The following is a 94,833-nucleotide window of genomic DNA, read 5'->3' as shown; positions in this document are numbered from 1 at the left end:
AATTTTCCCTATGGTATTTCCGTCCAGGAACGTTCGAAAATCCCGGACCATGTCCGCCAACTTGGTATAATCAGCCGCTCGTAGGACGATACAAGAAGCACTGTTTTTATGAACCCACCGCGGAAGAATGTGAAAATGTATATAATACATTTTAATTTTATAAACGAAAAGAACTCAGGATCTCTTAACCTGACTTGTCACAGCCATGTGTCGGTTGACAAGAACTTTATCTCATTAAGTGCCGCGTAAATCGCGGCTTCTTTGGGTTTAGTGGAATAAAGTTGTTGTCGGGTTAGAGATTGAACTAGCGGAGAACGATGGTTCAAAAACAACCAGAACGCGGCAGCCGTGTTGTGCTAATGGGCAGCTTAGTTGGTTAGGGAGAACTATAATAAGAAAACTCGCCAACATTGCGGCGAGTTTTGCTTTTTTGTATATGCCAATAACAAATTCAAAACACGGTACACATTGTTACCACTTTATTCGCAGTTATGGTCATTCCATTGTGCTTTTCATTGCCTTGTACATATTTTCTACGTGTTTGTCAACATCATCCCGTGACATGCGTAAGCGATCCACGGAAGTACCATATCCAATTTCCTTTTTACCCTCTTCTAGTCCTTTGAAAATTCCATCTGCGAAGGCGTCTAGTGGTTCTCCATGCACATGTAACCCCGCTCCACCTAAATCTGTATTCACTGCTGGAGGAGCAACTTCAATGACTTCTACAGACGTTTCAGAAAGTTGGTGTCTTAGACTCACTGTAAATGAATGAAGCGCCGCTTTTGTTGCTGAATAAATCGGAGCGATCACAAACGGTGTAAAAGCTAGCCCGGATGTCACGTTAATGATAGCTGACTCTTCTTTTGCTGCAAAATATGGAGCGAACAGCATAGAGAGATGGAAGGGCGCTTCAATGTTGGTTGTGATTTCTTTACTGAAATAACTCCAATTGTTTTTCGCGTCCGCTTGTAACACATTAAAGCGTTGTTGGATCCCTGCATTGTTAACTAATACATTCACTTCTGGATAGTTCGCTGTTACCCAATCAAACAAGGCAACACGCTCGGATTCAATATCCAAATCACTTACACGAGTAATAAGACTTGGGAATTTTTCTTTCGCATTTTGAAGAATATGTTCACGTCGTCCACTAACAATGACTGTATTTTCAGCTTTGATAAAACGTTCTGCAAAAGCTAATCCTATCCCAGCACTTCCGCCGGTAATAAGTATTGTATTTCCTGAAAGCTTCATGATCGTTCCTCTTCTCCATTATTTTTTCGTCTTATTTATGTTGAATGCGTTGGGTATAACGTGTAATTTTTACTTGAATTCCCTTTAGGGATTCTGTCATCGATGATATTTCAGCTAGCACAGCTTGCTTGTGATGATTCATCATTTCAAGTCGCAGTTCAATAGTTTTGTCTCCTTCTACCACCCAATCGATATATTGCTTAATATCACTTATTGGCATGTGCGTGCTTTTTAAACAAATAACGGTTTCGAGGAGCGAAATTTGATCTTCTGAAAATAACCGTCTACCAGCTGCATCACGCTCGATTAATGGTAGTAATCCTTTTTTTTCATAATAACGTAACGTTGATTCAGGAATATTGAATTTGGTGGCAGCTTCGCTAATTGAACAATATTTCATTTGGAGACCTCCAAAATATATCTTACTACGTCGACAGGAATATCATACGACTTAAACCTTGGTTTAAGTCAACAAAAAATATTAACGGGTACTATGAGGGGCTTGCTTCGTGGCATCTCCTCTTTTGTTTATTAAACTAACAGCTAGAATAGCGGAATAATATGGTGATCAAAATTTTGAAATTTTCAAGTATTGTACTATGATAAACTTAATTCCATTATTTGAGCTGAGCGATGGTAGGGGAAGCCCATTACTCTTACACAATTTAGAGAACTGTATACCTAAGGAGTGGTAGAAATGGCACGTGTTTTATTTATTAATGGTGGATCAGAAGGACATATCAATCCAACTATTGGGGTTGTGCAAGAGCTTATTTCGCGTGGAGAAGAGGTTGTATACTTTTGTATAGAAGCTTTTCGGGAGCGTATTGAGAAGACGGGAGCTTCCGTACGAACATTTGACGATCAAAAATTTATAAAAGCCTTCATCTCAGGTGGAAGAAACTATTTACTCGAAAGAATCAACGGTCTTTTACTTACGACAGATATAGTCATACCAAGCGTTCTTGAACAGATCAAAGGAGAGCGTTTTGATTACATCATCCATGATTCCATGTTTGGTTGTGGACGTTTACTTGCTCAAATTCTTAAGCTTCCCGCAATCAATTCTTGTACTTCTTTTGCGCAGACAGAAGCTTCATTCGATAAAATGATGGAACAAGTTTCCACAAAAGTCCCTACAGAAATAGTTGATAAATTTCAAAGCCTGATTGGAATGGTGAAGGAAAAATATGATGTGGAGATTCATTCTCCTTACGAAGTTTTTTGTAATCCTGCACCACTTACAATCGTTTATACAACTAGGGAGTTTCAACCTTTCGGAGAAGCATTCGACCAAACTTACAAATTTGTAGGTCCATCCATCTCCTCACGATTAACTCAAGAAAACTTCGACCTTACTGCAATCAAGGAGAAGAGCCCAATTTACATTTCACTGGGCACTGTCTTTAACCAAGCAATTGATTTCTATAAGCTTTGTTTGGAGGCATTGGGGAACACGGATCATACTATTGTCATGTCTATTGGGAATAAAACTCAAATTTCTGATTTAGGGGTAATTCCTAAAAACTTCATCGTAAAAAATTATGTTCCACAAACTGATGTATTGAAATACACCAAATTATTTATTACACATGGTGGAATGAACAGTACCAATGAAGGTCTCTATTACGGGGTTCCGTTAATTGTAATCCCACAAAGCGCGGATCAGCCGATAATTGCCGGGCAAGTTGTTAATATCGGAGCAGGCATTAAATTACAAATGCAAAGCTTGACAGCAAATCAACTACGTGTAGCCGTAGATCATGTGTTAAACCTCTCATCTTTCAATAAAGCTTCTGCACAAATTAGGGAATCCTTTCAAAGATCAGGTGGATATCACCAAGCTGTTGATGAGATTTTCGAATTTAAAAGTCGATATCATATCTAAATATATAGATGTATTAGCTACTCTTATTGTTAACTTTTTCTCAGCGGTTACTACAACTTCTTTTGTACATGCAGGGGGTTAAATATGAAAATTGTTGTTGCAACGGATTCAGACTATGGGTACATACGAGACCGTGACCATCATATTCTAGAGAGCTTAATATTGCCAAAAATAAAAGAAAATCAAATATACATGCTGCGCAACCAGGATGAAAGTAATATCGGATGGATGAGGTATGGATATTTCTGGGATAACACACCTTTCATGAATATGATTTGGATCGACCAACAATATCGAGGTAAGGGTGTAGGCAAGCGAGTCGTTCACTTTTGGGAAGATGAAATGAAACAAAAGGGTTTCAAATTGGTCATGACGTCAACTCTGGCTAATGAAGAGGCACAGCACTTCTACAGAAAGTTAGGATATAAGGATGCAGGATGTTTATTACTGGAAAATGAGCCATTGGAAATCATACTAACTAAAATAATAATTTAAATAAAAATTTAATTACGGACACAAGAGGTGATTTCAATGCTCAACCGAAACGGCATTAACGGCAAAATCGTTAGCACGGACATGAATAGCACTCGTGCCAAAACGCTGGGCGTTTATCTGAAATCACGCCGGGCACAGCTGCAGCCGGAACAGGCAGGGCTGACAAGGTCGCATGGCCAGCGCCGAACACCGGGCTTGCGGCGTGAGGAGGTCGCGATTTTGGCAGGAGTTAGTGCGACCTACTATACGTGGCTGGAGCAGGGACGGGAAGTTGCAGTGTCCCGGGATGTGATCGAAAGCATTGGCAGGGCACTGCAGCTGAACCCGGACGAGCATGTGCATTTGCTCGGACTCTGGAACGCCAACGAGCCTGAAGCGGTGACGTCGATTACAACGGAAGTAAAGCCGCAATGGCAAGAGATCGTTAATCAGATGGCTTTTCCTTGTTTTATCAGCAATGATCGGGCCGAACTGCTGGCATGGAACCGCGCGGTCGATGAACGGATCGCGGATTTTTCGTCGCGACCTCCGGAGCAGCGGAATATGATGTCAATGCTGTTCACTGATCCGGAGATGCGCAGTCGCCTGGTCAACTGGGAAGAGATGGCGGCGCATTCGGTGGCTATTTTTCGCACCTCTTACGATAAATACTCGCATGACCCGTGGTTCGCGCAGTTTGTTGCCGAGCTCTCCAGGGAAAGCTCTGAATTTGCCGCCTTGTGGAAGCTGCATCGTGTGGAAATTAAAAAGGTGACACGGGTTTTCTACAGCATGCCCGGCGATAATCAAGTCCTTGCCTATGACATCAATTCGTTGGCATTTACTGTGGATCATTCCGATCTTCATTTGTGCATTTATTCTCCGGCGGCGGACTAGCGTCATACAGGAACTGTGATCTGTCGCCTTGACTGTGTTGTCCATCCTCTTTGCTCCGGGAGTTAATAATTTGCGATCCTGGTAGTCCTGTTACTAGTAAAAGCGTACTGTGGCTGCTCTCGGAAATGCGGTTTAGAATAAGATCATGCTTTAGCGAAGCATATTCGAAATTGCGGAAAAGAGGCTTACTAAGATGGAAAATAAGATGATACAGCGAAAATTGGGTAGTCTCGGGCTTGAAGTTTCAGCCCTTGGTCTTGGCACGATGATGATGCCGGACAACGAAGAGTCGGTACACACCATTCACGGTGCGCTTGATCTTGGCGTCACGCTGTTCGATACGGCGGATATTTACGGTGATGGATTTATGGAAGGAAAGTTCGGAGGTAACGAGCGTCTGGTTGGCCGTGCCTTGAAAGGACGTCGGGACAAAGCTGTGATTGCGACCAAATTTGGTATCGTTTCACCGGATCTGAAAGCGCACGGACACCCGGCTTATGTCAAAAAATCAGTCGACGCCAGCCTTCTTCAGCTTGGCATCGATTATATCGACCTGTACTATCAGCATCGCATCGATCCGAATACGCCGATCGAGGAGACGGTAGGCGCCATGGCGGAGCTCGTCCAGGAAGGCAAAGTTCGCTATATCGGCCTGTCGGAAGCTACAGCCGATCAGATTCGTCGTGCGCATGCGGTTCATCCGCTCACCGCGGTGGAAACCGAATATTCACTGTGGAGCCGCGAAGTGGAAAACGAGGTGCTGCCGGTGCTGCATGAGCTCGGCATCGGCTTTGTGCCGTACAGTCCGCTCGGACGCGGTTTCCTGACCGGACAAATTCGGACCTTTGACGATCTGCCCGAAAATGACTATCGACGCTATTTCCCCCGCTTCCAGGGCGACAACTTCACCAAAAATCTGGAGGTCGTAGCCCTGATTGAGCAGTTTGCCGCCCGCAAAGGTTGCACATCGTCCCAACTGGCTCTCGCTTGGCTGCTCGCGCAGGGCGAGCAGATTGTTCCTATTCCCGGTACGAAGCGGATGGACCGAGTGCAGGAAAATCTCCGCTCGCTGTATGTGACGATCTCTGCAGAGGAGTTGGCGGAGATCGAACGCATTTCTCCGAAAGGCATCGCAGCGGGAGAGCGCTACCCGACTTTTTTACAAGCTTGATCCCGGTCAGATGGAAGATTAATTGAACTCTTCTAACAATATGCAATCGTAACCAATCGATATTCCGTAGCGAGGCTCGTAATCAGAGACCTCGCTTTACTATTACAATGTCCGATTAAACTTTTCTACAATATGATCTATCACTGGTTGAATTTTTGCATCGTCCACAATCGACATCTTCTCCGCTTTGAATAATTGGATTTTTTTGAAATGATAATAATCATAAAGCACTTGTTGAATTGACATTTGGTTATACAGCAAATACTTAACATTAATAATTTCTCGAAGCAATATATCGTCTTGAAGCAAAATAAACTTCTCATTTACTTGATTGAAAATGCCTTTACTTTTGCCATCCTGATAGAATTTAAGGGTCTGTTGTTCGCGTTTGTTCAAAGTACCTTTCAGATCATCGTATAAATCCGGATAAGCTGCTTGAAGATCCTTTAAAAATATGTCAGTAATCTTTCCTACAAGCGATACCGACTGTTCAAACAATTGTTGAAACCAAACCCCGAATGATTTCTCGCCATCCTCCATATTCCAATCTTCCTGTGTTTCTATATAATCCACAAAAATTCGCACAACGCCTTCGATGACTTCTTCTTTTGAAGAAAAATGCTTATACATAGTGGCTCTGCTTACATCCATGTATTTGGCAATGTCATCCATCTTCAAGCTCTGAAAGCCGTCCTTCATGACGGATGAGATTAATTTTTTTAGCAATTTATTTCGTGCTTGATCCTGCTGTTTCTCTATGGGCATGTTCATTATGTTCCCTTCTGCAAACTCTTCTCCTCATTATACATAACAATGAAATGAATATAAACATAAAATACAAAATAGACAAATTAGATATAAAATGTTTACTTTGAATTTAATCCGTGATATTCTTCTAATCAGCGACAAGAGAGGGGCAGTGAGTATTGATGAGCGTGTAGAACCTCATGGCATGAACGTTATAGCGGAGAAAATGAAATAACAGAAAGAAGGAATATCATGAATTTAAGATCCAGGATTTCATTATTATGCCTGGCAGTAACTGCAACTTTTGGTACTATGATTGCTGCACCGGCGGTAAAGCTATTAGCTGTTGCTTTTCCCGATACCAATGCTTTACTCATTCAATGGGTTGTGACCTTATCTTCCCTATTTATTTTGCCGACTTTATTTATGGCCGGATATCTGTCCAAAAGATTTTCAAGAAAGAACATCTTAATTATTGGACTGCTGCTTTACCTTGTTGGCGGAATTGGACCTGCTTTTGCCAGCTCATTCACCTTGATATTAGTGTTCCGGGCGATTCTTGGTCTCAGTATCGGGTTGATTTCTCCGACGTTCAACTCCTTGATTGCAGAAAACTATCAAGGCAAGGAAAGGACGCAAATGAATGGTTTCGTTACCGCAATCAATGGAATCGGGGGAGCCATATTTCTATCCATCGGGGGGATTATTGCTTCCTATGGCTGGAGAGAAGTATTCTTTACCTATATTTATGCAGTGATACTTCTTATTCTGGTCCTATTGTTTTTACCTAAATTCCCTCCTATACAATCACATGAACAAGGTGCTGAATCATCAGCAAAGCTGCCACGCTTCTTTTATGTAGTTGCGATTGCTGGTGGAGTACACGCCATGTTGTATTTTCTAATACCAACCAACTTGTCGCTATTTATGACGGATAACGGGATAGGATCTGTATCTGCGGTTGGATATCTATCTGCTCTATCATTGATCGGAGTTTTTGTCGCAGGGTTGGTCATTACCTTGCTAACACAAGTGTTCGGAAGGATGCTTGTCCCGTTCACATTGATGTTGATGGCCGTTGGATTTTTATTGATAAGTGTCGCCCATTCTATCTGGACAGCAGTTATTGCCGTATTTTTGATCGGCTTTGCGGAAGGATTGCTTTTTCCGATGACATTTAATAAGACGGCAGAAATCGTTCCGAAGGGAAGTTTAACGTCGGCTATATCAGTATTACTATCATGCATCTACGCGCTTCAGTTCATAAGCCCTTTGTTCATGAAAGGAACTCAATTGCTGTTTCATTTTTCCTCTAGTAGAGAAACCTTTATGTTGGTGGCTGCCGTTTTAGGGTTAACCATGATTGGTTATATACCCTTTGCCATAACAAGAAAGCTGCAAGAAAGACAAAGTGCATAAACCAATTACGGTTTGTTAATCATGAAGTCATGAATTGGGGAACGTAAAGCGCGATAATAAAAAGGATGGTGTTTATTCATGAGAAATATAGATCAGATTTATGTAAATGGGCAATTTGTTAAGCCTTATGGCAATGAAGTACAGGATCTCATTAATCCTTCGACTAAAGAAGTCATCGGTCGCGTGACTTTGGGTAATGCTGAAGATGCACGGCGAGCCATAGCTGCAGCAAAGGAAGCTTTCAAAACCTTCTCACGAACAACGGTAGAGGAACGGAGCCAGATGCTGCATAGATTGCACGATGCGATTATGGCATATTCGGATGCCTTGATGGAGGCCAATATTAATGAATACGGTGCTCCCAAACTCGCGGCAATCGGTCGTGTTCATTTGGCAGCTGCGAATTTTCTGGATACGAAGCAAGCATTAGAGGAATTTGAATTTGTTAAATATATTGGAAAAGCTAAGGTTGTCTCTGAACCTATTGGCATTATCGGTATTATTACACCGTGGAACGCAAGCTATTCGCAAATTACAGCGAAACTGGCTTCTGCCATCGCAGCGGGATGTCCTGTTGTGATTAAGCCGAGTGAGCTTAGCGCGATCCAGACGCAGATGATAACAGAATGCTTCCATAAGGCCAATATTCCTGCCGGCGTCATCAATGTGGTTAATGGTTTGGGTCAGACGGTTGGCGCTGAGATGACCCGAAATCCAGATATTGCGATGATATCCTTCACTGGCTCCACGCTAGTCGGAAAAGAGATCCGTAGAGGTGCTGTGGATACGATGAAACGGGTGACTTTGGAGTTGGGTGGGAAGTCGCCCAATATCATTCTGGACGATGCAGACTTTTCTACAGCCATTCCAACCGCAATTAAACAATGTTTTACTAACAATGGTCAAGCATGCGTTGCGGGGACACGATTGCTAGTTCCCAAACATCGACTTGAAGAAGTAAAACGATTGGCTAAGGAAGCTGTTGAAACAATGAAAGTGGGTAATCCGTGGGATGAAGATACTATACTAGGCCCTATTGTAACTGAGAAGCAATATAACCAAGTTCAACGATTCATCAAGTCAGGTATTGAAGAAGGTGCGGAATTGGTCATCGGAGGAGAAGGTCATCCGGATGGTCTGCAAAGGGGCTACTTTGTTAAACCAACTGTTTTTGCTCATGTTACTGAAGATATGATTATTGCAAAAGAAGAGATATTCGGTCCAGTATTGTCCATTTTGACCTATACCACAGAAGACGAAGCCATCGAGATGGCCAATAATACAGATTATGGCTTAGGGGCATACTTAAGCTCTTCTAACATCGAGAAAGCCAATGAACTAGCCTCCCGCATTGCAGCTGGGGTTGTGCTCATCAATGGAGCCGGCTTTGAAATGAAAGCACCATTTGGAGGTTTTAAACATTCTGGAATCGGCAGGGAATATGGCGTGCATGGTCTTGAGGAGTGTTTGGAAACAAAAACGATAACGGGTTATGATTCTGTACTGAAATAAGGTGGCCGACAATTGTCTGGATGGACGAACATGAACGACAAGAAAAACTGCCGCTAGTACCGTAACGGCAGTTTTTTGGCGTTCATTACACCAGCTTCTTAATATTTGTTCTGTGCTTGTATTACAGCACGTCGCAGCGTTAATAAATCATGCTCTGCTTCCAGATATTCATTGTTGCCGCCCCGGAACTCCAAGGACCAGCATCCCTTGTAGCCTGCTTGGCGAAACAGCTGTATCTTTTGCAGCAGCCCCTGCCCCGCAAAATCCACAAAAGCCCGGTCGAACTGAACGTGAGCGGTGAAGGGGGCAACCATTTCGTCTCCAATTTCTTGATCTGTCAACCAACGGCTCACATTAAGTACAATGCCGAATCCAGGAGAGGATATTTCTGCACATAGCCGTTTAAGATTGTGGGGGACCTGGGAACCCTTCTGGTGAGTCTGCGGTCCAACCCGAAACCCGTGGTCATGGGCATACTGCGCGTATTCCCGGTAACGTTGGACACAAAGCTCAAATTGTTCATTTGTCAGCTCTAGTGCATTTACGCCCATATCAATCCGCAGCGTTTGAACGCCCCACCTGCGAGCAATGTCAAGGTATAGGAGCGCCTTGCGATAGCGCTGTTCACGAATGTCAGGATCGTCATGCCAAATGTCGACGCCATCTACAGCAAGGTTCGCAACGGTCAATCCTTCTTCGTCCAGGGTTTCCTTGATGCTCTGTATGTAACCTTCCTCCGTAGATGCCAGCATGCCGCTCCAAATATCTGCATGATGAAGCCGATAGCGGTATTTGATGCTTTCTAAATAGCCGAATAGATTGATTTTCCCTGCTTTGAATAAAGCATGGAATGACCATGAACCGATAGAAAACACTTCCATGTGAACACTTCCCTATTAGTTATTAGTCCTTCAGTCTGTAACTCACAAAAGCCAGCTGTCTGCTGTCAGGCGCCCAGGAATTGACGTTGATGGTGCCCTGCCCACCGAACAGCTTGACCAGTGTACGAAATTCGCCTCCAGAACTGGACATTAAGCGAATTTCTACATCTTTGTTTGCTGGATGGTCGCCAGGGGCAACATCGCCCTTGCGGTAAGAGATAAATGCGGCCAATTGTCCATCTGGTGAGATATGGGGGAACCAATTATTGCTCTCGTCGAACGTCATCTGTACTTGCTCGCTGCCGTCTGCCTTCATGCGCCACACCTGCATGAGACCCGTCCGTACCGAATTGAACCAAATGTATGTGCCGTCCGGCGAATATTCCGGGCCATCATTAAGTCCGGGAGAATCGGTCAATCGTGTCTCCGTGCCGCCGTTTGTTGGAATGGTGTAGATATCATACTCGCCGTTGCGCTCTGCGCAATAGGCCAACGTGCTTCCGTCAGGAGACCAACCGTGCAAATAGCTGGGAGCGAGTGGTGTGACCAGAATTGGATGACCTCCCTGTAACGGGAACGTGTAAATTCGGGACTGGCCGTCTTCATAAGTGTGATGGCTTACCGCGACGTTCGAGTTATCCGGAGACAGCACATGGTCGTTGTTGCATTGAATGGCGTATCCGGAATCGATCACGGTACTTTCCCTCGTTGTCATGTCAAAGGAGTAGAGGCGGCCCAAGCTGTTATATATGAGTCGTTTCCGGTCGTTAGTCCAGTTAGGAGCCTCAATCAAGAAATCGAATTCGGCCAACACACTGCGTTCGCCGCTTTGCACATCCACGGTTTCCAGGCTACTGAACACATTTCTGCCTGCAATTTTGCGGGGTTCTTTTAAAGTATTCATCGTTTGTTCTCCCTTTGTTCCATAGTTATGATTATTTGGTTTTCGTGCTTGCTGAAGCGGCTCTTATTTGTTCAAGGAAATCACGGATTTGTTCAAAAGGCGGCTCATCGAGCTGGTTCGGATGATTGGGATCACTATTCACCCAAAGCGTCTCGAGCGGAATATGTCCGCGGTAATTGCTGTATCGAATGCGGGTAAACAGCTCTTCAAGATCTACCTGGACATCCGTATCCGGAGAGGTTGGTTTTTTCTTGACCTGAAAGTTTACGGTATAGGGAAGCACGGCTTCGATATCATCATACCAGCTATAACCAATTCCGGTACGATCCCCAAATCTTTTGTAGCAGCCTGTATCATTCACCACGCCGATATTGGGGTGATCCACCCATTCGAGAATCCGGATCACCTGGTCGGCTGTTGAAGTCATGTCTCCATGATTTTGCATACCGATCTTGACACCTTTTAGAGCGCCATAATCGGCACATGCTTGTAGAGCGGGCACAATTCTTTCTTTAGCAATCGTTTCCCAGTCTGTGCTCAAAATGTCCTTGGAGATTTCGCCCGTGAACACACGAATGACAGGTGCACCCATGACGGCAGCGACATCAATCCAATACTTGACACGTTGTATATCCAAAGCCCTTCTTGCTTCGCTAGGGTCGGCAAAATCGTTCTTAACACCCGTTCCACTGATGGCGATCCCCAGTTCCTCACATAGCTGCTTAATATTTCGGGCATAGGCAAAAATCTCTTCATCCGATTTGGTCGGCATTGTGAGATTATCATACCCTGGAATGTAATACGAGGTAATATCCACGGAATCAAACCCCGCTTCTTTGGCAAATCGGATAGCCTGCATGGTGTCGATTGGAGGTGCACCTGCTGTGCTTCCATTCAACCACGAGCTCAAATTATGACTGAAGCTGTAGAAATTAAGGCCGAGCTTATAATCTCCTGTGTAATAAGAATCTCTGCGGCTGTCAATTAGATAATGGCTGGTAGGAATTTGTTCATAAACGCTAGCGAACTGATCTTCATTAGTTTGCATCGGACTCATGTCATTGCTCCTCTCCATGCTTTCCCATAATAACAATGCTAGTATACTCTATTTTGGTAGTGAAGCCTGAATCAATCTTTTGATTTCTGATGCAATAGTATGATTGAGTCAACGATTTCTTATCATTCGTTTAACAGATTCATCAATCGATGATGTTCTATAGGTTCATATAGATTTTATCTATTACATTAATCATAATAACAAATAAAATTGATATTCATCTGACATTTCTCCGTTACAGTTATTAATAGGAAGCCAAGCTTGTGATGGAGGAGATTTATGTATGAAGATTAGAGAATTACGGTTACATCGTGGTTGGTTGGACAGGGGATGGGCTGCTATTCAAACTTCGACTCTCACACTCACCGTAAGAAAAAAACTGCTGGGGTCTTTTTTGGTAATGATTGTACTTCTAGGTGTACTTGGATGGATCAGCATGAGCAGAATAGCGTCGATGCAGCAGGAAAACGAGAAAATCACGAGCTCCTGGTTATTTAGTATAGAAACGATTAACAGGATCAATTTGCTGGCTGAACAAATGCTGGCCCTGCAAGCAACGATGATCATGGAGCCAAATGAGGACAACAAAAAGCAGTTTATGCCTGAGGCGGGAAAGCTGTTCACCGCGATTGAAGGCAATATGGAGCAATACGCAACCAAGATTAGAACCGAAGAGGAGCAGGCTTATTTCGATGCTTTGTCTAAAGCGTGGAGGAATTACAAGGATTATTATTCCGATGCCTTTGTCTTGTCAACGAGAGTGAACTTCGTAGAAGGCTCTGGCACGTATGCAGGTCAAATTACGAAGATGCTCACCAGCTCACAGGGTGCTTATCAGACGATGCAAAATCAGATTAATCTGTTAGTCCAACTGAATCATGATGGCGCAATGGCCTCCACGGAGGAAAGCAAGCGTCTTTATCAAAACGCGCTGAGGGATACGATCATCACGCTTCTTATTGCTGTAGCGGCAGCCATCGGATTATCGATGGTGATATCCAACCATTTTGCCAATCCGGTCAGGCAGGTATCGTTAGCACTGCAGCGAATCGCGGAAGGTGATCTGACACTGAACAATCTTCAGGTGAGCAACCGCGATGAAATCGGTCAGTTGGTGAATTCCCTGAACAAGATGTCTTTGAATCTGCGGACACTTTTGTTGCAAATACAAGGCGCATCTATCCATGTAGCTGCTTCCTCTGAACAGCTTCTGGCAAGCTCCGAGAAAAATGCCAAGGCGGCTGAGCACGTCACCCAGTCCGTTCAGATCGTAGCTGCGGGGTCGGAGAACCAGATGCAAAGCGCAACAGAAACCAGCATGGCGATGGAGGAAATGACCATGGGCGCGCTGCGGATCGCTCAGTCCACGGCCGAAGTCTCAGAGCTGGCTATAGAAACATCTCGCCAGGCCGAAGCTGGGAACAGCACGATGCAAGCTTTTGTCGGTATTATGAACAACATTAGTGATTCGGTTAGACGCTCCGGGGAAGAGATGCATCGATTGGAAGGACATTCTCATGAAATTGGATCGATTACGAAGTTGATCGGCGATATAGCCAAGCAAACGGTTATGTTGGCACTGAATGCAGCCATTGAATCGGCAAGAGCCGGAGAGCACGGACGTGGATTTGCAGTCGTTTCCCAAGAAGTGCGCAAGCTGGCAGAGCAATCTAATGTAGCTGTTAAACAAATTACGGACATCATTAATAAAATTCAAAATGATACCCAGCATGCTGCAGGTACGATGAGGCAAGGACTACACGCTGTTGAGCAAGGGATCACTGCCATCGAAAACGTAAGCAGCTCTTTTTCAATCATTGTACAGTCCACGGAGAACGTAACTGATAAAATTCAGGATGCAGCCTCGGCGGCACAGCAAATGGCAGCCAGCTCCCAGCATGTTTCCGCCTCTATTCTAGTAATGAGCAGTATCGCACGAACCTCCTCCTCTTCCGCCAAAACGGTGGCAGCCACAACAGACGGACAGCTCGTTTCCGTTAACGAAATTACAGCTTCTGCCTATTCATTAAGTCATGTAGCTCAGGATTTAAGTGATCTGGTTGGCAGCTTTAAGGTAACCGCCGAATAGTCGCTCGACTGCTCTTACAGGGCAGCGTTACACGGACAGAGCAAGCCTGTGAAATCAGGCTCTTTCTGTTTTTTTCTTCTTCATGTATAATATGGAAAAACCTCTGGGATACAGGAGAAAGCAATGAGCAGAAGGCCGTATGAAAAATAAATGGTTCTACCGTCTACTATTTTCTTATTTTCCGATTTTCTTCAGCCTGACGTCCGTGCTGATTATCATGACGTTTCTCCTGTTGAGTGAGCTTTCCCAAAGGGAAACGGTGAACGCAAATCAGCAGTTTGTTCGTCATATCATTCAATTATTCGATCATTCCCTGCAGGAAATCGACAGCGCTCTGATCAAGGAGATCGAGACCGACGAGCGGCTGAGGGCTTTTTTCCATGGGGATAATGGGCAATCTTATTTTGATAAATATGAAATATCCAAAAAATTCACGCAGATGAGCACATTTGACAGCTTTGTTGACTCTGTTTATTTATACCGTTATTCCGATCAAATGGTGTTAAGCACGAACACCTTTGTGCCGCTGGATCGGTTCGGAGATCGTGAATTTGTGGAAAGCCGCGTTGCTGCCGAGACACTGTATACGCTTTCCAACAGACGCTCCTATAAGGAGTTTCAGGATCAGGAGCGGTTTCCCGCACCAGTTGTCTCGATTGTGCGTAAGTACCCGCTTCTGCAGGGTGGCGAAGGCTTGATCGTGGTCAACATCGGTTTGTCCAAGGTTGACAAGCTGGTAGCCGAGATGTCCGGATCGAGCAGCTATGTAGTCATCAAGGATGGCAGCGGGCATCTGATTTCGACACCTTCTCGAAAAGACAATAGTCCAGGATCCCAACTGTCTCAGGTGGTATCGGATTATACCGGTTGGCAATTCACCGGAGGCTTTTATGATGATCATACGTTCCGTGTTGCGACCGTATTTTCATACATTTGGGTCGGTGTCGGTTTGATTGTTGTCATGGCCGGCACGATATGGATGACCTACGCGACCCGGCGCAATTACAAGCCGATTCAAGAAATTATGAACCGCATTCAATTGTACTCCAATCATCGAAGCAAGCTCTCCAAGAAGGGACAGGATGAGTTCAAATTCATCGAGCAGGCGCTGGATGATCTAATTGAGCAGTCCAACACCTACGAGAAAATGCATGTGGAGGATTCGGTATATCGGCGGAAGCATTTTTTCTTCGAGCTGCTGGAGGGTTATCGTCTGATTGACATCTATGAATGGGAGAGAGAGCTGGAGCGGCTCAAGCTTCCCACGTCCTTTCATTCGCTTGGAGTGGCGGTATATGAAATCGATAAGTACTATGAGGTGTCGGCGAAATATTCTCAGCGCGATTTATATTTGCTCAAATTTGTATTGAATAGCGTGGTTAAAGAGGTGGCGGAATCCTGCGGTGTGACCGTATGGACGGAGTGGACCGCGCAGCATCAGCTTACGGGTTTGTACCAAAGCATGGAGGAATCGGTGGCGGCGGAAGCACATATCAAGGAAATGGCAGAGCGGGTACGGGCGTGGGTGCAGGCTAATCTGGATTATACGGTGACGGTAGGTGTAGGTGGCTGTGTAGAGCAGATTGCCGATATCCCGGTTACCGACAGTGATGCCATAGCAGCTCTGGCCTATAAAGCCAGTATGGGGCTAAATCGTGTAATCTTGTACCAGGACGCTCGAATAGGAGAAGGACAATCGTATCGGGATTTACAGCTAATTCGCGATTTTGCCCGTGTATTCCGAACAGGCAGCGAGGACTGGAGACTGATTTATGAGCAGATTTTTCAGCAAACGCGTGCAAACAGGCAATCACGGGAGGAGCTTGTACAGCTTCTGAACTTATTTATTGATCATTTATATCGGGAAATGATGGAGCTATCAGCAGATATTCAGGACGTATGGAAAACAGATACAATACTGCAAATCAACCGGCTGCGGGATACGTTTGATCTTGTGGAGGATGCAGAGATGCAGCTTGCCAGCATCCTGGCAGCATTCGCGGACCAAATTCGTGACATGCAGCAGCAACGAAGTCACTACACGTTAATCTGTCAGGTTAGAGCCTATATCGACAAAGAATATGCCAATACGGAGCTATCTTTAACCCACTTGTGTGATTTATTCGGTCTCAATGGCAAGTATGTGAGTCGTCTATTCAAGGAAACGTTCGGCGAGAAGATGGTCGATTATATGATGCGCGTACGAATCGAACGAAGCCAGCGGCTGCTGGAGGAAACGTCACTATCGTTGCAGCAAATCGCTAACCAGGTTGGCTATATTCATGATATTTCCTATATTCGCGCATTCAAAAAGCTTATCGGCACAACGCCTGGAGATTATCGCAAGCAGTATGAGAAAAGCCTGTCATGACGGGCTTTTTTCTTTTCGGTTTATTACGGATGTTTGGCTAGTTGCGCGGTTTTGACCATTCGGTTAGTCGTCGGAAACATGTAAATTGCGCTGTTGGTCGTTGGGAAGCTATAGTGCAATCAGGAACGAGGCTGTAAAAATTTAGACGACAAGGGGAGTACCAGACATGGCACAGCAAGGTTGGAAAACAAGGGTCAGGAAAGGCACGTTGTTATTAGCAGCAACCGGTGTATTTGCAGCAGGTTGCAGCACGAATTCGGGACCCACCAACGGAACAGGCAGTCCGGCAGCGGCTACGACTTCAGAGAAACGAGGGAACATAACCGTATCGATTTACGATCGCAACAACATCCCGCCGGAGGAAGGCAATTGGGAGAGAAATCGTTGGGTAGAATGGGTTAACAAGAACGGGCCAGTGGATGTCAAATATGTGCCGGTGCCGCGCTGGGAATCACTTCAGAAATTTAATGCGCTATTTGCTACCGGTACCGCACCTGATCTTGTTCTGGAATACGATGCTGGCTACCGGAACCAATGGTACAGCCAGAAGCTGCTTATGCCGCTGGATGATGTGATTGAGAAGTATAGCACGAGCTACAAGGAGTTAATGAAGCAGTTCCCGCAACTGAAGAAGCTGGGAACAAAGGATGATGGCAAAATATATGAAATCGGCAAGGTTACGCCTTTATCGGCACTTCACCGCATTTATATCCGTGAAGACTGGCTGCAGAAGCTTGGAATAACAGCACCCAAGACAACCGAGGAGTTTTTGACTGTGGCCAAGGCGTTCGCCTCACAGGACCCGGATGGCAACGGGAAAGCGGATACGTTCGGGCTTAATTTGAGCGGTAATGCGATGTCCATCATATCCCATATGTTCGGTTTTGGCGAGGTGCAGTGGCGCTTTGAGGGGGATAAGTTCATTCACGAGTGGGATCGGATTAAGGCTTCGGTTGCCTTCCAGAAAGAGCTGTTTAACGCGGGAACTGCCGATAAGGACTTTCTGGCGGATAAAAACGGTGAAAAGGCTAAGCAGGATTTCCTGTCTGGCAAGCTGGGCATGTATCTGCATCAGGACATCAATGATAAGGATCTGGACGCGTTCAAGAAAAATAACCCTGGTGGTAAGCTCGCGATACTGACACTGCCCAAATCGCAATTCGGGCAGTACAGCCCGGTCGTTAGCAGCCCGATTCAAATGGTCGGTGCGATCAATGTGGGAGCCAAGGACCCGAAAGCGGTCATGCAATATGTGGATTTTATGATCAAGCCGGACCATGCAAGAACGATTCAAAGCGGTGTTGAGGGTACACATTGGAGTAAGGACGCTGTCGGATGTCCGAAGCCGATCGATGCCGAGAAGAATAAAAAAGAAATCACGTATACGGGTGACCTTGGGATGATGGCATCCACACTGTTATTTGGCAAATGCTCGTTCAGCGCACAGAAGCCACAGGACACGGAAACACTCAAGCAGCTGCGGGAGCTGGCTTTGCAAGCAGACAGCGCATATGTATCCAAGGACCGTCCTATACCGACCTTGAAGCCTGAGTATTTACCGGTATTGCCACAGGATCTGTCCCTTGTCGTCAAAAATTCGGAGCAGCAAATTAAGGACATATGGCTCAAAGCGATTGTCGGCGGAGGAGGTTATACCGCAGAGCAGGCACTTGCCGATGCCAAAGGAATATGGGATAAATCAGGCGGCCTCAAGGTCGACGAGTTTTACGCTAAATGGTATGAGACCAACAAATCGAAGGCGTTTCTGCTTGATGATTTATACAAATTTGGCGAAGACGCTGTGAAGCTGTACTCGGATAAGTAAGCTCGAAGGGAGTGAAGGCCCGATGGGCACATCTAATCGTATGGAATCAAATCGGGTGATTGGCTCTATGCAGCCGCAGGCTGGTAATCGCACTACCGTTAAAGGTTTTGCCAGTAAACGGTTTAATCGTAATCTGCCATTGTTAATCATGTTCATTCCGGTTATCGCTTTTTTTATTACCTTCCGTTATATCCCGATGCTGGGCGGTATCATCGCCTTCAAGCAGTATAATCTGATGCAGGGTATTTGGGGCAGTCCGTGGGCGGGTCTCGATAATTTTCGCATGATCTTCCAAAACCCTCTAACACTGCAAATCATCCGTAATACCTTTATACTCAGCTTCATCAATATCGTGATCGGCTTTCCATTTCCGATATTGGCAGCGGTCATGCTGAACGAAGTGCGGCGTGTATGGTTTAAAAAATCGGTGCAGACGCTGCTGTATCTACCGCACTTCTTCTCTTGGGTCATCGTAGGGGGAATTGTCGTGACCTTGTTCGGGGCGCAAGCAGGTATCGTGAACACGGTGATTACTGCATTTGGGGGCGAACCTATTCAATTTCTGTACAGGGTCGATACCTGGATGGCGATTTTCTTCGGTTCGTCGATCTGGAAGGAAGCGGGTTTCTCCGCAATCATTTATTTAGCGGCCATCAGCTCGATTGACCCGCATTTGTACGAGGCGGCGAGTATTGACGGAGCGAACAAAGCAAAGCAAATCTGGCATGTCACCCTGCCTGGTATATTGCCAATCATGACATTAATGCTCATTATTGCGGTGGGTAATGTCATGGAGGTTGGCTTTGACCGGGTGTACAACTTGCAGAATGCCTCCGTTTCAGACGTGTCTAGTGTAATTAGCACATATATTTATACCGTAGGCATTCAAGGCGGGATGTACAGCCTGACAACGGCGATGGGTCTGTTCGAAGCGGTGATCGGGCTTGTTCTCGTCGTGCTGGCTAATGCTGCTGCCAAGAAATTTAATCAATCGCTATGGTAACGGGGAAAGGAGTATAACGTCATGAGATTGTCATTAGGCGAAAAGGTGCTATATGCGGTCAATTATTCGCTGCTGTTATTGGCCGGGCTTAGCTGTCTGATTCCGCTGCTGCATCTGGTTGCCCTGTCTTTAAGTGAATACGACGCAGTGGCTTCAGGGTTTGTCGGCATCTGGCCGATCGGGGTTAACCTTGACTCCTACCGGTCTTTGATGGATGGCACACCGATTGTGAAGTGCTTCCAAAACAGCGTAGTCATTACCGGTTTCGGCGTATTGTTCAGCATGCTATTCACGATTCTTGCGGCTTACCCGCTGTCCAAGCCTTATTTTTACTCACGCAAGTTTTTTACAATGGCTATCGTGTTTACGATGTTGTTTGGCATTCAGGTAATCCCGGCTTTTCTCGTTAACCGTGCGCTCGAAATTGTCAACACGTACTGGTCCCTTTGGCTGCCGGGCTTGATCAGCGCCTATAACCTGCTTGTGCTTAAATCGTTCTTTGAGCAATTACCAGAGGAAATGAGCGAAGCGGCGCAGATGGACGGCTGCAATGAATGGAGGCTGCTATGGCAAATCGTACTGCCGCTGTCCATGCCGGTGCTGGCGACATTGATGCTGTTCTATGGTGTAGGCTACTGGAACGCTTTCCAGAGTGTACTGATCAATATTAACGATTCCAACAAGTTCAATCTGGCTGTGCTCGTGCAAAATATGATCGCCAACCAATCCTTACTGCAAAGCATGAACAACTTGCAGCCACAGGATATCCAGGAGCTGTTGACACCACAATCGATTCGGTCTGCCGGTATAATTGTAATGATCGTTCCGCTGCTGGTTGTGTATCCTTTCCTGCAAAAATATTTCGTTAAGGGCGTCTTGATCGGTGCCGTAAAAGGATAGCCATCGTTCGATTCGGGTTTAACACCGTGTAACTATTGACAGCCTATAATTTCAAGAGTACCATTCAATATTAAGGACAGGTCCTCGTTAGGTGAGGCTGTAAGTTTGCTTAATTGAATTTATAATGAAACGAGATATCGATGAAACAGCCAGCTCTCTCTGATCCAAGGGAGAGCTTTTTTTGCGGTGAAGGATATATTCGTAATCTTTACGATCATTCAATATGCTAGATGCAGAGAGCTGAGCGTTTGCGTTTTTGAGGGGGATTGGGTTGGATACTTTAGAACGTAATAAAGTTCTCATCGTTGAGGACGATGATCATATAAGACGTTTTGTAGCGATTAATTTGGATAGAAACCATTTTAGCGTCAGTGAAGCCGCTTTGGGTGAAGCAGCTCTTGGCATGCTTGCTGTAAGTCGGCCTGATGTGGTTGTACTGGACGTTATGCTCCCCGATATGGATGGTTTCGAACTGTGCAGAAGGCTAAGAAATACGGACCCGGAGATCGTCATCATCTTATTAACTGCACTCGGACAAGATCAGGATAAAATTAAGGGGCTTGAGCTCGGAGCTGATGACTACATGGTAAAACCGTTTAATCCACTGGAGCTTGTGGCCAGAATCAAAACGGTATTACGCCGTACCCAGAAAGTTAGGGGACTTGATAGGAAAATACTTCAGTCAGGCTCGATCCTGCTTGATCTGGATTCCAATAAGTTATTTAAACAGGATAGTCTAATCGAAGTTACCCCCAAAGAATATCAGATGGTTAAAGTATTCCTGGAAAACCCGGATAAGGCGTTATCGAGGGATAAGCTTTTGAACTTGATTTGGGGAGAGGATTATGTGGGCGATCCCAAAACGGTCGATGTCCACGTTCGCAGGCTTCGAGAAAAGCTGGAGGACGATTGCTCCAAGCCACAGTTGATCCAAACCGTATGGGGGCTTGGCTATCGTTGGAGAAAGGATGGTTGAATGGGTGGGTATTCAAAAAAGATTAGTAGGAAGCTACCTGATCGTTATTTTGATTACAGTTGCCATTCTGGAAATTTTCCTTATGGTTTCGGTGAAGTATTATTATTATCACAATATGGAACGGATTCTAATGAATCAAGCGGAATTATCGGCTTCTTTTTTTCATCAATATTTTGCAGATGAAGACCTACAGAAACAATCGGAACGATTATTGAATGGATTTGCCCAAAATTCCGCTGCACAAGTGCAGATCATAAGTTCTAGCGGGCAGCTTCTTCAGGACTCTACGGGAACTCCAGCCGGTAAAAGCTTGATCGAATATCAGGATGTGCAATCGGCGATCAGCGGAAAGGTCGGAATATGGAGTGGGAATGAGCTATCCACGCATGAAAATATATTGGCGGTGTCCTATCCGTTACAGGCTAAGGACATCACCGTTGGGGCGGTCAGATTTGTAACTTCGCTAACCGAAATGACAGAAACCATCAACCGTATTTTTACGCTCTTTATTACTGTAGGCTTATTTGTTGTCGCCATAGTCACCGTTCTCGGCATCTTTTTGTCCAGGACTATTACGACTTCAATTACCGAGCTTAAGCTGGCTGCAGATCAAATGGCGGAAGGAGATTTTTCGGTGACAGCCAAGAAACGATATCGAGATGAGTTGGGTTCGTTGGCAGATACGTTAAATACGATGGCAGCTACGATTCGGCAAAACGATCAGCTCAAAAATGATTTTATTTCATCGGTTTCTCATGAGCTGCGCACTCCTTTAACATCGATTAAGGGCTGGGCTGTAACTTTAAGGACGAGCGATGAGGACAGCGGTTCCCTACTCAAGGATGGTCTTGAAATCATCGAAACGGAAACAGACAGACTAACCGAGCTGGTCGATGAGCTGCTTGATTTTTCCAAATTGGATAATGGACGTTTGGTTTTAAACTGTAATCCACTACATATGACGGAATTCATTCAGCATATTGGTAAGCAGTTGGCTCCGAGGGCTGCTCGACAAAGTATTTCGTTGTACGTTCACGTTAACGATAAGCTTCCTGTTATTCAAGCCGACGAAAATAGACTGAAGCAGGTGCTGATTAACCTTTTAGATAATTCACTTAAATTTACAGATCCACTTGGCAGTATTCAGCTGGCCGCTGACTCGGATCACGAATATGTCATTATTTCCGTAGAGGATACAGGACAGGGGATTGCTGAGGGAGACCTAGCTCATGTTCTTCAAAAGTTTTACAAGGGAGACAGTCACGCTGCAGGAAGCGGTCTCGGGTTATCGATTTCGGAGCAAATCATCAGGCTGCACGGCGGGCGGCTGCTCATAGAAAGTCAGGAGGGAGTAGGAACAAAGGTCAAAATTTTTCTTCCCAAGTAGATAAGAAATCAATTTTAACTTTTTCATAACCTTTTGTTTACAAAAAAAATATAAAATAAAATTTGAACAGTCATCAATGAGGAGTAGGGGGACAAATGGTAAATAGGCTGATTTCGACAGGTCTCATCGTGACGAGTATATTATGGCTTGGCGGGTGTCGAATGCCTGCTTCTCCCATCGATTTAATAAAGCCTCCGGTCTCTGAAGGGACTTCCCAAAAGGATAAGTGGAGTACAACCCTGAGAACCTTACTGCCTGACGGAGCACGGCTATTAGCCTCTGTTCATGGAAAAAAGAGCAATGGCACTGTATTCGGAGATATGGATGGAGACGGGATCAATGAGGCCATAGTTGTATACGAAGAGGACGTTCTGAATGAAAAGAAGCTCAAAGCCGCCTTATTAAAGCAATATAAAGAGGATTGGCGAATCGTGTGGGATACTTGGGGATCTGGTTACGGTCTGGATAATGTGGGGTTTGCAGATGTTAATAAGGACGGTCGACCCGAGGTCGTTCTGGGATGGTCGTTGGGTGCAGGAGGAAATGGATTGGATATTTATGAATGGACCAACCATACATTACAGCTCTCCATGAAGAAAGGATACCAGGGACATCTGGATTTGAATCAAATTCCCTAACGATTACAGGATACTTGCGTGTTACTGATTGATTTACATGGTGTATTCATTTATGGATGAAAGTGGGATTTATAATTGAGACCAAGAAAAACACGTTCTAAACGTTCTAAGCGTACCTTGATGATCTTCAGCTTTTTGCTGATTATAGGCTTTGGCGTATTAGCATTTATAGCCAACCAATATCCATTAAATTCTTTTGATCTGAAGCTGGCTGGTAACATACAAAGCTTTGAACACCCGGCTCTTACTAAATTCATGGAATTGTTCACTACCATAGGCTCGACCAAGGTTTGCATAATTCTTGCTGTTTTGGTGATGCTTTTTTTATACTTTGTGCTTGGGCACCGTATCGAACTGATTTTCTTTATTGGAGCATTAGGTGGATCCGCTGTTGCAAATCAAATTCTAAAAGCGATCTTTCACCGGGAGCGTCCGAGCGTATATCGTTTGATAGAGGAAACCGGGTACAGCTTTCCGAGTGGTCATTCGATGGGAGCCCTTGCATTGTATGGGGCCTTGGCGTTTCTACTGTGGCGTCATACCTCTACAAGATTAGGACGAGGCTTGCTGATCGTACTGAGCAGCTTTATGATTGTCATGATTTGTATAAGCCGAGTTTATCTTGGTGTGCATTATCCAACCGACATTATCGGCGCATTGATGGTCAGTGGGTTTTGGTTGACGCTTATGATCTGGATTTTCCAATCGTATATGGAAAACCGGAAACTAAGATCATCGTCGAAGCTGCAAGCAAATACGAACAAAAAACTAAATGTGTAAAGTTTGGTTAAGTTCTATCATCCAACATTAGAGTCTGCTAAATGGCAGTCTCTTTTTTTGCTTGCTACGATATTGTCAGTATGATCGGAATCCAATTTTTGTTCAATATTGGAGCTGTCACAGGGTGTTTGCCAATAACCGGGGTGCCACTTCCATTGATAAGTTACGGAGGCTCTTCTTTATTGGTTTGTAATGGCGGGTATTGACATCCTGCTGAGTATTTTCCGAGAAAGAAATCGATTGCGTAATATGAAGTTAACTTAAGATTCCCAACTATTTACCTCCTCCGGTACACGGCGGGGGTTTTACCTGTTATCTTTTTAAATATACGGTGAAAATGGGGCATGCTTTGGAAACCGCATTGCTCAGCCAGCACTTCAATGGCGAGGTTAGTATCCTTTAGCAGACGCTTAGCCTTCAGAATGCGTTTCGTATGCAAATAATCGGTCAAAGGCATTCCGGTCATTTGTTTGAAAACCCGACTGAAATGCTCAGGACTTACATGTGCTTTCTGGCTTAAGAAGGAGAGAGTCAGGCTGCTATGAAAATTGAGCTCTATATAGGATACAATTTCCTTCATCCAAGTAGAGCTGGTCGACGTAAGCGAGCTTGGCTCTCTATAGGTGGAGCTTTGTATGCGTGATAAGGCCACAATAATTCTGTGCAGCGTTAGCATGACGGCATAACGGGAGCCTTGCTGTACCTCCTCTAATTCTTGCCTGATGTCTTCGATTAACATTTGAATGTGCTCTTGATCAGTGCCTTCCAAGGATAGCCTGAACTGCTTGGAGCTGCGAAGCTGTTCGAATATCGCCGTTAACGAAAAAGCATCGCCCAGAGAAAGATCGGGAAGTATAGCCGAACTGAAGTAAAGAATGGATGAAGTAACAGGCTCGCTTCTTTGCGGCATGGCACGATGAATCGTATTGCGCGGAATGAGAAACACATCTCCAGGCATCATCTCGTAAAAGGAACTGTCAATGAAAAACATCCCGTTACCGCTATAGACATAGACGATTTCGTACCAATCATGCAGATGATCAGGAAGCTCGGATTGAGGACTTTTGGTATCCTTAAAAACAAGCTGGAAAGGAAATTGCTCAGACATAGGGAATTTTTTGCGAATGGCTTTAATTAGAATCACCTCTGTTATATCCTACATCAAAATCAGGTATAAATATATCAAATAATGCGATTTATTGTTCAATTATAGCTGTTATAATGAGAACAGATCTTAAATTAGAAAAGGATGAAGGTTATGCTGAAAAGGAGTTCTTTCTCCCTTTGAAAGCGCAGACAAAACCGTGTTGAGGGGCTCCTTGCGTTAATGATATGGAATCAACCAAAATGGAGGTAGAGTCAACTTATGAAATTCAGAGCATTAGGCAAGACGGGATTGGATGTATCGATTCTGAGCTATGGTGCTTCTTCACTGGGGTCCGTTTTTCGGGATATTAATGAAGCAGAGGGTATTAAGGCGGTCCATACTGCGCTCGATTTAGGTATCAATTACATCGATGTGTCCCCTTATTACGGTTTAACCAAGGCGGAAACGGTGCTCGGTAAAGCCATTAAGGAAGTCTCGCGGGATCAATTTATCCTTTCCACAAAAGCGGGTCGTTTTGGAGCAGATGAATTCGACTTTTCCGGAAAACGAATTCGTCAAAGCCTGGAAGAAAGCTTACAACGCCTTCAAACCGATTATGTGGATATTTTGCTTCTGCATGATATTGAGTTCGAATCACTGGATGTGGTTCTGGAGCAAGGTATTCCAGCGCTGCAAAAGCTAAAGGAAGAGGGTAAGATCCGTTATTATGGTGTATCAGGCTTGCCGCTTGATATTTTTTCAATGACGCTTGCTAAGGCGAAACTGGATGTGATTTTGTCATATTGTCACTATGCCTTGAATGATACTTCTTTATTAGGACTAATTCCTACATTAAATCAACATGAAGTAGGTCTGATTAGCGCATCTCCATTATCCATGGGTTTGTTAGGCGACCGCGGCATTCCAGCCTGGCACCCTGCAACAGATTTCATTCGAGAAGTTTGCCAGCGAGCAGTCAGCTTCTGCCAGGAACAGGGGAAAGATATGACTAAATTAGCCATTCAATATGCCGTTCATAACGAGCTGATTCCTACTACCTTAGTGAGCACTGCCAGCTCAGATAATATCCGCAGAAATATCGAGTGGACTGAAGAGCGGCTGGACGAAGCGCTTCTTCACGAGGTACTGCAAATTTTGGAGCCCATCCATAATCATACCTGGTCAAGCGGAAGACCTGAATATAATCAAAATATTATTGTGTAAAGGGGAGAATGAGGATGAAGAGTATTGTATGCATGCAGCCCAATGAATTGAAAATGATAGAAGCCCAACCGCCTGTTAGGGGGCAAGGGGAAGCTTTGGTACAAATTCGCAGAATCGGTATTTGCGGAACGGATCTTCATGCTTATAGAGGAAATCAGCCGTTTTTTACGTATCCCAGAGTACTTGGACATGAGCTATCGGGGACTATCCTGCAATCAGACTCCAGTGATTTTCAAATAGGAGCGCAGGTATCGGTTATCCCCTATATGGAATGTGGAAGCTGTATCGCGTGCCGGAATGGTAAAACCAACTGTTGTACACAAATGAAAGTGCTTGGCGTACATACCGATGGGGGTATGGGAGAGATCATAGCTGTACCCACCACGCATTTAATTAAAACGGATGGCATTAGCCTTGATCAAGCGGCTTTATTGGAACCGTTAAGCATTGGCGCTCACGCGGTAAGAAGGTCGGGATTGCAACAGGGGGAGCTGGCGCTTGTCATTGGAGCAGGACCCATCGGATTAGGTGTAATGATACTGGCCAAGCAGCGGGGCGCGAGAGTCATTGCCATGGATATGAATGAAGAACGATTGCGTTTTTGCCAGGAATGGGCGCAGGTCGATTATACGTTAAATGTGCTGAATCAACCCTTGGAAGCGTTGGCGGAAATAACAGATGGAGATTTGCCGACAGTCGTATTTGATGCTACTGGTAATGCGAAGTCGATGATGGATGCCTTCACCTATGTATCCCATGGCGGCAGGCTTGTATATGTAGGCTTGGTCAAAGCCGATATTGCCTTCAATGACCCGGATTTTCATAAAAAAGAGCTTACTCTTATGAGCAGCCGCAATGCTACACGAGAGGATTTCGATACCGTCATCCAAGCCGTTCGTGATGGCGCCGTTGATATCGATCGATACATTACCCATCGTGTCAGCTTTGATCATATGATTGATGAGTTTGAAAAGTGGTACGATCCTGCTAATGGTGTTATTAAGGCGATTGTAGAATTGTAACCGTGAAAAAGAAAGACACCGACTGCGACAATGGACCAAGCTTGGACCAGGCACCTTGCGCAGTCGGAATCATATTTGGCTTATTCCTCGGTTTAAATTTTTAAACTCACAACCAGCACAACGGAAAGCGTGAGGACAATAACCGTACTGATCGCAAACATATAACCTGATAATTTGACGTGATGAGCCTCTCCCGGGATGCTCAAGCGTTTTTTAACTTTACTTCCCAGAATACCGGTGAATATTAGGCCAAGCAATATAATCGTACCGCCTCCCTTTTCCATGACCTCCAGCCATAACGGCTTCCCGGACCCCATCCCCATTTGAATAATCATCAAAATCCCACTGATTAATACGAAGACAGCACTTGGGTGAGCAAACCTGCTAAAGGTGCGAATAATGCGCTGTGCTAATGTATTGGATTCAAGCGAACCCAACTGTTTGTTTAACATAATCAGCATGATCATGATGGCAAACAAGGAACCGAGCCAAATGACCAAGCCAGCAAGATGTAAAAATAACATAAAACCAAACATGTGATTTCCCCCGTTTATAATAAGTTGAGATGCACGGAGGCGCTGGCCTCGCGTTACCGTCTCACATGATGTATTGTAGGCTGACAATATGAATGGACGATGTACGAATGATTACAGCTGTTGTAATATCCCGTTCATCGTCCGTTCATATTGTTTGTTTAAGCTACATTCATGTATGTTGACTATATTGTTGGAGAAATATTAAGGGATAACCTCAGCGAATTCGAAAAGGAGTGACACATTGAGAACTCACATTTTGGTTGTGGATGATGATCCCCACATTCGGGAACTATTAGCTTTTCTTTTAAAGAAGGAAGGGTATATCGTTATAGAAGCAGACAATGGTGAACAAGGGTCAACCATCCTGGAAAACGAACAGGTCCATTTGGCCGTGGTGGATATTATGATGCCGTCGAAGAATGGTTGGGAGCTTTGCAAGGAAATCCGCAAACACTATGATATTCCGGTCATTATGCTGACGGCTAAGGGAGAGATTGAGGATAAAGAAAAAGGTTTCTTGTCCGGTACAGACGATTACATGGTGAAACCGTTCGAGCCGAAGGAACTGATGTTTCGGATAAAAGCCTTACTGCGTCGATATCAAATGGTTTCTTCGGAATTAATCCGGTTGAACGGTACGACGATAGACCGTAATAGCTTCGAGGTGAAGACGGGTGACTCTGTTCTCATTTTACCGTTGAAAGAATTTGAGCTGCTGTCCCAATTGGCGAGTCAACCCGGACGTATTTTCACGCGAGAGCAGCTGCTGCAGCTGATATGGGGGTCGGATTACGAAGGGGGCAGCCGGACCATCGATGTACATATTAAGCGTTTGCGTGAACGATTTGCAGACAGAACGGATGACTTTGTCATCACTACGATCCGCGGCTTAGGGTATAAGATCGAGGTGCAGGGAGGATGAGAAGTCTTTATATTCGCATTGTGGTAACGTTTGTGCTGATTTCGCTTGTAAGTGGTGTATTGGCTCTTCTATTGGCAAATGTTTATTATGTCCAGAAGCTGATCAACTATAACGAACAAAAAATACTGAATATCGGCAATGAAGTCAAGACGTTATATGAAAAAACGCCGGATCTTGATCTGGGGCAATATTTGTCACATATCGCCAACATGGGATTCCAGATTTATACTGTGGATGACCAGATGCAGGGCTCATTTTACGGCTCCCCGTTCAAAAATAAACAAATGGCTGCGGAGCAGATTCGTCATGTTTTAGGTGGAGGGATTTATAAAGGAATTTTGGAGGAACGCCATCTGCTGATGGTTAACGGGCTTTTTGAAAATAGTATCCAGAACAGCATCGGATTACCCATTATGGCAAAAGGGAATACACATGCTGTGTTTATTCGTCCAAATCTGGAACAGCAGTTTGGTGAAGTTCGAACCCTGCTGGCTATACTATTGGTGTTCAGCTTTTTGTTCAATATCGTGTTCATTGTTATTTCAACGCGATACATCGTCAAACCTATCCAAACATTGACCCAAGCAACTCAACAAATCGTGAGCGGCAGCTACGACATCGAAATGGATGTTTCACGCCACGATGAAATCGGTAATTTGGCCCGATATTTTGCACAAATGGCGCAGACGCTTAAGCAGCTCGACGATATGAGGCAGGAGTTTGTAGCCAATGTTTCGCATGAAATTCAGTCGCCGTTAGCGTCCATACAAGGATTTTCACAGGCGATTCTTGAACAGAAAGCTACACCTGAAGAGGCACGACGATACCTACGTATCATTGAGGAGGAAAGTCGACGCTTATCGTCAATGAGCAAGAAGCTTCTGACTTTGGCAGCGCTGGACAAAGAAAAGACGGTGGTCAAACCGACAACTTTCCGGCTGGATGAACAGATTCGGCAGGCCTTGATCATGACCGAGTGGCAATGGGCGGAAAAGCAGTTGGTCGTCGAGCTGGATTTATCCGAAGTCGTTATTACCGCGGATTCCGGGCTTATCTATCAAGTATGGTTGAATCTGATTACCAACAGTATCAAATTTTCATTGCCAGGAGATACGATCCGGATCGGAATCGCAGTCGAACATGATATTACGGTGAAGATCAGCGATACGGGCATCGGAATATCCGAGGACGAACTTCCACATATTAGTGAACGCTTTTATAAAGCTGATAAAGCCAGAAATCGTGCCCGCTCCGGTAGTGGACTCGGACTTTCGATTGTAAAAAAAATCGTTGATTTGCACCATGGCTCCATTCAATTACAGAGCAGGCTTGGGGAAGGGACAACGGTTATTGTAAAACTGCCTAGAATGCTAGACTCGAAATATCATAATTAGTTTAATCATAAACATATATCTTTACTTTTAATTGTGTTACTATAATTAGTTAAGGCTAATTTGGAATTTTGAGTAAAAATGATGGAATTTTTGTAGGGCGAGATTGAGAAATGAGGGTATCGGAATATGCTCTGGATAAAGAACTTGAAAATGAACAGCAAGCTGGTTGTTATGGTTTTAATTCCAATGCTCGGTTTGCTGTATTTTTCAATCACAGTGGTTATTGCCAAAATGAACGATCGAACTGAGTTAGGTCAGTTAGAAACCAAGACCAAGCTCCTGGTGAAAACCATCGACTTGATCCATGAGCTTCAAAAGGAACAAGGAATTACAGTAAGCTATTACGCTGATCACACAGAGCTCAAACGAAATCAAATGCTGGAGCAGCGAAAGAATTCCGACCAAAGTATAATTAATTTTAATCAATATTCGGATGTTGTAACGAAAAATGAGCTGGATGCGACTACCAGAAACAATCTGGAACGTTCCATAAGAATGTTGGATAAGCTCGATGCAGAGCGGGGGTTAATGGACAAACAAAAAATGGATGCGAATTCGATCCTGACGTACTATGATGATACGTTAGGGTCTTTTTTTATTTTGATGGATCAATTGAAATTGGCAAGCTCGAATCTTGAAATCGCTGCTAGTCTGTCAGCCTTTCACAGCTTCTCTCAAAGCAAAGCAGCGCTTAGCAAGGAACGAATCCTCATTAGCCGTATTCTTCAAGCTCGTCAAATCCAAGCTACAGATATATATAACTTAGGTTCGTTGGAACAAGAGCGGCAGCTTTATTTGAACAGCTTTACTTCGAATGCAAGCTCGGATTGGCTTGGTCAATATAAGTCGATCGTTAAAGGGCAAGTAGTTGATGAGGTCAATCGTATTCGATACAACGTATTGGATGGAGCTGATGGTAAGAGTGCTGCTGTTGACCCGGTATACTGGTATCTGCAATCGACAGATGTCATCGATTTAATGAAGCAAGCGGAAGATCAATATGGAGTGGCTTTGCTCGACCGACTGGATCGAAGCAGGAGCGGAGCTTTAAACTGGCTTGTCTTTATGAATCTGATGAATCTTCTTATTATTTTAGTTTCGCTATCTCTGCTTATTCAAGTATGGTTTACGTTCCAGGAAATGATGGCCGAAAAAGAAAGACAATATTGGTTGAAGGCCGAATTGGCCCGTTTAACAGAGCTTTCCCTCGGAATAACCGACCTGCAGCAGCTGATAAAAATGCTTATTTCAGAAATTTCCAAGCTGATCGAGGTTGGACAAGGTGTATTTTATGTAAAAGAGACAAGGAAAAACGCTGAGCACACGGGTGATTTTATATTGCTTGGCAGCTATGCCTACAAGCAGCGGGAAAATATTTCGCATCATTTCCGTTCGGGAGAAGGCTTGATTGGTCAATGTGCATTGGAGAAGAAGCCGATATTGCTGACACAAGTGCCTAATGAATATATTCAGATCAGCTCCGGACTGGGAGAACACAATCCTCTGACGATCTTTGTCATGCCGATTATTTTCGAAGATGAGGTAGTAGCGGTAATTGAATTAGCCTCGTTCAAAGCTTTTACGCCCATACAGCAAAATTTGCTTGAACTGTTGTCCACGCCATTAGGTGTTATTATTAACAGCGCCTCCAGTCGTCAACGAACGGAAGAATCCCTATTAGAATCACAGCTTCTTGCCGAAAAAGCGCAATTATTAGCTGAGGAAGCACAAATACAACAGGAAGAATTACGCGTATCCAATGAAGAATTGGAAGAACAAACCAAAATGTTAAAGTATTCAGAAGAGAAGCTGAAGCTGCAAAGTGAAGAACTGCAAATAATTAACGATGAGATGGCGGTTAAGACAAAACGCTTGGAAATGCAAACGATGGATATTATCAAACAAAATGAAATGATCCAATTATCCAAGGATGATCTTGAGGTGAAGGCCAACGAGTTGGAGCTGGCCAGTAACTACAAGTCGGAGTTTTTAGCGAATATGTCTCATGAATTAAGGACCCCGCTTAATAGTCTGCTAATACTCGCGAAGCTGCTCGCTAATAACATGGAGGGGAATTTGACGAAGGATCAAATCGAGTCGGCTCAAATTATCTACAGCGGCGGCTTGAATTTGTTAACACTGATCAATGATATTTTGGACTTGTCCAAGGTAGAGGCAGGTAAGTTAAACGTGATGCCGGAGGAAGTTAAGCTGGAATCGATTGTCCACAATCTCAAGTATCAGTTCAATGTGATAGCACAGGATAAAGGGCTGCAGTTCGAATTGCAAATAGAAGAAGGAGTTCCGTGGACCCTCATAACAGACGGCCAGCGGACTGAACAAATACTCAAAAACTTTTTGTCCAATGCATTCAAATTTACATCCAAAGGAACGGTTTCCTTGACTATTTGCCGCCCTGCAGCGGATTTTCACTTTATCAATACTACTCTCACAGCAAACAATACGGTTGCTTTTATCGTAAGTGACACAGGGATTGGAATTGTACCGAACAAGCAAAAAGCGATATTTGAATCTTTTCAGCAGGCTGACGGCTCTACCATTCGCAAGTACGGCGGAACCGGATTGGGCTTGACGATTTCCAGAGAGCTTGCCAAGCTGCTTGGCGGCGAAATTCATTTAGTGAGTGAGAAGGACGTAGGAAGCACTTTTACATTAATTCTCCCGCTTGACATGAATCATGTCTCATCTATTGGGGACCCCATGAACGGAATGGCCTCCTCAAACGATATGGTTACTTCTATGGTCCATTCGTCTGAAAATACAATATCCGAGGCTCATATGGAGCAGTCTATTACCGCCGCGGCGGCAGAAAGGGTCAAAACTCCACAAGCTATCAAAGCGTTTATTGCTGATGATCGGGATCATATCGAGCCTCATATGAACGAGAAGGTAATCATGATAATAGAGGATGACAAAAGCTTCGCCAAGGTCTTATTGGATATGTCTGCTGCCAAGGGCTTCAAATGTATTGCGGCAGAAGATGGCTTCAGTGGTCTTCAGCTGATAAAGAAGTATATGCCTAGTGCCGTATTGCTGGATCTGGGTCTGCCAGATATCGATGGGCTTAAATTGCTCGAATTGCTTAAGCACGATAGCGAAACACGACATATTCCGGTTCATATTATTACTGGCAAGGAAGATAGACAAACCTCGCTGGATAAAGGGGCAGTTGGTTTCCTCACAAAGCCTATCAGCGTCACAGACTTTGATTCCGTATTTGCCAGGATCGAAGTTGTTTTGCAGGAGCGTATTCAACTGATGCTTGTCGTTGAAGATGATGCTCATAATCAGAAAGCCATATATGAAATGCTCCTCCACAAAAAAATCGAGATTCATTGTGTTCAGACAGGTGCGGAGGGCTTGGAACGATTGCGATTACAGGACTACGATTGTATGATTCTTGATTTAAAGCTTCCCGACATGACGGGTTTTGAATTACTTGCCAAACTGTCAGAGCTTAAGAAGACTCATGTACCACCGATTATTGTTTATACAGGTAAAGAGTTAACACAAGAGGAATACAAGGAATTGAATCATTACACGGGTAGTATTGTCATCAAAGGCGCTCATTCCCCGGATCGGTTGTTGGATGAAGTTTCTCTGTTTCTCCAGCATGTGAATAAATCGCTACCCTTTGAACAGCGCCATGGGGTCAACATGCTGCACGATGGGGATGAAACTTTAAAAGGTCGAAAAATATTGTTGGTGGACGACGATTTGCGAAATACGTTTGCTTTGTCCAAGCTGCTGCAGCATTACGAAATGGACGTAGTTATGGCAGATAATGGTAAGCTGGCTCTGGAAATGCTGGATCAGGTTGCCGGTATTGAACTGGTTATTATGGATATTATGATGCCCGTCATGGATGGCTACGAAGCCATGCGAAGAATTCGCGAGAATCCTGAGTTCAATAAGCTGCCGATTATCGCGTTAACGGCTAATGCGATGGTAGGTGATAAAATGAAATGTATTGAAGGCGGTGCCAACGATTACATGACAAAACCGATTGACACGGACAATCTGCTTTCCTTGTTGCGAGTATGGCTGTTTAAATAAACATTTGTTTACGAAGTAAGGAAGCTTCGCAGACTTTAAGGAGGGACATTCATGATACCTGCAAAGGAAAAGCTTGCAGCTAAAATACTTGTCGTTGATGATCGAGAAGAAAACTTGTTTGCCATGGAGCAAATATTACAAACATTAGGCTGCGAAATTTATAAAGCACATTCGGGGAATGAAGCCATGTCGTTCACGCTGCGTCATGATTTTGCATTGATTTTACTTGATGTGAATATGCCGGAAATGAACGGATTCGAGCTGGCCGAGATTTTGCGCGGCAATAAGAAGACAAAGCTCATTCCGATTATTTTTGTGACAGCTACCCATAAAGAGGAAGCGAGCGTGTATAAAGGTTATGAGACCGGCGCTGTCGATTTTTTGTTCAAACCGGTTAACACAGATATCCTGCTTAGTAAGGTAAAGGTATTTATTGAATTGGATTTGCAAAAAAAAGCGTTGGAATCGGTCAAAGCAGAGCTTGAAAGAAGCAACAAAGGCTTGGAACGATTCAGGGAGGCGGTTACCCTGTTCGAGCATCATCCAGATCTTATTTATTCATTGGACTTACTTGGAAATTATACATCGGTCAACCCGGCTTTTGAGCAAATAATAGGGGTAGCAAGCGAAGAAGTGGAACAGGGTCAGCTAAATTTCCGTGCTTTTACCTCAGAAGACAATTTACCTGGTATCGAACACTATTTTCAACAAACAGTAAACGGGAACGTGCAGCGCTATGAAACAAAAGAGATGAGTTTGAATGGTGAAATCGTCATCTATGATGTAATCAGTTTTCCTATCGTGCTGGAAGTGAAAGTGGTTGGGGTATACGTCATTGCAAGGGATATAACGAAACGGAAAATGTTGGATATCGAGCTTTTGCAAGCTAAAGAAGAAGCGGAAAATGCGCTGCTTGTTAAATCTGAATTTCTGTCCATGATGAGCCATGAAATTCGTACACCGATGAATGGTGTGATTGGGATGGCGGATTTACTCCTTGAAATGGATCTTGAGTCAGAACAAAGAAAATATGCTGGAATTATACGGAATAGTGCGAATGCCTTAATGTCCGTGATCAATGATATTCTAGATTATTCAAAAATTGAATCCGGCAAAATGGAACTGGAGCAGGAACCGCTTGAACTGAAAGCTTTGGTCCAAGAAACGTTTGAATTATTTACAGCCACCGCCTTGGAGCGAAACCTGATTCTGGAGTATAACATCGATGAACAGCTTCCTCAGCTTATTGCGAGCGACCATACCCGACTTCGCCAAGTCATGATTAACTTAGTCGGAAACGCTGTTAAATTTACGAAAAGCGGCGGGATTCATGTGATGGTTAATCAAATTTCCGCGCAGGACGATTCCCTTGAGATTGAATTTGTCATAAAGGATAGTGGAATCGGAATTCCCCCGCTGAAGATGGTTGATTTGTTCAAGCCCTTTTCGCAGCTCGATTCGTCGAGGGCACGTAAATATGGAGGTACAGGGCTTGGATTAGCGATCTGCAAAACGCTGGTAGAATTGATGGGTGGAAAAATTCATGCGCAAAAAGATGTTGAGCATGGAGCCATATTTATATTTACGATTCAAACCACCGCCTTTTATTTTACGGATTAGTTACACATTTAATGCTATCCATATTTATACATAAGCATTCTCAGCGGGCCGAAAGTGAGTATCACTTGCTGGTCTTCTTTGTTGTACCCTCATGCGGGATGGTGAAGTAGATAGATGTTGGCCTATTAGCGAAAATAGGGCTTGCCAATAGTCGTCTTCTGTATAATAATAAGAAGTCTAGAAATTAACGCAGGGAGATCTGATTGGAAATGGCAACTACGACATTAGAGGAACAAACGCAAGAACTGGAACACATAGAAATATGGAAATGCAAACAACCTGAATGCAAAGCATGGACACGTAAGGAATTTGTAACAGAAGAATTGCCTGACTGTCCTTTATGTAAAAGCCCGATGGTACGGAGCTATAAACACTTACCGGTAATGGACAAAAAAACGAAGAAAAAGTTTCTGGTAGGTAAGGGACGCTCCAAATAGGATGAGATGGAACAAAAAGGCTGCCGCCGTTCGTGCAGCCTTTTTTGCTGCCCGGAAACTTAAAGTATTCAAGCTGGGAGAGTAGACATTGCATTATCCGTGCGTTTTATGCTACAGTTACAATAATAAAAACAAGGAGGTGAGGTAGGTGAATCACGAAATGGTGAACAACCGTATTAGCCAGCTGCCGATTGCTATGGCTGGCATCGTTCATACTTTTCCGAACAACGGGAGAAGTCTGTCTGATTATTCAAATACGGTTGTACCATTCGCGAGAAGACGCCTACCTTAACCGATACGGATTGCTGTACCATCCGAAGGGTCGCGGGCTTGCTGCTGCGGCTCTTTTTTGCTGTTGAGTTAGGGTCTTCATCTCTAGGAGGATCCTTTATTATGATTATTATTAACGGCCAAAATATAAAAAAATACCACGGTGCCCACCTTGTGCTGGATGGGGTTACTTTTGAAGTGCATGAAGGAGAAAAGGTAGGTCTTATCGGGCGAAACGGATGCGGAAAATCGACACTGCTGCAGCTCATTTCCAGACAATTGCATGTGGATGAAGGCATGTTGACTCTGAAGAAGGATATTCAGGTAGGATATTTGCCGCAAATCCCTGTTGAATTTGAAAGTATGAAGGTGTATGAAGTGCTCGCTTATGGTTACCTGGAGCTGACAAAATGCCAGAAGGAATTAACCGAATTGGAGCACGAAATGTCCGACCCTAAGGTGTCATCGAGCCCCGAACGGCTTGAGCAGCTTCTGCAAGCCTATGCTGCCGTACAAGAGCGTTTTGAACGGGGCGGCGGTTATGAAATGGATGCCAGCATTGATCAAGTGGCCCTAGGCTTGCAAATTCCGAAGAGTGCGTACATGCGCAGCTTCAGCTCACTGTCCGGAGGCGAGAAGACGAGGGTAGCGCTAGCCTCACAGCTGATTGTTCGACCCGAGCTGCTGCTGCTCGACGAGCCAACAAACCATCTCGATCTGAGGGGCATTGAATGGCTTGAGCAGTTTTTGCGGAGCTATACAGGCGCATGTATGGTTGTGTCGCATGACCGTTATTTTCTTGATCGTGTAGCATCCAAAATGATTGAGCTGGAGGATGGAGAGGCTCAAACGTATACGACCAATTACAGCGGGTATATGAAGGGAAAGGAAGAACGGCTGCTGCAGCAGTTCGCTCAGTATCAGGAGCAGCAAAAGGTGATCAAGAAGATGAAGGAGACGATTCGTCAGCTGGAGGAGTGGGGACGGGTCGGCGGAAATGAGAAGTTTTTTAAGCGAGCAGCTTCGATTCGCAAAGCGTTGGATCGTATGCAGAGGGTGAAACGTCCGGTGTTGGAGCAGAAAACTGCTGATTTTGGGCTGGTGCCGCTGGATCGCTCCGGTAACAGGGTGGTAATCTTTGAAGGGGTTTCCAAATCTTACGACAGTCGTGATGTGCTGTCCGGGGTGGAAGGAAGTCTACAGTATGGGGAAAAAGTAATGCTGTTAGGAGACAACGGAACAGGCAAAACGACTTTGTTCAAGCTCCTATTGGGCGAAGAAATGCCCGATGGTGGAGAAATCAGGCTGGGAGCCCGTGTGGAAATTGGATACTTGGCACAGCAAAATGCGATACTGGACCGCAAGCAGACGGTGCTGGACTATTTCCGCACGGAAGCTGGCTTAGAGGAAGGCGAAGCAAGGGGTATTCTTGCGAGGTATCTGTTTTACGGAGCGGATGTATTCCGTCCGGTAAGCCTGCTGTCTGGGGGTGAGTGGTCACGGCTGCGACTTGCGCTGCTCGTTCTCTCGAAGCCTAATCTGCTCCTGCTCGATGAGCCGACGAACCATCTGGATATCGCTTCGCGCGAGGCGTTGGAGGAAGCTTTGGAGGAATTCCCGGGAACTGTGCTTGCGATCTCGCATGACCGCTATTTTATCAATCGGCTGGCGCAGCGGGTATGGTTGTTAGAGCAGGGTAAGGTGGCCCAATATCTCGGGAATTTTGACGAGTTCAGGGCGAAGAGGCGGCAGCAGGAAGAGGAGGTTTCCGAGCGCGGAGGAAACGGTTTTGTCAGCGGCGCACGCCGGAACGGCGCGCGTGTCGAGGGCAAGCCGGACTTCCATGGCGCAGCGGGAGTCCTGTCACCGGTGGCGGAAAGCTGCGACAAAGCGGGAGCGAAAGCACAAGCACCGACGGGAAGTCGGAGCTCTGCTGGTGCGAAGGCTCAGGCAGCGAGGAATCATGACGCTGCCACTGCATCGCGAAGCGCAGCTGTTACCGCGCCGAAAGCAGAAGCAGATGGCAGCGCCCGCGCGTCCGAGCGGCGGCGTCTGGAGCTCGAGCGACAGATTGCAGCGATCGAAGCGGACATGGCCGCAGCAGACGCAGAGCTGCTGGAGCTTGGTGCTAGTATCAACGGCGATACAGAGCTGCTGGAGGTACGATGGCGTGAGCGCGGTCTGCTGCAGGAGCGGTACGATAAGCTGCTCGAGGCGTGGATGGAGCTGGCGTGAGTTCATTACTTTGAGGTATTGATTTTACCCACGAACAATACCCCTTGACAAAATAATCTCCATTCGTTATTCTAATTAACAAATAAAAGCAAGGCAATAACCAAGGACATGAACACTTAGGGATACTGAACAGAAAGAGGGGTCACCGGCTGAAAGCCCCTTCTGTGGAGATAAGTGATTTACCCCCTTGCAGCTGCGATATGGAAATCATGCTTGCACATGAGAGTAAACTTCGCCGGGAATTCCCGTTACAGAAACCAGAGGATCTGCTATTATCAGCAGGTTATAATCAGGGTGGAACCACGAGCACATTCGTCCCTTTTCGGAGACGAGTGTGCTCTTTTTGTTTTTTTAATAACCAAATAACCTTTAAAAGCAATAACCAAGGACATGAACACTTATGGAAGCTGAACAGAAAGAGGGGTCACCGGCTGAAAGCCCCTTCTGTGGAAATAAGTAATTTACCCCCTTGCAGCTGCGATATGGAAATCATGCTTGCTCATGAGAGTAAATTTCGCCGGGAATTCCCGTTACAGAAACCAATGAGGATCTGCTATTATCAGCAGGTTATAATCAGGGTGGAACCACGAGCACATTCGTCCCTTTGCGGAGACGGGTGTGCTCTTTGTGTTTACAAAAATGATCATAATGGAGGAGTTAACATGGCAAATCAAGTGAAAGTGAAGCTGCCCGACGGAGCTGTAAGGGAGTATGGTTACGGTACAACAATTGAGCAGATAGCAGGGTCAATTAGTCCGGGGCTAAGGAAACTTGCGGTGGCTGGTACAATCAATGGCGAAATGGTTGATTTGAATCGGTCTATTGAGCAGGACTGCGATATAGCAATCATCACACTCGATAGCAAGGAAGGATTGAAGGTATACCGCCACAGTACGGCGCATGTGATGGCGCAAGCGCTTAAGCGCATATATGGCGAAAAGTCAGTAAAGCTCGGCATTGGCCCGGTCATTGAGGATGGCTTTTATTACGATATCGACATTGAAAAACCTTTATCCAGTGAGGATCTTGCTGCAATTGAGCAGGTGATGGAGAACATAATTGCGGAGAACCTGCCGATTGTCAGACGAGAGGTAGACCGTGTTGAGGCCATTCGGATATTTGAGCGGCAGGAGGAGCCACTTAAGCTGGAGCTTATTCATGATTTGCCGGAAGCCTCTGTCATCACAATTTATGATCAAGGTGAATTTTACGATCTATGTCGTGGACCCCACCTCCCGTCTACAGGCCGTATTCAGGCATTCAAGCTGCTGAGTGTAGCAGGTGCCTATTGGCGAGGTGATTCCAACAATAAAATGCTGCAGCGTATATACGGAACTGCCTTCCCCAAAAAACAGCAGCTAGAGGAGCATTTGTTCATCTTGGAGGAAGCGAAGAAACGCGATCATCGTAAGCTTGGCAAAGAACTGGGATTGTTTATGTTCTCAGAGGAAGCGCCGGGAATGCCATTTTACTTGCCCAAAGGCATGTCGATACGTACAGAGCTGGAGAACTTTTCGCGCGAGGTACAGGTGCAGCAGGATTACCAGGAGGTCCGTACTCCACTCATGATGAACCGACGGATGTGGGAGCAATCCGGGCATTGGGATCATTACAAGGATAATATGTATTTTACTGAAGTTGACGATACGCATTATGCCCTCAAACCGATGAATTGTCCGGGACACATGCTGATCTTTAAAAATACACTGCATTCCTATCGGGAGCTTCCGATACGACTTGCCGAATTCGGTCAGGTTCACCGCCATGAATTTTCGGGTGCCTTGAACGGGATGATGCGTGTGCGTACGTTTTGCCAGGATGATGCACATATTTTTGTAAGACCGGACCAGGTTGAGGAGGAGATTGGACGCGTAATTGCTTTTATCGATCAAATTTACCAGGTGTTTGGCTTTGAGTATACAATCGAGCTGTCTACACGTCCTGAGGATTCGATGGGATCGGCGGAGTTGTGGGATCTGGCAGAAGCATCTCTTCAGCATGTATTGGATCAGAGTGGTATTGCCTATCGAATGAATGAAGGTGACGGGGCCTTTTACGGACCGAAAATTGACTTCCACATTCTGGACGCGCTTAAACGCAGCTGGCAGTGTGCGTCGATCCAGCTTGATTTTCAAATGCCTGAGAAATTTGATCTTTCCTACATCGGCGAAGATAATCAGAAGCACCGTCCTGTTGTCATTCACCGTGCAGCCTACGGGTCCATAGATCGCTTCATCGGTATTTTAACAGAGCATTACAGCGGTGCGTTCCCGGTTTGGCTTGCTCCGGTTCAAGCGAAAATATTACCTGTGTCCGATGTCTACATCGACTATGCACTGCAGGTGAAGCAAGCACTGGAAGCTGCAGGTATTCGTGTAGAAGTAGATATACGAAGCGAAAAGCTTGGCTATAAAATCCGTGAGGCACAGCTTGAAAAGGTTCCCTACATGCTTGTAGTCGGCGAGAACGAGCGGTCAATGAATAAAGTGGCGGTCCGCAAACGTGAAGAAGGCGATATCGGATCGATGGGCATAGCAGAGATTGCGGAACAAATTGCAAGTGAAATTCGAGCGAAATCGTGATCATTATCAACGATTACAAGCTTTCTTTTCTTTCGCTAAGCGGATGATTCATTTCATCCTGAGCAATACTACCTTTAGGCAGCTATGAGACATGAAGGATGTCAATTCAGAAAAGAGGGTGCATGGATGAGACGTGCCATACAGGCCGTGGTGTTTTTAATGGTAATGGTTAGCGTTGTACAGCTCTCTGGTCAGGTGTGGGCTCAGGACGATAATCGTCCTTATCATTTTGGCTTTAAAAAAAGCAAGGATGGAAAGCTTCCTTCAATCGCGGAAGAGGGCTTTATGGGCATTCTTCAAAAGCACGGAGCTATTTTTTTGGGGGATACAGAGAAAAAGGAACTTTATTTAACCTTTGATAACGGGTATGAAAACGGATATACAGCTCAATTGCTGAACGTATTAAAGGATAAGAAGGTGCCCGCGGCCTTCTTTGTGACCGGGCATTATGTGAAGGACCAACCGGAGCTGGTCAAGCGAATGGCTGAAGAGGGGCACATCATTGGCAACCATTCCTGGAGTCATCCGGATATGAGCAGTATATCTGCGGGCCGTATGAAGGATGAGCTGGACAAAGTCAAAGTGGAAATAACCCAACTGACCCCACAAAGCGAAGTGCGGTATTTGCGGCCGCCAAGGGGAATCTTTAGTGATCAGATGCTCGGGGTCAGTCAAAATTTGGGCTATACCAGTGTCTTCTGGTCCGTGGCGTACAGGGATTGGGATACAAAAAAGCAGCACGGCTGGAACTATGCCTATCAACAAGTGATGGCACAGCTTCATCCTGGTGCTGTCATTCTGCTTCATTCCGTTTCTCAGGATAATGCAGAGGCTATGGGCAAAATTATTGACGATGCCCGCGGTCAGGGATATGAATTCAAAAGTCTCGATCAAATGCAGTTGAAGCAGTACCGCTAAACACATACTTTGTGAATGAATGGTTCACTCAATCAGGTTAACCGGAAACTCAGGTTAGCCTTTTTTTCTCGGTAAATTAGCAAATACGGGCACAACCGAATGATTTGTTGAATACGGCGATAATATCCGAATCCCCCTCTGCCAAGGAAATCAGGTAATTAACCATTCCCTTGATAATGATATCGTTGGGATCTTCTTTAGTGGCCTCTTGAACGATTACATCCAGCGACTGAAGCATGGTGCACATAACCATAGGGGCTTCGACATGCGATTCAATCCAACCCTTCGTTGTAAGCGCTCTCTCAATCAAGCTTTCGCGAGTTGTTTCTGAACTGCGATCAGACAAAATAACAGCTTTGGAAAGAATGGGAACGGTGGGTTTACTCAGAATCCCATAAATAACATCGTCCAGACGGTTCATTAAATATTCGGCTAGCTGTCCGCCTTCAATAGGATGTCCGAAAACGATATGGCAGAAAAAAAACTCCTTGATCATCCCGTTAAATAAGTTGGCGCAATCAAATGAATGCGGTCTGATTTCGGATCCATAGAGCTCAATGATACGCTGATCAAACCATATAACGTTTTGGTTGCTGTGATCAATCATTAAATCCTGTAGAGCTTTATTTAAAAAGGTGATCCCTTTTAGCTGCATCGCAATAAAATCTTTATCTTTGATGAAGGCTTCGCATTGATATTCAATGGATTTAAATAGTCTTTCCCGAGCGCTTAACGAGGGGTCCTGAAGAATCTCCTCCAGATATGAGCGGTACGATTCCATATAATGATTGAAAATATGAACGAGCAATTCCTCTTTGGAATGGAAATGTAAATAAAAAGCTCCCTTGGATACTCCGGCAAGACTGACAATATCTTGAACGGATGTTGTATGGTAGTCACGTTCTCCGAACAGCTTGATTGCAGCCTGAACAATTTGTGTTTTTTTGTCATTCATTCTGTTCGACACTCCTTGTTTCCAAACTTGGTACATCACATGTATACAGCCATTGTATACGTCGAACATATTCATGTCAACATTATGACTGACTGGTCACAAAATCTGTTTAAGTAACGAAATAAAATAAAAAAAGGTTGATTTAAAGCTGTATATCCATTATTATACTTCCATAATGACCAGTCAGTCATAATGTGATTGTAACTTTAATATCATTCTTAAAGTTACGAATGAACTTACATGTACTTGAAGGAAGGGGCCACCAGCAATACGATGTTACAGACTCTCGACGAAATGAAGTTAAGCACGAGTCATTTTATGTCCATGCACCTGGAAAAAGAAGGCTTCAGTCCGCTTGTTGGCAGGCTCTTCACACTGCTTCTGTTTTCGGCAGAGCCCTTATGCTTGCAGCAGATGGCTGAGGCATTATCTGTGTCAAAGGCCGCGATCAGCGTTCAAATCCGGAATATGGTATCGCGGCATTTGTGCAATAAGGTTCCGGTTCAGAATGACAGAAAGGATTACTATTACATAACGGATGATTTTGAAATCCATGTTTTCGAAACATACAAAGAGAAGATCAAATCCGTTCAACAAACGCTGAATCGGAATTTGCTCGCTTTACCGGAACAAAAAGGTCTGGATTCTGCGGATCAGGAGACGTGTCGCGTTGTCGAACAAAGATTCAGCGAAATTTCATTGTTTTGTGACATTTACATGTCCAGAATGAAAGGCTTCAACGAGGAATGGCTGCTCAAAAAGCAATTATTGTAATTTGATAAAGGAGTAAAATGATGAACAAATTTACTGATTTTTCTTTGAAAAATGCGGCAGCAATTATTATTATCAGCTTTATATTGCTCCTTGCAGGCACATTCTCCGCATCCACATTGAAACAGGAAAGTATGCCGGATATTTCCTTGCCGATCGTATTTATTAGCACGGTATATCCCGCTCCTCCTAAGGACGTTATGGATAATGTAACGAAGGTTATCGAGAAGCGGGTTGTGGGTGTGGAGGGTGTGAAAAAAGTTTCCTCCAGCTCGAATGATAACTTTTCGTCGATCACGGTTGAGCTAGTGAACGGCAGAAAGCCTGACGATGCGAAACGTGATATCGAAAGCTCGATCAAGGACATTGTGCTGCCAAAAGGAGCAAGTGAACCGAAGGTTTCCAAGTTTGGAAGCAGTGACTTCCCGGTATACTTTGCTGCGATTAATGGTAACGAGAATATGAACCATGACGAGCTGAACCGGATTTATAAGGATGTTATCGAGCCTACCTTAAGCGCCATGGATGGGATTGATCATGTAGATTCAATTGGACAGCAGGAAGCTACCTTGAAGCTGAAGCTGAATATTAGCGCGATCAACAATTACGGCATGACACCTGCGCTTGTTTCACAAAGTATACAAACTGCGCTCATGACGAGCCCGGCAGGTAAAGTCGATTTTAACGGAAGCTCCCAATCGGTTCGGATCGAAAGTGATTTGAACACGATATACAATTTGGAAAATATGAAAATTACGTCCCCCAAGGGCGACACGGTCATGCTTAAAAATATTTCCAAGGTTGAAGCCATTTCCGAATCCAAATATATTGCCCGGTTGGACAGCACTCCGGCTATCGGCCTCACGCTGTTCAAAGGAAAAGATGCCAATACGGTCAAATTTGCCGATGATGTTGACAAATTGTTCGCCGGCTGGAAAAAGGAATATCCGAATTTGCAATTTTCACCTGTTTACAATGCAGCTAATGATGTCAAAAAATCGATAAACGGGATGCTGAAGGAAGGGATTATGGGGGCGGTTCTGGCTTCCGTCATGATCTTATTGTTCCTGAGAAATGTGCGTATGACCTTGATCGTATTGGTGTCAATTCCTTTGTCGATCTTAACTACATTATGCGCAATGGCATCACTGGATATTACACTCAATATTATGACGCTCGGCGGTTTAACGATTGCCGTTGGCCGGGTTGTCGATGATTCGATTGTTGTTATTGAGAACATATACAGTGAGCTTCAGCGGGTCAGCGACCGGAATGAATCCGTTATTAAGCTGGCAACTGCACGGGTAGCTTCGGCGATCACCTCATCCACGATTACAACCGCAGGTGTATTTTTACCGATAACCTTTGTTGGCGGGGTATTGGGGGATATATTCAGGCCCTTTGCCATTACCTTGATTGTGGCGTTAATGTCCTCACTGATCATCGCATTGACAGTCATCCCGATGCTTGCCAAGTTGATGGTGCTCAAAAGTAATAAGATCAAGCATCACGATGAAGAGCAGGTCGGTAAACTGGGTGGCAGTTATAAGAAAATATTAAATTGGTCGCTCGATAATCCGAAGAAAACGGTTGTGGCGGCAGTACTGGCGCTTATCATTTCGATAGGAGGAACGGTTCCTTTTCTTCCGATGGCCTTTATGCCGGATAGCGAAACCAATAAGCAGGTTCAGTATACGTTGAAGCTGCCACAGGATACTTCCTTTGAATCGATGGATTTGAAGGTTAAAGAAATCGAAGCGATGCTTCGGGAATCCAAGGATTCTGCTGGACAACCGGCCTTTGACTATTTTGAATCGATGGTTGGTTATGATCAGCAGAACACGAGCGGAGAACGAACACCTTACAAAGCGAGTATTATTGCTTCGGTATCAGCGGCCTCCAATGCCAAGGAAATGGCTGAAACGTTTAAGAACAAAATGATAGAGATGACCCCTAAAGGATCGGAAATTGAAGGTGCTCTGTTAGCAGCAAGCATGGGCTCTGGAGATGATTTTGCCTACCTGCTGAAAGGCGAAGACCTGAATCAATTGATAGCCGGTGCCGAGTTGGTTAAAGAGAAGATGCGGGAATTCCCCGAGATGACAACAATTAAAGACAGCCTGAGTGAAAAGAAGACGCAGGTCGTTGTCAGTGTGGACCAAAATAAGGCGCGTGTGTACGGGTTATCCTCGGCACAGCTTACAGACACGGTACGATTGTGGCTTGCAGAGGCACCACTGGGCGATATCAAATTCGACGATGTAACCTTTGAAACCAAGGTCATGGTAGATGATGATTTCAAAAATTCTATGGAAAAGCTGGGGCGCATACAGCTGACAACCTCAACCGGTGCGGTAGTCGCTCTTAATGATGTAGCCAAAATCAAACAGGTAGAGGCACCGGCAGCGATCACTAGGGAAACGCAGGAGCAATATGTGAAAATCACCGCCAAAATCGAAAGTAAAGACAAAGGTGGCGTGAGCACCAAAGTTACAGAAGCTTTGAAAACAGTAGAACTCCCTGGAAGTGTTCGTACGCAGGCACAAGGGGTTAATGACGATATTCAGGAAAGCTTTGGTCAAATGGCGGTTGCCATGGGCGCTGCGATTTGTCTCGTTTATCTCGTCATGGTTATTGCTTTTGGGAACGCGAGTGCGCCGTTTGTTATTCTCTTTTCGGTACCACTGGCTGCGATCGGCGGACTTATCGCGCTGCTGATTTCAGGCGAGTCGATCAATATTACATCACTCATTGGATTTTTGATGTTGATCGGGGTTGTTGTTACCAATGCCATCGTACTGATCGACCGGGTACAGCAGCTTCGCGCTGATGGATTAACGGTTCGTGATGCTTTGGTTAGAGCGGGCTTAACAAGACTTCGTCCCATTATTATGACCGCGGGTGCTACAGTTATGACTTTGCTGCCATTGGCGCTGGGTGTTTCCGATGGATCACTGATTTCCAAAGGCTTGGCAGTTGTTGTTATCGGCGGTTTGATCACTTCGACCGTACTGACCTTGATTGTTGTACCCGTGATTTATGAACTTATCGATAAAATGAATGTCGGAATCTCGCAGTTTATGAACAGAAATGAAAACCGAGTCGCCAAAACCCCGACAGTAGAAGGCATGTAGGTACGAGTAGCTGACAGATATATATCGAAAAGGAGCAACATTCAATGAAACCATTTAGGGATAATCCAGTTCATACAGGTGTAAAAGCTATGGGATTAATGTTAGTTGGAGCGGTCATGCTTGCAGGCTGCTCCGAAACGCCAAAAGCCCAACCGGCACAGGCTACTGAAGTACAGCTCAAACAGGTTAAGGTAAGCAAAGTAGCGAAGCAAAAAATAAGTGAGCCTTTGGAGCAGGTGGCTGATATAGCCTCCTCCATTCAGCTCGATGTGTCAGTCAAGGTAGGCGGCGATGTCAAGGAAATATTGAAGAAGCGTGGAGATAACGTCGAAAAAGGTGAAGTGATTTTTAGACTTGATCCAACCGATGTGCTGATATCCAAAGAAAAAGCGACCGTGACGATATCCTCAACGAAAGAGCAGCTGGTGAAAGCGCGGGAGGATTTGGCTAACAGCAAGCAGGATTTGCAGAACGGTATCGTGAAGCTGGAAGCGGCAATTAAGGAAACCGATAAGAATTATAATAAAATGCGCAACGACTTTGATTTGGGGCTATCTACGAAATTCCAACTGGAGCAGGTAGAAACCCAGTTAAACAATCTTAAGCTTGATTTGCAGAGCAGCCAGCAGAAACAAAAAACGCTGGAAACGACTAATTCCTTATCACAGTTGGAACAGGGCTTACTAATATCGGATGTGTCAATTCGAGAGGCCGATCGGACCTTGGAGCATATGGAAGTGAGAGCAAGCGTTAGCGGAGTGCTGACGGATTTGCCGATTGAAGTTGGCATGACGCTTCCAGCGGGCTTCCGTGCTGCACAAATTCAGCAACTGGACCCAATCAAGATCAAAGCTGAGCTTACCGAAGAGGCGGCGGCGCTAGTTCGCGGGAAGCAAGAGCTATCCTTTTACATATCCGGTTCAGCTGAAAAATATAAGGCCAAAGTGAGCTATCTGGCTGATGTTGTCAGCACCCAATCCAAAGCCTACTCGTTGGAACTTGAATTGCCCAATCAGGATCGCAAGTTCAAGCCGGGAATGAAGGCTCAGGTTCTGCTGACAGAGGATCAGGATCAAATCGTAGTCACCGTGCCAACCTTAAGTATTGTTCGTGAAAGTGGAGAGAGCTTCGTATTTGTTATGGCGGGAGATACCGTGGAGAAGCGTAAGGTCACGCTGGGTCGTTTAAGTGATACGTATCAAGAGGTCATAAGCGGTGTCAAGGAAGGTGAACCGTTGGTAACCTCGGGGCAGAATCAACTGAAGGATAAAGAAAAAGTACAGCTAGCTCAATAAACCATGTTTGTCACAGGAGGAGAACGAAACGAATGAATAGAAGGTTAACCGTCATCGTAGCATCAGCCGTGTTATCGGCATCGATCACTGGCTTCATGAGCCCTGCTTTTGCAGAGGTAGCCGTAACCACGAGCTTGGGAACGAATAGTTCTGTACCCATCAGCGAACAAACAGCTTCAAGGCTCAGTCCTGCACAAACCGTTCAACCCATTGCTGCCGTATATCCATTGACGGATGTATTGAATGTACAGATCAAAAGTGTTTTGACAGAGGAAATTCTCGGAGGTACCCGGATCGGTATTGTGATCAAAATGGAAAATACAAGCACCTCGATCACCAAGGTTCCCGATTATGAGGTTCGTGCACGCACCAGCAAAGGAATAACCTATACGCTGCAGCCAAGCACAGCGAATCCAAGAGTCATACAGCCCCAGACCACAACCGATATTAGCTACATGGTCGTACTGGATCGTGCTGAGAAAATAACCATTAGTGAAGTCAATTGGACGGATGTAGATTACTATGTATATCCCAAGAAAGAAACACTCATGGCCTCAGTCCCGATTACGATCCAGCCTTGGCATGGTGTAGATACGTCTATGACCGATTCTGCTGCAATCCGCAAGTGGTCTGACGCTTTCCGGATTCCTGCATTGGATTCCCCAATCGAATACACACCCGTAGATATCCATAAGGAATCTACCAAGACGGGTAATGTATATGTCGTTCAATTACTGGCTTATAACCCGTCGAGTCAACGGGAAACCGTACCCGATTTTGCCATAGATGGGAAAAACGATAAAAAGGTGTTCATAGGGAGCCGGTTAGAGAAAGATACGATTCAATTGGATGCCAAAGAAGAAAAGTATATGCATTACGTAATTCCAACCGATCAGGATACAGAGCTGCTAAGCTTGAATCTGTTGACTGCTGAAAGCTTTACATCAGGAGCTTCCAACGTGGTTAGTTATCAAGTGGGCAGACTGAATATATTGCTCCCAGGCGATACTGCTCCACAAAATTATGAAGCTTATGCATTAGGCACCTCCATGAAATTCGATATGCGAAGTGAACTTATCCATCCGGATTTGCAGGTTTCATTGGTTGAGCTTCATATGAACGATAACCAGGATGAAGGCAGCAAGCAAGTAACAGCTAAATTCCGTTTGTATAACCAAAGTGCCCGACCGCTCGCTATCCCCATGTTTCAAACGGAATTGATCGGCAGCGGAGGTTACCAATACAGTGGCAGACGGCAAGTGCTGGCGGCAACGTCTGTACTGCCGAACACAGGAACGACCATCAATTACACGTATGTGGTACCAGCGACCGAGACTGGAACGGGGCTTGCCTTAAAGCTTCAGGATACAACGGCACAAGCGCCGTACAAAACAACGATTGCCGCTTACAGTGTGAATTTACAAGCACCGGACAAAGAAGACAAATTTAGTCTGTATCCGTTTAATGTAGCGATCGAACGTTGGGACATTTCCTTCTTGTTCAATTCAGCGACCCATCAATATACGTATAAAGGCAAGTTTTTCTTCGATATTGAACGCATCAAAGAGACCCAGGTAGATGAAAGCTTCCCGCAGCTTCAATTTGAACTGCATGATTCATTGGGAAGGCTCGTGGGCACCTCTGTGAAATCGTTGATTGGGCAGGAACGCCTGGTTACAGGAGAGAACAATATTGCCTTTACCGGAAATTCTGAACAATTCGACACGCCGCTGACTTTAAAAGTATACGAAATATTCAAAACGGAAAATGGAGATGCCAAACGTCTATTGACTGAATTAAGCAGACCTTAATCTGATCCTATTCAAAAGGAAAAATAAGATCGTGACTGTTCGATTAGCCTGGAACGTTCCAGAATGATGCCATTGGCATCAGATAGCTGCTTGGTATTCTGATTATGGATTTGAGTGACAAGGTCATGTAAAGCGGCTTTGACCAACTCACATCGCTCTGTACCCCATGCTTGCTGTTTGGTATTTACAAAAGCAAATGCATCGGTAATGGTAAGTCCCTTTAATTTGATTAAAACCGAAGCCCATTGGATCAGGTCGAATTTATTGCCGCAGCAGGGGAGATTCCATTCTGCCCAACCATTCCATCCGCGGCTGGATATTTTCAATAATCCGCAGGAGCCATCGGAAGTGATTTGCGGGATTCGGCCTTTCAATAGAAGACAATCAAATTGGTAAATCTCCATGGAACCGATTTTGTAGGGTACCAAGGAAAATTCAGTGGGTACGGTCAATGGGTCGGCGAGCTTTAGCATGATACTTGCACTCCTCTACATTTTTTGAATTTGGACAAACCAAAGGAAGCCCGAGAGCAGAGAAACTCTACTCTCGGGCTTCCTTTGCATCAATAAATAAGGTCAGGGAGACACGAGTGTGCTTCTCTCTCAAATCGCTTACGAGGTTAGCTGTCGGATTCGGGCTTGAGAGTGCCCTACCCCCGGGCATCGAAGATGCCAAGAGGATTCACCCCTATAAGGTATCTATCCTAGATAGCTTAAACTGGGTCCCCCGTTTCCCTATATGGGAATTAAGCGTTGATAATGGATGATATGGAGTTGTTGAGTTAATGAAATGTATCATACGCTCGCCGTTAAATAATGTAAAACCTCAATCCGCATCATAATTAAGCCTTTTTTGCTTAAAAGCTCGATGAAAGCGGAATCAATCCTGATTTCCCTTTATTATCTATATCTATGCTAGCTCATGCTGGGTATTTGGATTTTTCTTCGTAAAACGGAGATATCGAGAGATGGATGCAGATATCGAGAGCATGAAAAGGATTTGGATACCATGCAAGTCAATTATAGCCTTGTATGCCATGCGGTATTTATTTACAGTGTTAAGCGGCTGGCGTATGATACATCTCATGATTCCAAACAAAGTTTTCCAAGTAACGGCTGAACATCTTCAGCCCTATGAACCGGTTCATAGGGGTTCGAGAGCGTCGTTTTTATGAGAGAGGATGATGAAGCTTGTGATCGTGTTCAACGACCATGAGGTATATATGAAATGTAGATTTGTAAGGGATTGTCTGTAATTGAAAATGAAACATGCACTTTATCGCTGAGTCCTTGAATTTAAAAGGAACGGGGGAACCAAAGAAGCGCGTGATACCTGATTCGATCATTTCGTAGTCAGATACACGAGCTTCATGGGGTGAATCCTCTGGGCATCTTCGATGCCCGGGGGTAGGGCTACTCTCTAGCCCGAATCCGACAGCTAACCTCGTAAGCGTATAGGGAGAGGCAACAATTGTCGTGCGTAAGACACGGTTTGTATAACTGTGTTTTCAGAAGCCACGAGAAGAGTTCCGCTCTTTTCGTAGGCTTCTTTTTGTTGTCTCCTTTTTGACATCATAGGAGGAAGATTGAAATGGAACAACAGGAAGTCATTTTGGTTTCGGCACCCAATAAAACGGGAGAAGGCTTCATCCTTCAATTGCTGAAGCAAGGCTTGCGTTTTGCAGCTATTGCCAACAACCAGGGAGAAAAGCAAAGACTGGTCAATATTGGTGTAAAAAATATTGTAATGGTAGATACTACAGAACAAATCAACTGGACTCTTCCAGAGTTTACTATCGGGAAGGTGTTTATTTTTGAGCGAAGCCTGAATCTGTGCTGCCGTTATATTCAAATGTGCCGCAGATGGACCTCCAAGCCTATTTATGTCATCACCCATACGAGTAATCCTCGTCTGGTCTACAAAGGACTCGGCGCTGCCTATGTGATTCATACGACAAGCGAGGATGTTTCCTTTTTAATTCAAACACATGTGAAGTAAGGGCAAGCTTCTATTTGGAAGCTAAGATAAACATAGGAGGGGTAACCATGTTGGATCTATATATGGTACTGATGCTAGCCATTGCTTACGCGCTGTTCAGTGGATTTTTGATGTGGTGCGGGCGTGTTATTGAAGACTCAGGAGGCGAGCGTTTATGATCGTTGTCATTATTTTTACAATATTTATTTTTCTTTATCTGGCCTACGCCTTGGTTAATCCAGAAAAATTTTAATAAATGAGTAGTCCGGTGAATTATTAGCGGAATGGGCGGAATCGTTCTGGAGAAGCCGAAGCGATCGGAAGAATGATTTGACCGTGCAGCGGACTTTTTCACCAATCTTTACGAAGTCAGTTTTGCTAAAGCAAAACTCAGCACATGCTTACGAAGAAAGTTTTGCTAAAGCAAAACTCTGAGGAGGAAACAAACAAATGGGCATTTTGCAAATTGCCGTCGTTATTGTCATTTTGGTGCTGTTGGTTAAACCTGTAGGCACCTATCTCTATAACGTATTCTCTAATGAAGCGAATCGGACTGACAAGTGGTTCGGGTTCATCGAAAGACCGATTTTTGCAATGATTGGTTTAAAGGAACGAAAAGGTATGACCTGGAAAACCTACGCGCTCAGTTTTATTGTTACGAATATCGTCCTCGTGGCTATAAGCTATTTGATTTTGAGGCTACAAAAATATTTGCCGCTTAATCCGAACGGGATTGACAACATGGAAGAAACGCTGACCTTCAATACGGTCATCAGCTTTATGACCAACACGAATCTGCAGCATTACAGCGGGGAGTCGGGCTTGTCGTATTTTTCGCAGATGGCTGTCATTATTATGATGATGTTCACCTCGGCAGCAACCGGGTTTTCCGTCGCCATTGCCTTTGTCAGAGGAATTACGAGTAAAGGGGAAACGATAGGCAATTTTTTCGAGGATTTTGTAAAAGCGCATATTCGTGTATTTTTCCCGTTTGCTTTTGTAGTGACTCTTCTGCTTGTGGCTCTTCAGGTTCCGCTGACTTTGCAGCCTACAATAACCGCTACGACGCTGGAGGGGGCCGAGCAGCAAATTGCTATCGGGCCGGTGGCGGCACTGGAATCGATCAAGCATATCGGTACGAATGGCGGCGGATTTTTTGGAGTGAACTCGGCTCATCCATTTGAGAATCCGAATCCGTTGACCAATGTGATTGAAATTTTATCGATGTGGGTTTTATCTGCTGCGCTTCCTTACACGTACGGCTTGTTTGCCAAAAACCGCAAGCAGGGTTGGGTTATTTTTTCCTCGATGATGATCTTATTTATTATGTTTCTGTCCCTTATTTATGCTGCGGAGTCGAGCGGTAATCCCGTCATGAACAGATTGGGCATCGATGCAGCACAGGGCAGTATGGAAGGCAAAGAGGTCCGCTTTGGTATCCCGCAATCGGCACTGTTCGCTACCGTAACGACAGCGGCGACAACTGGCAGTGTCAATACGATGCACGACACACTGACACCGCTTGGCGGCATCACGCCAATGGCTCTCATGATGCTGAACTGCGTATTTGGCGGTAAGGGCGTTGGGCTCGTTAATATGCTGATGTATGCGATATTGGCGGTATTCCTGGCGGGGTTAATGGTCGGTCGGACACCGGAGTTTCTCGGTCGAAAAATAGAAGCACGCGAAATCAAGCTGATTGCTATTGCGATTCTGGCGCATCCACTCATTATTTTGGCGTCAACCGCAGTTGCGCTGGCTACTGATTTAGGAAAAGCGGGAATAACGAATCCGGGCTTTCATGGCATTTCACAAGTTCTGTATGAATTTACATCCTCCGCGGCTAACAATGGTTCGGGGTTCGAAGGATTGGGCGATAATACGCCATTCTGGAATATATCTACGGGAGTTGTGATGCTGTTCGGCCGCTATATTTCGATGGTAGCGATGCTGGCGGTAGCGGGGGCGATGCTGCGCAAACAGTGGGTTCCCGAAACTATCGGAACTTTTCGCACAGATAACCGTTTGTTCGTCGGTATTCTAATAGGAACGGTTTTAATTATAGGCGCTCTGACGTTCTTGCCTGGTATTGTATTGGGCCCGATAGCCGAGCATTTGACGATTCGTTAATGGAAGGAGTGGACATGATTCATGCAAACCAATAGAAAAAAAAGCTTATCTGGTGACATCCTTCGCAATGCCGTCAAAGACAGCTTTGTGAAGTTGAATCCGATGACTATGATGAAAAATCCGGTCATGTTTGTTGTTGAGGTTGGCACCTTGATCGTGCTGCTGATGACGATTTTTCCAGGATATTTTGGTACGGGTCAAAGTATGGGGTTTAACGTAACTGTATTTGCGATTCTGCTCTTCACTCTGCTGTTTGCAAATTTTGCAGAAGCACTTGCTGAAGGCCGCGGGAAAGCACAGGCCGATTCACTGAAACAATCCAAAAAAGAGATCAGCGCCAATAAAGTGGTGAACGGAGGATTGAAGCTGGTTCCGTCCACCGAGCTGCGTAAAGGAGATATCGTCGTTGTTTCTCAAGGAGAAATGATACCGGGGGATGGAGAAGTGATTGAAGGACTGGCTTCTGTAGACGAATCCGCCATTACAGGAGAATCCGCTCCAGTGATTAAGGAAGCAGGAGGCGACTTCAATTCGGTAACAGGTGGTACCCGTGTTGTCAGCGACAAGATCAAAGTGAGAATTACGAATGATCCCGGGGAATCGTTTATCGACCGGATGATTGCTTTGGTTGAAGGTGCCAAGCGGCAAAAAACACCGAATGAAATTGCGCTGAACACGCTGCTCACCAGTTTGACGTTGATTTTCCTTATTGTTGTCGTCACCTTGGCTCCGATTGCCAAATATCTGGACATTCAATTGGATATCCCGGTATTGATTTCTTTGCTGGTATGTCTGATCCCTACGACAATTGGCGGTTTACTATCAGCTATCGGGATTGCAGGGATGGACCGCGTGACCCAGTTTAATGTTCTTGCCATGTCAGGTAAAGCGGTCGAAGCCGCTGGGGATATTAATACGATGATTTTGGATAAAACAGGGACGATTACATTCGGTAACCGGATGGCCAGCGAGTTTACTCCTGTAGACTCCGAGAACATAGCGGTTTTGGGTGAATGGGCTGCGATCAGCTCGCTCAAGGATGAAACACCTGAAGGGCGTTCGGTGCTGGAATTAATGAAAAAGCAAGGAATGGCCTATGACAGCTCAATTGCCGAGGACGGGGTATTTATCGAGTTTAAAGCGGAAACCCGGATGAGCGGAATCGATTTGTCAGATGGACGTAAGGTACGTAAGGGAGCTGTGGATTCGGTAAGAAAATGGGTGGAATCTCAAGGAGGAGCCGTTCCGAGTGATCTGGAGCTCAAAGGCAATGCGATTGCATCAGAGGGCGGTACACCGCTCGCTGTAGCGCTAGATAACCATATCCTCGGGCTCATATATTTGAAGGACACCGTGAAGCCGGGGATGAAGGAGCGGTTTGAGCAGCTTCGCAGGATGGGCATCAAAACGATCATGTGTACGGGTGATAATCCGCTGACTGCAGCTACCATTGCCCGTGAGGCTGGTGTGGATGAGTTTATAGCCGAGAGCAAGCCCGAGGATAAAATTGCCGTTATCCGTAAAGAGCAAGCGGAAGGAAAGCTGGTTGCAATGACTGGAGACGGTACGAATGATGCACCGGCACTTGCACAAGCGGATGTAGGGCTTGCGATGAACAGCGGTACGACAGCGGCCAAAGAAGCAGCCAACATGGTTGATCTGGATTCGGACCCATCCAAAATTATCGAGGTAGTGGCAATTGGCAAGCAGCTGCTGATGACGCGTGGTGCTTTGACAACCTTTAGTATCGCTAACGATGTGGCCAAATATTTCGCTATCATTCCGGCCATGTTTACGCTCGCGATTCCACAGATGGAGGCACTCAATGTTATGAGGCTCGGCTCCCCATTGTCAGCGATTTTGTCCGCTTTGGTCTTCAATGCAATTATTATTCCGCTCTTGATCCCGCTTGCTATGCGAGGGGTTGGCTATAAACCGATGAGCTCAAATAAGCTCCTGCAGCGCAATCTGTTTATTTATGGATTTGGCGGGATCGTAGTGCCGTTCTTAGGCATCAAGCTTATTGATCTGATGGTGCATTTATGGATTTAGAAGTACGGTGAATCTTGATCTCGCAACGGTATCAACATCTATCAGAAAAGAGGGTATAAAAGAATGGATAAATCGGAACATGCTGCGTCAAACACAGCAAGCTTTTCTTTGGGAATCGTGATTCGGGTTAGTCTAGTATTTCTTGTATGTTGTGGAATCATTTATCCTCTGGTATGCACCGGGGTCGCACAGGTGCTGATGCCTGCAAATGCGAATGGCAGTATGATTTACAACAGCAAGGGACAGATCGTGGGCTCGGAATTGATCGGACAAAAGTTTGCTGATCCCAAATACTTTCAAGGCAGAGTATCAAGTATTGATTACAAGGCAGAGGCTTCAGGGTCCAATAACTATGCGGCATCCAATCCTGACATGCTGAAGCGGACGCAGGAATCGATTGAGGACTGGAAGACCAACAATCCTGCTGTTCCGGTGAGTCAATTGCCGATTGACCTGATTACCAACTCAGGCTCGGGACTTGATCCGCATATCAGTCCGCAATCGGCTCTCGTTCAGGTTCCAAGAATCAGCAAGCTGAACGGAATTCCCGAAGCCAAGCTGCAGCAGCTTGTAGAGCAAACAACCGAAGGAAGGGACTTGGGATTGTTCGGTGAACCCCGGGTCAATGTGTTAAAATTAAACTTGGCATTGAGCGCCTTGCTGAAGTAGCTCTTTATAGAAGGAAAAGTTCTGGTAAAGCTCTGGCTTTATCGGACTTTTCCTTTTCCTCATCCTATGAGTGGACACATATAAACGATCGAATCAATGTGCATGGAGGCGTTCATGGAAAATTTTAAACGCAAAACACCAGAGGAGATTCTGTTATCGATTTCCAAGCTGCATAGAGGTCGATTAAAGGTATATATTGGTGCGGTCAGCGGTTCGGGGAAAACGTATCATATGCTGCGCGAAGGTCAGCATTTGAAAAATCAGGGTATCGACGTGGTAATATGTGCCGTGTCCACCATGCAGCGTCCCGAAACGGTCGAGCAGATCGGAGACTTGGAACGGGTTCCAAGCATACATTGGATGAAAGAAAATGTTGAAAAAAAAGACTTGAATCTGGATGCACTTATTAAACGTAATCCCGAAGTTGTATTGGTAGATGGTTTGGCTCATCGCAATCGCAAGGATGCCCAATACGCCACACGTATGGAAGATATTCGATTCTTAATCAACCACGGGATTAGCGTGATCTCAACAGTCAACGTATACGAGCTGGAAGGGGTTACGGAATTAGCCAGGAAATTAACGGGAGTGGAAGCCCAGGAAACCGTACCTGCAGATACACTGGAAATTGCCGATGAAGTTGTACTGATCGATGCCACGCCGGAAACCTTGTTAAATCGGGCAGCAGAGGGCCACCTGCATTTTGGCAAAGGATCTGCTTTATTCAAGAGGGGCAATCTGGCTGTGCTGCGGGAATTGTCTTTACGCTTAATGGCTGAGGGTGTTAATGATTCCCTTGATAAGCATAGAGATGAGTTAGGTTTGATCGGTCCCTCCGGTGCAACAGAGCGTATTCTCGTATCAGCGCAGTATCACTGGAATGGATCGATCTACGTACGAAGAGGCCAGCAAATTGCCAAACGTCTGAATGGCGACTTGCGAGTGGTTACTTTTGTCAATCCTCAAAAAGAGCTGTCCAAGGTGGAAGCAACCTTCAAGCGGTCCATCGTCAAATTGGTTAAAAAGGTAGGCGGGGAATTCGACGAGCTTCCGCTATGTGCCCGCCGTTCCCTGCCCAAGGTTCTTGTTAAGTACGCTCTGGATCATAACATAACCCGAATTGTTCTCGGTCATTCCAAGCAATCACGCTGGGTGGAGTTCTGGCAAGGCTCTATTGTCCACGACATGCTGAAGCAAACGAGAAATATCGACATCTTCATGGTCGCAGACCGCGCGGAGCATGAAGGGGAGCGAATCCTGCCTGCCAGGCTATCGAAACCTAAGGAAGAGGAAGAGTGGTTCCGCCGCTTGAGTTCTCAGGAGGTTGAACGCAAAATTATGCAGATCAAACGCGGAACATTTAAAGTGTATATAGGCGCTGCGCCAGGCGTGGGCAAAACGTACACCATGCTGCGTGATGGCAACGATCTCGATAAAAAAGGAATTCAGGTGCTGATTGGTCTGCTGGAAACACACGGTCGCAAGGAAACGGCAGCACAGATCGGCACACTGGAGCTGATTCCACGTAAAGTTATGGATTACCGGGGAACTCGTCTGGAGGAAATGGATGCAGAGGAAGTGATCCGGCGTAATCCGGATGTGGTTCTTGTCGATGAATTGGCACATACGAATGTACCGGGAAGTAAAAATAAGAAAAGGTACGAGGATGTGCTTGATATTTTGGCGGCAGGGATCTCCGTCATTTCAACCGTCAACGTGCAGCATCTGGAAAGCCTGAATGATGCTATAGAGCAAATTACGGGAGTCCGTGTCAGGGAGACGGTTCCGGATCATATTCTGAGACTTGCTGACGAGGTACAACTGATCGATGTGGCGCCGCAATCGCTGCAGCAGCGGATGAGAGAAGGCAAAATCTATGCGATGGATAAGGTGGATCAAGCCATTAACAATTTTTTTAAAACCGTTAACCTGATTGCCTTGAGGGAGCTTGCCTTGCGAGAGATCGCGGATGATGTGGATGAACGTCTGGAATCCTGGGAGAGAAGCAATTCTCTTCGTGGTCCTTGGCGCAGACAGGAGGTTATTTATGTGTGTATTGATGCCACCCCACAGGCAGAGCGCTTGATACGTCGAGGCTTTCGAATTGCCCATAGATTGAAAGCGGCTTGGTATGTCACCTATGTGCAAATCTCGTCCACAGATGAATTACTGGAGCGGGTTGAGGCGCTAAGGAAGCTGACAAACCGCTTGGGTGGAACCTTTGAAACGCTGAAGGCTGAACATCGTAAGCAAATACCCGAGGCTTTGGTAAGCAAGGCAAATGTCTACAAAACCACGCAGATCATTATGGGACAGTCCAGGCTATCGATCTGGAAGGAGCTGTGGCAAGGCTCGATAGTGAAAAATCTGCTTCGCCGCGCAAGGCATATGGATGTGCTGGTAGTCGCGGATTGCGAGATCGATACCAGAATTCCTAACAAAGCATAGAAGCTGCAGTCCATAGGTAAAGCTTCGTTTATCGGGATGTTCAAGAAATGTTGTTATACAGGGCTCGTCACTAATGGTATAATTTTAAAAAATCGATAATGAGGTGACCTTGTTTGGCTTACAATTTTGATCAATTAAACGATAGACGGAATACTCGCTCATATAAATGGGATCAAGGCGGCAAGCTGTTCGGGGAACCGGATATTCTCCCGCTATGGGTAGCTGATATGGACTTTTTGGCTCCTCCTGCCATTCAGGAGGTATTGAAGCAGCGTGCCGAGCTGGGCATTTATGGATATGCAATCCGCACGGACAGTTACTTGGAATCGATTGTAAATTGGTTTAAACGCCGTCACAACTGGGATATTGAGACCAACTGGATAACGGATTCACCAAGTATCGTGACCTCGCTAAGTCTGGCAGTGGAATTGTTCAGCGAGCCAGGTGGACAGGTAGTCATCCAATCCCCTGTGTATTACCCTTTCTACGATGTGATTCAAAGCAATGGACGTGTTGTTGCCAAAAACTCGCTGCTTCTACAAAATGGGCGCTTCGAGATGGATTATGAGCATTTGGAGTCATTGTTCAAGGGAGGCGCCAAATTGCTGCTGCTGTGCAGCCCTCACAATCCAGGAGGACGTGTGTGGGAGCGTGAAGAGCTGCTCAAGCTGGGAGAGCTCTGCCTGCAGTATGGGGTAATCGTCGTATCCGATGAGATTCATTGTGACTTGACCTTCCCGGGACACCCTCACATACCGTTCGCTTCGTTGTCTCCTGAGCTGGCCGACATCACGATTACGTGCCTGGCTGCTACCAAAACGTTTAATTTGCCAGGACTGCACACATCCTTTATCGTGACCTCTAACACCAGCCTCAAACGGACAATCGATCAGCGTCTCAAAACACTCAGCCTGCATATGGCGCAGCATTTTGCACAGGATGCCGTTGAGGTTGCCTATAATGAAGGCGAAGCTTGGCTCGATGAAATGATGGTCTATGTCAAAGGAAACCTGGATTACACACTTGGCTTTTTGGCTGAGCATTTACCGGAAGTAAAGCCGCTATATCCGGAGGGTACCTACCTATTGTGGATGGATTGCCGGGAGCTTGGACTAGACATAAAAGGGCTTAAGGACTTGATGTTCCGTCAGGCCAAAGTGGCATTTAGCGAAGGTTCGGTATTTGGGACCGAAGGAGAAGGCTGGCTGCGTATCAATCTGGCTTGCCCAAGATCGATTGTGGAGCAGGCGCTTAGGCAGTTCTGCGATGCTGCAAACAGCAGTAAGCGCGGATAAGCAAGTTGAAGCAGAGTTCAACAAGAGGAATGACACAAATAATCGTAGAGCAGCCACAAGCGGGCTGCTCTTTTTAAAAGGTGGTCACAAATTATGGTCGAGTGCCCTCACTGCTCTCAACAAACGGAGTTTAAGCGACTTTGCTCTCATTGTGGTGGAATCGTCATTCACACAACAGAAGAAAAATTTAATCTGATGGCTGATGCGGTCCAGAAGGTGCTTCATGTAGAGGCCGATAAAAGGAAAAACAACAGGTCGGTAAGGAAGCTCATATATATTGTGATCATCTTGGCTGTATTAACGTTGATTATGGGCTATGTGGCGTTACGGATGTAAAGGTATCAACTAGGTATCTGCAAGATATCGTCGGTTATCCCTTAACACTTCCGGCTGTCATGCCTTCAATCAGGAATCTCTGGATCAAAGCAAAGATCAGGATGATCGGCAATATCACGATGACGCCGCTTGCCATCAGTCCGCCCCAATTCGTGGAGCCCATGCTTTCCATCAGCTCAGCGATCCCGACCTGAACCGTCTTGGCTGAAATCGAGTTGGTCAAAATCAACGCGTACTGGTAATCGTTCCAGCCAAGAATGAACGCATACAGGCTGATGGCTACAAGTCCTGGCAGCGCCAGAGGAATGATCACGGTGAATAGTGTTTTCAGCTTTCCGGCCCCGTCCATGTAGGCAGCTTCCTCCAGCTCGATAGGGATCGTTTTGAAAAAGCCGCTCATGATCCAAACCCCGACCGGGATCGTCAATGTACCATAGATAAGCACCAGAATCGATTTCGTGTTTAATAGAGAAAAGGCGGAAGCCATCTTGTACCATGGAATCATGATAAGCGGCCCCTGGATCATTTGCGCCAGTACGATTAGAATAACGACGAGTCCGATACCGGGGACCTTATACCTCGCCAGTCCATAACCGCTGATGCAAGCAATAAAGCCGGTAATGAAAGCAGTAATTGCACAAACAATAATGGAATTCATAAGGAGTCGGGTTAGCTGCAGACCCTTATCGTGCAGCGCCCACAGGTAATGCTGCCACGTAGGCTCTTGTATCCACCATGTAGGGACAGTGGCGAACATTTCGGTATCTTTTTTGAACGTCGTATCGATCAGCCAGAAAAAGGGCAGCAGAGTAAAAGCCATCAATAGCAGCAGCCAGATGTATTTGGATATGTGGTGTACAGCGGATTCTTTCAGGTTCAGCCCCTCCTAGTCCATATTTCGGCCGAACAGCCGAGAATAAAGCATAACAATGATGATGACGAGCAGCATGGACAAGGATGCAATGGCTGAGCCTTTACCCAAATCAAAATATACAAAAGAGTTCGTATACAGGTAGGTCGGCAGTATGCTGGTGGCATAGCCTGGTCCACCGCCGGTCAGCGCCCAAATCATCTCGAATTTCGTCCACGAGGACACAAGGCTGACCAGTCCGGTGACATACATGATCGGCTTGAGCAGTGGCAGTGTAATGCGGGTGAATCGCTGCCAGGCTGTAGCTCCATCCACATGGGCAGCCTCCAGCATTTCCTTGGAAATTCCTGTAAGTCCTGAAATAAGCATCAGTGCGATGTATGGGAATCCCTTCCAAGCAGAGGTGAGCAGAAGAGCGGGCCAAACCAGTGTATCGTGGCCGAGCCAGATGACATCGTCCTGGATCAGATGCAGACTTTTTAAATAGTAATTGAATAACCCGTAATGACCGTCATATATCCATTTCCATACGATGCCGATAATGACCACAGGGGATACCCAGGGTACCATCATCAGCCCCCTCCATAAACCGCGCCCACGGATTTTGGAGAATAGAATCAAAGCAGCCGGGATGGCAATCAGAAATTGCAGTGCCGTAGAGCCGATAACCCATACGAGACTGTTAATGAAAATTCGCCAAAAGGCTTTGTCATTGGTCAGTAATTCCTTGTAATTTCCGAAGCCTGCAAATGTCATCGGTTTGCCCGAAATCAGCGAGTAATCGTAGAAGCTCAGTCGGATCGTTTCAAACAACGGATAAAATTGAAAAGCGATCAGGTACAGTACGACAGGCGCTAGCAATACATAACCGAAGCCATAAGCGTGAACAAAAGATTTCCATCGGCCCCTACGGAAAATTTCCTGTGGAGCCGCTTCTCTAAATTCCAGTATTTTCGACATTTCTCTTCACATCCATTCCGTCCAAGCTCTATTTAAATTTATCCTTGATTTTGTCAATGCCTTCCTTGATCCCTTTATAGGCTTCCTCTGTTGTGCTTTTACCGGTCAGCATCTTGACGATCTGCTCCTGAAAGACGGTTTCCATCTCGCTTTGGCCGGGGATTTTATCCATCGGTACGCCGGACGTTGCCAGTAATTCGTTAAAATCCTTAAGCAGCACTTTGTGGCCCTCGATTGCTTTCGGGTAAGCCTTTTCTGCTTTTTTGACGATTTCGTCGAGGTTTGTGCTTTTTAAAGCGGTTACGTTAACGACAGCAGCCTGCGTACTGTTATATTCCTGTGAGGACCACTCCTCCATCAGCTTCCAGGCCACATCTTTATTTTTGCTGCCCTTGAACATCGCGACACCTACGTTGGATACCGGAGCTTTGGCTTTCGTGCCGGAAGGACCCTTCGGATAAGCGATTGCCCGTGAAACCTTGACAATATCAGGATTGATGCTGTACACATTTGCCGTAAAATACGTTCCCGCTGCGATCATCCCGACCTCACCATTACTGAAGGCGCGGAACATTTCCGGATAACCCCAGGTGATATGTGATTTGGGCTGGTAAGCTTCGAGATTTTTGAAATGCTCCAGCGTCTCCAGATACTTTTTCTTGCTCGCCTCGGTCGTATCGTTAAGCACCAGATCGTTGCTGTAAGCGGCCGTGAACGGAACACGGAATGCAAAACGGGGCACACCGAGCGGGTAGCCAAAGCCGTATTTGCCATCCTTGGTCATCTGCTTGGCTGCTTTTTCCACATCTGCCCACGTTTTCAGCTCATCGAGCTTCATGCCAGCCTCATTCAGCATCTTCTCATTGACAACCAACGTGAAGGAGTTCGCGAGATTCGGTACCGCATACAGCTTGCCATCCTGCTGGGCATATTCCATCGTCCCCGGAAGGAAATCCTCCTTCTTCAGCTGCACGCCTTGCTTTTGAAAGTAAGGTGTGAGATCCTCCAATCCGCCAAGCTGCACGAGGTTCGTTACATCCTGGGTTTGTGTAATATCGGGACTATCCCCGGAGCTGATCATGACAGCCAGCTTTTTCTCCATATCCGTCCAGGACAAGTACATGTACTCGATATTGACGTTCGGGTATTTCTCTTTCATTTTTGTCTTGAATTGCTCGGCAAGCTCTTTTTCCGCCTCTGAAGTACCTGGGAACACAAAGCGAATATCCGCTTTTACCGTTTTCCAATCGATTTCACTCGCCTGCGGTTTTGCTGTTTTATCGGTTGCTGCAGCAGGAGCCTTACTGTCCCCGCACCCCGTAAGTGCTAGCGTAAGCGCCATTGCGGCTGCACCTGTCCGGATCGATCCTCGGTTCCATTTGTTCAAATTCTGATTCATGGTTAACCCTCCCTGTGGTCATTCTCAATTTCTACACTGTCTATCTTATCTGCCTGAACGATCTGCAACAATGTGACAAAATAAAGGTTTGGTGGACTTTATAAAGGGAAAATCCACAATCGACGAATAATCCTTGAACACTAAAAGCACCTTCTGTTAGATTGAATGGAGAGAAACATCCGCCTGCTCAGCAGTAGGCTGCCATTTGGCATACACTCTTACCGTTTATAGTAAGTCGGCTTCGGGGAGGCATCCGGTTATGTTCATTTTCAAACGTCTGCAGGTCAAGCTGTTCGTGTATTTCTTGCTGCTCGTTTTGATCCCTTTAATTACATTGGGATACTTTTCCTATACAATGGCGACTCGTTTTCTGGAGGAGGAGTCCGTCCGTAATCAGTCACAAACGATGAAGCTGATTGGCAACAATATTAAGCTGATGCTGGATGATGCGGGGGATATCACTTCCTACATTACGAATAACGAAAGCCTGCAGCATGTCCTCGGCGACAAAGCGTCCCAATCACTGACAGCAAAGGAAGGAGCCAGCTTTGATTATCTGGAAAACATCAAAATCGCCAAAAAATATGTGACCTTCCTCGTGATTTATGGTGAGAACGGCTTCCTGTACCGGGACTTCAGCGAATATTTTCGCCAGGTTATTCCTTATACCGAGGTGATGGATCAGCCCTTGTATGTCGCTACCGCGGCCAGAGATGGGCGTGCCTACTGGACCTTTTCCGGTACTTCGCTTTTTACCTTTGGGCACAGCTACAATGAAATTATGGTAGGCCGCAAAATTGTCGATTCCTATGACCATGATAAAAGCTTGGGGATGCTTTTCATGGGTGTTAATCGTGATTCTATTGGAGAGATCATTAAAGATATCGAAATCGTCAATTCCGCAAACATTTTTATTTTTGACAATAATTATAACCTGGTTACAAGCAAGCATGAGGATGCAGCTCTGAAAAAAAGGCTGACTGAAGACCTGAAGCTCAAGGAAAAGGTATTTCAAAAGGACCACTCCGAAAGCTACACGATCGGGGGCAAGGATTATTTTGTTTCCAGCACCATCATCGAGCCGTATGAATGGAATATTGTCAGCTTTATACCGCTAGAGGTGATTCACAAGCAGCATGGCATCCTATTGAAGGTGACCCTACTGTTATCACTAACCTTGTTGGTCGTCGTTGGGCTGATATCGGTCGTATTGTCCAAGAGTATCACGTCTCCTATCAAAATACTGTTGAAATCGATGAATAATTTTAAAAGAGGCGACTTCAAGCAAAAGGTTGCTGTCACCTCGCAGGATGAGATTGGCATGCTGAGCCACAAATATAACGAGATGGTGATGGAAACGAATGAATTGATTCAAAAGGTGTATGTAAGTCAGACGCATCAAAAGATCATCGAGCTGAAAACCTTGCAAACCCAGATTGAGCCTCATTTTTTATATAACACCCTTGATTTTATTTTTCTTAATTCCAAAATCAATGGCGATGAGCAGACCGCAAGAGTCGTGCATTCACTTAGCGAGCTGTTCCGGCTGTCATTGAACAAGGGGCATGATTACTATACGTTGGATCAGGAAATTAACCAGATCAAAGCCTATATCAGCATCCAGCATGCGCGATTTCCAAAACGGTTTACACCTAAATATGACATAGATCCTGAGGCAGGCTCATATTTGACGATGAAATTGCTGCTGCAGCCAATTGTGGAAAATGCGATTCTACACGCCTTCAACGAACGGAAAAACGAGCCGGGTGTGCTCATCATTTCAGGTCGGATTGTGGACCACCAGATTGTGATGGTTATCGAGGACAACGGCTGCGGTCTGAGTCCTGACAAGAAGGAGCATCTGCTAAACGGTTCCGCCTCAGGCAAGCAGGGCTTTGGAATTCGGAATGTGAACGAACGGCTGCGGATGATGTTTGGTCCAGAGCATGAGCTTATGATTGACAGCAAACCGCTCGTCGGAACTAAAGTGACACTGCGTCTTCCGATGATCGAGAGCGAGGAGCAATGGAGGTTATTGTATGAAAATCATGGTCATTGATGACGAAGAAATTGTGCCCCGGGCGCTTAGAGCGCTCATTAATTGGGAGGAGCATGGATTTGTCTGGCTTCCAGCAGCGGAGAATGGCAAAGAAGGCTTGGAATTTATACATAAGAACGAACCTGATTTGATACTGGTGGACTGTCAGATGCCGGGAATGGATGGTTTGCAGCTGCTGGAGGAAGTGGGTAGAAGAAACCTGCCGATCAAAGCCGTCATATTGAGCGGGCACGATGAATTTGCTTATGCACAAAAGGCGATTAAGCTCGGTGCGTCCGACTATTTATTGAAGCCGCCGGATATTGACCAACTGTTAAAGGTTTTACTGCAAATTAAACGTGAGTGGGAAGAGGAAAAGAAGCTCAAAAACCAGCTAAAGGAAAATTTGCCGCTCATCGTATACCGGTTTATGCTATCGCTTCTGGAGGGAGCCAAAATTAACGCAGAATCTTTTGCGGAAAAATCGGCCTTTTTACAGATCGGGCTGAAGGAGGGGGCTTATGTATTGGCCGTGCTGGAGGTGGAGGAGGACCCCGATCATCCCAAGCCCTACAGCTATGAGGATCAGCAGCTGATGAATTTTGCTATTATCAATATTGCTGAAGAAACGTTAGCCTGCTGGAAGCACAAATTTATTTTTCATGAAGCTCATCAACGATTTGTTATTGTGATTAATGGCTCCACGAGCGATAAAGAACAGCTGCGAACAGACCTGCTTTTATTAGTCGGCAACCTGCGAAGGACGCTTCACTATTATGCTACCGTAGGCGTTTCCAGAATCGGTACCAGCTTCAACATTGATGCCAAGGCCAGCTTTGAATCGGCCAGCACGGCATTGGAGTATAAGTATTATACAGGCCCTAATGAAGTTATTTGGCTCGATGATCTGGAGTGGGAGCATGCTGATGTTGTGGAGAAGTCGATTGCATTTTACCCGATAGATGAGGACTTGCGTCTGGCTTTTAAGGTTGGCAACCCTGCGCAGCTGAGGAACTGGACGACTTCCTTTGTCACCCATCTGAAGGAACGCGATTATCCGGTTCAAGTGACCAAATCAATGACCCTGCAAAATATGAGCTCGGCGGCTCACGTGCTGGTGGAAATGCATCCGAGACTGACGGCAGACGAATTACTGACCACCGATCAAATCTCGCGGTTTATTGAAGTAGCCTCTCTGGAGCAGCTGGAGGATGAAATCTGGCTGTATTTGGAGCGCTTGTTCACCATCACTGTGGACCTGAGAAAAGCGGGGAAAAATGCGGTTGTAGAGAAAACGAAGCATTTTATAAGGGATAATTATCATTTAAGCATTACGCTGGAATCGATCGCAAAGGAAGTATACCTGTCACCCGTGTACTTAAGTTTTTTGTTTAAACAGGTCGAGGGAGTGAATATGTCGGATTATATTATGGAGGTACGGCTGGACCAGGCCAAACAGCTGCTGAAAGGCTCCAATTTAAAAACCTATGAGATTGCCATGAAGACCGGATATACCGATGAGAAATATTTTAGCCGTCTGTTCAAAAAGCGTCTGGGCCTTACGCCAAGTGAATTTAGAAAGCAATCGGCAGCTCCTTGAGCAAGTCCACCAAATCTTGAGATCGTCTCATGTTGCTGCCATTGCTCTCATGTTAATATAGAGTTGAAATTACGGGAGATGCCAGTGGCATCTCTCTTTCAGGCTCATGGAAAGGAGGATATATACCTAAAACTGTGAGAAGGAGGGATAGAAGACGATATTTTGTAAGCGCTTTATTATCGATTAAAAAGGAGATTATATCATGAATATTCGCGGGAAAATTCAAGACCCATATCTGCTGCGCCTCCTCATACTCACGCTTCTTGCTGGAGGCTTGCTGCTTGGCTTTGCCTCCGTCAGCACTGCTGCCAGCTTTACCATTGAAGAGAAAACGATCTATACGAACAACGGGCAAAATAATTTCTGGTGGACGCATCTGCGCTGCACATCGATACCGAATGGAGTATCACCTGATATTCTTTGTACGGTATCCAAGGACCCGAATGAAAGTCCGAATCTAAGTGATGTGTTCTACGATATTGCCTACACCAAGAGCAGCGATCTGGGGGAAACGTGGAGTTCGTTCACAACCATTCCACAGTACCAATGGAAAGTGCTTCCTGACGGCTATTCCGGTATGCTGATTGATCCGGTTCCTGTCTATCATGCACAGTCCGGTAAGGTCATTGTCTTCGGTATGGCCCAATCATACGATGTCGCTCATGGTTATGCCAAGAAGCACAATTATCCGGCTTATGCTATCTATGATCCGGCGTCTTCGACGTGGAGCAGCGACTGGTATTTATTCAGTTGGCCTCGGGTATACGGGCATGCTGGCAGCGTTTATCCCTATATGACAGAGGATGGTTCCATATTGTGGCCGCTGAATTCGCTGGATGGGCTTGGGACGCTGCAGGTAGTCAAGGCTTCGTTTGACGGAAGCACGCTTCAATATGTGAGTCAAAGCGGAACGGTGGCCAATGTCGGAAGCAATGGCAATCGATCCGGTATCGAGCCTTCACTTACCCGGTTCAACAATGAATACTTTATGACCATCCGTGATGATACCCAGAACCGGCTGGCGAAAAGCAGCGATGGTTTGACCTGGCAGTCTGCCGTTACACTGAAATGGGATGACGGAACGACAGTGACGGGAAGCAATAATACCCAGATGCATTGGCTCACACAGCAGGGTGCTCTGTATCTGGTGTATACGCGGCAGGACGCATCCAATACGGATATTGTTCGTTTTCGTGCTCCCTTATGGATGGCCGAGGTTGATCCAATCACGCTTCGCCTTAAGAAAAGCACAGAACGCATTGCGATGGGAATCACGAGCAATCGAGCACAGCTCGGTAATTTTGGAACCACTGCAGTTACTCCGAAGCTAAGCCTGGTTACAAGCAATGAATGGAACACAGTCGTTCCGAATCGTGCGATAATTTCATTCATTCGCTGGGATCGTTCCTTACTGGGCAGCTGGCCGCTGGACGAGACCTCCGGGTCGATTGCTGGAGATGCCACAGGAAATGGGAACAACGGCACGATAGTTAATGCCGTATATAACACCAATGGCAAATTCGGAGGATCGCTCACCTTTGCTTGCAACGGTGATTATGTGAATCTGGGTGACCCTTCGAGCGGAGCCTTCGATTTTGGAACCACACAAAATTTCAGTGTATCCGCATGGGTGAAAACCAACAGCAGCGGTGGGATCAAATATATGGTGAACAAGGGTGATACGAACGCTTCCTACTGGCTCAGGTTCGAGGCTAACAATACGATTAAGTTTCTGCTCGATTATGGCAGCACTTATGATGCCGCACAGTCGACGGCAACCTATACGGATGGGAAATGGCATCATGTTATCGGTACGGCGGATCGAATTGCCGGGCTTAAGCTTTATGTGGACGGGGTACTGGTTGGACAGGACAGCAGCCTGACTGGAGGTAATATTTCCAATGCGCTGCCGTTGACCATCGGTGCGAATTCGACGAACACCATGAACGGCCAGATTGATGAAGTGAAGCTGTTCGGATATGCGTTGACGAGTAAGGAGGTACAGACCGTATATGGTTTGACAGCCCATTGGAAGCTGGATGAAGCTTCTGGTGCTGCTGCCCTTGATGCGACAGGAAATGGAAATGACGGGACCATCGTCAATGCGGTCCGCACCGCCAACGGTAAGTTCGGGGGCGCACTAAGCTTTGCCGGCAGTGGCGACTATGTCATGGTGAATGATCCGGCCGATGGTAATCTCGACTTTGGGGCGACCCAGGATTTTTCTGTTTCCGCTTGGGTCAAGACAAGCGCAGCGGGCACGACAAAGTATATCGTCAACAAGGGTGATACGAATCACGGCTACTGGTTAAGGTTCGAGGCAAATAACACGCTGCGATTTTTACTTGACTATGGCAGCACCGCTGATGTCGCGCAGACTACAGCAACCTATACGGATGGACAATGGCATCACGTCGTGGGTGTTGCCAGCCGCAGCACTGGGCTTAAGCTGTATGTCGATGGTGTATTGGCTGGAACGAACAACAGTCTGACGGGCGGAGACATCTCAAGCTCGCTTCCATTAACACTCGGGCATGCTGCAGCCAATACGATGAACGGCTTACTTGACGATGTGCGTATTTACAACTACGCGTTAAGTGCTGCCGATATTCAGACTTTATATACTCCTTAGTCCCTTATGATTACAGAAGCCGCCTCCGGTTAGCCGTGGGGCTTCTTTAATGCATGAAAAAAGAACCCGACTCCTTTTATGTGAAGGAGAAAGGTTCTGCCAAAGCAATATGACCACACACAGTACATCCATATGCAAGCTATTGCGGGTTCGTTGTCCAGATTCCAGCGGTCTTAATGAAGACGCGATCTGGCAATTTTAACGTAACCAATACCAGCTCGGCGACATCCTCCGGCTGCATCATACGGTCCTCATCACCTATTTTCAATCCTGTATTGACAGCCAATTCTGTATTCACCGTACTTGGAGTGAGAGCAGTTACACGAATATTGGATTTGCGAACCTCCTGCATCAAGGCTTCAGTCATTCCAAGAACGGCGAATTTGGAAGCGCAGTAAGCGGAGCCCGTTGCAAAGCCTCTTTCTCCGGCAGTTGAGGCGATATTGATAATGCTGCCGCTGCTTTGGCTGAGTAGAGCTGGCAGTACAGCACGGGTCATATAATAGGTGCCCATCAGATTCGTTTGTATAATGCGCTCCCAGTGAGCGGGCTCCATATCAATCAGGGTACCGAATTGTGCGGTTCCCGCATTATTGATGAGGATATCTATGGAACCAAGCCTTGAGCTCAAGGCGGCAACAGCTTCATCAACCTCTGTCTGAATTGCGATATCGGCGGTTGCGATGAACACATCCACTCCGTAGGCTGTGGTCAATTCTTCCTGAAGGGTTTCCAGATCGGCACTGCTTCTGGCGATAATCCCCAGATGAACGCCTTCTTTGGCTAATGCGATCGCTATCGCTTTTCCGATACCTTTTCCCGCCCCGGTAATCAGTGCTTTTTTATTGTGTAATTCCATATTGATCGCTCCTCATATCATTTGTTATCGTATTGCCGACATTAACATGGTATACCAAGGCCAAAACAAGGTCAACTTTCTGCCATTCGTGGAGAGTCTGAATCGGCGGCTGGTGTCCGGATCGGTTATAATAGTGCAGTAACCTATTCCTGAAAGGAGCATTTACCTTGAGCAAATTCGAGAATCAAGTGGTTGTGATTACGGGAGCGGGAGGTGGTATCGGAAGGGCACTTGCTGTGAGTTATGCAACTGAGAATGCCCAGGTCGTACTTATAGATAAAGATGAGCATAAGCTGGCGGAAACCAGTGAACTGCTGCGGCAATCAGGGTTCGAGCCTTATGCGATACAACTGGAGCTTAGTGACGGTAATGCGATTGCCCCTGTTTTTCAGCAAATTGAAGCCAGATTTGGGCGTATTGATATTTTGATTAATAATGCAGGTCTTGGCATAACCAAATCACCCTATGAGCTGGACATGGATGAATGGGATTATGTGATGAATACGAATTTAAGAGGATGCTTTTTGTGTTCGAGAGAAGCGGCTAAGGTAATGAAGAAGCAGGGGAGAGGTTCGATCGTTCATATTTCCTCAACAAGGTCGACGATGTCGGAAGCGAATACTGAGGCTTATGCCGCATCCAAAGGGGGAATTGATGCATTAACACATGCGCTTGCGGTTTCGTTGGGCCCTGACGGGATTCAGGTGAATGCGATTAATCCCGGATGGATCGAAACGGGTGACTACAGCAGTCTTCGCACGGAGGATCATGAACAGCATCCAGCGCAGCGTGTTGGAAAACCGCAGGATATTGCACGTGCCTGCCTGTACTTGACGGACCCTGAGAATGACTTTGTCACAGGCACGAACCTGACGGTAGACGGTGGTATGACCAAAAAGATGATTTACGTTCATTAACCGCTGATTTTCGCTCAGCACTCGTCATTTTTGTCGGAAGTGCTGAGGGGAAATGCCTTCGACTCGCTTGAATATTCGACTGAAATAAAACGGGTCGGCATAACCTACCGATTGACCGATTTCCTGAACGCTTTGAGCCGTGTGCAGGAGCAGATGTTTGGCCTGCTGGATTTTTAATTGATGCATGTAATGGACCATTGTGGTTCCTGTGTATCGTTTGAAAATCTGGCATAAATATTCATACTTCCTGTCGGTCATCTGCTCGAGAGCCTCTTTGGTAATATCGGTTTCGTAGTTGTTATTGATATGACTTAACAGCTTTCGGAAGGTCGTATAGGAAGATGGGAACGCACTGTCGGTATGGCTTTGCTCGAGAAATTCGCTTGTTAATATGAATAAGATTTCTCCTAGCAGCAGCGTTGCCTGGAAGCGGAAATAGCCTTTGGGCTTTATCAGTAGCTGGACAAGCTCCTCGAAGCAGCTGAGCAGCTTGTACCTGTTGCGGGTTTGAAACCGTCTTGGCAGGACCAATGCTTCTTCAAAATGCTGCTGAGAGGTCGATGTCTGGCCTGGAGGCGCATGGACGATTTTAAGCTGGGGTGCTCGGTCATAGTCCAGCTCAGTAATATCGGGAGTGGAGGCAAACTGAACCCAAAAAAAATGCCCCTGTCTTTCATTTGGTTGCCAGCCGCGGTGCTGCTCCCATGGCATCAGCAGCAGGGAATCACCGGCATGAAGCGTTAGCTTCTCTTCACCTGCCTGCAAATAAACCGTTCCATCGGCAACCAGAATCAATTCGTAATAGGGATTATGATGGAATTCCTGAAAGGATTCCTGGTTGGCATCAAACAAATCGGCCCATTTCACATCAAGTGCCGAGAGTCTGGAAAGTGAATAGTACATGGCTTCCTCCAAGGTTTTACTGCTTGTAAATCGTAATTATCTGCATGGCTATCTTCCGGGGTCTGACCTTATACTCAACAGTATACCAAAGATCAGAAGGAGCTGCAGTGATGACTATAAGCATTTTGAATGAACAGGATTACTATCGAATCGTTTATGGAGGCTGGCTGGGTAAAAATATCGGGGGCACGCTAGGTGCGCCAGTAGAGGGTGTGAAGGAACTACTGAATCTGGACTTTTATCCTGAGCTTCCGGATGGTCCATTGGAGAATGACGATCTGGATCTGCAGCTCGTATGGCTGCATGCGCTGGAGCAATATGGACCGTCTTTAACTAACAAGGAACTGGGGCAGGAATGGATCGATCATATCTTTTTCCCCTTCGATGAATATGGCTACGCGCTGACGAATCTGAGACGAGGTCTGATAGCTCCGGTAGCTGGCTGGTTCAACAATCCGTTTAACAACTGCATGGGGTCCCCAATCCGCTCGGAAATCTGGGCGATGGTAGCACCGGGTGCACCGGAAACAGCAGCCCGTTATGCATATGAAGATGCAACGGTTGACCATGCAGGGGGAGAAGGCGTATATGGCGAAATGCTGTTTGCCGCGATTGAGAGCGCTATCTTCTTCGAGCAGGACCGTGACCGTTTGATTGAAATCGGACTTCGTTATATACCGTCTGATTGCCGCACCGCACTTGCTGTCAGGGATTTGCTGCGGTGGCATCAGGAAGGCAAAGACTGGATCGAGGCAAGAGCTCTGATTCTGGACCATCACGGACGGGAGAACTTTACGGACGCTCCACAAAATATCGCCTTTACGATTCTCGGCTGGCTTTATGGAAAAGACTTCGAGGATGCGATTCTGAAAGCGACGAACTGCGGCTACGACACGGATTGTACGGCGGCTACCTTGGGTGCCATATTGGGTATGATTCTCGGTCCTGAGGGCTTGCCTGCGAAATGGGTGCAACCCGTCGGTGATCGTGTCGTGATCAGTCCCCCTATCAAAGGCTTTCCGGCTCCACAAAATCTGGATGAGCTTACACGACGCACGATAGCTGTAGGGAAGCAGGTTCTGGCTGCATGGCATACAGGAATTATTGTTCATCCAGAGCTTCCTACTACCTTGCAGGATAGAGTGGAGGAACGTGACAGTATAGAGGCCATGTGGAATCGACCTGTAACGGAAAACCGTTATCTGCTGCCAAAAGGTACATCCAGCCAGCCGAATCTGGAGCTTGTTCTGAATTATGGAGACGAAGGTCCAGCGATTGGAATTGATCAGTCCAAGACCCTTACTATCACTGTGACGAATCGTTCACTGGTTTTGTTGGAAGGCAGCTTGTCACTGGAAGTTCCAGCGGGCTGGAGTGGACCTGCTGCACAGGAGACTCGTTTAAATCCTGGTGAATCAACGAGCTGGAAAGTAGATGTCAAATCTTCTTCACAGCCTGAATCATCCTATCGCTTGGCATTGAATTGGACGCGTTATCATGATGGACACGTTTGGTCTGAGGAACGTATTTCCTTTGCTCTGGTAGGTGCTGCACATTGGACGATATGGGGACCGGCTAAGGCAGAGAATGGTATCGAAGTTGTGTGTGCGGGAAACAAAATCAATTGGCAAGCAGTCTCTGAAGGCAATATGATTGGCACGTATCGTGCGAGAACAAACCTGTATAATCCTTCAACTCGCAAGCTGCGTCTGATCGCAGCCGCTAACGCTCCAATTTCTGTTAAGCTGAATGGCGAAACCGTGATCGATTGTCAGAAAATCGTCGAATTCATGCCGGCCTACCACCGTCCAGCGACAGAACAGCTGTATGAAGTAACGCTTACAGCTGGAACACATGTGGTTGAGGTGGAGGCGACAGGACAGGGAGAAGATCTTGAAGTGTATGTCCTCCCGGTAGCTACACTGGATACTACGTCGCCAGGCAAGTATTACTATTACACGGATATGATGTTTGTCAAATAAATAAGGATTACGATAACACTTTGTCCGTTAGGATAGGGTGTTATTTTTTGTTTTTTTGACTCTACCAACTTTATAAATATGCATTAAATGGATAATAGCTATGATATAATGATAGGGGTTTATCATATTCAGTCATATTTTGACTTTTTAAGGGAGGAAGCTCGTGAGATTAGCTAAATTTTTAATCATTAGTGTTACGGCACTCATACTTATTATTGCATCCCCATGGAGTGCGCAAGCCGTGGTTAATGATGCGAATGCCGATTTATCGAGCATTCATGAAGGTGCAGGTTCGTTGTCACCAGCTTTTACTCCATCTATAACGGAATATTGGGTGAAAATGCGCAGCTCCGAAGCAGGCTTCTACACAGCAGCAACAACTGCGAACTCCGATGCAACCATGGAGTATTCGATGAACGGAGGCAGTTGGCTTGGGGTGGCGTATTATGCGTCGACCGGATACCTCGGTACGAATCGGGGAGATAACACATTTCAATTAAGAGTCACGGCAACAAATACTACGACGACCAAGACGTATACGATTCACGTATATTTTCCAGATACAAATGATGCCGACCTGACGGATTTGCGCTCAAGCGAAACGACGTTAAATCCGAATTTTCAATCCAATATAACGAATTATACGGCAGATGTGTCTTATGCGACGAGCAGCATATCGATTACTGGGGTGTTGAACGACGCTGCAGCCTCCGTCAACATCAATGGTTCGAATGCAGCTAATGGAGTTGCGTCGGGTTCCATACCTTTAAATGTAGGAAGCAATATCATTACTGTTCAGACAAAATCTTATAATACAAACGTGAATAAGACGTATACCGTTACGGTCACGCGGGCCGCGAACACAAATGCGGATTTAAGTGCTTTAGCCGTCTCAGGGAGTACTTTAAGCCCGGTTTTTCAGTCAAATCAGACGGCTTATACGTTGCCTGATGTGAGTAATGCAACGGATACATTGATGGTGACGCCGACATTATCGGACCTGACTGGTGCTTTTGTTCATATTAAAGTGAATGATGGCAGCTACACGTTGGTAGAAAAAGGAAAATCCGCGATAATTCCTCTGGCAGTAGGAAGCAATACGATTACACTGGAAGTGTTAGCCCAGGATACGAGCATCTCAAAGCAGTATACCATCAAAGTGATTCGAAAAAATAATGATGCGACTTTAAGCGGTTTAACTGTGACGCCGGGAAATCTTGCTTTTTCACCACAGGTTACAGACTATTCATTAACGGTAAGTCAGTCTATCTATGAACTCACCGTAAAACCAGTCTTGTCAGCAGGTAATAGTGCTGCAACGATCCAGGTGCGAATCAACGGAGGCAGTTATTCAACTGTTCAAAGCGGTATGGATAGTCTGAGGTTACCGCTGACATCTGGCTTGCCAAATGTGATAGATATACATGTAATCGCGCAGGATGGGACGAGCCGGCAGTATACGATTATAGTGATTCTATCGGGAACGCCAGCTCTTAATGATCTCCTGCTTGAAGAGATGCAGGCGAAGCTAACATTTTCCGAACCTTTGCTGCGGGCGAGTACCGATCACACGTACTATACGATTAAAAATGTAACTCGTAACTCGGATTTGTCGGTAACACAAGTCGTCTATACACCAGGGTCGTCAGAGGTGAAATTGACCGTAAGCGGCCAACTGCTGCCCGGAGATGAAGTGAAATTTGATATTAAAGCTGGAGCTGTGGTCAGCTTGATCGGAGAAGGGAACGCCGCTGCTGGCCGAACGATTGTCTATGGCAACCCCCTTCAGCAGTTGAAACAAAGGCTGACTGATTTGGATGTCGAACATGACGGTATTCATATCAATGAGATTATTACTTATATGACAGCAGCTTATGGACAAAATGATTTGAACGGAGATGGACAATTCAACCGTGATGACGTCGTTATTATTTTGGGCCAGATTGGAACCAAGGTTATACCGTAGTATCGACCCCCATGAAAAGAAGTTAAATTGCAACGAGGAGCACTCCACAGGGGTGCTCCTCGTTGTGCATCAGCAGGCTGAATCGATTATTCTTCCAACTCCAGCTCTTGTGAAGCAGCCATAGCTTGGGTACGTGAGGATACTTGAAGCTTCTCATATAGACGCGAGAGATAAACCTTAACTGTCCCTTCGGATAGAGTAAGCGCTGCGGCCATTTGCTTATTCGTGAGACCTTGGCGGATCAAGCGTAACAGATTGACTTCCGTCCGATTCAGCGGTTCAGCAGGAAGGGAGGTACGCTCGGTTGACGGTGTGCTAGACTCATGAAATAACTGTAGCAGCATCGCTGGATAGGCTTCGGAGACACCTGTCCATTTCGTTTCGGAAGCTTGTCCTTCTCGATGGTTGCGGTACACTGTCAGTAGTTTCCGCATCGCTGTGCCCTCATCAAGAAAGCTCCTTATGTAACCATTCCTCTCTCCAATAGCAAGCGCTTCGTGAATGTACATCAGGGCTGTATTTCTTTGTCCGCGCTGAGCTTCCAATAGAGCTTGCAAGCATGAAATTTCAACGAGGCTGGAGAGCAACTGCTCTCTTTCCGATTGGGGCTTCAACTGCTCCAACAGACGTAGAGCCTCAGGTTCCTTTCGTTGTTGGCCGAGCAGTCTGGCTAACGTCAGGTAGGCATACTCTTGATTGAAGGTGGGTCTGACCTTATGTGATATTCCCAACCGAGCGATCAATTTCTTGGCCTCGGAGATCCGGTTCTCCTGCAGATATATTCGGATTCTGAACAGTTGAAGAGTTTCGACCCAGACAGCCTTATAGGGAAACTGCAATGCCAGTTCCAACGCCTCCTCAACTCGATCATGAGCCGATTGGTAATGCCCCTCAGCAAGATGAATACGTGCTTGTGTAATTATGACGGGGATATGTAGTCCAGGTATGTGCTTGTTCAAAGCGGCTCTTGTGAGCGATGGAAGCAGTTGATGGCAGTCGTCCAATCGGTTCCATTCGTAATACCCCTCACAAAGAGATTGCTTAACGTATAAATTGATTAGTGAATCCTGCCAGCCATGTGCGTCGAGCACACCGGTGAACATGGTACCAATCGTTTCCGTATCCGGAGTAAGCATTCCTTTTAGCCCTAAGGCCGTTCTTCTAACCAATGGTTCGCTCGGGTTGTAATTAAAATTATAATAGATCGGGTCCTTGGGTAAATTGTGTTCGAGAATTCTTTGCGTATAGGTAAACCATTTGCCAAAATCCCCGTTAGCAAACACGAGATTGGATCTCACGAACAAAATTCCACTCTGCAGTTGTTTCTGGCGATCCTTTTGCTCCATACCTTCACATATTTGTTCAATACTGGTCAATTGGATCTCTGCTTGCGGCAGTTGGCTAGTCACGACAAGTATAAAGGCATATAAAAGCGACAGCTCAGGAGAAAGCGTGAACGACTGTGGGACGCTGTGAAACCAGTTCAATAAGGTGGTCATTTCCCCACGCTGCAACATAGCTGGAATGTGCTGCTCCAAATAGGTTTCCATCAATGAATAGTCCTCTGCTGCTATAGCATGATCGATAGCATCATCCATCAAGCCAAGTTCCGAAAAAGCAGCACTTGCCATTCGGTTGGATCTCAGCCATTGTTCAGGATCGGTTTTCTTCAGCAGCCCTCGCAAAAATTGAGAAAATAAATGATGATATCGGAACCAGTCATTATGATCATCGAGCGGGATCAGAAACAGATTCAGGCTTTTGATTGTCTCCAGAATTAGAGCACCATTCGTACTTTCGGTGACTGCATTACAAATCGAAGCCTCCAGCTTGCCAAGAACAGAGGTTTGAACAAGAAATTGGTAAATATCGATTGGAAGCTTGTTCATGACCTCGTGGAACAAATAATCCGATACATCCCGGTGATTACCTTGAAAGGCTTCAATAAAACGGTCGTAATTGACTTCGGCTCGCAGGGAAAGCGCTACTAATTGCAGCGCCGTAATCCAGCCCTCTGTCTGCTGCACCAACTGCTCAATGTGCCGATGCGTTAGCTCTGCCCCCGATAACTCCTGATAAAATTGTTGGGTTTCCATCGTTGTGAATTGCAACTGCACCGTATCAATCGCATTGCGTTGCTCCTTGGCCATCCATTTTATCGTCGAAAATGGCAGCTCGGCACGGCTGGAGATGATCATATGTGTGGTTTCGGGCAAATAATCGATCATATAAGATAGGCTGTCATGGATACCCGGGTTCTGAATGGTGTGATAGTCATCCATAATGACAGCAATATCCTGCGTGAGAGCAAACAGCTCGTTAAGCAGAGCATCCAGAAAGGAAGTCGTCGATAAAGTAGGCAGTGCATCAGCCAGCTGCAGCATTTGCTTACCGTTGTCTGGTGGTACGGACCTGGCTAGCGCATGGGTCATATACCGCCAAAAACGAATAATATCATTATCCCGCTCATCGAGTGATAACCAGGCACAGGGCAGCTGCCGGCTGTATGCCCACTGGGACAGCAGGGTGGTTTTGCCGAAACCAGCGGGGGCGCAGACTAAGGTAAGACGGCCCTTCAGGCCGTAGGTTATAGAATCGACCAATCGTTCTCTTGGAATCAGGCGTTCTCTGGGAATAGGCAGAGTGATTTTACTTTGTAACAGGATTGAATCCATGGATTTCATCAGAATGCCTCCGTAACTTGCGATACCTATCGCTTCCATATCGTACAAGCTTACGATTTATTATACGAAAATCCTAGCGAAAAGTTAACTTTAATAAGCAGTCATAGTGTTGTTATTTTATATATCCTGTACAATAGACGGGGGGAGGGGATAGCCATTAATTATTTTGTTACATTTTTGATTAGCTTGAGTGTCCTGATTACGTCTGCTTACTTATTCAATTTATGTTTTAAATACATATTTCAACATGCAACCTGGAAAGTAAAACAGGCTGGTCTAGTCGGTATTTTCATTTTTGCGGGCTGGCTTGCTATGTTTTTTGGTGTACAGGGCCAAGGATCGACACTGTTCGATTTGCGTGCGCTGCCGATCGTGTTTGGCACGCTTTTTTTTCGCGATCCCCGGCTCGTGCTAATCATTAGTGTTGGAATTGCAATTTCTCGGTATACCATTTCCGGGTTCACGGCTCAGGCATTTACCGGTTCCATTAATATCTTATTACTCGGTTGTCTGGCCGCATTTCTGGTTGCCTTGTATCGAAAAAAAGCATGGAGCTACAATAGAAAAGCTATCATCTCCATCATCTCGATGAATACGCTTCAGGTGATCGGCATCGCTACTTTTGCTTCTATACCGAGGCTCAATTACTTGCAGCATATTGCCCCTTATACGTACCCGGCTGCACTTTTGTTGAATGCCTTCTTCGTATTCATTTTGAAGGATTTCTATGAGGAACAGCTGCGTGCGCAGAAGAATAAGACGATGAATTTGGTCCTGCGTAAGCAAAAAAGGGAGCTGGAGGAGAAAGCACTGCAGCTGCAGCTGGCCTCCCAATACAAATCTGAGTTTATTGCCAATATGTCGCACGAGCTGAAAACACCACTGAACAGCATCATTGCGTTATCCCAGCTGCTTCAGGAGGAGGACAGGTCCCGCTATTCGGAGGAAGAGATCAGCTATGGCAAGATTATACATACCTCCGGCAATGAGCTTTTGAAGATGATCAATGATATGCTGGATATTTCCAAAATGGAAACAGGTAAAATGGAAATCGTATTAGAAATGGTATCTGTACTGGAATTGGTTCAGCTTGTCCAGCATCAATTTGTTCCGATTACGAATCAGAAAAGCTTGCAATTCAAGGTGGATCTTCAAGAGAGTGTCCCTGTGTTCATCGTGTCCGATGCCCAAAGGCTGGTTCAAATTTTACGTAATTTGCTCACGAATGCGGTCAAATTTACAGATCAGGGCAGCATCACCATGCAGATCTATATGGATAAAGACTCTCGGTCTGGACACAATAGGCTTGAAAAGTCGGAGGATTGGATCGTATTTTGTATACAGGATACAGGCATCGGTATTGATAAGGGTAAGCAGCATCTGATATTCGAGGCCTTTCAACAGGAAAATGGTACGTTTACCCGCCGTTATGGTGGAGCAGGGCTTGGTTTATCGATCAGCCTGAAATTGGCGGGACTTCTCGGTGGCACACTTGATTTGCAAAGCACCAAAGGAGAAGGTAGCGGCTTTTTCCTGCGTTTGCCTGTGCAGCCTGTTGCTCTCCCCATTGACAATCATCCGAAAATGTTGTAAAAGTAGATTAAGTTCAACATCATTTAAATTCGTTAACGAGAAAGAGTATACTAATCACTTGTTCCCCAGAGAGTTGGCGCTTTGCTGAAAGCCAATGTTCATGTGTTAGTAGAAAATCCTCTCCGAGAAGTAAAGCTGAAGTCACAGTAAGCTTTAACGGGATCCCGCCGTTACAAGGGCCGCGCATGTTGGTGCGTAGTTTGAGGTGCTGTGAAGGCTAGCAAGTTAGCTTAACACAGAATTAGGGTGGTATCGCGAGTTCAATCTCGTCCCTTACAGGGGCGGGATTTTTTTGTTTTTTTACCAACATTTTGATTACCAAAAGGAGTGGATCGTATGCGTACAGTTGATGTGAAAGAGCAGGCAGCCAAGAGGGAAAAGCGGGTATATGAGCAGTGGGTACAGGAGCAAACATTCTCCAGGTCCATCAATCAGCGGTTAGGCAAGCCGAGGTTTGTGTTCTACGAAGGGCCGCCTACTGCCAATGGAGCACCCCATATCGGGCATATGCTGGGAAGAGTCATCAAGGATTTTATATGCCGCTATAAGACCATGTCTGGCTACCAGGTATTGCGTAAAGCGGGTTGGGATACCCACGGTTTACCCGTAGAGCTGGGCGTGGAAAAGGAGCTTGGAATCTCGGGCAAACAGGAGATTGAAGCATATGGCGTCGAAAAATTTATTGAAAAATGCAAAGCGAGTGTCTTTCGTTATGAAAAGCAATGGCGCGAGCTGACGGAATCCATCGGCTATTGGACTGATCTGGATTCGCCGTATATGACGTTATCCAACGATTATATCGAAAGTGTGTGGCACATTTTGTCCCATATTCACAAGGAAGGCTTACTGAATAAGGGTCATCGCGTAAGTCCGTATTGCCCAAGCTGTCAAACGACGTTAAGCTCTCATGAATTGGCGCAGGGCTACGAGGATGTGAAGGATCTTAGCGCGACCGTTAAATTCAGGACTCCTGCAGGTGAGAGCTTCCTTGCCTGGACCACAACACCCTGGACCTTGCCGGCCAATACGGCGCTTGCTGTTCATCCCGATCTGGATTATGTCAAAGTCAAGCATAACGACGAAGTGCTCATTTTGGCCAAAAGTCTGCTCACCCAGGTGATTCAAGGCACCTATGAGATCGTGTCCGAGCATAAAGGCCGTGAATTCGTGGGTACAACCTATGAAGCTCCTTATCCAAGTGAAAGTGACGAGCCCCAACGTACAGTGAATCAAGCGAATTCGAATGCAGCGGGTTCTCCAACCCGATATGTTGTCATCGGTGCAGACTTTGTCAGCGACTCCAGCGGCACAGGAATCGTGCATATCGCTCCGGCTCACGGGGAGGATGATTACCGCGCTGCGCAGAAGCAGGGGATTGGCATGCTGAGTGTGGTCGGTTTGGATGGCTGCTATACCGAAGCTGTTCCACAATTCGTCGGTCGGTTTGTTAAAGACTGTGACGTTGATATTGTCAAGGATCTGTCCAAGCGGGGATTACTGTTTGCCAAGGAGAGATACGAGCATAGCTACCCTTTCTGCTGGCGCTGCCATACACCGCTTTTGTATTATGCGATGGAAAGCTGGTTTATCCGGACAACCGCGATCAAGGAGCAAATGATTGCCAATAACCGTTCCGTGGAATGGTATCCAGGTCATATTCGGGAAGGGCGTTTTGGCAAATTTCTCGATGAGCTGGTCGATTGGAACATAAGCCGTAACCGTTACTGGGGAACCCCGCTGAATGTTTGGGTCTGTCAGGATTGCGGATGCGAGCATGCACCAGCAAGTGTAGCTGATTTACGTGCCCGGTCCGTACAGCCTTTGCCAGATAATCTGGAGCTTCATAAGCCTTTTATCGATGACGTGAAGCTGAATTGCTCTGAGTGTCCGGGTGAAATGGTTCGGACATCTGAAGTGATCGATGTATGGTTTGACAGTGGTTCGATGCCTTTTGCCCAGCACCATTATCCGTTTGAGAATAAGGAAGCCTTTGCCGACCAGTTTCCGGCGGACATTATCTGTGAGGGGATCGATCAAACCCGAGGATGGTTTTATAGCTTGCTGGCCGTATCCACGCTGTTCACAGGTAAAGCTCCCTATAAAGCGGTGATGGCGACAGGTCATATTCTCGATGAGAACGGTCAGAAAATGTCGAAAAGTAAAGGCAATGTCATCGATCCCTGGGAAATCATTGAGGAATTTGGTGCGGACGCTTTCCGCTGGGCGCTCCTGGCAGACAGTGCACCCTGGTTAAGTAAACGTTTCTCACGAAATATTGTTGCTTCAGCCAAATCCAAAGTCATCGATACGTTGGTGAATGCCCATTCTTTTTATGTGATGTATGCGACCATCGATCATTATGAACATGCATTGGACCACAAGGCAGGTTCTGACCATTTGCTGGATCGCTGGATCATTTCCCGGCTTAACCATACGATATCTGTGGTGAGCGAAAGCTTGGAAGGCTTTGATTTTATGACCGCGGCTCAAGCCATTGAAGGTCTTGTCGACGAATTCAGCAACTGGTATATCCGCCGCTCACGGGAGCGCTTTTGGGGTCATGGTCTGACGGAGGACAAATGTGCTGCTTACCGGACCATGAGGCAGGTGCTCCTGGATATCAGTAGGATGATAGCTCCGTTCACCCCATTTCTCGCTGATGAAATCTATATGAACCTGGCGGATGGAGGCAGCGTCCACTTAGCTGATTATCCTGCCCTGGATTCGACAGCCATCGATGCAGCTTTGGAGGATAACATGGCTCGTACCCGGCAAATTGTGGAGCTGGCCCGCAACATCCGTAATGATACAGCGATCAAAAACCGTCAACCGTTATCGGAATTGATCGTAATTACGGATCAAACACTCCAGATTGCTGATTTTGAGGAAATCATTAAGGATGAAATGAATGTAAAATCGATTCGAGTTGAGCAGCATGATGATAATTTAACCGATTATGCACTGAAAATGAATCTGAAGGTTGCAGGTCCCAAGTATGGGAAGCTCGTATCCGGTCTGCAGTCCTGCTTGAGAAATATGGAGCAGTTGGAAATCAAGAAGGCACTCCAGGTTGGTTATGTGGATTACCATCCGGCAGACGGAGAGCTCGTCCGTGTTCCTACGGAGGAAATGTTAATCGAACGTCAGGCCAAGATCGGCTATGCATCGGCTACAGGGTATCAAATGACCGTATCACTGAACACAACCATCACACCGGAGCTCGAAAAAGAGGGGATGATCCGTGAATTGATCCGTGCCGTTCAGGATCTTCGCAAGAAATATGATCTTCCCATTGATCAACGAGTGGAGCTTATCATTGAAGCAGATGACGAAACCCGAAACAGTATCATGGAATTTGAGTCTTTAATTCAGGACAATGTGCTGCTGCGTTCTCTGAAATTTGGCAGCATCAATGAAATGGAGCAGGTTCAGATCTCGGCAGCAACGGTAAAAATAGGGTTAAATGCTTCGGTGTAACTACCAGGGTTGAAGCCCAAGCTGTGCCGCCAGGATTTCATAACGATTTGAATTCCACTTGACTAAAGCTTTAAAATGATCAGGAACATCCTGTGCTATACTGATCGTATTAACTTATGTCTTGAGGTGAGCTAGTTTGGTAGCCAGTCGAAGAAAAGAACCACTCCGATATCAATTTGCAGAGAATATTGAATCTCCATTTACGATTATTGAAATCAATGGTATGGAAATGAATAGCAAAGATGTGGGAGCCAGGCTTGTTGACTTGAGTCAGAACGGATGTCAGATTGAGTCTTTCTTAAATCTCAAAGCAGCAGATAACGATATTAATATTACCGTGAAATTTACCCTTCTGAATCAACATATAGAAATTACAGGCCATATCAACTGGCAGCGGTCAACGACCTATTGCCACTATTACGGTATTGAATTTGTCAAATCAAGCGTAGGCGATTATGCCTTCATTATGCAGTACCTTAAATCGTATTCCAGAAGCAAAAGTCAAAGCATAGCAACTTAGCTCGGTTTATAAAAATAATTAGAAATAGCCGTTAAATCCCCTCTAAGGGGCTTTAACGGTTTTTGTTGTTGTATAAGTTTCCTCTATAACTTACTGCAAAGTTACTAAAGGAACAATTATTCAGTACTTACCTTGGAATGAACTTTAACTTACAATCAATAGGTAACTTAAACTCATTCCATGGAGGTATAACTTAATGAAATATCGTAGACTTGGTGGTAGTGGTTTGAAGGTCAGTGAAATCAGCCTCGGTAGTTGGATGACTTATGGAGGTTACGTGGAAAATGAAAAAGCCGTCAAATCTATTGAGCAGGCGTATGACCTCGGCATCAATTTTTTCGATACGGCCAATGCCTATGAACGTGGCGAAGCAGAAAAGGTTGTAGGCCAAATATTAAATGCTTATCCTCGTGATTCTTATGTTCTGGCAACCAAAGTATTTTGGCCGATGGGCGATGGCCCGAACGACCGTGGTTTGTCACGTAAGCATTTGATGGAGCAGTGCCATGCGAGCTTGAAGCGTTTGGCTGTGGACTATGTTGATATTTATTATTGCCATCGGTATGACCCACAAACTCCAGTTGAAGAAACGCTGCGGGCGATCGATGATCTGATAACGCAAGGTAAAGTACTGTATGCGGGCATCAGTGAATGGACTGCAGCCCAAATGCAGGAAGCGTTGGCAATTGCAGATAAATATTTGTTGGACCGGATCATTGTCAACCAACCGGTCTATAACATGTTTAACCGTTACATTGAGAAAGAAATCATTCCACTCGGTACCAAAAGCGGAATCGGTCAAGTCGTGTTCTCACCGCTTGCGCAAGGTATATTGACAGGCAAATACCGTCCTGGTTCTGCCATACCAGCCGATAGCCGCGCAGCAAGCAAAAATTGGGGAGAGAATAATTTAAAAGAAAGCCAATTAATCCAAGTCGCGCAGCTAGAGAAAATCTCCGACGAATTGGGTATTAAACTTTCGCAGTTAGCCCTGGCGTGGATTTTAAGACAGGAAAATGTCGCCAGTACTTTGGTCGGTGCTAGCCGCCCGGAACAGGTAATTGAAAACTGTGCCGCTTCTGGCATTACTTTGGACAGCGAAGTGCTTGAGAAAATCGAAGCTATATTAAACAATTAAAACCAATTTCGATCAGCTCTTGAAGGATACATTCACGATTCCGAGGATGTATCCTTTTTTGTCATTGTAAACCGCAATTTTATTTGATAATATGGAATCAACATCAATAGTGATTACTATAATAGTAACTAATGTCTGGCGTAGAAATGGGGATTGCGAATGGAAGAACTGTTAGGGAATATTCAAGCTATGGGGTTAACTCAATATGAAGCCAAGGTATACCTTTCCTTGGTTCCGCTCGGACTCTCAAATGCGTATCAGATCAGTAAAATATCGGGGGTACCGCGGGCGCGAGTGTACGATGTGCTCGATGGCTTGGTGCAGCATGGATTGGTCATGAAGCAGGAAAGCGAGGGTGGAGCCCACTACTCGTCTCTACCGGTAGATGTCTTCCTCGAGTCGATGAAATCAAAATGGGAAGAAACGTACAGCAGTCTGGAAAAAGAATTGAAAGCGCTTGAGAAGCAGGAGCGCGAGCCTGAAATCTATGTTTCTACAGTAAAAGGGGAGGACAACATCCTATCTTTTTGCCGGGTCCTTATTCGACGTGCCCGCAAGCGTATCGTACTTTCCATGTGGGAACCGATGTATTGCAATCTGATGGAGGATCTGAAGAAACGGCAGGAAGGCTGCTTGCTGAGAGGCATATTATTCCAGGTGAATGATCCACTGCCTGGGCTGGAACTCCACCGAAAAACCCATTACGTAGAGCATGTTGACCACCCTTGGTTCATTGTATCGGTAGATGGTCAGGAGCTGTTCTACGGTAATTCCATAGAACAAGGCGGCAATGCGTTTTATACGGATGATCCGGCTCATATTTATTTGCTGGAGGATTATATTTGGCATGATGTACTTGTAAATCGTTTGGTAGGTGAAGAAAAGCGGGAAGAAATGGACCAATGGATTGCGCCCGCAAGAAAAAGCTTTTTCGGGGAAATTCGAGAATCGTAGAGAGGATGACTGAATCATGAGGACCATTCATGTTGATCAAATTCGTGATACTGTAGCTATTTTATGCATGGAGGCTTGCTATTACTTGCCGGAGGATATTGTTGAGGGCTTCCATAAAGCAAGTGCCACCGAAAAATCTCCTCTGGGCAAAAGCATTCTGGATCAATTGCTCGAAAATGCACAATTGGCTGCCGAAGAGGATCGGCCGTACTGTCATGATACTGGGCTTACTGTCGTATACGCCAAGGTGGGGCAGGATGTCCATATAGAAGGCGGCAGCTTCAATGATGCGATTCACGATGGTATCAGGAAAGGCTATAAGGATGGCTACTTGCGCAATTCAATTGTAGGCGATCCTTTATTGCGTAAGAATACGAACGATAATACACCAGGCGTCATTCATACCGAAATTGTTACAGGAGATCAAATTAAGCTCACAGTGCTGCCGAAGGGCGGTGGAAGCGAGAATATGAGTGCAATGAAGTTTCTACTTCCAGGAGATGGCGCTGCCGGAGTCAAAAAATTTGTGATGGATACGATACTGGCAGCAGGCGGCAGGGCATGTCCACCTTTGGTTGTAGGTGTAGGCATTGGTGGAAGCTTTGATAAAGTAACCGAGATTGCCAAGGAGGCGATACTGCGGAATGTGGGTGAATATCATCATGAACTGCATATTGCCGAGCTGGAGAAGGAATTGCTGGAGGAAATCAATAAGACGGGAATTGGACCGCAGGGTCTGGGCGGAACGAGTACAGCCCTATGGGTGGCGGTGGAAACGTACGGCTGCCATATCACCGCGCTGCCGGTCGCCGTTAATTTACAATGTCATGCTGCACGCAAGAAATCCTGTGTAATCTAAATTATAAAAGGCGGTGCTGAATCATGACCAAAATTGTTCTGGAGACACCTCTAACGAGAGAACAAGTCTTACAGTTTCGAGCAGGCGATGAGGTATTTCTGAATGGAACCATCTATGTCGCCCGCGATGCGGCGCATAAGCGGCTGCTGGAGCTGATTGAACGCGGCGAGGAATTTCCTATAAATTTGAAAAATGAAGTTGTCTTTTACGCAGGGCCGACGCCACCGAAGCCAGGTCAAATCATCGGCTCGATCGCGCCGACAACCGCTTCACGGATGGACCCATACACACCTGCTATGTACAAGTATGGAGTCAAAGCTACCATTGGTAAAGGACCGCGAAGCCAGGAGGTAAGAGAGGCCTGTACACAATATGAAGCTGTATGCTTCGCTGCAATTGGTGGTTTATCTGCCCTGCTGGCCCAGAAAGTCAAAGCGGCCGAAGTTGTTGCTTATGAGGATCTTGGGCCGGAAGCCATCCGAAAGCTGACAGTGGAGCAATTCCCGGTGATGGTTGTATATGATTCTCATGGTGGAGATATGTATGAACAGGAAATTGCCAAGTACAGAACGTAAAAAATAATTGAAATGTGTATTGTAAAACAGGTTTGGAAGCGTTACAATAACTATTAAGACACACTAAATCATTTTTAATGAAGTTATATTGTGCATCATTGCTTTTATTCCTTAACCGAGAAGGGATTTGATTAACATGACTCCATTAAATGCTTATCCAAACTTTGCAGACAAAATTTACGAAATGCAGGAAATATCCACCGATTGTTATCGTACGGATCCTGAATTGTTTAGTGTTATTGACAGTCTCGTCAGGGCCTGTAGCATGATGAGTGACTCGGCGTCGGAAATGCATATTAACAGTCAGCTTGAGATGGCCTATAATGGATTGAAAAAATACAAAATGGAACGGATGAGCAGCCTTTAGGGCTGCTTTTTTTTGTCATTTCAGAACCCAAATGTCTTCCCACAGTCCGCTGCTCTTGATACAATAGTGAGAAATGTCTGAGCGTCGAAAGGGATGTATGCATGGTCTACTTTTTACTTTTTTATATGGTTATTTATATGGGAAATGCGGTGTATGGTACGTTCCTGCCGATTTACTTTCAATCTGTTGGGGCGACACCTTCAGAAATCGGTACGCTGCTAAGCCTGGGACCGTTAGTGGCTCTGCTGGCTCAGCCCTTCTGGGGTTCGCGTGGGGACCAGGCCAACAATAAAAACACGATATTGATGATATTGATCATCGGCTGTGGCAGCATCATGCTGCTTTTTCCACTGTCCACAATGTATGTGTTTTTAATGTCGATGGTATGCTTATTTACGTTCTTTCACACGTCGATTTTTGCAATTAGTGATGCCATTACATTGCAGGAGCTGGAAAAGCAGAAGCGTTGGTCGTTTGGTCTGATACGTCTGGGTGGAACGATCGGTTTTGCCTTGATGTCAATTGCCTTTGGTTTTATAGCGAAGCTGAACATTAACTATTTATTTCCTGTCTATTCACTGGTTATGCTGGTAGCCCTGCTGCTGCTGCTTCGTTTTCCCAAGGCTCCTGGCTACCGGATGACAGGTGATAAAGTGCGGATATGGGTATTGTTCAAACAGCGGAAGCTGATGATTTATATGGGGATCAACGTGATCCTGCAAATTACTTTAGGGTACTACTATACGTTCTTTCCTGTTTACTTCAAGTCGATGGGAGGCGATAGCGTCCTTCTTGGATGGTCCATGGTGATCTCCTCGATAAGCGAGATTCCTTTTTTGCTTGTGGCAAAGCGAGTATTCGAGCGGATTCGGATGACACATGTTTTGTTGATAGCCAGTATCGCAACGGCTCTCCGTTGGTTTGCATTTTCGTTGACGGATAATCCACTTTGGGTGCTACCTGCCCAACTTCTGCATGGATTGATCTTTATTGTGCTTTCTGTGACAATGGCGATGTATATCAATCAGGAGGTTCCCAAGGAGCTAAAGGCCAGCGGCCAGACTTTGAACGGTCTGCTTAGTCTGGGTGTTGCCAGAATTATTGGCAGCTTTATCGGGGGATATGCCAGCGAGGCGGTTGGGATGAAAGAAGTGTTTTTCTACAACGGGTGGATTGCTCTTGGCTGCGTTGTTAGTGTTCTGATCGTGAATGCATGGGATAAAAAAGCCGCTACTGCTGCGTAAAAGATAGAGGTACTTTACTTCACGAAACTAAGTTTCAAACAATTCAGTCATTTTCGATAGTGGATTTGTAACTTATAATAGGGAAGGTAGGTAATTAAATGAGGAAAAGAGGACGACCTGATGCTGTATGAGCTTCGAATTTATTATATTCATCCTGGCAGGATGCAAGCTATCAACGACCGTTTCGCTAATCACACCTTGAATATTTTCTCCAGGATCGGGATGAAGGTTACCGATTTTTGGGAAGACACCGATGCGGAAAGCAACAAATTGGTTTACGTGATGGAATTTGCCAACCGTGAAGAGCGCGACGCCAAATTCGAGATTTTCAGGAACGATCCGGAATGGCAAAAAGCAAGAAACGAGTCAGAGCTGGATGGTGCTATTGTTGAACGTGTGGAAAGCGTTTTCCTGAAACAAGCTGCTTACTTCAATCGATAAAATAGGAAATATAGAATTCATGATGCCAGCTTTGCCAAGGCAAAGCTCAGTAATGCTTACGATGCCAGCTTTGTTACACAAAGCTCAGTAGATGCTTACGAAGATAGCTTTGCCAAGGCAAAGCTCTGAGGAGGAAAACAAATGGAATATGTCAGATTAGGTAAATCAGGACTAAAAGTGTCAAGACTTAGCTTGGGCTGCTGGAACTTCGGGAGTCCAACTCCTCCCTGGGGGAAGCCGGGTAAGGTCACGCCTACAGATTCTTTTCGCATTATCCGTGAGGCTATCGATCTTGGGATTAATCTGTTCGATAATGCTAACCGTTATACGGGTGGAGAGGCCGAAGAAATCCTTGGCAGGGCGATCAAGGGTCGTCGTCACGAGGTTGTCGTGGCTACCAAGGTGCATGGTGACGTAGGACCCGGCATTAATAACAGAGGCCAATCCCGTCTGCATATTATGCAGGAGGTCGAGAACAGCCTGCGACGGCTGGGCACTGACTATATTGACCTCTACCAGGCCCATAATGTTGATTATGAAACTCCGCTTGAGGAGTCCTTACGCGCTTACGATGATTTGATCCGTCAAGGCAAGGTACGTTACATAGGCTGCTCGAATTTCCCGGCATGGGTGCTAACAAAAGCATTATGGGTCAGTGATGTGAATAAGCTTGCCAGCTTTATCTCTGTGCAGCCTAATTACAGCCTGGCTAACCGGGCGGTAGAGAAAGAGCTGCAGCCGATGTGCGTAGATCAAGGAATCGGGATGATCCTCTACAGTCCGATGGGCGGAGGTATTTTGTCCGGTAAATATGAATCCAATATTCCAAGAGGAAGCCGCGGAGCCGAGGAACCGGCCGTTGCGGAACGAGCTAAGAAATTTCAGGAGGGTGTTCAGCTGTTAAAGGACATCGCGACCGAGCTTGGCAAAACGCCCGCACAAGTAAGCTTGAACTGGATTGTTAATCGTCCCGCAGTTTCCGCAGCTATTATTGGCGTAAGTAAGCTTGAGCAGCTGCATGAAAATGTAGGTGCTGTAGGCTGGGATCTCAGCGAGCAGCAAACCCAACAAATCGATGAGGCATTTCCAGTTTAAACTGACTTAACGCTGTTTGGTCTCGAAAAACTCACACGCTGCTCTCGGATAATAAAATAGTCCGCTTACGCCGGATTGCACAACGATGGTTTGATCGTCAAAGCGGGTAATCACAACTCCGGAATCTATAATATGATCGTCTTTAAATATTCGGATGAGAGCTTGTTTTTCCATGGCTTCATTAAATTCCTGATCGGTTTCCAGTCGGCGATTTTGTGCCATTGTATTCTCTCCTCCATCATGTATGTATCTATATCCACATCTCTATGACATTGTAGCAAAAGTTCGGGCAGTAGTCATGCAGCAGATGAATAATGACAAAAGGGACAGTCTCCTATAATCCGAGGATTATGGGGAGTGTCCCTTATTTTAAGTATGATGCTCACCTTGGAGGTGAATTACTGAGTTGTTGCTGCCGCTGGAGCCGTGGATGCTGCTTTTGGTTGGCGTTTTTCATCAACCTGCTTGGTGATTCTTTCGGTTTCTTTCTTGACAAGACCATCAATCAATTGCTGCTTGCTGACTCCTTTTTCCAGAGCGATTTCGCTTAATGATTTGCCAGCCTTCAATTGATCCCCGATCTCCTTGGCTGTCAAACCGATAATCGAGGAAGCTGCTTCCAAGCCGCCGCCCGGACCTCCAAAGCCTCCAGGGCCATGTCCATCGTGACCTTCAGGCCCCTTGCCACCACGTTCGCCTGGTCCGCCCTTACCGCCAAACTCTCCAGCTTGATCCACCCTCTTGGTGATCATTTCCAGTTGTTTCGCTTTTCTTTCATCAGCTTGTGCTTGTGTGATTTTGCCGTCTGTAACCGCTTTGGTTAGTCTTTCAGCATCCTGTTTCACGAGAAGATCGATGATTTGCTGTTTGGATATGCCTTTGGCTTCTCCAATAGCCGCCAACGATTTACCTGCTTTCAATTCGGTATGAAGGGTAGCTTCATCAATATTTAAAAGCGTCAATAGCTCCTGATTGGCGATACCACCAAGCTTCACCTTGTCTCCACCTTTGAATCCCTGTGCTTTGTGCTCAGTTGATGTATCTGTGGATGTTGTCGTCGTAGCTGATTGTGCATATGCTGTACCAGCAAGTGCCATGAGGGCAAGTCCTAAAGTAATGGGCAGTAGTTTCTTTTTCATACTCGAAATCACTCCTGATTGGTTTATTTTGGGTACGCTTTTGGGCGCACTCTTAATATATCCTTGCAAAGTGAAAATTAGGTGAAAGGAACATTATTCCTACATAAAAAAATATTGTCTATGAATGACGAATAGTTTTTCACTAATTTTTCATGTAATCATGGTATGCTTTCTTCTATAGAGAAGGGGGTGCAGCACATTGAATATTTTGTTAGCAGAAGATGATGCCCGTCTTGGCGAGCTGATTGTACATATGCTGAAGAGGAAAGCCGGTTATCAGGTAGATTGGGTGATGACAGGTAATGATGCTTGTGATTATGCCCTGGCTTCACATTACGATGTGTTAATTATGGACTGGATGATGCCGGATGGATCTGGTGTAGATGCTTGCCGAAGGTTGCGGAAATCAGGGTATTCAGGTGCTGTACTGATGCTGACCGCAAGGGATTCATTGGAGGACCGTGTCGAAGGTCTGGATACCGGGGCAGACGATTATGTCATTAAGCCATTCGAAATCTCCGAGCTGTTGGCCCGAATACGTGCGCTATCCCGCCGCAACTATGCTCCGATTACGGAAGAAGTGGTGCATTTTCAAGATATTAAGCTGAATCGTACCGGATATTCTGTGCAACAAGGTGGAATCACGATCCAGCTAACACCCCGCGAGTTTCAGCTGCTGGATTTGTTGGCACACAATAAGGGTCAGGTGCTGACCCGGGAAGTGATTTTGGACCGGATATGGGGTTACGATACCGATGTTTCGGCCAAGATCGTGGATGCAACTGTCAAGCTTCTTCGCAAAAAGCTGGAACCATTCGGCTCGGAGGAACTCATACAAAGTATTCGCGGGGTGGGGTATAAGCTTGAAGGATAAATGGTTGAAGTGGATCGTCAGGCGTTGGGGAAGTGATATCTTTCAACGCACACAAAGCCGTTTGACGCTTGTGTACAGCGGACTTTTAATGCTATTTCTTATTATTTTTATAGTGATCGTGTATGCATTGCTCTACTTTATTATCCTTAACGATCAAGAGCGTGAAGTCGAAGCCGTGGTTGAACAAGAGGTGCGACTGATCGAGGAGCATATGAATACGAATAAAATACTGGACACGCGAATGCTGGAGATTCAGGGTGTAATCGGTCCCTCTCAGGACCAGCTTTTTAATTATATAGAATGAACTAAAGATTTTTATACACGAAGAAGAAGTCGGTCGATCACTTCAAGTGGATGTTGATTGATCCGTTTC

At 45.7% G+C, this 94,833-nt stretch carries 75 protein-coding genes, 2 pseudogenes, 2 riboswitches and 1 other annotated feature; of the genes and pseudogenes, 59 read left to right on the top strand and 18 right to left on the bottom strand.

Annotated features, from left to right (window positions below; all coding sequences use genetic code 11):
• Nucleotides 1–155: pseudogene (locus BK127_RS44565) on the top strand (cell wall hydrolase); the annotation flags it as partial.
• Between the two features lie 340 nt (nt 156–495).
• Here the strand turns inward: BK127_RS44565 and BK127_RS32040 are convergent.
• Nucleotides 496–1,257, bottom strand: a complete 762-nt coding sequence (locus BK127_RS32040) for an SDR family oxidoreductase (protein ID WP_076236171.1) — start codon at nt 1,255–1,257, stop codon at nt 496–498.
• Between the two features lie 31 nt (nt 1,258–1,288).
• Nucleotides 1,289–1,657 (bottom strand): MerR family transcriptional regulator, encoded by a 369-nt coding sequence (locus BK127_RS32035; protein WP_076236170.1) that lies wholly within the window; start codon nt 1,655–1,657, stop codon nt 1,289–1,291.
• A 297-nt stretch (nt 1,658–1,954) separates the two neighbouring features.
• Here BK127_RS32035 and BK127_RS32030 point away from each other — a divergent pair, with 297 nt between their 5' ends.
• From BK127_RS32030 to BK127_RS32015, 4 genes are all read left to right on the top strand, one after another.
• The gene (locus BK127_RS32030) at nt 1,955–3,145 is read left to right on the top strand and encodes a macrolide family glycosyltransferase (protein ID WP_076236169.1); all 1,191 of its coding nucleotides are present in this window, start codon (nt 1,955–1,957) and stop codon (nt 3,143–3,145) included.
• Between the two features lie 84 nt (nt 3,146–3,229).
• Nucleotides 3,230–3,640: a GNAT family N-acetyltransferase gene (locus tag BK127_RS32025; protein ID WP_076236168.1), complete on the top strand. Its 411-nt coding sequence runs from the start codon at nt 3,230–3,232 to the stop codon at nt 3,638–3,640.
• A gap of 36 nt (nt 3,641–3,676) precedes the next feature.
• Nucleotides 3,677–4,516: a helix-turn-helix transcriptional regulator gene (locus tag BK127_RS32020; protein ID WP_083689754.1), complete on the top strand. Its 840-nt coding sequence runs from the start codon at nt 3,677–3,679 to the stop codon at nt 4,514–4,516.
• A gap of 205 nt (nt 4,517–4,721) precedes the next feature.
• Entirely contained in the window at nt 4,722–5,687 is a 966-nt protein-coding gene (locus tag BK127_RS32015) for an aldo/keto reductase (RefSeq protein ID WP_076236175.1), read from the top strand.
• 102 nt (nt 5,688–5,789) lie between these two features.
• On the opposite strand, the gene BK127_RS32010 is transcribed toward BK127_RS32015, so the two are convergent.
• Nucleotides 5,790–6,458, bottom strand: a complete 669-nt coding sequence (locus tag BK127_RS32010) for a TetR/AcrR family transcriptional regulator (RefSeq protein ID WP_076236167.1) — start codon at nt 6,456–6,458, stop codon at nt 5,790–5,792.
• A gap of 228 nt (nt 6,459–6,686) precedes the next feature.
• Here BK127_RS32010 and BK127_RS32005 point away from each other — a divergent pair, with 228 nt between their 5' ends.
• Together BK127_RS32005 and BK127_RS32000 are read left to right on the top strand one after the other, a co-directional pair.
• Nucleotides 6,687–7,853: an MFS transporter gene (locus BK127_RS32005; RefSeq protein ID WP_076236166.1), complete on the top strand. Its 1,167-nt coding sequence runs from the start codon at nt 6,687–6,689 to the stop codon at nt 7,851–7,853.
• 78 nt (nt 7,854–7,931) lie between these two features.
• The gene (locus tag BK127_RS32000) at nt 7,932–9,365 is read left to right on the top strand and encodes an aldehyde dehydrogenase family protein (RefSeq protein ID WP_076236165.1); all 1,434 of its coding nucleotides are present in this window, start codon (nt 7,932–7,934) and stop codon (nt 9,363–9,365) included.
• Between the two features lie 98 nt (nt 9,366–9,463).
• Here the strand turns inward: BK127_RS32000 and BK127_RS31995 are convergent, their stop codons facing one another.
• Genes BK127_RS31995 through BK127_RS31985 form a run of 3 tightly spaced genes read right to left on the bottom strand, consistent with a single transcriptional unit; the run spans nt 9,464 to nt 12,207 of the window.
• Nucleotides 9,464–10,246 carry a sugar phosphate isomerase/epimerase family protein gene (locus BK127_RS31995; protein WP_076236164.1) on the bottom strand — a complete coding sequence of 261 codons (783 nt, stop codon included), beginning with the start codon at nt 10,244–10,246 and terminating at the stop codon, nt 9,464–9,466.
• Nucleotides 10,247–10,268: 22 nt separating this feature from the next.
• Complete coding sequence (locus BK127_RS31990; protein ID WP_076236163.1) at nt 10,269–11,150, bottom strand: TolB family protein; 882 nt, start codon at nt 11,148–11,150, stop codon at nt 10,269–10,271.
• Nucleotides 11,151–11,181: 31 nt separating this feature from the next.
• The gene (locus BK127_RS31985) at nt 11,182–12,207 is read right to left on the bottom strand and encodes a sugar phosphate isomerase/epimerase family protein (RefSeq protein WP_076236162.1); all 1,026 of its coding nucleotides are present in this window, start codon (nt 12,205–12,207) and stop codon (nt 11,182–11,184) included.
• Between the two features lie 283 nt (nt 12,208–12,490).
• Between BK127_RS31985 and BK127_RS31980 the strand changes: the two genes are divergently transcribed.
• From BK127_RS31980 to BK127_RS31935, 10 genes and pseudogenes are all read left to right on the top strand, one after another.
• Nucleotides 12,491–14,296, top strand: coding sequence for a methyl-accepting chemotaxis protein (locus BK127_RS31980; RefSeq protein ID WP_076236161.1), 1,806 nt, complete (start codon nt 12,491–12,493; stop codon nt 14,294–14,296).
• 139 nt (nt 14,297–14,435) lie between these two features.
• A complete protein-coding gene (locus BK127_RS31975; RefSeq protein ID WP_076236160.1) occupies nt 14,436–16,667 on the top strand; it encodes an AraC family transcriptional regulator in 2,232 nt (743 codons plus the stop codon).
• Between the two features lie 166 nt (nt 16,668–16,833).
• Complete coding sequence (locus BK127_RS31970; protein WP_076236159.1) at nt 16,834–18,492, top strand: extracellular solute-binding protein; 1,659 nt, start codon at nt 16,834–16,836, stop codon at nt 18,490–18,492.
• A gap of 22 nt (nt 18,493–18,514) precedes the next feature.
• Nucleotides 18,515–19,495 carry an ABC transporter permease gene (locus tag BK127_RS31965; RefSeq protein ID WP_256711539.1) on the top strand — a complete coding sequence of 327 codons (981 nt, stop codon included), beginning with the start codon at nt 18,515–18,517 and terminating at the stop codon, nt 19,493–19,495.
• Between the two features lie 21 nt (nt 19,496–19,516).
• The gene (locus BK127_RS31960; protein WP_076236158.1) at nt 19,517–20,395 is read left to right on the top strand and encodes a carbohydrate ABC transporter permease; all 879 of its coding nucleotides are present in this window, start codon (nt 19,517–19,519) and stop codon (nt 20,393–20,395) included.
• Between the two features lie 271 nt (nt 20,396–20,666).
• Nucleotides 20,667–21,371 carry a response regulator transcription factor gene (locus BK127_RS31955; RefSeq protein ID WP_076236157.1) on the top strand — a complete coding sequence of 235 codons (705 nt, stop codon included), beginning with the start codon at nt 20,667–20,669 and terminating at the stop codon, nt 21,369–21,371.
• A gap of 4 nt (nt 21,372–21,375) precedes the next feature.
• Nucleotides 21,376–22,758 (top strand): sensor histidine kinase, encoded by a 1,383-nt coding sequence (locus BK127_RS31950; RefSeq protein WP_083689756.1) that lies wholly within the window; start codon nt 21,376–21,378, stop codon nt 22,756–22,758.
• 95 nt (nt 22,759–22,853) lie between these two features.
• Nucleotides 22,854–23,396 carry an FG-GAP repeat domain-containing protein gene (locus BK127_RS31945; RefSeq protein WP_076236155.1) on the top strand — a complete coding sequence of 181 codons (543 nt, stop codon included), beginning with the start codon at nt 22,854–22,856 and terminating at the stop codon, nt 23,394–23,396.
• A 75-nt stretch (nt 23,397–23,471) separates the two neighbouring features.
• The gene (locus tag BK127_RS31940) at nt 23,472–24,176 is read left to right on the top strand and encodes a phosphatase PAP2 family protein (RefSeq protein WP_256711538.1); all 705 of its coding nucleotides are present in this window, start codon (nt 23,472–23,474) and stop codon (nt 24,174–24,176) included.
• Between the two features lie 71 nt (nt 24,177–24,247).
• Nucleotides 24,248–24,440 (top strand): annotated as a pseudogene (locus BK127_RS31935) (FtsW/RodA/SpoVE family cell cycle protein); the annotation flags it as partial.
• Between the two features lie 13 nt (nt 24,441–24,453).
• Here the strand turns inward: BK127_RS31935 and BK127_RS31930 are convergent.
• Nucleotides 24,454–25,284 carry an AraC family transcriptional regulator gene (locus BK127_RS31930; protein WP_076236173.1) on the bottom strand — a complete coding sequence of 277 codons (831 nt, stop codon included), beginning with the start codon at nt 25,282–25,284 and terminating at the stop codon, nt 24,454–24,456.
• Between the two features lie 258 nt (nt 25,285–25,542).
• Here BK127_RS31930 and BK127_RS31925 point away from each other — a divergent pair, with 258 nt between their 5' ends.
• Complete coding sequence (locus BK127_RS31925) at nt 25,543–26,487, top strand: aldo/keto reductase (RefSeq protein WP_076236153.1); 945 nt, start codon at nt 25,543–25,545, stop codon at nt 26,485–26,487.
• Between the two features lie 14 nt (nt 26,488–26,501).
• On the top strand, nt 26,502–27,509 hold the full coding sequence (locus tag BK127_RS31920) for a zinc-binding alcohol dehydrogenase family protein (RefSeq protein WP_076236152.1): 1,008 nt from the start codon (nt 26,502–26,504) through the stop codon (nt 27,507–27,509).
• A 92-nt stretch (nt 27,510–27,601) separates the two neighbouring features.
• Here BK127_RS31920 and BK127_RS31915 read toward each other — a convergent pair whose 3' ends face one another.
• Nucleotides 27,602–28,045 carry a hypothetical protein gene (locus BK127_RS31915; protein ID WP_076236151.1) on the bottom strand — a complete coding sequence of 148 codons (444 nt, stop codon included), beginning with the start codon at nt 28,043–28,045 and terminating at the stop codon, nt 27,602–27,604.
• A 241-nt stretch (nt 28,046–28,286) separates the two neighbouring features.
• Between BK127_RS31915 and BK127_RS31910 the strand changes: the two genes are divergently transcribed.
• The 9 genes from BK127_RS31910 (at nt 28,287) to pdaA (ending at nt 42,500) form a co-directional block, all read left to right on the top strand.
• The gene (locus BK127_RS31910; protein WP_076236150.1) at nt 28,287–28,967 is read left to right on the top strand and encodes a response regulator transcription factor; all 681 of its coding nucleotides are present in this window, start codon (nt 28,287–28,289) and stop codon (nt 28,965–28,967) included.
• On the top strand, nt 28,964–30,361 hold the full coding sequence (locus BK127_RS31905) for a sensor histidine kinase (protein ID WP_076236149.1): 1,398 nt from the start codon (nt 28,964–28,966) through the stop codon (nt 30,359–30,361). The genes BK127_RS31910 and BK127_RS31905 overlap by 4 nt, the downstream gene beginning before the upstream one ends.
• 126 nt (nt 30,362–30,487) lie before the next feature.
• Nucleotides 30,488–34,438: a response regulator gene (locus tag BK127_RS31900; protein WP_076236148.1), complete on the top strand. Its 3,951-nt coding sequence runs from the start codon at nt 30,488–30,490 to the stop codon at nt 34,436–34,438.
• Between the two features lie 51 nt (nt 34,439–34,489).
• Nucleotides 34,490–36,058, top strand: coding sequence for an ATP-binding protein (locus tag BK127_RS31895; RefSeq protein WP_076236147.1), 1,569 nt, complete (start codon nt 34,490–34,492; stop codon nt 36,056–36,058).
• A gap of 209 nt (nt 36,059–36,267) precedes the next feature.
• Complete coding sequence (locus tag BK127_RS31890) at nt 36,268–36,495, top strand: cold-inducible protein YdjO-related protein (protein WP_076236146.1); 228 nt, start codon at nt 36,268–36,270, stop codon at nt 36,493–36,495.
• A 148-nt stretch (nt 36,496–36,643) separates the two neighbouring features.
• A complete protein-coding gene (locus tag BK127_RS44080; protein ID WP_179097680.1) occupies nt 36,644–36,787 on the top strand; it encodes a hypothetical protein in 144 nt (47 codons plus the stop codon).
• Nucleotides 36,788–36,888: 101 nt separating this feature from the next.
• On the top strand, nt 36,889–39,000 hold the full coding sequence (abc-f, locus tag BK127_RS31885) for a ribosomal protection-like ABC-F family protein (protein WP_076236145.1): 2,112 nt from the start codon (nt 36,889–36,891) through the stop codon (nt 38,998–39,000).
• 662 nt (nt 39,001–39,662) lie between these two features.
• Nucleotides 39,663–41,582, top strand: a complete 1,920-nt coding sequence (gene thrS / locus BK127_RS31880) for a threonine--tRNA ligase (RefSeq protein WP_076236144.1) — start codon at nt 39,663–39,665, stop codon at nt 41,580–41,582.
• A gap of 159 nt (nt 41,583–41,741) precedes the next feature.
• Nucleotides 41,742–42,500 carry a delta-lactam-biosynthetic de-N-acetylase gene (gene pdaA, locus BK127_RS31875; RefSeq protein WP_372237391.1) on the top strand — a complete coding sequence of 253 codons (759 nt, stop codon included), beginning with the start codon at nt 41,742–41,744 and terminating at the stop codon, nt 42,498–42,500.
• 76 nt (nt 42,501–42,576) lie between these two features.
• On the opposite strand, the gene BK127_RS31870 is transcribed toward pdaA, so the two are convergent.
• On the bottom strand, nt 42,577–43,455 hold the full coding sequence (locus BK127_RS31870; protein WP_076236142.1) for a TetR/AcrR family transcriptional regulator: 879 nt from the start codon (nt 43,453–43,455) through the stop codon (nt 42,577–42,579).
• Between the two features lie 294 nt (nt 43,456–43,749).
• Between BK127_RS31870 and BK127_RS31865 the strand changes: the two genes are divergently transcribed.
• The 4 genes from BK127_RS31865 to BK127_RS31850 are packed head-to-tail and all read left to right on the top strand — an operon-like array spanning nt 43,750 to nt 50,466.
• Nucleotides 43,750–44,229: a GbsR/MarR family transcriptional regulator gene (locus BK127_RS31865; protein ID WP_179097679.1), complete on the top strand. Its 480-nt coding sequence runs from the start codon at nt 43,750–43,752 to the stop codon at nt 44,227–44,229.
• A gap of 20 nt (nt 44,230–44,249) precedes the next feature.
• Nucleotides 44,250–47,360, top strand: a complete 3,111-nt coding sequence (locus tag BK127_RS31860; protein WP_076236141.1) for an efflux RND transporter permease subunit — start codon at nt 44,250–44,252, stop codon at nt 47,358–47,360.
• Between the two features lie 44 nt (nt 47,361–47,404).
• Nucleotides 47,405–48,655, top strand: coding sequence for an efflux RND transporter periplasmic adaptor subunit (locus BK127_RS31855; RefSeq protein ID WP_076236140.1), 1,251 nt, complete (start codon nt 47,405–47,407; stop codon nt 48,653–48,655).
• Nucleotides 48,656–48,687: 32 nt separating this feature from the next.
• Nucleotides 48,688–50,466, top strand: coding sequence for a hypothetical protein (locus tag BK127_RS31850; RefSeq protein WP_076236139.1), 1,779 nt, complete (start codon nt 48,688–48,690; stop codon nt 50,464–50,466).
• Between the two features lie 11 nt (nt 50,467–50,477).
• Here BK127_RS31850 and BK127_RS31845 read toward each other — a convergent pair whose 3' ends face one another.
• Complete coding sequence (locus BK127_RS31845; RefSeq protein WP_076236138.1) at nt 50,478–50,939, bottom strand: hypothetical protein; 462 nt, start codon at nt 50,937–50,939, stop codon at nt 50,478–50,480.
• Between the two features lie 119 nt (nt 50,940–51,058).
• Nucleotides 51,059–51,228, bottom strand: a riboswitch (cyclic di-AMP (ydaO/yuaA leader).
• Between the two features lie 507 nt (nt 51,229–51,735).
• Nucleotides 51,736–51,934: riboswitch (cyclic di-AMP (ydaO/yuaA leader) on the top strand.
• A gap of 122 nt (nt 51,935–52,056) precedes the next feature.
• Here BK127_RS31845 and BK127_RS31835 point away from each other — a divergent pair.
• From BK127_RS31835 to BK127_RS31805, 8 genes are all read left to right on the top strand, one after another.
• Nucleotides 52,057–52,464: a hypothetical protein gene (locus BK127_RS31835; protein WP_076236136.1), complete on the top strand. Its 408-nt coding sequence runs from the start codon at nt 52,057–52,059 to the stop codon at nt 52,462–52,464.
• Between the two features lie 154 nt (nt 52,465–52,618).
• Complete coding sequence (locus BK127_RS45860) at nt 52,619–52,696, top strand: potassium-transporting ATPase subunit F (protein WP_083689755.1); 78 nt, start codon at nt 52,619–52,621, stop codon at nt 52,694–52,696.
• 197 nt (nt 52,697–52,893) lie between these two features.
• Nucleotides 52,894–54,573 carry a potassium-transporting ATPase subunit KdpA gene (gene kdpA / locus BK127_RS31830; RefSeq protein WP_076236135.1) on the top strand — a complete coding sequence of 560 codons (1,680 nt, stop codon included), beginning with the start codon at nt 52,894–52,896 and terminating at the stop codon, nt 54,571–54,573.
• 21 nt (nt 54,574–54,594) lie between these two features.
• Nucleotides 54,595–56,625 carry a potassium-transporting ATPase subunit KdpB gene (kdpB, locus tag BK127_RS31825; RefSeq protein WP_076236134.1) on the top strand — a complete coding sequence of 677 codons (2,031 nt, stop codon included), beginning with the start codon at nt 54,595–54,597 and terminating at the stop codon, nt 56,623–56,625.
• Nucleotides 56,626–56,688: 63 nt separating this feature from the next.
• Nucleotides 56,689–57,294, top strand: coding sequence for a potassium-transporting ATPase subunit KdpC (kdpC, locus tag BK127_RS31820; protein ID WP_076236133.1), 606 nt, complete (start codon nt 56,689–56,691; stop codon nt 57,292–57,294).
• 114 nt (nt 57,295–57,408) lie between these two features.
• The gene (locus tag BK127_RS31815) at nt 57,409–59,742 is read left to right on the top strand and encodes a histidine kinase (protein ID WP_076236132.1); all 2,334 of its coding nucleotides are present in this window, start codon (nt 57,409–57,411) and stop codon (nt 59,740–59,742) included.
• A gap of 113 nt (nt 59,743–59,855) precedes the next feature.
• Complete coding sequence (locus BK127_RS31810) at nt 59,856–61,037, top strand: MalY/PatB family protein (protein ID WP_076236131.1); 1,182 nt, start codon at nt 59,856–59,858, stop codon at nt 61,035–61,037.
• A 93-nt stretch (nt 61,038–61,130) separates the two neighbouring features.
• A complete protein-coding gene (locus tag BK127_RS31805) occupies nt 61,131–61,373 on the top strand; it encodes a hypothetical protein (protein ID WP_076236130.1) in 243 nt (80 codons plus the stop codon).
• 34 nt (nt 61,374–61,407) lie between these two features.
• Here BK127_RS31805 and BK127_RS31800 read toward each other — a convergent pair whose 3' ends face one another.
• From BK127_RS31800 to BK127_RS31790, 3 genes are all read right to left on the bottom strand, one after another.
• Nucleotides 61,408–62,193, bottom strand: coding sequence for a carbohydrate ABC transporter permease (locus BK127_RS31800; protein ID WP_076236129.1), 786 nt, complete (start codon nt 62,191–62,193; stop codon nt 61,408–61,410).
• Nucleotides 62,194–62,259: 66 nt separating this feature from the next.
• Nucleotides 62,260–63,204: a carbohydrate ABC transporter permease gene (locus BK127_RS31795; RefSeq protein WP_076236128.1), complete on the bottom strand. Its 945-nt coding sequence runs from the start codon at nt 63,202–63,204 to the stop codon at nt 62,260–62,262.
• 28 nt (nt 63,205–63,232) lie between these two features.
• A complete protein-coding gene (locus BK127_RS31790; RefSeq protein WP_076236127.1) occupies nt 63,233–64,603 on the bottom strand; it encodes an ABC transporter substrate-binding protein in 1,371 nt (456 codons plus the stop codon).
• Between the two features lie 259 nt (nt 64,604–64,862).
• Here BK127_RS31790 and BK127_RS31785 point away from each other — a divergent pair, with 259 nt between their 5' ends.
• From BK127_RS31785 to BK127_RS31775, 3 genes are all read left to right on the top strand, one after another.
• Complete coding sequence (locus BK127_RS31785; protein WP_076236126.1) at nt 64,863–66,662, top strand: sensor histidine kinase; 1,800 nt, start codon at nt 64,863–64,865, stop codon at nt 66,660–66,662.
• Entirely contained in the window at nt 66,643–68,241 is a 1,599-nt protein-coding gene (locus tag BK127_RS31780; RefSeq protein WP_076236125.1) for a response regulator transcription factor, read from the top strand. The genes BK127_RS31785 and BK127_RS31780 overlap by 20 nt, the downstream gene beginning before the upstream one ends.
• A gap of 202 nt (nt 68,242–68,443) precedes the next feature.
• Nucleotides 68,444–70,873: a sialidase family protein gene (locus BK127_RS31775; protein WP_076236124.1), complete on the top strand. Its 2,430-nt coding sequence runs from the start codon at nt 68,444–68,446 to the stop codon at nt 70,871–70,873.
• Nucleotides 70,874–71,012: 139 nt separating this feature from the next.
• Here the strand turns inward: BK127_RS31775 and BK127_RS31770 are convergent, their stop codons facing one another.
• Complete coding sequence (locus tag BK127_RS31770) at nt 71,013–71,732, bottom strand: 3-ketoacyl-ACP reductase (protein ID WP_076236123.1); 720 nt, start codon at nt 71,730–71,732, stop codon at nt 71,013–71,015.
• 167 nt (nt 71,733–71,899) lie between these two features.
• Between BK127_RS31770 and BK127_RS31765 the strand changes: the two genes are divergently transcribed.
• Nucleotides 71,900–72,649, top strand: a complete 750-nt coding sequence (locus BK127_RS31765; protein WP_076236122.1) for an SDR family NAD(P)-dependent oxidoreductase — start codon at nt 71,900–71,902, stop codon at nt 72,647–72,649.
• A gap of 24 nt (nt 72,650–72,673) precedes the next feature.
• Here the strand turns inward: BK127_RS31765 and BK127_RS31760 are convergent, their stop codons facing one another.
• Nucleotides 72,674–73,552 (bottom strand): AraC family transcriptional regulator, encoded by an 879-nt coding sequence (locus tag BK127_RS31760; protein ID WP_076236121.1) that lies wholly within the window; start codon nt 73,550–73,552, stop codon nt 72,674–72,676.
• 110 nt (nt 73,553–73,662) lie between these two features.
• On the opposite strand from BK127_RS31760, the gene BK127_RS31755 reads away from it, so the two are divergent.
• Entirely contained in the window at nt 73,663–75,534 is a 1,872-nt protein-coding gene (locus BK127_RS31755) for an ADP-ribosylglycohydrolase family protein (protein WP_076236120.1), read from the top strand.
• A gap of 163 nt (nt 75,535–75,697) precedes the next feature.
• Complete coding sequence (locus BK127_RS31750; RefSeq protein ID WP_076236119.1) at nt 75,698–77,500, top strand: cadherin-like beta sandwich domain-containing protein; 1,803 nt, start codon at nt 75,698–75,700, stop codon at nt 77,498–77,500.
• Nucleotides 77,501–77,586: 86 nt separating this feature from the next.
• On the opposite strand, the gene BK127_RS31745 is transcribed toward BK127_RS31750, so the two are convergent.
• Nucleotides 77,587–80,184, bottom strand: a complete 2,598-nt coding sequence (locus BK127_RS31745) for a winged helix-turn-helix domain-containing protein (protein ID WP_076236118.1) — start codon at nt 80,182–80,184, stop codon at nt 77,587–77,589.
• A gap of 177 nt (nt 80,185–80,361) precedes the next feature.
• Between BK127_RS31745 and BK127_RS31740 the strand changes: the two genes are divergently transcribed.
• The 11 genes from BK127_RS31740 (at nt 80,362) to BK127_RS31690 (ending at nt 92,447) form a co-directional block, all read left to right on the top strand.
• Complete coding sequence (locus BK127_RS31740) at nt 80,362–81,777, top strand: ATP-binding protein (RefSeq protein WP_083689748.1); 1,416 nt, start codon at nt 80,362–80,364, stop codon at nt 81,775–81,777.
• Nucleotides 81,778–81,800: 23 nt separating this feature from the next.
• Nucleotides 81,801–82,054: a binding site (T-box leader), on the top strand.
• A gap of 59 nt (nt 82,055–82,113) precedes the next feature.
• Complete coding sequence (gene ileS, locus BK127_RS31735; protein WP_076236116.1) at nt 82,114–85,254, top strand: isoleucine--tRNA ligase; 3,141 nt, start codon at nt 82,114–82,116, stop codon at nt 85,252–85,254.
• A 136-nt stretch (nt 85,255–85,390) separates the two neighbouring features.
• Nucleotides 85,391–85,774: a PilZ domain-containing protein gene (locus BK127_RS31730; RefSeq protein WP_076236115.1), complete on the top strand. Its 384-nt coding sequence runs from the start codon at nt 85,391–85,393 to the stop codon at nt 85,772–85,774.
• A gap of 196 nt (nt 85,775–85,970) precedes the next feature.
• Nucleotides 85,971–86,912: an aldo/keto reductase family protein gene (locus tag BK127_RS31725; protein ID WP_076236114.1), complete on the top strand. Its 942-nt coding sequence runs from the start codon at nt 85,971–85,973 to the stop codon at nt 86,910–86,912.
• Between the two features lie 159 nt (nt 86,913–87,071).
• Nucleotides 87,072–87,866 (top strand): TrmB family transcriptional regulator, encoded by a 795-nt coding sequence (locus BK127_RS31720; protein WP_076236113.1) that lies wholly within the window; start codon nt 87,072–87,074, stop codon nt 87,864–87,866.
• A 16-nt stretch (nt 87,867–87,882) separates the two neighbouring features.
• Entirely contained in the window at nt 87,883–88,725 is an 843-nt protein-coding gene (locus BK127_RS31715; RefSeq protein ID WP_076236112.1) for a fumarate hydratase, read from the top strand.
• Nucleotides 88,726–88,748: 23 nt separating this feature from the next.
• A complete protein-coding gene (locus BK127_RS31710; protein ID WP_076236111.1) occupies nt 88,749–89,300 on the top strand; it encodes a Fe-S-containing hydro-lyase in 552 nt (183 codons plus the stop codon).
• 136 nt (nt 89,301–89,436) lie between these two features.
• Nucleotides 89,437–89,667: a hypothetical protein gene (locus BK127_RS31705; RefSeq protein WP_076236110.1), complete on the top strand. Its 231-nt coding sequence runs from the start codon at nt 89,437–89,439 to the stop codon at nt 89,665–89,667.
• A gap of 101 nt (nt 89,668–89,768) precedes the next feature.
• On the top strand, nt 89,769–90,911 hold the full coding sequence (locus tag BK127_RS31700; RefSeq protein WP_076236109.1) for an MFS transporter: 1,143 nt from the start codon (nt 89,769–89,771) through the stop codon (nt 90,909–90,911).
• 120 nt (nt 90,912–91,031) lie between these two features.
• Nucleotides 91,032–91,352, top strand: a complete 321-nt coding sequence (locus BK127_RS31695; protein WP_076236108.1) for an NIPSNAP family protein — start codon at nt 91,032–91,034, stop codon at nt 91,350–91,352.
• A 141-nt stretch (nt 91,353–91,493) separates the two neighbouring features.
• On the top strand, nt 91,494–92,447 hold the full coding sequence (locus BK127_RS31690) for an aldo/keto reductase (RefSeq protein ID WP_076236107.1): 954 nt from the start codon (nt 91,494–91,496) through the stop codon (nt 92,445–92,447).
• Between the two features lie 6 nt (nt 92,448–92,453).
• Here BK127_RS31690 and BK127_RS31685 read toward each other — a convergent pair whose 3' ends face one another.
• Nucleotides 92,454–92,669, bottom strand: coding sequence for a hypothetical protein (locus BK127_RS31685; RefSeq protein WP_076236106.1), 216 nt, complete (start codon nt 92,667–92,669; stop codon nt 92,454–92,456).
• 176 nt (nt 92,670–92,845) lie between these two features.
• Nucleotides 92,846–93,586: a hypothetical protein gene (locus BK127_RS31680; RefSeq protein WP_076236105.1), complete on the bottom strand. Its 741-nt coding sequence runs from the start codon at nt 93,584–93,586 to the stop codon at nt 92,846–92,848.
• Nucleotides 93,587–93,785: 199 nt separating this feature from the next.
• Here BK127_RS31680 and BK127_RS31675 point away from each other — a divergent pair, with 199 nt between their 5' ends.
• Together BK127_RS31675 and BK127_RS31670 are read left to right on the top strand one after the other, a co-directional pair.
• Nucleotides 93,786–94,460, top strand: a complete 675-nt coding sequence (locus tag BK127_RS31675; protein WP_076236104.1) for a response regulator transcription factor — start codon at nt 93,786–93,788, stop codon at nt 94,458–94,460.
• On the top strand, nt 94,450–94,764 hold the full coding sequence (locus BK127_RS31670; RefSeq protein ID WP_076236103.1) for a hypothetical protein: 315 nt from the start codon (nt 94,450–94,452) through the stop codon (nt 94,762–94,764). Before BK127_RS31675 ends, BK127_RS31670 begins: the two co-directional genes overlap by 11 nt.
• Nucleotides 94,765–94,833 lie beyond the last annotated feature (69 nt).

Source organism: Paenibacillus sp. FSL H7-0331 (assembly GCF_001956045.1).
Note: the sequence above shows the minus strand (reverse complement) of the source record. Positions and strands in the feature narration are given on the sequence as shown.

What these genes read in the sequence shown, in the direction of transcription:
- BK127_RS31690 (WP_076236107.1), top strand. Translation starts at nt 91,494, where the DNA reads ATGGAATATGTCAGATTAGGTAAATCAGGACTAAAAGTGTCAAGACTT.
- BK127_RS31770 (WP_076236123.1), bottom strand. Translation starts at nt 71,732, where the DNA reads ATGGAATTACACAATAAAAAAGCACTGATTACCGGGGCGGGAAAAGGT.
- BK127_RS31860 (WP_076236141.1), top strand. Translation starts at nt 44,250, where the DNA reads ATGAACAAATTTACTGATTTTTCTTTGAAAAATGCGGCAGCAATTATT.
- kdpB (WP_076236134.1), top strand. Translation starts at nt 54,595, where the DNA reads ATGCAAACCAATAGAAAAAAAAGCTTATCTGGTGACATCCTTCGCAAT.
- BK127_RS31850 (WP_076236139.1), top strand. Translation starts at nt 48,688, where the DNA reads ATGAATAGAAGGTTAACCGTCATCGTAGCATCAGCCGTGTTATCGGCA.
- BK127_RS31870 (WP_076236142.1), bottom strand. Translation starts at nt 43,455, where the DNA reads ATGAATGACAAAAAAACACAAATTGTTCAGGCTGCAATCAAGCTGTTC.
- kdpA (WP_076236135.1), top strand. Translation starts at nt 52,894, where the DNA reads ATGGGCATTTTGCAAATTGCCGTCGTTATTGTCATTTTGGTGCTGTTG.
- BK127_RS31760 (WP_076236121.1), bottom strand. Translation starts at nt 73,552, where the DNA reads ATGTACTATTCACTTTCCAGACTCTCGGCACTTGATGTGAAATGGGCC.
- BK127_RS31970 (WP_076236159.1), top strand. Translation starts at nt 16,834, where the DNA reads ATGGCACAGCAAGGTTGGAAAACAAGGGTCAGGAAAGGCACGTTGTTA.
- BK127_RS32025 (WP_076236168.1), top strand. Translation starts at nt 3,230, where the DNA reads ATGAAAATTGTTGTTGCAACGGATTCAGACTATGGGTACATACGAGAC.
- BK127_RS31920 (WP_076236152.1), top strand. Translation starts at nt 26,502, where the DNA reads ATGAAGAGTATTGTATGCATGCAGCCCAATGAATTGAAAATGATAGAA.
- BK127_RS31980 (WP_076236161.1), top strand. Translation starts at nt 12,491, where the DNA reads ATGAAGATTAGAGAATTACGGTTACATCGTGGTTGGTTGGACAGGGGA.
- BK127_RS31745 (WP_076236118.1), bottom strand. Translation starts at nt 80,184, where the DNA reads ATGAAATCCATGGATTCAATCCTGTTACAAAGTAAAATCACTCTGCCT.
- BK127_RS31755 (WP_076236120.1), top strand. Translation starts at nt 73,663, where the DNA reads ATGACTATAAGCATTTTGAATGAACAGGATTACTATCGAATCGTTTAT.
- BK127_RS31900 (WP_076236148.1), top strand. Translation starts at nt 30,488, where the DNA reads ATGCTCTGGATAAAGAACTTGAAAATGAACAGCAAGCTGGTTGTTATG.
- BK127_RS31815 (WP_076236132.1), top strand. Translation starts at nt 57,409, where the DNA reads ATGGAAAATTTTAAACGCAAAACACCAGAGGAGATTCTGTTATCGATT.
- BK127_RS32035 (WP_076236170.1), bottom strand. Translation starts at nt 1,657, where the DNA reads ATGAAATATTGTTCAATTAGCGAAGCTGCCACCAAATTCAATATTCCT.
- BK127_RS31725 (WP_076236114.1), top strand. Translation starts at nt 85,971, where the DNA reads ATGAAATATCGTAGACTTGGTGGTAGTGGTTTGAAGGTCAGTGAAATC.
- BK127_RS31975 (WP_076236160.1), top strand. Translation starts at nt 14,436, where the DNA reads ATGAAAAATAAATGGTTCTACCGTCTACTATTTTCTTATTTTCCGATT.
- BK127_RS32030 (WP_076236169.1), top strand. Translation starts at nt 1,955, where the DNA reads ATGGCACGTGTTTTATTTATTAATGGTGGATCAGAAGGACATATCAAT.
- BK127_RS31865 (WP_179097679.1), top strand. Translation starts at nt 43,750, where the DNA reads ATGAAGTTAAGCACGAGTCATTTTATGTCCATGCACCTGGAAAAAGAA.
- BK127_RS31845 (WP_076236138.1), bottom strand. Translation starts at nt 50,939, where the DNA reads ATGCTAAAGCTCGCCGACCCATTGACCGTACCCACTGAATTTTCCTTG.
- BK127_RS31890 (WP_076236146.1), top strand. Translation starts at nt 36,268, where the DNA reads ATGGCAACTACGACATTAGAGGAACAAACGCAAGAACTGGAACACATA.
- BK127_RS45860 (WP_083689755.1), top strand. Translation starts at nt 52,619, where the DNA reads ATGATCGTTGTCATTATTTTTACAATATTTATTTTTCTTTATCTGGCC.
- BK127_RS31960 (WP_076236158.1), top strand. Translation starts at nt 19,517, where the DNA reads ATGAGATTGTCATTAGGCGAAAAGGTGCTATATGCGGTCAATTATTCG.
- pdaA (WP_372237391.1), top strand. Translation starts at nt 41,742, where the DNA reads ATGGTAATGGTTAGCGTTGTACAGCTCTCTGGTCAGGTGTGGGCTCAG.
- BK127_RS31775 (WP_076236124.1), top strand. Translation starts at nt 68,444, where the DNA reads ATGAATATTCGCGGGAAAATTCAAGACCCATATCTGCTGCGCCTCCTC.
- BK127_RS31800 (WP_076236129.1), bottom strand. Translation starts at nt 62,193, where the DNA reads ATGGCTTTTACTCTGCTGCCCTTTTTCTGGCTGATCGATACGACGTTC.
- thrS (WP_076236144.1), top strand. Translation starts at nt 39,663, where the DNA reads ATGGCAAATCAAGTGAAAGTGAAGCTGCCCGACGGAGCTGTAAGGGAG.
- BK127_RS31945 (WP_076236155.1), top strand. Translation starts at nt 22,854, where the DNA reads ATGGTAAATAGGCTGATTTCGACAGGTCTCATCGTGACGAGTATATTA.
- kdpC (WP_076236133.1), top strand. Translation starts at nt 56,689, where the DNA reads ATGGATAAATCGGAACATGCTGCGTCAAACACAGCAAGCTTTTCTTTG.
- BK127_RS31915 (WP_076236151.1), bottom strand. Translation starts at nt 28,045, where the DNA reads ATGTTTGGTTTTATGTTATTTTTACATCTTGCTGGCTTGGTCATTTGG.
- BK127_RS31695 (WP_076236108.1), top strand. Translation starts at nt 91,032, where the DNA reads ATGCTGTATGAGCTTCGAATTTATTATATTCATCCTGGCAGGATGCAA.
- BK127_RS31785 (WP_076236126.1), top strand. Translation starts at nt 64,863, where the DNA reads ATGTTCATTTTCAAACGTCTGCAGGTCAAGCTGTTCGTGTATTTCTTG.
- BK127_RS31715 (WP_076236112.1), top strand. Translation starts at nt 87,883, where the DNA reads ATGAGGACCATTCATGTTGATCAAATTCGTGATACTGTAGCTATTTTA.
- BK127_RS32020 (WP_083689754.1), top strand. Translation starts at nt 3,677, where the DNA reads ATGCTCAACCGAAACGGCATTAACGGCAAAATCGTTAGCACGGACATG.
- BK127_RS31895 (WP_076236147.1), top strand. Translation starts at nt 34,490, where the DNA reads ATGATACCTGCAAAGGAAAAGCTTGCAGCTAAAATACTTGTCGTTGAT.
- ileS (WP_076236116.1), top strand. Translation starts at nt 82,114, where the DNA reads ATGCGTACAGTTGATGTGAAAGAGCAGGCAGCCAAGAGGGAAAAGCGG.
- BK127_RS31710 (WP_076236111.1), top strand. Translation starts at nt 88,749, where the DNA reads ATGACCAAAATTGTTCTGGAGACACCTCTAACGAGAGAACAAGTCTTA.
- BK127_RS31790 (WP_076236127.1), bottom strand. Translation starts at nt 64,603, where the DNA reads ATGAATCAGAATTTGAACAAATGGAACCGAGGATCGATCCGGACAGGT.
- BK127_RS31965 (WP_256711539.1), top strand. Translation starts at nt 18,515, where the DNA reads ATGGGCACATCTAATCGTATGGAATCAAATCGGGTGATTGGCTCTATG.
- BK127_RS31805 (WP_076236130.1), top strand. Translation starts at nt 61,131, where the DNA reads ATGGTCGAGTGCCCTCACTGCTCTCAACAAACGGAGTTTAAGCGACTT.
- BK127_RS31720 (WP_076236113.1), top strand. Translation starts at nt 87,072, where the DNA reads ATGGAAGAACTGTTAGGGAATATTCAAGCTATGGGGTTAACTCAATAT.
- BK127_RS31685 (WP_076236106.1), bottom strand. Translation starts at nt 92,669, where the DNA reads ATGGCACAAAATCGCCGACTGGAAACCGATCAGGAATTTAATGAAGCC.
- BK127_RS31925 (WP_076236153.1), top strand. Translation starts at nt 25,543, where the DNA reads ATGAAATTCAGAGCATTAGGCAAGACGGGATTGGATGTATCGATTCTG.
- BK127_RS31930 (WP_076236173.1), bottom strand. Translation starts at nt 25,284, where the DNA reads ATGTCTGAGCAATTTCCTTTCCAGCTTGTTTTTAAGGATACCAAAAGT.
- BK127_RS31835 (WP_076236136.1), top strand. Translation starts at nt 52,057, where the DNA reads ATGGAACAACAGGAAGTCATTTTGGTTTCGGCACCCAATAAAACGGGA.
- BK127_RS31995 (WP_076236164.1), bottom strand. Translation starts at nt 10,246, where the DNA reads ATGGAAGTGTTTTCTATCGGTTCATGGTCATTCCATGCTTTATTCAAA.
- BK127_RS31905 (WP_076236149.1), top strand. Translation starts at nt 28,964, where the DNA reads ATGAGAAGTCTTTATATTCGCATTGTGGTAACGTTTGTGCTGATTTCG.
- BK127_RS32015 (WP_076236175.1), top strand. Translation starts at nt 4,722, where the DNA reads ATGATACAGCGAAAATTGGGTAGTCTCGGGCTTGAAGTTTCAGCCCTT.
- BK127_RS31795 (WP_076236128.1), bottom strand. Translation starts at nt 63,204, where the DNA reads ATGTCGAAAATACTGGAATTTAGAGAAGCGGCTCCACAGGAAATTTTC.
- BK127_RS31985 (WP_076236162.1), bottom strand. Translation starts at nt 12,207, where the DNA reads ATGAGTCCGATGCAAACTAATGAAGATCAGTTCGCTAGCGTTTATGAA.
- BK127_RS31700 (WP_076236109.1), top strand. Translation starts at nt 89,769, where the DNA reads ATGGTCTACTTTTTACTTTTTTATATGGTTATTTATATGGGAAATGCG.
- BK127_RS31780 (WP_076236125.1), top strand. Translation starts at nt 66,643, where the DNA reads ATGAAAATCATGGTCATTGATGACGAAGAAATTGTGCCCCGGGCGCTT.
- BK127_RS32000 (WP_076236165.1), top strand. Translation starts at nt 7,932, where the DNA reads ATGAGAAATATAGATCAGATTTATGTAAATGGGCAATTTGTTAAGCCT.
- BK127_RS31680 (WP_076236105.1), bottom strand. Translation starts at nt 93,586, where the DNA reads ATGAAAAAGAAACTACTGCCCATTACTTTAGGACTTGCCCTCATGGCA.
- BK127_RS31855 (WP_076236140.1), top strand. Translation starts at nt 47,405, where the DNA reads ATGAAACCATTTAGGGATAATCCAGTTCATACAGGTGTAAAAGCTATG.
- BK127_RS32010 (WP_076236167.1), bottom strand. Translation starts at nt 6,458, where the DNA reads ATGAACATGCCCATAGAGAAACAGCAGGATCAAGCACGAAATAAATTG.
- BK127_RS31990 (WP_076236163.1), bottom strand. Translation starts at nt 11,150, where the DNA reads ATGAATACTTTAAAAGAACCCCGCAAAATTGCAGGCAGAAATGTGTTC.
- BK127_RS31705 (WP_076236110.1), top strand. Translation starts at nt 89,437, where the DNA reads ATGACTCCATTAAATGCTTATCCAAACTTTGCAGACAAAATTTACGAA.
- abc-f (WP_076236145.1), top strand. Translation starts at nt 36,889, where the DNA reads ATGATTATTATTAACGGCCAAAATATAAAAAAATACCACGGTGCCCAC.
- BK127_RS32005 (WP_076236166.1), top strand. Translation starts at nt 6,687, where the DNA reads ATGAATTTAAGATCCAGGATTTCATTATTATGCCTGGCAGTAACTGCA.
- BK127_RS32040 (WP_076236171.1), bottom strand. Translation starts at nt 1,257, where the DNA reads ATGAAGCTTTCAGGAAATACAATACTTATTACCGGCGGAAGTGCTGGG.